The organism is Marinovum sp. PR37, from assembly GCF_028807375.1.
GTDB lineage: Bacteria > Pseudomonadota > Alphaproteobacteria > Rhodobacterales > Rhodobacteraceae > Marinovum > Marinovum algicola.
This window is the reverse complement of sequence record NZ_JARAML010000002.1, coordinates 111,357-219,929: the sequence shown is the minus strand read 5'-3', so window position 1 is coordinate 219,929 and position 108,573 is coordinate 111,357. Positions and strand designations below refer to the sequence as shown.

General features: G+C 66.3%; 117 protein-coding genes and 1 other RNA gene (2 of these 118 running past the window's edge). 46 read left to right on the top strand and 72 right to left on the bottom strand.

Annotated features, from left to right (window positions below; translation table 11 throughout):
- A protein-coding gene (gene betA / locus PVW49_RS02680) for a choline dehydrogenase (protein ID WP_274564672.1) crosses the window boundary here: on the top strand, positions 1 to 425 show its final stretch. It extends 1,234 nt beyond the left edge of the window; the window shows 425 of its 1,659 coding nt (coding positions 1,235-1,659); its start codon lies off the left edge, out of view; its stop codon occupies positions 423 to 425.
- Positions 426 to 545: 120 nt separating this feature from the next.
- Here the strand turns inward: betA and PVW49_RS02675 are convergent, their stop codons facing one another.
- A complete protein-coding gene (locus PVW49_RS02675; RefSeq protein WP_274564670.1) occupies positions 546 to 1,238 on the bottom strand; it encodes an HAD family hydrolase in 693 nt (230 codons plus the stop codon).
- On the bottom strand, positions 1,235 to 1,519 hold the full coding sequence (locus PVW49_RS02670; protein WP_274589830.1) for a DUF3572 domain-containing protein: 285 nt from the start codon (positions 1,517 to 1,519) through the stop codon (positions 1,235 to 1,237). Before PVW49_RS02670 ends, PVW49_RS02675 begins: the two co-directional genes overlap by 4 nt.
- A 96-nt stretch (positions 1,520 to 1,615) precedes the next feature.
- On the opposite strand from PVW49_RS02670, the gene PVW49_RS02665 reads away from it, so the two are divergent.
- Positions 1,616 to 3,037 (top strand): diguanylate cyclase, encoded by a 1,422-nt coding sequence (locus PVW49_RS02665; RefSeq protein ID WP_274589829.1) that lies wholly within the window; start codon positions 1,616 to 1,618, stop codon positions 3,035 to 3,037.
- Between the two features lie 6 nt (positions 3,038 to 3,043).
- Here PVW49_RS02665 and PVW49_RS02660 read toward each other — a convergent pair whose 3' ends face one another.
- From PVW49_RS02660 to PVW49_RS02645, 4 genes are all read right to left on the bottom strand, one after another.
- Positions 3,044 to 3,535, bottom strand: coding sequence for a periplasmic heavy metal sensor (locus PVW49_RS02660; RefSeq protein WP_074834622.1), 492 nt, complete (start codon positions 3,533 to 3,535; stop codon positions 3,044 to 3,046).
- A 2-nt stretch (positions 3,536 to 3,537) separates the two neighbouring features.
- Positions 3,538 to 3,927 (bottom strand): hypothetical protein, encoded by a 390-nt coding sequence (locus tag PVW49_RS02655; protein ID WP_074834621.1) that lies wholly within the window; start codon positions 3,925 to 3,927, stop codon positions 3,538 to 3,540.
- Positions 3,914 to 4,507 (bottom strand): RNA polymerase sigma factor, encoded by a 594-nt coding sequence (locus tag PVW49_RS02650; protein ID WP_274589828.1) that lies wholly within the window; start codon positions 4,505 to 4,507, stop codon positions 3,914 to 3,916. The genes PVW49_RS02655 and PVW49_RS02650 overlap by 14 nt, the downstream gene beginning before the upstream one ends.
- A 161-nt stretch (positions 4,508 to 4,668) precedes the next feature.
- Entirely contained in the window at positions 4,669 to 5,283 is a 615-nt protein-coding gene (locus PVW49_RS02645; RefSeq protein WP_274589827.1) for an EF-hand domain-containing protein, read from the bottom strand.
- A 219-nt stretch (positions 5,284 to 5,502) separates the two neighbouring features.
- On the opposite strand from PVW49_RS02645, the gene PVW49_RS02640 reads away from it, so the two are divergent.
- Both PVW49_RS02640 and PVW49_RS02635 read left to right on the top strand, forming a co-directional pair.
- Positions 5,503 to 5,964, top strand: a complete 462-nt coding sequence (locus PVW49_RS02640) for a DUF983 domain-containing protein (RefSeq protein WP_082154571.1) — start codon at positions 5,503 to 5,505, stop codon at positions 5,962 to 5,964.
- Between the two features lie 11 nt (positions 5,965 to 5,975).
- Positions 5,976 to 6,674, top strand: coding sequence for an NUDIX hydrolase (locus tag PVW49_RS02635; RefSeq protein WP_048530298.1), 699 nt, complete (start codon positions 5,976 to 5,978; stop codon positions 6,672 to 6,674).
- Positions 6,675 to 6,676: 2 nt separating this feature from the next.
- On the opposite strand, the gene PVW49_RS02630 is transcribed toward PVW49_RS02635, so the two are convergent.
- The gene (locus PVW49_RS02630; RefSeq protein WP_048530296.1) at positions 6,677 to 6,880 is read right to left on the bottom strand and encodes a DUF2061 domain-containing protein; all 204 of its coding nucleotides are present in this window, start codon (positions 6,878 to 6,880) and stop codon (positions 6,677 to 6,679) included.
- A gap of 105 nt (positions 6,881 to 6,985) precedes the next feature.
- Here PVW49_RS02630 and PVW49_RS02625 point away from each other — a divergent pair, with 105 nt between their 5' ends.
- The gene (locus tag PVW49_RS02625; protein WP_074834616.1) at positions 6,986 to 7,843 is read left to right on the top strand and encodes a helix-turn-helix domain-containing protein; all 858 of its coding nucleotides are present in this window, start codon (positions 6,986 to 6,988) and stop codon (positions 7,841 to 7,843) included.
- 4 nt (positions 7,844 to 7,847) lie between these two features.
- Here the strand turns inward: PVW49_RS02625 and PVW49_RS02620 are convergent, their stop codons facing one another.
- Together PVW49_RS02620 and PVW49_RS02615 are read right to left on the bottom strand one after the other, a co-directional pair.
- Positions 7,848 to 8,750 (bottom strand): DMT family transporter, encoded by a 903-nt coding sequence (locus PVW49_RS02620; protein ID WP_048530293.1) that lies wholly within the window; start codon positions 8,748 to 8,750, stop codon positions 7,848 to 7,850.
- Between the two features lie 46 nt (positions 8,751 to 8,796).
- A complete protein-coding gene (locus PVW49_RS02615; RefSeq protein WP_074834613.1) occupies positions 8,797 to 9,393 on the bottom strand; it encodes a LysE/ArgO family amino acid transporter in 597 nt (198 codons plus the stop codon).
- A gap of 166 nt (positions 9,394 to 9,559) precedes the next feature.
- Between PVW49_RS02615 and PVW49_RS02610 the strand changes: the two genes are divergently transcribed.
- Positions 9,560 to 10,573, top strand: coding sequence for a Fe(3+) ABC transporter substrate-binding protein (locus PVW49_RS02610; RefSeq protein ID WP_274589826.1), 1,014 nt, complete (start codon positions 9,560 to 9,562; stop codon positions 10,571 to 10,573).
- Positions 10,574 to 10,714: 141 nt separating this feature from the next.
- Here the strand turns inward: PVW49_RS02610 and PVW49_RS02605 are convergent, their stop codons facing one another.
- From PVW49_RS02605 to PVW49_RS02565, 9 genes are all read right to left on the bottom strand, one after another.
- The gene (locus tag PVW49_RS02605) at positions 10,715 to 12,376 is read right to left on the bottom strand and encodes an ABC transporter permease (protein ID WP_274589825.1); all 1,662 of its coding nucleotides are present in this window, start codon (positions 12,374 to 12,376) and stop codon (positions 10,715 to 10,717) included.
- Between the two features lie 51 nt (positions 12,377 to 12,427).
- A complete protein-coding gene (tsaA, locus tag PVW49_RS02600; RefSeq protein ID WP_274589824.1) occupies positions 12,428 to 12,910 on the bottom strand; it encodes a tRNA (N6-threonylcarbamoyladenosine(37)-N6)-methyltransferase TrmO in 483 nt (160 codons plus the stop codon).
- A gap of 71 nt (positions 12,911 to 12,981) precedes the next feature.
- Positions 12,982 to 14,013, bottom strand: a complete 1,032-nt coding sequence (locus PVW49_RS02595) for a diguanylate cyclase domain-containing protein (RefSeq protein ID WP_274589823.1) — start codon at positions 14,011 to 14,013, stop codon at positions 12,982 to 12,984.
- On the bottom strand, positions 14,013 to 14,609 hold the full coding sequence (locus PVW49_RS02590; protein WP_274589822.1) for a heme NO-binding domain-containing protein: 597 nt from the start codon (positions 14,607 to 14,609) through the stop codon (positions 14,013 to 14,015). Before PVW49_RS02590 ends, PVW49_RS02595 begins: the two co-directional genes overlap by 1 nt.
- Positions 14,610 to 14,698: 89 nt before the next feature.
- Positions 14,699 to 16,531: a PAS domain-containing protein gene (locus PVW49_RS02585; RefSeq protein ID WP_274589821.1), complete on the bottom strand. Its 1,833-nt coding sequence runs from the start codon at positions 16,529 to 16,531 to the stop codon at positions 14,699 to 14,701.
- Positions 16,532 to 16,703: 172 nt separating this feature from the next.
- Positions 16,704 to 17,846 (bottom strand): lytic murein transglycosylase, encoded by a 1,143-nt coding sequence (locus tag PVW49_RS02580; RefSeq protein ID WP_274589820.1) that lies wholly within the window; start codon positions 17,844 to 17,846, stop codon positions 16,704 to 16,706.
- A gap of 129 nt (positions 17,847 to 17,975) precedes the next feature.
- Positions 17,976 to 18,716 (bottom strand): YebC/PmpR family DNA-binding transcriptional regulator, encoded by a 741-nt coding sequence (locus tag PVW49_RS02575; protein ID WP_048530278.1) that lies wholly within the window; start codon positions 18,714 to 18,716, stop codon positions 17,976 to 17,978.
- A gap of 150 nt (positions 18,717 to 18,866) precedes the next feature.
- Positions 18,867 to 19,292 carry a group I truncated hemoglobin gene (locus PVW49_RS02570; RefSeq protein ID WP_048530277.1) on the bottom strand — a complete coding sequence of 142 codons (426 nt, stop codon included), beginning with the start codon at positions 19,290 to 19,292 and terminating at the stop codon, positions 18,867 to 18,869.
- Between the two features lie 38 nt (positions 19,293 to 19,330).
- Positions 19,331 to 19,861, bottom strand: coding sequence for a MarR family winged helix-turn-helix transcriptional regulator (locus tag PVW49_RS02565; RefSeq protein ID WP_074834601.1), 531 nt, complete (start codon positions 19,859 to 19,861; stop codon positions 19,331 to 19,333).
- A 168-nt stretch (positions 19,862 to 20,029) separates the two neighbouring features.
- Here PVW49_RS02565 and PVW49_RS02560 point away from each other — a divergent pair, with 168 nt between their 5' ends.
- Positions 20,030 to 21,802 (top strand): SLC13 family permease, encoded by a 1,773-nt coding sequence (locus PVW49_RS02560; protein WP_274589819.1) that lies wholly within the window; start codon positions 20,030 to 20,032, stop codon positions 21,800 to 21,802.
- 105 nt (positions 21,803 to 21,907) lie between these two features.
- A complete protein-coding gene (locus PVW49_RS02555; RefSeq protein ID WP_274564633.1) occupies positions 21,908 to 22,642 on the top strand; it encodes a glutamine amidotransferase in 735 nt (244 codons plus the stop codon).
- On the opposite strand, the gene PVW49_RS02550 is transcribed toward PVW49_RS02555, so the two are convergent.
- The 4 genes from PVW49_RS02550 to mgtE form a co-directional block, all read right to left on the bottom strand.
- Positions 22,633 to 24,411 carry an SLC13 family permease gene (locus tag PVW49_RS02550; RefSeq protein ID WP_274564905.1) on the bottom strand — a complete coding sequence of 593 codons (1,779 nt, stop codon included), beginning with the start codon at positions 24,409 to 24,411 and terminating at the stop codon, positions 22,633 to 22,635. The genes PVW49_RS02555 and PVW49_RS02550 overlap by 10 nt on opposite strands.
- Before the next feature lie 90 nt (positions 24,412 to 24,501).
- Positions 24,502 to 25,317: a TIGR00282 family metallophosphoesterase gene (locus tag PVW49_RS02545; protein ID WP_274589818.1), complete on the bottom strand. Its 816-nt coding sequence runs from the start codon at positions 25,315 to 25,317 to the stop codon at positions 24,502 to 24,504.
- A gap of 174 nt (positions 25,318 to 25,491) precedes the next feature.
- Positions 25,492 to 26,055, bottom strand: coding sequence for a 5-formyltetrahydrofolate cyclo-ligase (locus PVW49_RS02540; RefSeq protein ID WP_274589817.1), 564 nt, complete (start codon positions 26,053 to 26,055; stop codon positions 25,492 to 25,494).
- On the bottom strand, positions 26,052 to 27,443 hold the full coding sequence (gene mgtE / locus PVW49_RS02535) for a magnesium transporter (RefSeq protein ID WP_048533687.1): 1,392 nt from the start codon (positions 27,441 to 27,443) through the stop codon (positions 26,052 to 26,054). The genes PVW49_RS02540 and mgtE overlap by 4 nt, the downstream gene beginning before the upstream one ends.
- A gap of 112 nt (positions 27,444 to 27,555) precedes the next feature.
- Between mgtE and guaD the strand changes: the two genes are divergently transcribed.
- Positions 27,556 to 28,848, top strand: a complete 1,293-nt coding sequence (gene guaD, locus PVW49_RS02530) for a guanine deaminase (RefSeq protein ID WP_274589816.1) — start codon at positions 27,556 to 27,558, stop codon at positions 28,846 to 28,848.
- Positions 28,849 to 29,080: 232 nt separating this feature from the next.
- Here the strand turns inward: guaD and PVW49_RS02525 are convergent, their stop codons facing one another.
- The 4 genes from PVW49_RS02525 to PVW49_RS02510 form a co-directional block, all read right to left on the bottom strand.
- Entirely contained in the window at positions 29,081 to 29,512 is a 432-nt protein-coding gene (locus tag PVW49_RS02525; protein WP_074834595.1) for a CAP domain-containing protein, read from the bottom strand.
- On the bottom strand, positions 29,509 to 30,843 hold the full coding sequence (locus PVW49_RS02520) for an 8-oxoguanine deaminase (RefSeq protein ID WP_274589815.1): 1,335 nt from the start codon (positions 30,841 to 30,843) through the stop codon (positions 29,509 to 29,511). The genes PVW49_RS02525 and PVW49_RS02520 overlap by 4 nt, the downstream gene beginning before the upstream one ends.
- Positions 30,844 to 30,950: 107 nt before the next feature.
- Entirely contained in the window at positions 30,951 to 31,754 is an 804-nt protein-coding gene (gene hisN / locus PVW49_RS02515) for a histidinol-phosphatase (protein ID WP_371398848.1), read from the bottom strand.
- Between the two features lie 44 nt (positions 31,755 to 31,798).
- Complete coding sequence (locus PVW49_RS02510; protein WP_048530261.1) at positions 31,799 to 32,176, bottom strand: helix-turn-helix domain-containing protein; 378 nt, start codon at positions 32,174 to 32,176, stop codon at positions 31,799 to 31,801.
- A gap of 324 nt (positions 32,177 to 32,500) precedes the next feature.
- On the opposite strand from PVW49_RS02510, the gene PVW49_RS02505 reads away from it, so the two are divergent.
- Positions 32,501 to 33,460, top strand: a complete 960-nt coding sequence (locus PVW49_RS02505) for an NADPH:quinone oxidoreductase family protein (protein WP_274589814.1) — start codon at positions 32,501 to 32,503, stop codon at positions 33,458 to 33,460.
- 41 nt (positions 33,461 to 33,501) lie between these two features.
- Here the strand turns inward: PVW49_RS02505 and PVW49_RS02500 are convergent, their stop codons facing one another.
- Entirely contained in the window at positions 33,502 to 34,356 is an 855-nt protein-coding gene (locus PVW49_RS02500; protein WP_074834862.1) for a LysR family transcriptional regulator, read from the bottom strand.
- Between the two features lie 120 nt (positions 34,357 to 34,476).
- On the opposite strand from PVW49_RS02500, the gene PVW49_RS02495 reads away from it, so the two are divergent.
- Together PVW49_RS02495 and PVW49_RS02490 are read left to right on the top strand one after the other, a co-directional pair.
- Positions 34,477 to 34,683, top strand: a complete 207-nt coding sequence (locus PVW49_RS02495; protein ID WP_048530257.1) for a DUF1127 domain-containing protein — start codon at positions 34,477 to 34,479, stop codon at positions 34,681 to 34,683.
- 129 nt (positions 34,684 to 34,812) lie between these two features.
- Positions 34,813 to 35,553 carry a Bax inhibitor-1/YccA family protein gene (locus PVW49_RS02490; protein WP_048530255.1) on the top strand — a complete coding sequence of 247 codons (741 nt, stop codon included), beginning with the start codon at positions 34,813 to 34,815 and terminating at the stop codon, positions 35,551 to 35,553.
- Between the two features lie 313 nt (positions 35,554 to 35,866).
- On the opposite strand, the gene rpmG is transcribed toward PVW49_RS02490, so the two are convergent.
- The 7 genes from rpmG to PVW49_RS02455 form a co-directional block, all read right to left on the bottom strand.
- Positions 35,867 to 36,034, bottom strand: a complete 168-nt coding sequence (gene rpmG, locus PVW49_RS02485) for a 50S ribosomal protein L33 (RefSeq protein WP_048530254.1) — start codon at positions 36,032 to 36,034, stop codon at positions 35,867 to 35,869.
- Between the two features lie 233 nt (positions 36,035 to 36,267).
- Positions 36,268 to 36,675: RNase P RNA component class A (gene rnpB, locus PVW49_RS02480), an RNA gene on the bottom strand.
- Between the two features lie 12 nt (positions 36,676 to 36,687).
- Positions 36,688 to 37,311, bottom strand: coding sequence for an N-acetylmuramoyl-L-alanine amidase (locus PVW49_RS02475; protein ID WP_274589883.1), 624 nt, complete (start codon positions 37,309 to 37,311; stop codon positions 36,688 to 36,690).
- A gap of 74 nt (positions 37,312 to 37,385) precedes the next feature.
- Positions 37,386 to 38,069, bottom strand: a complete 684-nt coding sequence (locus PVW49_RS02470; RefSeq protein ID WP_274589813.1) for a hypothetical protein — start codon at positions 38,067 to 38,069, stop codon at positions 37,386 to 37,388.
- A gap of 33 nt (positions 38,070 to 38,102) precedes the next feature.
- Positions 38,103 to 39,590: an Asp-tRNA(Asn)/Glu-tRNA(Gln) amidotransferase subunit GatA gene (gene gatA / locus PVW49_RS02465; protein WP_274589812.1), complete on the bottom strand. Its 1,488-nt coding sequence runs from the start codon at positions 39,588 to 39,590 to the stop codon at positions 38,103 to 38,105.
- Positions 39,590 to 39,877: an Asp-tRNA(Asn)/Glu-tRNA(Gln) amidotransferase subunit GatC gene (gatC, locus tag PVW49_RS02460; RefSeq protein WP_048530245.1), complete on the bottom strand. Its 288-nt coding sequence runs from the start codon at positions 39,875 to 39,877 to the stop codon at positions 39,590 to 39,592. Before gatC ends, gatA begins: the two co-directional genes overlap by 1 nt.
- Positions 39,878 to 39,914: 37 nt before the next feature.
- Positions 39,915 to 40,565: a ceramidase domain-containing protein gene (locus tag PVW49_RS02455; RefSeq protein WP_274589811.1), complete on the bottom strand. Its 651-nt coding sequence runs from the start codon at positions 40,563 to 40,565 to the stop codon at positions 39,915 to 39,917.
- A 153-nt stretch (positions 40,566 to 40,718) separates the two neighbouring features.
- On the opposite strand from PVW49_RS02455, the gene PVW49_RS02450 reads away from it, so the two are divergent.
- On the top strand, positions 40,719 to 41,411 hold the full coding sequence (locus PVW49_RS02450) for a metal-dependent hydrolase (RefSeq protein WP_074834584.1): 693 nt from the start codon (positions 40,719 to 40,721) through the stop codon (positions 41,409 to 41,411).
- A 102-nt stretch (positions 41,412 to 41,513) separates the two neighbouring features.
- Here the strand turns inward: PVW49_RS02450 and PVW49_RS02445 are convergent, their stop codons facing one another.
- Both PVW49_RS02445 and PVW49_RS02440 read right to left on the bottom strand, forming a co-directional pair.
- Positions 41,514 to 42,257 carry a 1-(5-phosphoribosyl)-5-[(5-phosphoribosylamino)methylideneamino]imidazole-4-carboxamide isomerase gene (locus PVW49_RS02445; RefSeq protein ID WP_048530239.1) on the bottom strand — a complete coding sequence of 248 codons (744 nt, stop codon included), beginning with the start codon at positions 42,255 to 42,257 and terminating at the stop codon, positions 41,514 to 41,516.
- Between the two features lie 105 nt (positions 42,258 to 42,362).
- A complete protein-coding gene (locus PVW49_RS02440; protein WP_274589810.1) occupies positions 42,363 to 43,412 on the bottom strand; it encodes a Glu/Leu/Phe/Val family dehydrogenase in 1,050 nt (349 codons plus the stop codon).
- A gap of 120 nt (positions 43,413 to 43,532) precedes the next feature.
- On the opposite strand from PVW49_RS02440, the gene PVW49_RS02435 reads away from it, so the two are divergent.
- Positions 43,533 to 43,985: an Lrp/AsnC family transcriptional regulator gene (locus tag PVW49_RS02435; RefSeq protein WP_274589809.1), complete on the top strand. Its 453-nt coding sequence runs from the start codon at positions 43,533 to 43,535 to the stop codon at positions 43,983 to 43,985.
- Positions 43,986 to 44,149: 164 nt separating this feature from the next.
- On the opposite strand, the gene PVW49_RS02430 is transcribed toward PVW49_RS02435, so the two are convergent.
- Positions 44,150 to 44,431, bottom strand: coding sequence for an acylphosphatase (locus PVW49_RS02430; RefSeq protein WP_048530231.1), 282 nt, complete (start codon positions 44,429 to 44,431; stop codon positions 44,150 to 44,152).
- Positions 44,432 to 44,619: 188 nt separating this feature from the next.
- Between PVW49_RS02430 and lepA the strand changes: the two genes are divergently transcribed.
- Entirely contained in the window at positions 44,620 to 46,419 is a 1,800-nt protein-coding gene (gene lepA / locus PVW49_RS02425) for a translation elongation factor 4 (protein WP_274589808.1), read from the top strand.
- 128 nt (positions 46,420 to 46,547) lie between these two features.
- Here the strand turns inward: lepA and PVW49_RS02420 are convergent, their stop codons facing one another.
- A complete protein-coding gene (locus PVW49_RS02420; RefSeq protein WP_274589807.1) occupies positions 46,548 to 47,105 on the bottom strand; it encodes a hypothetical protein in 558 nt (185 codons plus the stop codon).
- The gene (locus tag PVW49_RS02415; RefSeq protein ID WP_274589806.1) at positions 47,048 to 47,635 is read right to left on the bottom strand and encodes a hypothetical protein; all 588 of its coding nucleotides are present in this window, start codon (positions 47,633 to 47,635) and stop codon (positions 47,048 to 47,050) included. Before PVW49_RS02415 ends, PVW49_RS02420 begins: the two co-directional genes overlap by 58 nt.
- 263 nt (positions 47,636 to 47,898) lie before the next feature.
- Between PVW49_RS02415 and PVW49_RS02410 the strand changes: the two genes are divergently transcribed.
- On the top strand, positions 47,899 to 48,135 hold the full coding sequence (locus tag PVW49_RS02410; RefSeq protein WP_074834581.1) for a hypothetical protein: 237 nt from the start codon (positions 47,899 to 47,901) through the stop codon (positions 48,133 to 48,135).
- A gap of 67 nt (positions 48,136 to 48,202) precedes the next feature.
- Positions 48,203 to 48,418, top strand: a complete 216-nt coding sequence (locus tag PVW49_RS02405; RefSeq protein ID WP_048530224.1) for a dodecin — start codon at positions 48,203 to 48,205, stop codon at positions 48,416 to 48,418.
- On the opposite strand, the gene PVW49_RS02400 is transcribed toward PVW49_RS02405, so the two are convergent.
- Both PVW49_RS02400 and PVW49_RS02395 read right to left on the bottom strand, forming a co-directional pair.
- Positions 48,415 to 48,534: an entericidin A/B family lipoprotein gene (locus PVW49_RS02400; RefSeq protein WP_074834579.1), complete on the bottom strand. Its 120-nt coding sequence runs from the start codon at positions 48,532 to 48,534 to the stop codon at positions 48,415 to 48,417. The two genes, PVW49_RS02405 and PVW49_RS02400, sit on opposite strands and share 4 nt — an antisense overlap.
- Before the next feature lie 74 nt (positions 48,535 to 48,608).
- On the bottom strand, positions 48,609 to 49,052 hold the full coding sequence (locus tag PVW49_RS02395; protein WP_274589805.1) for a low molecular weight protein-tyrosine-phosphatase: 444 nt from the start codon (positions 49,050 to 49,052) through the stop codon (positions 48,609 to 48,611).
- A gap of 80 nt (positions 49,053 to 49,132) precedes the next feature.
- Here PVW49_RS02395 and PVW49_RS02390 point away from each other — a divergent pair, with 80 nt between their 5' ends.
- Entirely contained in the window at positions 49,133 to 49,822 is a 690-nt protein-coding gene (locus PVW49_RS02390; RefSeq protein ID WP_074834576.1) for an NAD-dependent deacylase, read from the top strand.
- Between the two features lie 32 nt (positions 49,823 to 49,854).
- Here the strand turns inward: PVW49_RS02390 and PVW49_RS02385 are convergent, their stop codons facing one another.
- Both PVW49_RS02385 and PVW49_RS02380 read right to left on the bottom strand, forming a co-directional pair.
- Positions 49,855 to 50,313, bottom strand: a complete 459-nt coding sequence (locus tag PVW49_RS02385) for a copper chaperone PCu(A)C (protein WP_074834575.1) — start codon at positions 50,311 to 50,313, stop codon at positions 49,855 to 49,857.
- 41 nt (positions 50,314 to 50,354) lie between these two features.
- Positions 50,355 to 50,705: a hypothetical protein gene (locus PVW49_RS02380; protein ID WP_274589804.1), complete on the bottom strand. Its 351-nt coding sequence runs from the start codon at positions 50,703 to 50,705 to the stop codon at positions 50,355 to 50,357.
- A gap of 140 nt (positions 50,706 to 50,845) precedes the next feature.
- Between PVW49_RS02380 and PVW49_RS02375 the strand changes: the two genes are divergently transcribed.
- Complete coding sequence (locus tag PVW49_RS02375) at positions 50,846 to 51,292, top strand: YHS domain-containing (seleno)protein (RefSeq protein ID WP_274589803.1); 447 nt, start codon at positions 50,846 to 50,848, stop codon at positions 51,290 to 51,292.
- A gap of 51 nt (positions 51,293 to 51,343) precedes the next feature.
- Here PVW49_RS02375 and PVW49_RS02370 read toward each other — a convergent pair whose 3' ends face one another.
- From PVW49_RS02370 to PVW49_RS02350, 5 genes are all read right to left on the bottom strand, one after another.
- A complete protein-coding gene (locus PVW49_RS02370; RefSeq protein WP_274589802.1) occupies positions 51,344 to 52,801 on the bottom strand; it encodes a sulfatase family protein in 1,458 nt (485 codons plus the stop codon).
- Between the two features lie 9 nt (positions 52,802 to 52,810).
- Positions 52,811 to 53,509 (bottom strand): FadR/GntR family transcriptional regulator, encoded by a 699-nt coding sequence (locus PVW49_RS02365; RefSeq protein WP_274589801.1) that lies wholly within the window; start codon positions 53,507 to 53,509, stop codon positions 52,811 to 52,813.
- Positions 53,506 to 54,996, bottom strand: coding sequence for a tripartite tricarboxylate transporter permease (locus tag PVW49_RS02360; protein ID WP_274589800.1), 1,491 nt, complete (start codon positions 54,994 to 54,996; stop codon positions 53,506 to 53,508). Before PVW49_RS02360 ends, PVW49_RS02365 begins: the two co-directional genes overlap by 4 nt.
- A gap of 3 nt (positions 54,997 to 54,999) precedes the next feature.
- Complete coding sequence (locus tag PVW49_RS02355) at positions 55,000 to 55,473, bottom strand: tripartite tricarboxylate transporter TctB family protein (protein WP_274589799.1); 474 nt, start codon at positions 55,471 to 55,473, stop codon at positions 55,000 to 55,002.
- Positions 55,474 to 55,536: 63 nt separating this feature from the next.
- Positions 55,537 to 56,457, bottom strand: coding sequence for a Bug family tripartite tricarboxylate transporter substrate binding protein (locus PVW49_RS02350; protein WP_274589798.1), 921 nt, complete (start codon positions 56,455 to 56,457; stop codon positions 55,537 to 55,539).
- Between the two features lie 125 nt (positions 56,458 to 56,582).
- On the opposite strand from PVW49_RS02350, the gene PVW49_RS02345 reads away from it, so the two are divergent.
- Complete coding sequence (locus PVW49_RS02345) at positions 56,583 to 58,046, top strand: sulfatase-like hydrolase/transferase (protein WP_274589797.1); 1,464 nt, start codon at positions 56,583 to 56,585, stop codon at positions 58,044 to 58,046.
- Between the two features lie 10 nt (positions 58,047 to 58,056).
- Here PVW49_RS02345 and PVW49_RS02340 read toward each other — a convergent pair whose 3' ends face one another.
- The 11 genes from PVW49_RS02340 to PVW49_RS02290 all read right to left on the bottom strand — a co-directional run bounded on the left by PVW49_RS02340 (position 58,057) and on the right by PVW49_RS02290 (position 72,020).
- A complete protein-coding gene (locus PVW49_RS02340) occupies positions 58,057 to 59,142 on the bottom strand; it encodes an ABC transporter ATP-binding protein (RefSeq protein ID WP_274589796.1) in 1,086 nt (361 codons plus the stop codon).
- Positions 59,143 to 59,148: 6 nt separating this feature from the next.
- A complete protein-coding gene (locus PVW49_RS02335) occupies positions 59,149 to 60,144 on the bottom strand; it encodes a levansucrase (protein WP_048530202.1) in 996 nt (331 codons plus the stop codon).
- Positions 60,145 to 60,154: 10 nt separating this feature from the next.
- Complete coding sequence (locus PVW49_RS02330) at positions 60,155 to 61,036, bottom strand: carbohydrate ABC transporter permease (RefSeq protein ID WP_274589795.1); 882 nt, start codon at positions 61,034 to 61,036, stop codon at positions 60,155 to 60,157.
- Complete coding sequence (locus PVW49_RS02325) at positions 61,036 to 62,106, bottom strand: carbohydrate ABC transporter permease (protein ID WP_074834560.1); 1,071 nt, start codon at positions 62,104 to 62,106, stop codon at positions 61,036 to 61,038. The genes PVW49_RS02330 and PVW49_RS02325 overlap by 1 nt, the downstream gene beginning before the upstream one ends.
- Before the next feature lie 51 nt (positions 62,107 to 62,157).
- Complete coding sequence (locus PVW49_RS02320; protein ID WP_274589794.1) at positions 62,158 to 63,426, bottom strand: sugar ABC transporter substrate-binding protein; 1,269 nt, start codon at positions 63,424 to 63,426, stop codon at positions 62,158 to 62,160.
- Between the two features lie 26 nt (positions 63,427 to 63,452).
- Complete coding sequence (locus PVW49_RS02315; RefSeq protein ID WP_074834559.1) at positions 63,453 to 64,502, bottom strand: LacI family DNA-binding transcriptional regulator; 1,050 nt, start codon at positions 64,500 to 64,502, stop codon at positions 63,453 to 63,455.
- Positions 64,503 to 64,789: 287 nt separating this feature from the next.
- The gene (locus PVW49_RS02310) at positions 64,790 to 65,200 is read right to left on the bottom strand and encodes a universal stress protein (protein ID WP_274589793.1); all 411 of its coding nucleotides are present in this window, start codon (positions 65,198 to 65,200) and stop codon (positions 64,790 to 64,792) included.
- Positions 65,201 to 65,277: 77 nt separating this feature from the next.
- Positions 65,278 to 66,585, bottom strand: coding sequence for a histidinol dehydrogenase (hisD, locus tag PVW49_RS02305; protein ID WP_274565563.1), 1,308 nt, complete (start codon positions 66,583 to 66,585; stop codon positions 65,278 to 65,280).
- Between the two features lie 14 nt (positions 66,586 to 66,599).
- Positions 66,600 to 68,918, bottom strand: coding sequence for a TRAP transporter large permease subunit (locus PVW49_RS02300; RefSeq protein WP_274589792.1), 2,319 nt, complete (start codon positions 68,916 to 68,918; stop codon positions 66,600 to 66,602).
- Positions 68,919 to 69,133: 215 nt separating this feature from the next.
- Entirely contained in the window at positions 69,134 to 70,228 is a 1,095-nt protein-coding gene (locus tag PVW49_RS02295) for a TRAP transporter substrate-binding protein (RefSeq protein WP_274589791.1), read from the bottom strand.
- A gap of 190 nt (positions 70,229 to 70,418) precedes the next feature.
- Positions 70,419 to 72,020, bottom strand: a complete 1,602-nt coding sequence (locus PVW49_RS02290; RefSeq protein WP_074834552.1) for a GMC family oxidoreductase — start codon at positions 72,018 to 72,020, stop codon at positions 70,419 to 70,421.
- A 107-nt stretch (positions 72,021 to 72,127) separates the two neighbouring features.
- On the opposite strand from PVW49_RS02290, the gene PVW49_RS02285 reads away from it, so the two are divergent.
- Entirely contained in the window at positions 72,128 to 72,895 is a 768-nt protein-coding gene (locus PVW49_RS02285; protein ID WP_274565566.1) for an IclR family transcriptional regulator, read from the top strand.
- A 14-nt stretch (positions 72,896 to 72,909) separates the two neighbouring features.
- Here the strand turns inward: PVW49_RS02285 and PVW49_RS02280 are convergent, their stop codons facing one another.
- On the bottom strand, positions 72,910 to 73,971 hold the full coding sequence (locus tag PVW49_RS02280) for a pyridoxal-phosphate dependent enzyme (protein WP_274589790.1): 1,062 nt from the start codon (positions 73,969 to 73,971) through the stop codon (positions 72,910 to 72,912).
- A gap of 100 nt (positions 73,972 to 74,071) precedes the next feature.
- Between PVW49_RS02280 and PVW49_RS02275 the strand changes: the two genes are divergently transcribed.
- From PVW49_RS02275 to PVW49_RS02260, 4 genes are all read left to right on the top strand, one after another.
- On the top strand, positions 74,072 to 74,536 hold the full coding sequence (locus PVW49_RS02275) for an Lrp/AsnC family transcriptional regulator (RefSeq protein ID WP_274589789.1): 465 nt from the start codon (positions 74,072 to 74,074) through the stop codon (positions 74,534 to 74,536).
- Positions 74,537 to 74,689: 153 nt separating this feature from the next.
- Positions 74,690 to 75,838, top strand: a complete 1,149-nt coding sequence (locus PVW49_RS02270) for an amidohydrolase (protein ID WP_274589788.1) — start codon at positions 74,690 to 74,692, stop codon at positions 75,836 to 75,838.
- Positions 75,835 to 77,001, top strand: a complete 1,167-nt coding sequence (locus tag PVW49_RS02265) for a M24 family metallopeptidase (RefSeq protein WP_274589787.1) — start codon at positions 75,835 to 75,837, stop codon at positions 76,999 to 77,001. Before PVW49_RS02270 ends, PVW49_RS02265 begins: the two co-directional genes overlap by 4 nt.
- The gene (locus tag PVW49_RS02260; RefSeq protein ID WP_074834545.1) at positions 76,998 to 77,738 is read left to right on the top strand and encodes a maleate cis-trans isomerase family protein; all 741 of its coding nucleotides are present in this window, start codon (positions 76,998 to 77,000) and stop codon (positions 77,736 to 77,738) included. The genes PVW49_RS02265 and PVW49_RS02260 overlap by 4 nt, the downstream gene beginning before the upstream one ends.
- 15 nt (positions 77,739 to 77,753) lie before the next feature.
- Here PVW49_RS02260 and PVW49_RS02255 read toward each other — a convergent pair whose 3' ends face one another.
- From PVW49_RS02255 to PVW49_RS02245, 3 genes are all read right to left on the bottom strand, one after another.
- On the bottom strand, positions 77,754 to 78,116 hold the full coding sequence (locus PVW49_RS02255) for a hypothetical protein (protein WP_053083323.1): 363 nt from the start codon (positions 78,114 to 78,116) through the stop codon (positions 77,754 to 77,756).
- A 63-nt stretch (positions 78,117 to 78,179) separates the two neighbouring features.
- Entirely contained in the window at positions 78,180 to 81,635 is a 3,456-nt protein-coding gene (locus PVW49_RS02250) for a chromosome segregation SMC family protein (protein ID WP_274589786.1), read from the bottom strand.
- Between the two features lie 152 nt (positions 81,636 to 81,787).
- A complete protein-coding gene (locus PVW49_RS02245) occupies positions 81,788 to 82,078 on the bottom strand; it encodes a hypothetical protein (RefSeq protein WP_274589785.1) in 291 nt (96 codons plus the stop codon).
- A gap of 253 nt (positions 82,079 to 82,331) precedes the next feature.
- On the opposite strand from PVW49_RS02245, the gene PVW49_RS02240 reads away from it, so the two are divergent.
- Entirely contained in the window at positions 82,332 to 83,105 is a 774-nt protein-coding gene (locus PVW49_RS02240) for an FCD domain-containing protein (RefSeq protein ID WP_048530174.1), read from the top strand.
- An 88-nt stretch (positions 83,106 to 83,193) separates the two neighbouring features.
- Here the strand turns inward: PVW49_RS02240 and PVW49_RS02235 are convergent, their stop codons facing one another.
- The 5 genes from PVW49_RS02235 to PVW49_RS02215 form a co-directional block, all read right to left on the bottom strand.
- Positions 83,194 to 83,763 (bottom strand): F0F1 ATP synthase subunit B, encoded by a 570-nt coding sequence (locus PVW49_RS02235; RefSeq protein WP_048530172.1) that lies wholly within the window; start codon positions 83,761 to 83,763, stop codon positions 83,194 to 83,196.
- Positions 83,764 to 83,766: 3 nt separating this feature from the next.
- Positions 83,767 to 84,315 (bottom strand): F0F1 ATP synthase subunit B', encoded by a 549-nt coding sequence (locus PVW49_RS02230; RefSeq protein WP_274565572.1) that lies wholly within the window; start codon positions 84,313 to 84,315, stop codon positions 83,767 to 83,769.
- An 86-nt stretch (positions 84,316 to 84,401) separates the two neighbouring features.
- The gene (locus tag PVW49_RS02225) at positions 84,402 to 84,626 is read right to left on the bottom strand and encodes a F0F1 ATP synthase subunit C (protein WP_022572950.1); all 225 of its coding nucleotides are present in this window, start codon (positions 84,624 to 84,626) and stop codon (positions 84,402 to 84,404) included.
- A gap of 103 nt (positions 84,627 to 84,729) precedes the next feature.
- Positions 84,730 to 85,488 carry a F0F1 ATP synthase subunit A gene (locus tag PVW49_RS02220; RefSeq protein WP_048530166.1) on the bottom strand — a complete coding sequence of 253 codons (759 nt, stop codon included), beginning with the start codon at positions 85,486 to 85,488 and terminating at the stop codon, positions 84,730 to 84,732.
- Complete coding sequence (locus PVW49_RS02215; RefSeq protein WP_048530162.1) at positions 85,478 to 85,819, bottom strand: AtpZ/AtpI family protein; 342 nt, start codon at positions 85,817 to 85,819, stop codon at positions 85,478 to 85,480. Before PVW49_RS02215 ends, PVW49_RS02220 begins: the two co-directional genes overlap by 11 nt.
- 252 nt (positions 85,820 to 86,071) lie before the next feature.
- On the opposite strand from PVW49_RS02215, the gene PVW49_RS02210 reads away from it, so the two are divergent.
- Positions 86,072 to 86,407, top strand: coding sequence for an ArsR/SmtB family transcription factor (locus tag PVW49_RS02210; protein ID WP_048530161.1), 336 nt, complete (start codon positions 86,072 to 86,074; stop codon positions 86,405 to 86,407).
- Between the two features lie 4 nt (positions 86,408 to 86,411).
- Here the strand turns inward: PVW49_RS02210 and PVW49_RS02205 are convergent, their stop codons facing one another.
- Together PVW49_RS02205 and PVW49_RS02200 are read right to left on the bottom strand one after the other, a co-directional pair.
- Positions 86,412 to 87,314, bottom strand: a complete 903-nt coding sequence (locus PVW49_RS02205; protein ID WP_274589784.1) for a DMT family transporter — start codon at positions 87,312 to 87,314, stop codon at positions 86,412 to 86,414.
- Entirely contained in the window at positions 87,307 to 88,203 is an 897-nt protein-coding gene (locus PVW49_RS02200; RefSeq protein ID WP_048530159.1) for a LysR family transcriptional regulator, read from the bottom strand. Before PVW49_RS02200 ends, PVW49_RS02205 begins: the two co-directional genes overlap by 8 nt.
- A 118-nt stretch (positions 88,204 to 88,321) precedes the next feature.
- Here PVW49_RS02200 and PVW49_RS02195 point away from each other — a divergent pair, with 118 nt between their 5' ends.
- The 7 genes from PVW49_RS02195 (at position 88,322) to rimM (ending at position 93,230) form a co-directional block, all read left to right on the top strand.
- Entirely contained in the window at positions 88,322 to 88,864 is a 543-nt protein-coding gene (locus PVW49_RS02195) for an FMN-dependent NADH-azoreductase (protein WP_274589783.1), read from the top strand.
- Positions 88,865 to 89,152: 288 nt separating this feature from the next.
- Positions 89,153 to 90,658 (top strand): signal recognition particle protein, encoded by a 1,506-nt coding sequence (gene ffh, locus PVW49_RS02190; protein ID WP_274589782.1) that lies wholly within the window; start codon positions 89,153 to 89,155, stop codon positions 90,656 to 90,658.
- A gap of 3 nt (positions 90,659 to 90,661) precedes the next feature.
- A complete protein-coding gene (locus PVW49_RS02185; protein WP_274565576.1) occupies positions 90,662 to 91,225 on the top strand; it encodes a GNAT family N-acetyltransferase in 564 nt (187 codons plus the stop codon).
- Positions 91,222 to 91,821 carry a GNAT family N-acetyltransferase gene (locus PVW49_RS02180; RefSeq protein WP_274589781.1) on the top strand — a complete coding sequence of 200 codons (600 nt, stop codon included), beginning with the start codon at positions 91,222 to 91,224 and terminating at the stop codon, positions 91,819 to 91,821. The genes PVW49_RS02185 and PVW49_RS02180 overlap by 4 nt, the downstream gene beginning before the upstream one ends.
- Complete coding sequence (locus PVW49_RS02175) at positions 91,814 to 92,110, top strand: chorismate mutase (RefSeq protein WP_048530151.1); 297 nt, start codon at positions 91,814 to 91,816, stop codon at positions 92,108 to 92,110. The genes PVW49_RS02180 and PVW49_RS02175 overlap by 8 nt, the downstream gene beginning before the upstream one ends.
- 46 nt (positions 92,111 to 92,156) lie before the next feature.
- The gene (gene rpsP, locus PVW49_RS02170) at positions 92,157 to 92,522 is read left to right on the top strand and encodes a 30S ribosomal protein S16 (protein WP_048530149.1); all 366 of its coding nucleotides are present in this window, start codon (positions 92,157 to 92,159) and stop codon (positions 92,520 to 92,522) included.
- Positions 92,523 to 92,714: 192 nt separating this feature from the next.
- Positions 92,715 to 93,230 (top strand): ribosome maturation factor RimM, encoded by a 516-nt coding sequence (rimM, locus tag PVW49_RS02165; protein ID WP_048530148.1) that lies wholly within the window; start codon positions 92,715 to 92,717, stop codon positions 93,228 to 93,230.
- On the opposite strand, the gene PVW49_RS02160 is transcribed toward rimM, so the two are convergent.
- Positions 93,227 to 94,102 (bottom strand): phosphotransferase, encoded by an 876-nt coding sequence (locus PVW49_RS02160; protein ID WP_274589780.1) that lies wholly within the window; start codon positions 94,100 to 94,102, stop codon positions 93,227 to 93,229. The two genes, rimM and PVW49_RS02160, sit on opposite strands and share 4 nt — an antisense overlap.
- An 81-nt stretch (positions 94,103 to 94,183) precedes the next feature.
- Between PVW49_RS02160 and trmD the strand changes: the two genes are divergently transcribed.
- The 10 genes from trmD (at position 94,184) to PVW49_RS02110 (ending at position 105,770) form a co-directional block, all read left to right on the top strand.
- Positions 94,184 to 94,984 carry a tRNA (guanosine(37)-N1)-methyltransferase TrmD gene (trmD, locus tag PVW49_RS02155; RefSeq protein WP_048530146.1) on the top strand — a complete coding sequence of 267 codons (801 nt, stop codon included), beginning with the start codon at positions 94,184 to 94,186 and terminating at the stop codon, positions 94,982 to 94,984.
- A gap of 542 nt (positions 94,985 to 95,526) precedes the next feature.
- Entirely contained in the window at positions 95,527 to 95,913 is a 387-nt protein-coding gene (gene rplS / locus PVW49_RS02150) for a 50S ribosomal protein L19 (RefSeq protein WP_048530144.1), read from the top strand.
- 11 nt (positions 95,914 to 95,924) lie between these two features.
- Entirely contained in the window at positions 95,925 to 96,146 is a 222-nt protein-coding gene (rpmE, locus tag PVW49_RS02145; RefSeq protein WP_048530142.1) for a 50S ribosomal protein L31, read from the top strand.
- Positions 96,147 to 96,243: 97 nt separating this feature from the next.
- The gene (locus tag PVW49_RS02140; RefSeq protein WP_274589779.1) at positions 96,244 to 97,452 is read left to right on the top strand and encodes a multidrug effflux MFS transporter; all 1,209 of its coding nucleotides are present in this window, start codon (positions 96,244 to 96,246) and stop codon (positions 97,450 to 97,452) included.
- Between the two features lie 241 nt (positions 97,453 to 97,693).
- Complete coding sequence (locus PVW49_RS02135) at positions 97,694 to 98,479, top strand: division plane positioning ATPase MipZ (RefSeq protein ID WP_074834525.1); 786 nt, start codon at positions 97,694 to 97,696, stop codon at positions 98,477 to 98,479.
- A gap of 107 nt (positions 98,480 to 98,586) precedes the next feature.
- Complete coding sequence (locus PVW49_RS02130; protein WP_074834524.1) at positions 98,587 to 100,764, top strand: hypothetical protein; 2,178 nt, start codon at positions 98,587 to 98,589, stop codon at positions 100,762 to 100,764.
- Between the two features lie 139 nt (positions 100,765 to 100,903).
- Positions 100,904 to 101,908, top strand: a complete 1,005-nt coding sequence (locus tag PVW49_RS02125; RefSeq protein ID WP_074834522.1) for a Gfo/Idh/MocA family protein — start codon at positions 100,904 to 100,906, stop codon at positions 101,906 to 101,908.
- Positions 101,905 to 103,476, top strand: a complete 1,572-nt coding sequence (locus PVW49_RS02120) for an acyl CoA:acetate/3-ketoacid CoA transferase (RefSeq protein ID WP_274589778.1) — start codon at positions 101,905 to 101,907, stop codon at positions 103,474 to 103,476. The genes PVW49_RS02125 and PVW49_RS02120 overlap by 4 nt, the downstream gene beginning before the upstream one ends.
- Positions 103,473 to 104,240, top strand: a complete 768-nt coding sequence (locus tag PVW49_RS02115; protein WP_274589777.1) for an enoyl-CoA hydratase/isomerase family protein — start codon at positions 103,473 to 103,475, stop codon at positions 104,238 to 104,240. The genes PVW49_RS02120 and PVW49_RS02115 overlap by 4 nt, the downstream gene beginning before the upstream one ends.
- A 3-nt stretch (positions 104,241 to 104,243) precedes the next feature.
- Positions 104,244 to 105,770 (top strand): aldehyde dehydrogenase family protein, encoded by a 1,527-nt coding sequence (locus tag PVW49_RS02110; protein ID WP_274589776.1) that lies wholly within the window; start codon positions 104,244 to 104,246, stop codon positions 105,768 to 105,770.
- Between the two features lie 114 nt (positions 105,771 to 105,884).
- Here PVW49_RS02110 and PVW49_RS02105 read toward each other — a convergent pair whose 3' ends face one another.
- Positions 105,885 to 106,928, bottom strand: coding sequence for a LacI family transcriptional regulator (locus PVW49_RS02105; protein WP_074834516.1), 1,044 nt, complete (start codon positions 106,926 to 106,928; stop codon positions 105,885 to 105,887).
- Positions 106,929 to 107,190: 262 nt separating this feature from the next.
- Here PVW49_RS02105 and PVW49_RS02100 point away from each other — a divergent pair, with 262 nt between their 5' ends.
- Together PVW49_RS02100 and PVW49_RS02095 are read left to right on the top strand one after the other, a co-directional pair.
- Entirely contained in the window at positions 107,191 to 108,438 is a 1,248-nt protein-coding gene (locus tag PVW49_RS02100; RefSeq protein WP_274589775.1) for an ABC transporter substrate-binding protein, read from the top strand.
- Positions 108,439 to 108,497: 59 nt separating this feature from the next.
- A protein-coding gene (locus tag PVW49_RS02095; RefSeq protein ID WP_048530128.1) for a carbohydrate ABC transporter permease crosses the window boundary here: on the top strand, positions 108,498 to 108,573 show its 5' end (the start). 824 nt of this gene lie beyond the right edge of the window; only the first 76 of its 900 coding nucleotides appear in the window; it begins with the start codon at positions 108,498 to 108,500; its stop codon lies beyond the right edge, outside the window.

Here is a 108,573-nt window from a genome sequence, read left to right as displayed (position 1 = left end):
ATGCCAAGGATTGGGAAGACTTCCGCACCTGCATCCACCTCACCCGCGAGATCTTTGCCCAGGAGGCCTTCCAACCCTTTGCCGGCGCCGAGATTCAGCCTGGCGCGGATGTACAGAGCGATGCCGAGCTTGACGGGTTCATTCGCGAGCACGTGGAAAGCGCCTATCACCCCTGCGGCACCTGCCGGATGGGCGCCCGCGACGATCCCGGCGCGGTGGTCGACCCGGAGGCCCGGGTGATCGGCGTCGAGGGGCTGCGGGTGGCCGACAGCTCGATCTTTCCGCGGATCACCAATGGCAACCTCAATGCACCCTCGATCATGGTGGGGGAGAAAGCCGCCGATCACATCCTCGGCCGCAGCCCGCTGCCGCCGGAGAACGCCGAGCCCTGGATTCACCCCGACTGGCAAACCAGCCAGCGCTGACCGTCAGCCCGCTCCCGTCCCGGCCCCTGCGCCGGGACCTCTCCGCCCAAGGCGCGCACCTCGGGAAACGGCCCGCGCGCCAGGAGGCCCCGGCCCCCGCGCCGGGGCGCGCGGGTCATCTCAGCGTCCGTCGAGCCAGTCGGGCAGATGACCGATGTCGGCCAGCACGGCATCCGCATGCGGCGCCAGCGCGTCGGCCCGGGCCGGGCCGGTCAGCACGCCGACCGTGACCATGCCCGCCGCGCGGCCGGCAATCAGGTCATGGGTGCTGTCGCCCACCATCACCACGTCTTCCGGCGGGATCTCGACCGCACTGGCAAAGGCCAGGAGCGGCGCCGGATCGGGCTTCATGCCATAGCCGCTGTCGAACCCGGCGATGAAATCGAACAGCCCGGTGACCTCGACCGCCGCCAGATGCGCCCGCGCCGAGGTTTCGGTGTCATTGGTCACCACGCCAAGCCGCAGGCCGCGGGCGGTCAAGGCGCCGAGCAGAGGCGCCAGTGGCACCGCGGGGGCCAGCGGCGCATTGCGGGCGGCCGCGTCGAGAAAGCGCTCGACCTGCTCCACCGAACGGCCGGGCAATACGCGGGCAAAACATTCCGCCGCCTCGCGCGCGGTGCCGGCGATGACCGGACTGTCGGGCTCGAAGGTCAGCCGCTCCAGATCGTAGCGCGCCGAGGCCGCCATCGCCTGCGCCAGCGCCGCATCGCCGTCCGACAGCGTGGCGATCACCCCGGCCGCCCAGCCATCCCAGGTGGCGCCGAAATCGAACAGCGTGCCGTCCTTGTCAAAGGCGATGGCCCTGATCGTCATGTCCAATGCACCTGCGCGCCGCCGGGCAGCGCCGCGCGCGCCAGCATCATCCGCTCATATGCCAGCCCGTGGGCATCGCAGAACCGGATCACCCAGGCGTCATCCATCATGATGAAATCCAGCACCGAGCCGAGGAAATCCGGCTCGGCCGCCCGCTGCCGCAGATCGGCCTCTGCCATCCCCGTCGAGCCGAGAAAGACCCTGACAAGATCCTCCTGCGCCACCAGCCAGGCCAGGGCCTGCAAGCCCAGGGTTTCGGCAGATTCCCGCGTATACGCCATATGTGCGCTCCCGAATGTTACCGCGTGGAAAGAATTTCTTAACTCTTCGGGCCGAAAACTTAACACAAGATTGAGGAAAGACCCGAGGGTTCACTGTTGGCACGGCAAATCCTACTTGTCGATGCGGTGGCGACCAACCGCATCGTTCTGAAAGTCAAACTGGCGGCGGCCTTCTACGAGGTCGAACAGGCGGTGAGCGCCGCCGAAGCGCTGGAGCAGGTACGCCGCAAGACCCCCTCGGTGATCCTCATCGGCGGGCTGGGCGATGCCTCGCCGGTCGATCTCTGCCGCCGGCTGCGCGGCCTTGCCGCCACGGCGCATTGTCCGATCGTGCTGATGGCATCGGAAAACAACGCCGATGCCCGCATTGCCGCGCTTGAGGCCGGGGCCAGCAGCATCCTCGATCAGCCGTGCTGCGACGCGCTCTTGCTGGCCCGGCTGCGGGCGCTGCTGCGTGGCCACGAAACCGAGATGGAGCTGCGGATGCGCGACGGCACCCACCGCGCGCTGGGCCTGTCGGAACCGGCGGCGCGCTTCGATCTTCCGGCCCGCATCGGGATCATCGCCGAAGAGCGGCGCGGCCTGGCCGGCCGGCTGCGCGAGCTGCGCGGGCTGCTGCCGCATCGGCTCGACCTGATGTCGCCGCGCGAGGTGTTTCATCCGCTGAACCGGCCGCCGGGTGGCCCCGCCGGGGCGACGCCGGATGTGCTGGTGATCGCGCTCGATGCCGGCAAGGCGGATGCGGAAATGCAGATCCTGCCCGACCTGCGCGCCCGCGCCGCCACCCGCTATGCCGGGGTGCTGGTGCTGGCACCGGAGAACGCCGGGCCGCTGGCGGCCGCAGTGCTCGATCTGGGGGCCGACGATGTCGCCCCGGCCGATACCTCGCCCGCCGAGATCGCCCTGCGGGTAGAGCGGCTGGTGGCGCGCAAACGCATGGCCGACCGGCTGCGCAGCACGGTGCGCGAAGGGCTCCGCGCGGCGGTGACCGATCCGCTGACCGGGCTGTTCAATCGCCGCTACGCCCTGCCCCATATCACCCGCATCTCGGAGCGGGCGACCCGTCTGGGCCGGCCCTTCGCGGTGATGGTTGCCGATCTCGATCACTTCAAGAAGGTCAACGACAACTTTGGCCATGCCGCCGGCGATGCCGTGTTGTCGGAGCTGGCGCGGCGGCTGCGCGACAATCTGCGCGCCGTCGACCTGGTGGCGCGGATCGGCGGCGAGGAGTTTCTCGTCGTGCTGCCCGATGCCGCCGATCACCGGGCCAACCGCACCGCGCACCGGCTCTGCGCCGCGGTGTCGGACGCGCCCTTCGCCATTCCCGGGCAGGAGGCGCCGATCCGCATCACGATTTCGATCGGCGTGATGATCGCGCGGCCGCAGGCCACGCCGGGCGCCGCCGCCGGTGCCGCCCCGCTGCGGCCCGAGGCGCTGTTGCGGGATGCCGATGCCGCGCTCTACAAGGCCAAGGCGCACGGCCGCAACCAGGTCGAACTGCGCCGCCCGGCGGCCTGAGCGGGGTTACTTGTGGCGCCGGTCGCCGCGCTCCAGCGCCTCGGCCACACGGTCGGCAAAGGCGGCGCGGCCCTCGGGGCTCATCGCGGCCACATAGGACACCAGGATCTCCTGGCCGCGCTGCTGACGCGCGGCGGCACGGGCGTTCTGGCGATCGAGCACCTCGGCGAAGGCGCCCGCATCGAACGGCTCGGCGCGCAGCACGGCCAGCGCTTCGCGGTATTCGGCCCGGGCCCGCTCTCGCACCGCCTCGCGCGGGCCTTCCTTGCGCATCTCGCGAAACCATTCGCGGCCGATCGCCTTGCGGTCGTCGCGGGTCAGGGCCTGGGTGTAAGGCGCCACGGCGTCACGCGGGTTGCGCGGCGGCGCCTTGCCCGGCCCGCCGGTGAGCAGAAAGCCCGCCACCAGCCCGACAATCGCCAGGTTCATCGCCAGGGACAGAAACAGCACGACCCGCAGGCCCGGCAAAATGCGGCGTGGTTTGGTATTGTCCGCCATGGTCAGCCTTCCCCAAGGTCGAAGTCGAAGCCGGAGACCGGATCATAAAGCGCCGCCTCCTCGGTGGTGTAATAGGCCGCCGTCTCGCTGAGGCTCTCAGGCGGGCTGATGCCGATCAACAGCCCGCTGACCGACGCCGCCGCCAGCCCGGCAAAGGCCGGCCAGCCGCCCAGCGCCGCGCCAAGCTGCGCGAAAAGACCCGGGCGCGGCGGCGCTTTGCGTTCCGGCAATTTAGCTGTGTCGAAACCGGCCTGCACCGTTTCGGCATCGGTCATCACCCGCGCCAGCAGCTCCGGCGAGACCTCCGGGCCAGAAGGACGGCGCGCCTGCCGTTCTTCCTCGAACAGCGCCTCGAGGAAAGCCTCCTCGCCCAGTTTGTCAGACCTCGTCATCGGTGTACCCCAGTTCTGCCTTGCGGCCCTCAAGCGCGCGGGCCAGGGCCCGCTTGCCACGTGCGGTAAGGCTTTCGACAGCCTCAACGCTGATCCCAAGTATGGCGGCGATCTCGGGGTTGCCCAACCCCTCGAAATGCCTCAGTTCAACCGCCCGGCGCTGCCGTTCCGGCAGTTTGGCCAGCGCCCCGGCCAGGGCGGCGCGGCGCGCCTCGGTCTGCATCTGTGCCGGGGCGTCGCCGGTGTCGTCCACCGGTTCGCCGGCGTCCTCGAGCGGCGCAACCCGGCGGCGTTTGCGCAGCCGGTCGGTGGCCAGGTTGGCCACCACCCGCCAAAGCCAGGTGCTGACCTGCGCCTCGCCCTGCCGCCAGTTGGGCGCGATCTTCCACAGGCGCATCAGCGCATCCTGTGTCACGTCCTCGGCCTCGGCGCGGTCGCCCAGCATGCGAAAGGCCTGGGCATAGGCCCGGGGCGTCAGGCGCAGCGTCAGGGCGCGCGCCGCCGGCCCGTCGCCATTGGCGTAGAGCACCAGCAATGCCTCGTCACTGATCCCGTCCGTTGCGTCGAGCGCCATGTCCATATACCGCGGCCTAAATCCTTTTGTCGCGCTTGGGAACCGGGCAATCCCGCCAGCCCCCTTGCGGTCATCCCTTGTCTGTTCGACGCCTCCCCCCGCCATGGCAGGGGGAGACGCGGACCGGACGGGAGCAAAGGGATGAAAGCTCGCGCCCGAAGCCGGGCTCAGTTCTCGGTCGGGGCCGGAGCATTGCCGGGGCGGCGGGCCGCAAGACGTTCCTTGGCGCTGTCGAATTCGGCCTCCGAGACGCTGCCGTTGCCATCGGTGTCGATCAGCGCGAACAGCCGGTCAAAACCTGCGCCGCCGCGGGCGCCGTCACGGTCGGCCCGGCGATGTTCGCCACCGTCCTTGCCACCGCGCGCCTTGTCGCCGCGGGCATGCGCTTTGCCCATCTTACCGCCCTTGCGCATCTTGTCGTGGCCGGCCTCCATTTCGGCGGCGCTGACGGTGCCGTTGCCATCGGTGTCGAGACGGTCGATCATTCGCGCAAAGCGGGCGTCGCGGCGCGCGTCGTCCGCGGCCTCGAGCTCTTCGGCGCTCAACTCGCCGTCGCCGTTGGCGTCCATCCGGGCAAAGCGGGCCTTGCCGATGTCGCGCATTTCCTCGGGGGTCAGGCTGCCGTTGCCATTCTGATCGAAATGCTCGAACTCGAGAGCGGCTGCGCCCCCCATGCCGCCAAAGCCGGCGCCGCCCTTGGCCAGCGCGCTGCCTGCCGGAACGCTCAGGGCGATGGCCGCGATGAGGGCCGCGCCGATCAGCGGAGTGCGTGTCTTGCTCATTGTAGTCGTCCTTTCGGTTTCCTGCTTGCGATGCGGCGGTCTTTTCCGTCGCGATCTGAGCCTCAAACGGGCCGGCCCGGCGCTTCCGTCGGCCCTGCGCAGGTTTTTTGATCACGTCGCCGTGAGCGCTCACGCGACATCCCGCCGCAAGGACGGATTGTCCGATGTTTTTTTCATTGGAAGGCTCATAGTCTCGGTTTGGTTAGCGAGGTGGTGACCATGAAGAATTATCAATTGTCCGATCGCGATGCGGTCGAGACGGTCGATCTGCGGCCCGGCAGCAGGCCCGACACGGCAGAACGCGAGCTCTGGCCGACGCTCTGGAAGGGCTGGCGGCGCAAGTGCCCGAACTGCGGCAACGGTCCGATGCTCTCCGGCTATCTCAAGGTGCGGGATGCCTGCCCGGTCTGCCGGCAGGAGCTGCATCACCACCGCGCCGACGACGGCCCGGCCTATCTCACCATCCTGATCGTGGGCCATCTTCTGGCGCCGTTGCTGTTGGTTGTCTTTACCACCTGGCGGCCCGAGCCGCTGGTGCTCTTCACCATATTTGGCGTTGGCACGATTGCGCTCTCGCTATATCTTCTGCCGAGGCTCAAGGGCATGATCGTGGCATTTCAATGGGCGCGCAGGATGCACGGATTTGGCAAACCGGCCGAACCAGAGGCGCCGCGCCCCTGACAGGGGGTAGGATGAGCAGCATCGACAAGACCGGGATACGCGACGCGGCGACGGTGATCGTGCTGCGCGACCGGGCGACACGGCCGCGTATCCTGATGGGTCAGCGCGGCGCTGCCGCGGCCTTCATGCCCAACAAGTTCGTCTTTCCCGGCGGCGCGGTGGATGCGGCGGATGCCGATGTGCCGCTCGCCCGTCCGATTGCCCTGCCCTGCGCCCATCGCCTGCGCGAGGATTGCGTCGACGACAACAGCCACGCGGTTGCCGCCGCCGCGATTCGCGAACTCTGGGAAGAAACCGGCCTGTTGCTTGGCCAGAAAGGCCGCTGGCCCGGCGCGGTTCCGGCCGATTGGCAGGGCTTTGCCGACATGGGCCTTCTGCCCGATGCCGCGCCGCTGCAATTCGTTTTTCGCGCCGTCACCCCGCCGGGCCGGCCCCGGCGCTTCGATGCGCGGTTTTTCCTGATCGATGCCGCCGACCTGGCCTCGGACCCGGATGATTTCTCGGCCGCCTGCGACGAGTTGAGCCATCTGCACTGGGTCGCGCTCGACGAGGTGCGGGCGCTCGACCTGCCGTTCATCACCGAAGTGGTGCTGGCCGAGGTGGCCGCGCGGGTCGATGACCCCGCGCCGCCCGCCTCGGTGCCATTCTTTCGCAATGACGACGAGGAAAGCCTGTTTCTGCGCCTGCACGGCCGCGCCCTGCCGGACTGACCTCAGGCCTGCCGACCCCAGCGCACCCCGGCCCAGAAGCGTTCATAGAGCACGTAGTTGACGAAGCCGATTGCAGAATTCACCAGCGCCATGGTGCCGCCCACGGCCACGGAGCCGGTGAAAAGCAGCCCCACGAGGCTCATCACCACCAGCCCCATGAAAATCCACACCACACCTTTGACGATCGTGCGTTCGCGCGTTTCCAAGTCTGCCTCCATTTGTTGATATGGCTTCGGCATACGCCTGTCAGGCCTGTGGGGACATTCGGAATATAGTTAGCAAAATTCCGCATCTGTGATATTATTCACCACATGATGGCAAAAACCGACAAGCGCGTCAGAGCTGAAACCTTCCGAAGCAGGGTCAGCGAAGCGATGGCCCAGGCCGGCACCAACCAGAGCGCCCTGGCGCGCGACATCGGCGTTGATCGATCGACCGTGTCACAGCTTGTCTCCGGCAGCGGCGCACGCCTGCCCAACGGCCAGGTGGTGGCGGAATGTGCCCGGGCGCTGGGCGTCTCGGCCGATTGGCTGCTGGGCCTGTCGGACCGACCCGAGAGCGCCGCGCGCATTGTCGCCAATGCCTTTCGCATCACCGAGGCACCGCGCGCGCTGGTCGATCAGCAGATCTTCGACTGGCATCTCGAGGCCGACGGCTACAAGATCCGCTATGTTCCCCCTGCCCTGCCCGACATGCTGAAGACCCGCGAGGTGCTGGATTGGGAATATACGCCGCATCTGGGCCGCACCGCCGAACAGGCGATCAACGCCTCGGAAGAGCGGCTGGAATGGATGCGCGATTCCGCCTCGGATTACGAGATCTCCCTGCCGATGTTCGAACTCGCCAGCTTTGCCGGCGGCACAGGATATTACGCCGGGCTGCCCCGCGATCTGCGGCAGGCCCAGCTCGCGCGGTTGCAGCGGCTGGCCGCGCAGCTCTATCCGCGGATGCGAATCTGCCTGTTCGACGCCCGCCGGCTCTATTCCGCGCCGCTGACGATCTTTGGCCCCTTGCAGGCGGTGATCTATCTCGGCAGCAATTACCTGGCCTTCCGCGACACCGAGCGGGTGCGCGCCATCACCCGGCATTTCGATCACCTGGTGCGCGAGGCCGCGGTCCCGGCCCGCGCTCTGGGCGATCACATCGAAACGCTGTTGCAGGAGATGTGAGGGCTCAGACCTTGGGCGCGTTGACCCCGGGCGTCACTTCGCGGCGCTTGAGCTGCGCCTCGCGCAGGGTGATGAAGATGACCGAGCCCAGGATCAGCCCGCCGCCCAGCACCACCGCCGGATCGACCGGTTCGCCAAAGACCAGTGCTCCGAGGCTGACCGCCCAGACCAGTTGCAGAAAGGTGATCGGCTGGGTCACCGTCAGGGGCGCGGCGCGAAACGCCAGGGTCATGGCAAAATGCCCCCCCGTGGCGAAACAGGCGACGGCAAACAGGACCGCCAGCGTCCACAGGTCGGGCGCGACCCAGACGACCAAGGCAAAAGGCGCCAGCCCGATGGTCACGGTGACCGAGAGCATGGCAACAACCAGCGTCGGCGACACCTCGTCGGCCACGATCTTGGCCACCAGGTAGGAACAGGCAAACAGCACCGCGGTGCCCAGCATCGCCAGATGGCCGGGGTTCACTTCGCGAAAGCCCGGCCGCAGGATGATCACCGCCCCCAGCAGCGCGATACAGACCGCCAGGATCCGCCGAAAAGCCAGCTTTTCACCCAGAAACAGCGCCGCCCCGATGGTGACATAGACCGGCGAAAGATAGTTCATCGCCGTTACCTCGGCGATGGGAATACGCGTCATGGCAAAGAACCACAGGATCACCCCGAGGGTGTGCACCGCGCCGCGCAGGCCAAAGAGCCGCCACTGACGCGGGCTCATCCGTGTGGCAAGCAGCGTCCTGGCCGCCGGCAACAGGAAGACCAGCCCCAGCACATACCGCAGAAACGCCGCCTGCGCCGAAGGCACCGCATTGTCGAGGTATTTGACGAGCGCCGTCACCGCCACGAAGCACAGCCCCGTGACCAGCATCCAGAACACGCCACGCACAGGGGAAGGCTGGGGTTTTGTCATGCGCGCATCAAGACCCGCCCGGGCGGGATGTGCAAGGCCCGCAGCGTTATCCCAGAATGAGTTTTGCCGCGATCGCCCACATAGTCAGCCCGACCACCACGTCGAGGATCTGCCAGGCCCGGGCCGAGGTAAAGAGCGGCCGAAGCAGCCGGGCGCCGAAACCCAGCGAGAAGAAAAAGGCAAACGAGGCACTCATCGCCCCCAGCGCGAAGGCCAGTCTTTCGTCATATTGCGCCGAGATCGAGCCCAGAAGCACCACGGTGTCGAGGTAGACATGCGGGTTGAGCCAGGTCAGCGCCAGGCAGGTCAGCACCGCCGCCCGCAGGCTCTGGGTGCTTTCGCCGGTGTCAGCCAGCGCCGCGCCGCCCGCGGCCGCGGCGCGGAAATTGCGCAGCCCGTACCAGATCAGAAAGGCCGCCCCGCCCAGGCGCATCACCGTCTCGAACAGCGGCACCGCCTCGGCCAGAGCGCCAAACCCCGCCACGCCGGCGGCGATCAGCAATGCATCGCTCAGCGCGCAGGTCAGCACCACCGGCAGAACATGCAGCCCCTTGAGCCCTTGCCGCAGCACAAAGGCGTTCTGCGCCCCGATCGCCAGAATGAGGGAAAACCCGAGTGCAAATCCCGCGACTGCCGCCTGCATGTCCGCTCCGTTCCTGTTCGCTGCGTTCTCTGGCGCGGCCGGACCGGAAAGTCCAGCGCAGCGCCCGCGGCAAATATTCCGATCTATTTTGTCGGAATTGGATTGCAGCGCGCCTGCGGATCAATTACCGAGAGATTTAGTAAGATATCAACCCATGGAGATACACATGCGGCACACCGCTGTCACCTCGATCCTTGCCCTGTCCCTGAGCGCCGGTGCGGCGCTGGCAGAGGGTGAGGTCAACCTCTATTCCTCGCGTCACTACGACACCGACGAGCGGCTCTATTCCGATTTCGAAGCGCAGACCGGCATCACCATCAACCGCATCGAAGGCAATGCCGACGAACTGATCGCGCGGATGGAATCCGAAGGCGCCAACTCGCCGGCCGACGTGCTGCTCACCGTCGACACCTCGCGGCTGACCCGCGCCAAGGAAGCTGGCGTGCTGCAAGCGATCGACAGCGAGTTGCTCGAGGCGCGGGTGCCGGCCTATCTCCAGGATGACGACAACCAGTGGTTCGGCTTCTCGCAGCGTTCGCGCATCATCTTCTACGACAAGAACGATGTGGAAAACCCGCCCGCGACTTATGCCGATCTGGCCAAGCCGGAGTATGAAGGCCTGGTCTGCATCCGCTCTTCGACCAACGCCTACATGCAGACCCTGCTGGCCGCCATCGTCGAGCATGAGGGCGAAGAGGCCGCGCGCGACTGGGCCCAGGCGGTCAAGGAAAACTTTGCCCGCGATCCGCAGGGCGGCGACACCGACCAGCTGCGCGGCATCGTCTCGGGTGAATGCGATATCGCCGTGTCGAACACCTATTACTTTGCCCGCGCCATCCGCACCGATGTCAGCGGTCTGAGCGACAGCCTGGACAGCATCGGCTGGGTCTTTCCCGATCAGAACGGCAACGGCGCGCATATGAACCTCTCGGGCGGCGGCGTGGCGGTGAACGCCCCGAACCGCGAGAACGCGATCAAGTTCCTCGAATATCTGACCTCGGATCAGGCGCAGCAGTATTTCTCGGCCGGCAACGATGAATACCCGGCTGTGCCCGGTGTGGCGATCAGCCCCTCGGTGGCCGAGCTCGGCTTTTTCAAGCCCGACAGCGTCGATCTTAGCGCCGTGGCCGGCAACATCCCGACCGCACAGAAAATCTTCAACCAGGTCGGCTGGGAGTAATCTCCGCGCCAGATTGAAGGCCAGGGCCCCGCCTGTTCCGCAGGCGGGGCTTTTCTCTGTCCAGCGGATCAAGCGCCGTGCCTCGCCGACCTGCGGAGCCAAGCAATGCGCGGCGGCAGGCTCCCGCGCCAGTCTGCGCCGCTATTCCCGGCCCACCCGGCGGCAGAGCAGGATAACCGGCAGCACGCCCACCGCCACAATCACCAGGCTGGGCACCGCCGCTCCTTCGAGCCGTTCATCGGCCGCCAGCCGATGCGCCTGCACCGCCAGCGTGTCATAATTGAACGGCCGCAGGATCAGCGTCGCCGGCAATTCCTTCATCACGTCGACAAAGACGATCAGCAGCGCGGTCAGCAGGGACGGCGTCAGGATCGGCAGATGGATGCGCCGAAGGGTGCCGTAGCTCGACTGGCCGAGCACCCGGCTGGCGGCGTCGAGATTGGGGTTGATCGCGCTCTGCCCGCCCTCATAGGCGCCGATGGCGGCGGCCATAAACCGGATCATATAGGCAAAGACCAGGACCCAGATCGACCCGGTGAACAGCAGCCCGGTCGAGACCCCGAACCAATCGCGCATCACCGCGTCCAGCGCGTTGTCGAAGGCGGCGAAAGGCACCATCAGCCCGACGGCGATCACCCCGCCCGGCACCGCATAGCCCAGCCGCCCGGCATAGATCGCCCAGCGCGCGCCCGGGCGGCGTGCGGCGCGGTGAAAAAAGCCCAGAACCACCGCCGCGGCCAGAGTGCAGAGCGCCGCCGTGCCGGCGAGCACCAGCGAGTTCTGGATGAACCCCAGATAGCGCCGGCTCATAAGATCCTGCCCCGAGCCCTGCCCCATGATCACCAGCGCGACGATCGGGATCACCGCCCCGAACAGCACCGGCACCGCGCACAGCGCCCAGGCCGCGAATTCGGAGCTGCCATGCAGCCGCAGCCGGGTCAGCCGCTCGACCCGCTGGCCGGTATGATACTTGGCCTCGCCGCGCGACCGGCGCTCGAGCACCGCCAGGGTCAGCGCAAAGGCCAGCAGCCCGAGCGACAGCTGCGCCGCCGCGGCACGGTCGGCCATGGAAAACCAGCTGGTGTAGATGCCGGTGGCAAAGGTCGGGACGCCGAAATAGGACACCGTGCCGAAATCGGCGATGGTCTCCATCGTCGCCAGCAACACGCCGGCCGCAATCGCCGGGCGCGCCATCGGCAGGGTCACCTTGAGAAAGGCCTGAAGCGGCGTGTTGCCCAGCGCGCGGGCGGCGTGAAAAGTGCTCGCGCTCTGGCCCAGAAAGGCGGCGCGCGCCAGCAGGTAGACATAAGGATAGAGCACCAGAACCAGCATGGCCGCGGCCCCGCCGAGACTGCGAATCTCGGGGAACCAATAATCGCGCGGCCCCCAGCCCATGACCTCGCGCAGGGTGCTCTGCACGATGCCGGGATGGTCGAGCAGATGGGTATAGGCATAGGCCAGCACATAGGCCGGAAAGGCCAGCGGCACCACCAGCAGGATCTCGAACAGCCGGCGGCCGCGAAATTCGGTCATGGTGACGAAACAGGCCGCGCCGGTGCCGATGCTGAGCGTGCCCAGCGCCACGCAGGCGACAAGCACCAGGGTGTTGCCGGCGTAACGCGGCAGCACGGTCTGCGCCAGGTGGGTCAGCGTTTCGACCCCGCCGGTGACCCCGGCCAGCGTCACCGCGAGGATCGGCATGAGGCAGAGCCCGGCCACCGCATAGGCCGCCGCGCGCAAAAGGCGCAGCGGTTCCGCATGACGGCGGCGGCGGGGCGGGCTCAGGGTGCTGTCGGTCGGCATCCGAGCTTTTTTGTCAGGTGTCTCGGGCGGACGCAAGCCCCGCTCCCCTGCTCAGGGCCTGCGGTCGGCCGGCTTGTCGGGCGCGGCGATGGTATAGGCACAGCGGTCGGGCTTGAGATCGATCAGCGGCGTGCCGTCGAGACAGTCGAGACCGCGCACGATGACCTCTGGCCCCTCGATCCGCAGAACCGCCACCTTGGACAGGCCGATCGGATTGGGCCGTACCGGCGAGCGCAGCGAAAAGACACCGCGCACCGCGCCATCCGAGCGCGGGCTTTGCAGCACCAGGTCGCGGCGGCTCTCGTGCAGCCAGTAGAGCACATCGGCAAATTCGTAGCGCTCGAGCCCGGCCAGACCGGCGGCCCAGGGCGCGTCGAGCACCAGCCGGCAGTCCGGGCCGTCGAGCCGCCCCTGCCGCGGGCAGAGGTCGCGGCGGGTGAACGGCGTGCGGATCCGGCCGATGAAATGCAGCGCCGCATCGCGCGGCGCATCCGTCGCAACCGCCACCTCGTTGTCGCGCAACTTCTGTGTCATCTCCGCCCCCCGGCCTGCGTCTCCGTCACATCAGCCTAGCGCGCGCCGTGGCCGGGCAACAAGCCATCCGGTCAGCCGAGCGTCACATTGCTGCCCGGTGCCTCGGGCGAGATGGCAAAGGCCCCCGTGCGCAGCGCCGGATCATAAAAGGTATGACAGGCCCGGCCCCGGTTCTTGGAGGCATAAAGCGCGATGTCGGCATCCTCTTGCAGCTGGGCCATGTCGAGCGCCTCGTAATCCTCGCTCATGGTGATGCCGATGCTGCCCGATATCCGGCAGACCTCCGCGCCAAAGGCGATCGGCCGTTCCAGCCGCGCGATCAACCGCTCGGAGATGTCGGTCAGCCGCCTTCGGTTCATCTTGCCGACAAAGAGCAGCATGAACTCGTCACCGCCGACCCGCGCCACCGTATCCTCGCGGCGGGTCTCCTCGACGAGGATCTTGGCCACCTCCTGCAAGACATGGTCGCCCGCCGCATGGCCCATGCTGTCATTGACCGCCTTGAAATAATCGAGATCGAGGTGCATCAGCGCAAAACGCCCCGGCCCGGCCACCAGGCGCGCCAGCACGTGATCCATGGCGCGGCGGTTCTTCAGGCCGGTGAGCGTATCGGTAAAGGCCTGTTCCTCGGCGGCGATCTTGGCGCCCTCGAGCTTCTGGTTGAGCTTGCGCGACGCCTCCATCGCGGCGGATTTGGCCTCGACCAGATAGAGCATCTCGATGGTCAGGTCGGTGGCGGCAAAGTCGCCGCCGGTGAGGGAAAATTCCCGCACCGCCTCGACCACCGAAATCCCGAAGGAGAGGTTGACCACCAGACCGCCGGATTTGCCCGGCGCCGGCATCAGAACGCCCTTGAGCCCGATCGGCGCCCCGCTGCGAAACCGCATGTGCAGCCGCGCCCCGGCGTGGTGGCGCAGATCGCCGGCGTCGCGCACCGAGCGCGGGCGCCGCATCTCGAACACCTCGAGAAAGCGCTGGCCGGCCAGAACCTCGGCCGGCCGCAGCTTGGCAAGCGTCGGGCCGACATGGGCAATATGGCCGGTGCGGTCGAGCACCAGATGCATCGGGCACAGGACATCGAGCAAATGAGCCAGATCGTCCATCACGCGCCCCCGGCCCGGGCCAGGCCAAGCTCGAAGGCGCGACCCTCGGCAAAGGCGGCTTCGATCAGGGTGATTTCGATCACCTCGGCCCCATGCGACACGCCCTTGTGTTCGAGAAAGACCAGCGCGCCGTAATCGTCGGCCATGGCGCGCAGGACCCCCACCGCCACATGACCGATGCCGGCAAAATCGCCGGTGCAGAACAGGCTGAACTGATTGCCGCCGTAATCGCGCAGCTCGAGCGCGGGCAGCACCAGATCCTCGACCGCGAGGCGGGCGCGATCGGGCAGATCGTCGAGCGAATGCAGGAAATCGAGAAACGTCTCGCCGCCAAAGCGCAACAGGCGCCGGGGCGCCTCGACCGCGGGGTTGGAGATCAGGTAGGTGCCGACATCCTCGAGCACGGTTTCGCGGTCCTTGCCGAGCGCAGCCGCCGTTTCCCCGATCATCCGCTGGGTGAGCTCGTTGCCATAGTGCAGCATCGGCTCGAATTCGGTGAAATCCAGCTCGAGCCGGCGCACCACCTCGCCCCAGGCCGGGGCGCCATAGGTATCGCGGTAAAAACACTGGATTGCCCGATTGATCAGACCATGCATCGCCAAGCCTCCGTTTCCGCGCAGGATGGCGACAGACCGTTAAGGATCTCCCAACAGATAAAATGCGAGGGACAAACGCCGCCTGCTGCTCACTCCGCCCCAGGCGAAAGCACCTTGCCGAGCTGATCGAACAAGATGTTGAAATTCATCGGCTTGCCGATCAGCGGCACGCCTTCGAACTCGTCCGGCAGCTGCGTCGCGCTGTAGCCGGAGACCGCGATGAAGGGAATGCCGAGCCGGCGCAGCTCCTTGGCCAGCGGCACCGAGGTTTCCTGCCCGAGATTGACGTCAAGCACCGCCGCCGCGCAGCGCGACTGGCTCAGCAGGGTCCGCGCCTGAGCGACGGAATTGGCCGGCCCCAGTACCTTGTACCCGGCCCGGTCGAGGCCCTCGGCGATATCGAGCGCAATCAGCGGCTCGTCGTCCACCACCAGAACGGTGTTGTCGGGGCGGGTGTCCACATAGCCGGTCTCGTCGCTCAGCGGCCGGCGCGCCGGCACCGGGTCTTCGATGACGCCGTCCGCCGGGCAAGCCAGCCGCCAGACCAGCCCCGCGGCGGCATAGCTGGTCTCGACCTCGCCGTTGAGCGAGCTGCGCACCAGATGCCCGGTCATGGTCGAGCCGAAGCCGCGCCGCTGCGGCTCTGTCACGTCAGGCCCGCCGCTTTCCTGCCACTCCAAAAGGAACTGCGGCTGGCCCTGCTGCGGCGCGATCTTCCAGCGCAGGTGGACTTCGCCACCCGGCACCGACAGCGCGCCGTATTTCGCCGCGTTCGTCGCCAGTTCATGCAGCGCCAGGCCCAAGGTTTGCGCGGCGGCGGCGGTGACCTCGATCTCGGGCCCGTCCAGATGAATGCGCGTACCGATCAGATCCTGGAAATGGCTGAGCTGCGAGCGCACCAGCGCGCCGATCGGCACATGCCGCCAGCCGCTTTGGACAAGCACGTCCTGCCCCGCCGACAGCCCCTGGATGCGCTGGGTAAAGCGTTCGACAAAATCCTCGGGGCTGCTGGCGGCGGTCTGACGGGCGATCGAGAGCACCAGCGAGAGCATGTTCTTGGCCCGGTGATTGACCTCGCGCATCAGCAATTTGATCTGCTCTTCAAAGCGTTGCCGTTCCGAGAGATCATAGAAATGACAGACCACCCCGTCGCGTCCATCCGGCAGGGTCAGGCGTTCGATCTTCCAGTCATAGGCCTCGCGCACCTGGATGTCGGCGCGGGTTTCGACCGTGCCGGGGGCATGATAGGGTTCGCCGGTCTCGAGCGTGTGGCGAAACAGGCCGATCGCCTCTGAGGCAAAGGGTTCGGGCCAGATGATGCGCAGCACTTCGGCAAAGTCGCGCCCGATCAGCGGCCGGACATTCTCAAACACCTTCTGCGCGCCCTGGCTGACCTGGTGCAGCCGGAAATCGGCATCGACCGTATAGATGCCGAAGGGCGAACGTTCGACCAGATCGCGAAAGGTGTCATGCGCGGCGCGCAGCCGGTCCTCGGCCGCCTTGCGCTCGGTGATGTCAAAGCCCGACGGCACCAGCGCCACCACCCGGCCCGCGGCGTCGCGCAGCGGTGAGAGCATGAAGGCGATCCACATGCGGGTATCCCCCGCCATCCGCGCCTCGGCGTCATAGCGCACCACCTCGCCCTGCGCGGCGCGCTGCACCGCCGCTTCGAGACGGGCCATGCCGGCGGTGTCATGCGACCACCAGTAACATTCCCAGAATTTCTTGCCGATTACCTCGTCGCGGCTGACGCCACCGGCCTCGAGCGCCGGCGCATTGGCTTCGGTCAGCGTTCCGTCGGGCGCGAGCAGGCCGACAAAACCGACCGTCTGATCGATGATGCGGCGCATGAGCTCCATGTCGGCCATCCCGCGCGGGAGGTCGGCGCTGTCAAACCCGCCCGGGTCGCTCTGATGTGCCACAGAGGGTGCCTCTCGCCGTGGGTGCGATGACAAAGTGCCAAGGCCACGCACCCGCCGACACCGCGTCATCTCCCCTTCAACTTAGAAGGACAAACCCATATGGCAAAGGGTTTTTTTGCATGTACCGCTGGCCCGGCCCGCCCGTCGCCCTACGGCGCTGGCGCGGGACCGGTTACAAAAGGCGCAGCAGGTCCGGCGATGGCAGACCGGTCACCGCCAGCCCCTGGCGGCGCTGGAAGGCCTCGATCGCGGCGCGGGTCTTGTCGCCGATCACGCCGTCGGCACCGCCGGTATCGAAGCCGCGGGCGGTAAGCCGTTGTTGCAGGCGGATGCGGTCGTCCTTGGTCAGCCCGTAGCGGTCGGGCGGAAAGCCCGCCCGCAGCGGCCCGCCGCCGGCGATCCGGTCGGCCAGATGACCGACCCCCAGCGCATAGGCGTCGGAATTGTTATAGCGCTTGATGACGTTGAAATTGCCGGTCACGGCAAACACCGGCCCGCCCGGTTCGGGCTGAAGGCTGCGGCCCGACGGCGCCCCCGGCCCCGCCTCGGCGCCCCAGCGCAGCCCGCGCTGCCAGCCGTGGCGCGACAGGTAGGCGGCGGTCGAGGCCAGCGCGTCGGAGGGATCTTCGGCCCAGATGTCGCGCCGTCCGTCGCCGGTGAAATCGACGGCATATTCCTGAAAGGTGGTCGGAATGAACTGGGTATGGCCCATCGCCCCCGCCCAGCTTCCGGTCATCCGCGCGGCAGAGATGTCGCCCCGTTGCAGGATGCGCAGCGCGGCCAGCAGCTGGGCCTCGAAAAACGCGCCGCGCCGGCCGTCATATGCCAGCGTCGACGTGGCCGAGATTACCGGGATCTCGCCCTGCCGCTCGCCGTAGAAGCTCTCGAGCCCCCAGATCGCAGTGACGATATAGCGGTCGACGCCATAGCGGGCCTCGACGGCTGATAGCACGCCTTCGTGCCGGCGATAGGCCGCGCGGCCCTTGGCGATGCGCGCGTCAGAGGCCGCGATCGACAGGTAATCCTCGAGCGTGCGCTTGAATTCGGTCTGGTTGCGGTCGCGGGTGACGACACCGGGCAGATAGCCGGCGCCACGAAAGGCGGCATTCAGCGTGGCCTGGGAAATCCCCCGGTCGGCCGCGCGGGCACGGAAATCCGCGACCCAGGCATCGTAACCGGCATTGCGCGCGGGGCGCAGATCCTCCGGCAGCCCGGCCGGGCGACCACTGCCGTCGTCACGCCCCGATCCGCCACCGCATCCGGCCAGCAGCGTCGCCGTCAGCCCTGCGCCGAAACCCCGTCTGGTCATCCTCATGAAACTGCCCTCACCGCTTTTTCGCCGAGCTTATCGCATCGCGGCGGCGGCGCAATCGCTGCGCCGGTGTGGCGGGGGCATGGTGCCGGGTTTCGGCAGAGGCCCGCCGACACCCGGGCGCAAGCCCTCTCAGAGCTGCTCCATCACCTCGTCGGAGGCTTCGAAATTGGCGGTCACGCGCTGCACGTCATCGTCGTCTTCCAGCGCGTCGAGCAGCTTCATCAGCTTCTGCATGCCTTCGAGGTCCAGCTCGGTGGTGGTGGTCGGCTTCCAGATCAGCTTGGTCGACTCCGACTCGCCCAGCTCGGCCTCGAGCACTGTCGAGACCTCGTTGAGATCGGTGTCGGCACAATAGATCACATGGCCGTCGTCTGAGCTCTCGACATCCTCGGCGCCGGCTTCGATCGCCGCCATCATCACCGCATCGGCGTCGCCGACCTCGGCCGGATAGACCACTTCGCCCTTGCGTTCGAACATGAAGCCCACCGAACCGGTCTCGCCCAGGTTGCCGCCGGCCTTGGTAAAGGTCGAGCGCACGGTCGAGGCAGTGCGATTGCGGTTGTCGGTCATCGCCTCGACGATCACCGCCACGCCACCCGGGCCGTAGCCCTCGTAGCGGATTTCTTCGTAGTCATCGCCTTCGTTGGCCTGCGATTTCTTGATCGCGCGGTCGATCACATCCTTCGGCACCGATTGCGACTTGGCCTCCTTGACCGCCAGCCGCAGGCGCGGGTTCTTGTCCGGGTCGGGGTCACCCATCTTGGCGGCGACGGTGATCTCTTTCGACAGTTTCGAAAAGAGCTTGGAGCGCGCCGCGTCCTGGCGCCCCTTGCGGTGCTGGATGTTTGCCCATTTGGAATGGCCGGCCATGGCTGCCTCATGTCATGTCTGCGGATCAGGCGCTTCTATAGTCCAGCAGGGCAATGCTCTGCAAGGCCGTCACCTCTGGCCGTAGCGGGCCGGCAGATGGGGCGCGGCGCCCCCCCCCCGCCGCCGCCGTCGGCCGGGACATCCCGTGCCTTATCCGCCGACCACCATATCCTCGTAGCTGTCGATGATCGCCATGAATTCATCGAACTCGCGTTCCGGCACGTTGAGCTGATACAGCGAGGTCTTGATCTCGGTGCGCACCATGTCGAACTCGCGCGCGGTGACATTCAGGTGGGCGTGGCTCGCGCGCATATCGCGGCCGGGATAGATCGCCGGCCCGCCGGTTTCCTGGATCGACCAGGCGGTGACCAGGAACTTGAACCCGGCATGGCCCTGCTGTTCGTGAAACTCGGCGACCTTGGGGTTGGCGTTGCCGAACTGGTTGACGTAGAGCCGGTCCACCAGATTGTCGACGGCGGCGGATATCCCGTACAACCCGCCGAGACGGGAATAGAGACTGTCGTCGCCCGTATCATAGGGCGCGGCGGCGGCGATGTCTTCGATCTTCTCGGTCATGAACCTGGTCCTCCCTTTCGATGCCCCTTGCGGGACGGTCATTCCCGGTCGTTCCGCTGCCGCGCCTCCCTGCGCGGCGTATCGGATCCGGGCAATCCGGTCATTTCGTCGGTCAGCGCGTGCAGCGCCTCGCGCAGCGCGGCGAAGCGTTCGGGCGACAGGCCGGTACGGCAGACCACCCCCTGCTGGACCCGCGCCGCATGCCGTTCCACCTCCGCGCCCTTGGGCGTCAGTTCGATCACCACCTTGCGGCGATCCTCGGTGCTGCGGCTGCGGCTGGCGAAGCCCGAGGCGACAAGCTGATCGGCGACCGGCGTCACCGCGTTCAGGCCCAGCCCCAGCCGCCGGGCAATCTCGGAGGGTGTCGCGCGGCCGTACTGCCAGAGCACCATCATCATCAGATATTGTGGATAGGTCAGCCCGAGCGCCATCAGATCCGGGCGGTAGGCCCGCGTCACCGCATTGGTGGCAGCATAAAGCGCAAAGCAGAGCTGATCCTCCAGCCGGACGGTGCCAGGCCCCGGGGCGGTCTCCTGCGGCTCTTGCCCGCTCGGGTCGCTTTCGGTCATGGCAGAAGATCCTCTGTGGTCGGACCGGGACACATCGGGTCAGGCCTGGTCGCTCGACCTGTCCGGAAATTTTATTCATGCGTGAATTATACATACATGAATAACATATCCGGCGATTCGCGCAATATCCTTCTGTTGCCTCGGCCGGCGCAGGGTTAGGACTGAACCATGACAGTTGATCAGATCATCCTCTTCTCGCTCTTCGGAGCGGTTTTCGGCCTCCTGCTCTGGGGCAAATTCAGATATGACATCGTCGCCTTCTCGGCGCTGCTGCTCGGCGTGGTGCTGGGCGTGGTCGAGACCAAGGACGCCTTCTCGGGATTTGGCCATCCGGCGACGCTGATCGTGGCGCTGGTGCTGGTGGTCTCGGCCGGGCTGGTGCGCTCGGGCGCGGTGATGTTGATCACCCGCACCCTGGTGGATTCAGGCCGCCGTCTGGGCACCCATATCGCCATCATGGGCGGGGTCGGCGCGGTGCTTTCGGGTTTCATGAACAACGTCGCGGCGCTGGCGCTCCTGATGCCGGTCGACATCCAGACCGCGCGCAAGGCCGGAAGATCGCCGGCCAAATCTCTGATGCCGCTCAGTTTCGCCACGATCCTCGGCGGCATGGTCACGCTGATCGGCACGCCGCCCAACATCATCATCGCCTCGATCCGGGGCGAGACCTTCGGCACGCCGTTCCGAATGTTCGATTTCGCCCCGGTGGGCGCGGTGGCGGCGCTAACCGGCCTGGCCTTCGTGGCGCTGATCGGCTGGCGGTTCATCCCGCAGCGCGAGGATGCGCTGTCCAAGGCGCGCGAGCTCGATCCCTATATCGCCGAGCTCACCTTCCCCGTCGACAACAAGGCGGTGGGCCAGCGGGTGCGCGACCTGTCGGAGACCGCCGACAAATCCGACGTTGCCATCCTCGGCCTGATCCGCGATGGCAACCGGCGTTATGGCTCGGTGCTCAACACCCGGATCGAGGCCGAGGATGCGCTGGTGCTGGAGGCCACGCCGGAAGCGCTGGACGAGTTCCGCACCACGCTCGACCTGGCCTTTTCCGACGACCGCCGCGAGGAATTGCTGAAAGCCGAAAGCGACGGGCTGAGCCTGGTCGAGGTGGTGGTGCCCGACACCTCCCGGCTCAACGGCAAAACGGTGCAGGCGGTGGGCCTGGCGTGGCGGCATCGGACGATCCTGATGGGCATCTCGCGCAAGGGCCGGCGGATCACCAAGCAGATGCGCCAGACGCAGATCGAACCGGGCGACATCCTGCTGCTGCTGGCACCGCGCGAAAGCGCCAATACGGTGGCCGAATGGCTGGGCGTGCTGCCGCTGGCCGACCGCGGCCTGGCGGTGACCGAAAACACCAAGACCTGGGCCGCCATCGGGCTGTTTGCCGCTGCCGTCGCCGCGGCAAGCTTCGGGCTGGTCTATCTGCCGGTGGCGCTGGGGCTGGTGGTGGTGGCCTATGTGCTGCTCAAGATCCTGCCACTGTCCGAGCTTTACGACCACATCGAATGGCCGGTGGTGGTGCTGCTCGGCTCGATGATCCCGCTCGGCGCGGCGCTCGAGACCTCGGGCGGGACCGAGCTGATCGCCGGCGCGCTGGTCGGGTTGACCGAGGGCTGGCCGGTCTGGGCGGTGCTGACCGTGCTGATGGTGGTGACGATGACCCTGTCGGATGTGCTCAACAACACCGCGACGGCGATTGTCGCCGCGCCGGTGGGCATCCAGATGGCGCAAACGCTCGAGGTCTCGCCCGACCCGTTCCTGATGTGCGTGGCGGTGGCGGCCTCGGCGGCGTTCCTGACGCCGATCGGGCACAAGAACAACACGCTGATCCTCGGCCCCGGGGGCTATCGCTTCGGCGATTACTGGTGGATGGGGTTGCCGCTGGAAATGCTGGTGATCGCGGTCTCGGTGCCGGCCATTCTGGTGTTCTGGCCGCTGTGAGGGCGGCGCACTTCGGGGGCTCTGCCCCCGGACCCCCGGGAATATTTTCGGCCAGAAGAAGCAGGGGACTGTTCCGGATGGGCGCGGGGCAGTATGGGGAGGCCCATGAGACAGTTTCTGATCCTGCAACTTCGGCCCGAGGCGGATGCCGCCGACGGGGAATATGCCGCCATTCTCGACAAGGCGGGGCTGAACGCGGCGCGCTGTCACCGCATCCGGCTGGATTGCGAAGCCCTGCCCGAGGGGCTCGATCCGCGCGATTATGCCGGGGTGATTGTCGGTGGCGGGCCGGGCTGCGTGTCGGATGCGCCAGAGGCGAAATCCGAGGTCGAGGCGCGGATCGAACGTGCCGTTCTGTCGCTGATGCCGGCAATCACCGGAAGCGACCATCCCTTCATGGGCTGTTGTTACGGCATCGGCATCCTTGGCGCGCATCTGCGCTCGGAAGTGTCGAAGGCGCGGTACGGCGAGCCGGTGGGTCCGGTGCTCTGCCGGCTGACCGAGGACGGCGCGCGCGATCCGCTGCTCGAGGGGTTTCCGCAGGAATTCGAGGCCTTTGTCGGCCACAAGGAGGCCTTGCAGGTGCTGCCCGAGGGCTGTGCCCATCTGCTGAGCTCGGCGCCCTGCCCGTTCCAGATGGTGCGTCACGGGCGTCACGTCTATGCCACGCAGTTCCACCCCGAGGCCGATGGCGCGGTCTTCGAAGCGCGGATCCGCACCTATCGCAACCATGGCTATTTCCCGCCCGAGACGGCGGATGCGCTGATTGCCACCTGCCATGCGGCCAAGGTCACGCAGCCCGAGCACATCCTGCGGCGCTTTGTCGAACGTTACGGCTGAAGCGGCCAGAGAAACGGGATCAGGAAGCTTGCCAGCAGCCCCACCGAAAGATTGAGCGGGATGCCCACCTTGAGGAAATCGGTGAAACGATAGCCGCCGGGGCCATAGACCAGCATGTTGGTCTGATAGCCGATCGGCGTGGCGAAACTGGCCGAGGCCGCCACCATCACCGCCACCACCAGCGGCCGCGGGTCGATCCCCAGCGCCGCAGCGAGACCGATGGCGATCGGGGTGACGACGACGGCAACCGCGTTGTTGCTCACCAGTTCGGTCAGCACCGAGGTCAGCAGGTAGATCGCCCAGATGATCAGCGGCCCGGGCAGAAGGCCGATCCAGGGCGCCACCGCGCCGACGATCAGCTCGACCGCGCCCGAGCTTTCCAGGGCCGCCCCGATCGCCAGCATCGAGAAGATCAGCGACAGCAGCCGGCCATCGACGAAGGAAAACGCCTCGTCGGCGTCAATGCAGCGGGTCAGCAGCACCAGCGCCACGGCGGCGAAACTCAGCAGAAAGATCGGCGCGGCGCCGAAAGCCGCCAGCGTCACGATGCCGAACAGCGCCACCAGCGCCACCGGCGCATGGCCCCGGCGATAGGCCCGGGCCGAGGGCTGGGTGACATCCACCAGATCCATTTCGGTGGCCAGCCGCTTGATGTCATCCGGCGCGCCTTCGAGCAGCAGCGTGTCACCGACCTTGACGACCAGCGCGTCGAGCTGCTGGCCGATGTTCTGGTTGCGGCGGTGCACCGCCAGCGGATAGACCCCGAACCGCCGCCGCAGCCGCAGGGCGCCGAGGCTCTTGCCGACCATCTTGCAGCCCGGGGTGATCAGCACCTCGACCGTCGTGGTCTCGACCGCCGAAACCTGATCGACGCGCTTGAGCTCCTTGTTGCGCTGGAGCGAGAGCAACTCGGTCATCTGGGTGCGCAGCACCACCCGGTCGCCGACCTGCAACTCCACCCCCTTGAGGTTGCGGCGGAGCGAAACATCGCCGCGCACCACGTCGATCAGCCGCACACCGTCGCGCTTGAAGAGCTGCACGCCGGTGACCTCGCGGCCGATCAGGTTGCTGTCGGGCGGGATCACCGCCTCGGTAAAGAACTTCATCCGGCTCTTGTCCGAGAGCAGATCGGCCATGCTGTCACGCTCGGGCAGCAGGAAGGGGCCGATGTAGCGCAGGTAGATCATGCCCCAGGCCACCAGCACCACCGCCAGCGGCGTCACCTCGAAGATGGTGAAGGGCGCCTGCCCCAGCGCGCGCGACACCCCGTCGACCAGCAGGTTGGTCGACGTGCCGATCAGCGTCAGCGTGCCGCCGAGAATGGCGGCATAGCTGAGCGGGATCAGCAGCTTGGAGGCCGGCATCCCCATGGTGCGGGCCAGTTGCACGAAGACCGGGATCATCACCACCACCACCGGCGTGTTCGACACCACCGCCGAGGCGAGAATGACGAAGGCCATCAGCATGGCAATCGCCACGCGCGGATTGGTGCGCGCCTGGCGGTCGGCGATCTTGGTGAAACTGTCGAGCGCGCCGGTGCGCACCAGCGCCCCCATGACGATGAACATCGCCGCGATGGTCCAGGGCGCCGGGTTCGACAGCACCTCGAGCCCCCTGTCATAGGGCAGCACGCCGGTGATCAGCAGAAAGGCCGCGCCCGACATGGCGACCACCTCGGTCGGATAGACCTCGCGGATGAAGAGCGCGAACATCACCAGGACGACGGCCAGGGTGACCACCGCCTGCCCGGTCTGGGACAGTTCCAACATCTGGTTCATTGCGGCCCCTTCACTGCGCCTGTCGGACAGTGTTACCGCAGGCGACGGCGGCGACAAGGGCCGCTTGTTGCGACACCCCGGTCACTGCGGCCCCGCCGGCTGCAACCGCCCGCCCTGGCGTATCATGTGGGCAGAGAGCGCCGTGCCGCTGCGGTCATCGGTCTCGACCAGAAGGCCGCTGAGCGTCGCCTCCTCGGTGGCGGGCTTGAACCGCGCCTTGGGCATGCCGGTGACAAAGCGGCGCATCGGTTCGGCCTTTTCCATGCCGATGACGGAATTGTAGTCGCCGCACATGCCGGCATCGGTCAGATAGGCGGTACCGCCGGGCAGGATCTGGGCGTCGCCGGTGGGCACATGGGTATGGGTGCCGACCACCAGGCTGGCGCGGCCGTCACAGAAATGCCCCATGCCCATCTTTTCGCTGGTCGCCTCGCAATGCATGTCGATCAGGCTGGCCGCCACCTGGCCGCCGCGCGGGTGGCTGCGCAGCACCGCATCCACCGCCGAGAACGGATCGTCGAAGGGCCGTTTCATGAAGACCTGCCCCAGCACCTGGGCCACGAGAATGCGGCGGCCGCGACCGGCATCGAAGATCGCGGCACCCCGGCCCGGCGCATCCTTGGCAAAGTTCATCGGCCGCAGGATGCGCGGCTCAGTCTCGATGAATTGCAGCATGTCGCGCTGATCGAAGGCGTGATCGCCCAGCGTGATGCAATCGGCCCCGGCCTCGAGCAGGAGCTTGGCATGATCGCCCGAGAGCCCGGCGCCATTGCTGGCATTCTCACCGTTGACCACGACGAAATCGAGCTTCCAGTCGGCCCGAAGCCCCTTGAGCCGCTCGCTGACCGCGGTGCGGCCCGACCGCCCCATCACATCGCCTAGAAAAAGTATTCGCATGCCTTTGGGTTAGTGCCCCGGCAGGCGCTTCACAAGCCGGATCTTGCCCCCGGCTCAAGTTTTGCGCCGCCCCGCAAGGAGGCCGACCCGCCCACGCCACACCAAGCCCCGCCCCGGCCCCCGCGCCGGGGCCTCGTCCTTGACCCCGGAGGCCCAAGGCAGCCCGGGGCGCGCTCAGGCACCCGGGGTGATCACCTCGGCTTCGGTCACGATCACATCGAGCGGCTGGTCGGTCGGCTCGAGCGGCAGGGCGGGGTCTTCCTGGGCGCCATAGGCAAAGCCCACCGCCAGGGTCGGGCGTCTGGCGCGCAGGCGTTCGAGCGTGCGGTCGTAGAAGCCGCCGCCATAACCCAACCGCCCGCCGCTGCGGGAAAAGGCCACCAGCGGCACGATCAGGATCTCCGGCTCGATGAACTCCAGCGCCCTGGGAACACGCGCACCGAAAGGTCCGTCGACCATCTCGCAGCCCGGCTCCCACAGCGCGAATTTCAGCGGCTGCGCCTTGGCCTCGACCACCGGCACGCAGACCGGCCCATGCGCCGCCGCCTCTTCCATCGCCGGCAGCGGGTCGATCTCGGAGCGCATCGCCATGTAGCCCGAGACCGGCACGCCACGGTGCCCTGCCAGCAGCGCCGAAAGATGCCCCGCCGGGCCGGGCCCGGCGGCCGCATGCGCCGCCGCGCGGCGGGCAAACCCGGCGACACGGGCGGCGCGCTTGGTCTCTTCGAGCGCGCTCACAGCAACACCACCACGGCCAGGCCGAGAAAGGCGAAAAAGCCCACCACATCGGTCACCGTGGTCACGAAGGCGCCCGAGGCCAGCGCCGGATCGACGCCCACCCGTTCGAGCAGCACCGGGATCACCGTGCCGGCGAGCCCCGCGACCACCAGGTTGATCACCATGGCGGCGGCGATCACATAGCCCAGCGCCGGCGAGCCGAACCAGAGCAGGCCGACAATCCCCATCACCACGGCAAAGATCACCCCGTTGACCAGCCCGACAAGCACCTCGCGCCGGATCACCCGCCAGACATTGGCGCCGGTAAGGTCCTTGGTGGCAATCGCGCGCACCGCCACGGTCAGCGACTGGGTGCCGGCATTGCCGCCCATCGACGCCACAATCGGCATCAGCACCGCCAGCGCGACAAGCTGGGCGATCGCCGCCTCGAACTGCGCGATCACCAGCGAGGCCAGCACCGCCGTCACCAGATTGACTGCCAGCCAGGGCAGCCGCTGCTTGGTGGTCTCGATCACCCGGTCCGAGAGCGAGCCCTCGCCGACACCGGCCAGTCGCATGATGTCCTCTTCATGCTCCTCGTCCAGCACCGCCATGGCGTCGTCGATGGTGATCACCCCCACCAGCCGGCCTTCGTCATCCACCACCGGGGCGGAGATCAGGTGGTACTGGTTGAAGGCATAGGCCACGTCACCTTCGTATTGGGTGGCCGGGATCACCTGAAAGACCTCTTCCACCAGATCGCTCAGCGGCACCTCGCGGCGCGAGCCCATCAGCCGGCCGAGGGTCACGTTGCCCACCGGATGCATGCGCGGATCGACCAGGGTGATGTGATAGAACTGCTCCGGCAGCTCCTCGCTCGAGCGCAGGAAATCGATCGCATCGCCGACCGTCCAATGCTCTGGCGCCGCCACTACCTCGCGCTGCATCAGGCGGCCGGCGGAATATTCGGGATAGGCCAGCGATTGTTCGACGGCAACCCGCTCGCTGTCTTCCAGCGCGTCGAGGATTGCCTCCTGCTGCGGTTCCTCGAGGTCTTCGATCAGGTCGACCACATCGTCGCTGTCGAGCTCGCGCACCGCATCCGCCAGAACCTGCGGATTGAGGACGGAAATCACCTCTTCGCGGATTCCCTCGTCGAGCTCCGACAGGATGTCGCCGTCGAATTCCTTGTCATAGAGCCGGATCAGCCGCGCCCGGTCATAGGGGTTGACCTGTTCCAGAAGGTCGGCGATGTCGGCCGCGTGCAGCGGCTCCATTGCCGCGACAAGCGCCGCGCGGTCCTCGGTCTCGACCGCAAAGAGGATCGCCATCACCGCCTTTCGGTCAAGCGCATAGGCGTCCTCGGACTCAGCCTCGACATCGGGCTGTTCTTCGATCTGATCGGTCATCACCTGCCCCCTCTGCCGCATCCGACGATTTGCGCGGACCATACGATAGAGTATGGGAAAGCAACAGTGGCGCCGCGGCAATTCTGCCGCCTCTCACCACGGAAAGGACATCATGCAGCTGCTGACCGGACAGACCCTGAGCTTTCGCCACGATCCCTTTGCCGTCCCCTTTGCCGAGGCCTGCACCCTGCGTCGCCAGGGTGGCGTGCTGATCGAGGCCGGCCGCATCCGCGCGGTGGACGAGGCCGAAACCCTGCGCGCCGCCCATCCGCAGGCCGAGGTGATCTCTTACGGCGCGGATCTGATCTGCGCCGGCTTTGTCGATGCCCATGTGCATTATCCCCAGACCGCGATCATCGCCAGCTGGGGTCTGCGGCTGATCGACTGGCTCAACACCTACACCTTTCCCGAAGAGACGCGGTTCGGCGATCCCGGATACGCGGCCGAGATCGCCGCCCGCTATCTCGACCTGACGGCGGCGCATGGCACCACCACCATGGCCAGCTTCTGCACCATCCACCCGGCCAGCGTCGAAGCGCTGTTCACCGAGGCGCAGGCGCGCGGCCAATGCGTGGTGGCGGGCAAGACCTGCATGGACCGCAACGCCCCCGACGATCTGCGCGACAGCGCGCAATCGGCCTATGACGACAGCAAGGCGCTGATCGCCCGCTGGCACGGGCGCGACCGGCTGCACTACGCCATCACCCCGCGTTTCACCCCGACCTCCTCGCCCGATCAGCTGGCGGCGCTCGGCGGGCTCTGGGCCGAACACCCGGACTGCCTGATGCAGACCCACCTCAGCGAACAGACCGACGAGATCGCCTGGGTCCGCGACCTGCACCCCGAGGCGCGCGACTACCTCGATACCTACGAGGCGCACGGGCTGCTCGGCGCGCGCGGCCTCTATGGCCATGCCATCCACCTCGAACCGCGCGAGATCGACCGGCTGACAGAAACCGGCGCCGCCTTGATCCACTGCCCGACCTCCAACACCTTCATCGGCTCCGGCCTGTTCAATACCGCGGCGATGAAGGCCCGCGGCATCAGTACCGGCCTCGCCACCGACACCGGCGGTGGCTCCAGTTTCTCGATGCTGCGCACCATGGCCGCCGCCTATGAGATCGGCCAGCTCACCGGCACGCCGCTGCACGCCGCCCAGTTGATCTGGCTCGCCACCCAGGGCTCCGCCCGCGCGCTGCACCTCGGCCATGAGATCGGCAATCTCGCCCCGGGCATGGCCGCCGACCTGGTGGTGCTCGACCTTGCCTCGACCCCGGCCAGTGCCCAGCGCCAGGCCGAGGCCCGCGATCTCTGGGAGGCGGTGTTTCCGACCCTGATGATGGGCGATGACCGCGCGGTGCGCGCCACCTGGATCAATGGCCGCCCGGTCACTTCCAAACCGTGAGTCGGCCGCGGGTCAAGGTTGCGCAGCACCCGCGCAGCGGGCCGAAGGACCTTGAGGCGCGGCCGACTCGCAAGACGATGGCGGTGGCGCGTTCAGAGCAGACCTGCTCCTGAACCGCCTCTCAGCAGTTCCGACACCGCCCGCCCCATGCTCCGTCGCCGGCCGCCCGGGCGTCACAGCGGCCACGGGCGGGAAACAAGCGCGCGGAAGCGCACATTTTCCAACCCCGCCGTCAACACCCCGGCCGGGCCAGCACCATGACCCAGGTGTTGCCCGGCCCCCGCGCCACACCCAGATCGGCCATGTCGCGGTTCAGCATGTTGCGACGGTGGCCGGCAGAGCCCTGCCAGCCGGCGATCGCCGCGTCGAGGCTGCGCTGGCCCCGGGCGATGTTTTCGGCCACCCTGCACCAGCCATAGCCGGCCCGCGCCACCCGGTCGCTGATCGTCGAGCCGTCCGAGCCCTGATGGGCGAAAAACCCGTTGCGCGCCATGTCCTCGGCATGGGCCCGCGCCACTTCGGCCAGCACCGGCGACCAGCGCAGCGCCGCGCGGCCGGCCTGGCGACGCAGGCGGTTGACCCGGGCCAGCGCGGCCTCTTCGCCGGCCAAGGCCGGACAGGCCGCCCAGGCCAGGCCCGCCGCCAGCACCCTCCGTCGCCTCATGCCATCAGCCGCCGCGCCAGATCATTCTGCCGTCGCAGCGCCGCCGCCAGATCGAAGGAAACCAGGTCGCCGCCTCGCACCACCGGGCGCCCCTCGACAAAGAGGTCGCGGACCCGCGCCGGGCCCGCCAGCAGCAGCGCGGCCATATCCCAGCTGCCCGCCGCCTCGACGCCGGACATGTCCCAGACCGCAAGGTCGGCCCGCTTGCCGGGGGCGATCTGGCCGCAGTCGGTCCGGCCCAGCACCTCGGCGCCGCCCCGGGTCGCGATCCGCAGCGCCTCGCGCGCCGACATGGCGTCGGCGCCGCGCGCCACCCGTTGCAACAGCAGCGCCTGCCGGGCTTCGAGCATCAGGTTGCCGCTGTCGTTCGAGGCCGATCCATCGACGCCCAGCCCCACCTTGACGCCGGCATCGCGCATCGTCCGGATCGGTGCGATACCGGAGCCGAGGCGGCAGTTCGAGCATGGACAATGCGCCACGCCGGTGCGGGTTCTGGCAAAGAGATCAATTTCTTCGCCGTCGAGCTTCACGCAATGCGCATGCCAGACGTCGTCCCCGGTCCAGCCCAGGTCCTCGGCATATTGCCCCGGCCGACAACCGAATTTCTCCAGCGAATAGGCGATATCCTCATCGTTTTCCGCCAGGTGGGTGTGCAGCATCACCCCCTTGTCGCGCGCCAGCAGCGCGGTGTCGCGCATCAGGTCTCGGCTGACCGAAAACGGTGAACAGGGCGCCAGGCCGACGCGCACCATGGCGCCCTCGGCCCCGTCGTGAAAGGCATCGACCACCCGCGTCATGTCGTCGAGGATCGCGGCCTCGCCTTCGACAAGGCTGTCAGGGGGCAACCCGCCCGCGCTTTCGCCGATCGACATCGCGCCACGGGTCGGGTGAAACCGCAGGCCGACCTCGCGCGCGGCGGCGATCGTGTCATCGAGCCGCGCGCCGTTGGGATAGAGGTAGAGGTGATCCGAGGACATGGTACAGCCCGAGAGCGCCAGCTCCGCCAGACCGACCTGCGCCGAGATAAACATCTCTTCCGGGCCAAAGCGCGCCCAGAGCGGATACAGTGTCTTGAGCCAGCCAAAGAGCAGCGCATCCTGCCCGCCCGGCACCGCGCGGGTCAGCGTCTGGTAGAGGTGGTGGTGGGTGTTCACCAGCCCCGGCGTCACCAGGCAACCGGCGGCATCGATCACGTCGCCATCGCTGCTCAGCCCGGTGCCGATCTCGGCGATCACGCCATCGCGAAGCCGAATATCGCAGCCCGTCAACTCGCGGCTGTCATCGTCCATGGTCAGGGCAAGGCTGGCCCGCTGCAACAGAATTTCGGTCATGAAGAAACCTCAGATGTGGCGCCCATTTCTGAGGTGAAGCCCGCCGCGCCGGTAACGGGCAAAGTTCGCGCGGCGTTGCCGCAGGCTAGCAAGGGCCCGGCCGGCGATCAAGCGCTGTTGAGCTTGGCCATCGCCGCCCGGTGCAGCTCCGCATTGCCGGCCGCAAGCACCTGGCCGCCATTATGTACCGGCCTGCCCTGCCAGTCGGTGACAACGCCACCGGCGGCCTCGATCACCGCGATCGGCGCCTGGATGTCATAGGCGTTGAGCCCGGCTTCGATCACCAGGTCGACCTGCCCGGCCGCCAACAGCGCATAGGCATAACAATCCATGCCGTAACGCGTCAGCTTGACCGCCTCGGCGACCCGCTCAAAGCCGGCGCGTTCTTCCGGTGTGCCGACTTCGGGGAAGGTGGTGAAGAGCAGGGCCTCCGAGAGATCGCCGGTCGCGCGGGTGCGCAGGTCTTGCGTGCCTTGGGGCCCCTCCATCCGCGCTTCGCCGCCACCGCCGCGAAACCGTTCGCCGATGTAAGGCTGGTCGATGATGCCCAGAAAAGGGCCATCGGCGTTCGACAATGCGATCAGCACGCCCCAGGTCGGGGTGCCGCTGATGAAACCGCGGGTGCCGTCGATCGGGTCGAGCACCCAGGTCAGCCCGCTGCTGCCCGCGTCATGGCCGAATTCCTCGCCAAGGATACCATCCTCGGGCCGGGCCCGGGCCAGAACATCGCGCATCGCCTGTTCCGCCGCCCGGTCGGCCAGGGTCACCGGGTCGAAACCGCCGCTCTGCTTGTTCTCGGTGCCGAGCGCTGCCCCCCGGAAAAACGGCAAAATGGCCGCACGCGCTGCGTCGGCCATTTCATTGGCCACCTGCCAGAGGTGGCGCATCTCGCTGTCTTGCATCTGTCTCATCCGCCCTTCGACGCGGCGCCGCACCGGCGCCGCAACCTGGGGCGTTATGCGACGTCGCTCAGCACACGGGCAAGCTCGAACAACCGACGACGCTGATTTTCCGGGATCGCGTAGTACGACCGCACGAGATCGAGCGCTTCCTTGTCACCAAGGAGATCGGCCGGCACACTGCTTTCAGTGGATTGCGCCGGCTCGGTTTCACCCGCGTCGATGCCTTCGAAGAAAAAGCTGACCGGCACGTCGAGCGCGTCGGCGATGTCCCAGAGCCGCGAGGCGCTGACCCGGTTGGCACCGGTTTCGTATTTCTGGATCTGCTGGAACTTGATGCCGACATGCTCGGCCAGTTGCTGCTGGGTCATCCCGACCAGCCAGCGACGATGCCGGACACGCTTGCCAACATGAACATCCACGGGGTGTGGCATACTATTCATCCTTCACTTAGCGCTGGTCCGGCATTTCAAATGCAGGACCGCGCATTCTTTTTCTGTAACGAGGCAGAGTTATCCCCCGGCCCGACGATATCGACTGTGCACCCCTGCAGCGTCACGAAGAATATGGGAGGTGAAGAAGAAAGCAAGAAAAAAGAACGCGTTTAGATTTTACGGTTAACCGAAAACACACGCGAAGCGGTATGGAAACACCGTTCGCAGCCTCCCCAAAGGCGCGACATGTCATGCTCTTTACATTGCGTCAGTTGCGCGAAACTGTAAAGGCTCAGGGCAATCTTTACGGGAAATCTGACACAAATGCGTGCTTTTCACATCGCCTTCGCCGGGGCGCCGGCGCAGCTTGCCGAGATCGAAACGCCGCGGCCGGAGCCGGGGCAAATCCGCCTTCGGATCGCTGCCTGCGGGCTTAACTTCGCGGATTTGCTCATGGAAAAGGGCACCTACCAAGATACCCCAGAGGCGCCTTTCACCCTCGGGATGGAGGTGGCCGGCACCGTTGACGCGCTTGGCGAGGGGGTCACGGGGCTCGAACCCGGGCAGCGGGTCGCGGTTTTTGGCGGCCAGGGCGGATTGGCCGAATTCGGCTGTTTCGAGGCCGCCCGCGCCGTTGCCATCCCGGAAACGATGAGTTTCACCGATGCCGCCGCCTTTCAGATCGCTTACGGTACGTCACACCTCGCCCTGAGCCATCGCGCACGGCTTCAGCCGGGCGAGCACCTGCTGGTGCTGGGGGCCTCGGGGGGTGTCGGTCTGACCGCGGTCGAGATCGGCCGGATCATGGGCGCGACGGTCATCGCCTGCGCCCGGGGGGCCGAAAAGCTCGAGGCGGCGCGCGCCGCCGGGGCGCATCACCTGCTCGACAGCGAGACCTGCGACCTGCGCGCCGACGTCAAGGCCCTGGGCGGGGCAGATGTGGTCTACGATCCGGTGGGCGGCACACAGTTCGAGGCGGCGTTCCGCGCCTGCAACCCCGAGGCCCGTCTGCTGCCGATCGGCTTTGCCAGCGGCGATGTGCCGCAGATCAAGGCCAACCATCTGCTGGTCAAGAACCTCTCGGTGCTGGGTCTCTACTGGGGCGGATACCTGAAATTCAATCCGCAGGTCATTGCCGATTCGATGAAAACCCTGATGCGCTGGCACAGCGAAGGGCGCATCACCCCGCATATCAGCCACGCGCTGCCGCTCGAGGACGCGGGCCAGGCCATGCAACTGCTGCGCGACCGGAAATCCACCGGCAAGGTGGTGGTCACGATCTGACCACCGGCGGATTGCCCCGCATCATCGGCCCGTGACGCCGGCTAGAGCGTGTCGTAGCCTTGCTCGATCATCTCGGCCAGCACGTCGACCGGCGTCTGACCGTTGCGGCGGTTGCAGTAGAGGTTGATCTTGTAGCTGCCCAGATCGGGCAGGTCGCAGCCCGGCGGCAGTTCGATCAGCACCTTGGGCGCGGTCCCCTCGAGCAGCGCCGTCACCGCCAGATCGGCGCTGACCGTGGCCTCGACCGTGCGGTCGCTGTCGGTCTCGACGGTGGAGATCCAGTCGATCTCCGCCGCGTCGAGCCGGTCGACCACACCGGCCCGAAAGGCGCAGACCCGGGCCTGTGCAAGATTGAGCGGCCGCTGCCGCCAGGCCTGCCCGCCCGGCGCGCCGATCCAGCGCAGGGCAATCTCGGTCAGGGTCTCGCCGCCGATGTCGACCTCGCTCTCAGTGGTCAGGATCAGGTCCACCGCCCCGCGCGAGAACTCATCTTTGAGCGATTTCGTGTTTCCGGTCACCAGGTTGACCCGCACCCGCGGCATTTCCAGCGCAAAGCGCTGCAACACTCGCGGCACCACCGGATAGACGATGTCATACGGCACCCCGAGCGAGATCTCGCCCGAGAATTCCTCATGGGTGAGCCGGGCGAAAGCCTCGTCGTTGAGATCGACCATGCGCCGGGCATAGCCCAGCAGCTGTTCGCCGGCGGCGGTCAGCCCGATCTGCCGGGCCGAGCGGTCGAGCAGTTCCAGGCCCAGCAATTCCTCGAGCCGCTTGAGCTGCATCGAGACGGCGGATTGCGTCAGATTCAGAAAACCCGCGGCGCGGGTGACACCGCCGGTCTGGGCCACCGCCACGAAGCTGCGCAGGACCGTGACATCAAGATTGCGCATCACCATCACACTCCGTGATAAGAGAGATCATAAACATTCGTTTTCACTATGATACCGCCAGCGCTATGTATCAAGATACAAAATGCAACGCTCCGCAATCATCACGAAAGAAAGGAGAGCCCAATGGCCCGCACCCTTCACATCACCGCCCCCCGCCACCGTGCCCCCAGCCTGCCCCGCCTGAGCGCGCTGCTGGCGCTCCATCGCCAGCGCCGGGCGCTGAGCCGGATGGATGCGGCCCGGCTCGACGACCTGGGGCTGAGCGCCGAAGAGGCCCGCCGCGAGGCCGGCAAACCGATTTGGGACATTCCCGCCCATTGGCGGCGCTGAGAACCGGCGGAACCGACGCAAATCACGTCGAATCCAGCACGCAACGATCTTGAAAATCCGGGCCGTTCCGCCAATATTTGGGTGGACGGCCCGCATTCGCGTGCCACCTGTTCTTTTCGGAGGAAATCGATGGCTGACTACAACACAATCAGGACGTCTGCGGCAGGCGCCCGCGCCGCCCAGATTGACGAGGGCTTGCGCGCCCACATGAACAAGGTCTACGGGACCATGTCGATCGGCATGCTGCTCACCTTTGCGGTGGCATGGGCGGTCGGCACCAGCCCGCAGCTTCTGGCCGTGTTCCGCGATCCCGCCACGCTTCAGCCCAACATCCTCGGCTGGATCGTCATGTTCGCGCCGCTGATCATGGTCTTCGCCTTCGGTGCGATGATCAACAAGCTTTCGGCCGCCGCCGCGCAGCTGTTCTTCTTTGCCTTCGCGGCGGTGATGGGCCTGTCGCTGAGCTGGATCTTCGTGGCCTTCACCGGTTTCTCGATCGCCCAGGTCTTCCTGGTGACTTCGATCGCCTTTGCCGGCCTCAGCCTCTGGGGCTACACCACCAAGAAGGACATCTCGGGCTGGGGCTCCTTCCTGATCATGGGTGTGATCGGTCTGATCGTGGCCTCGATCATCAACATCTTCCTGGGCTCGCCCGCGATCATGTTCGCGATCTCGATCCTGGGTGTGCTGATCTTTGCCGGGCTGACCGCCTATGATACCCAGAACATCAAGAACACCTATCTGGCCCACGCCCACAACGGCGACAGCGAGTGGCTGGGCAAGGCGGCGATCATGGGCGCGCTGAACCTCTACCTGGACTTCATCAACATGTTCATGTTCCTGCTCCAGCTGATGGGCAACCGCGAGTAACCAGGGCATCTCATGCCAGAATGTCAGGGGCCGGTCGTTTGACCGGCCCTTTTGCTTGCGCGACGCGCTGCGCGCCGGACAGCCCCGCACCCGGGTGGGGCCGGACAAGGCCCCTGCGCGGCTCCTGACGGGCCCTGGGGCGCTCTGCTGCCGCGTGACGCGAGCGTGACCGGGAACCCCTACCGGCCGCTCCGGCGCCCCTTCGGCGAAGCGGCCAGAGGGGGCAAGGAACCACGCCACGGGCGCCCCCGGAAACGAAAACGCCGCGCGGCCCGGAGGCGGCGCGGCGTTGTCTGGTCGTCCGGCAGATCGTTTACTTGATCTTGCCTTCCTTGTATTCGACGTGCTTGCGCACAACCGGGTCAAACTTGCGCACGACCATCTTCTCGGTCATGGTGCGCGCGTTTTTCTTGGTCACGTAGAAGTGGCCGGTGCCCGCGGTCGAATTCAGGCGGATCTTGATGGTGGTCGGCTTCGCCATGTCTCGTCTCCTGCGTGGCGCGGGCCAAGGCCATCGCGCACTCGAAAATCTCTATGAAGGTCGCCTTCTACCGGGGATCGCGCGCGAGTCAAGCGGTTTTGCGCGGTTTTGCCGGCAAGAGGTCGTTCTTCGGCCTCCAGGTGCGTCCTGGGGGCTCCGCCCCCGGCCTGCGGCCTCCCCCGAGGGTATTTTCGGCAAGAGGAAGCAGCGGAACTGCGCCCTCTGGCCACGGCATGCGCGGAAGGCCTGTAAGCCGGATTCTGTGACGGTCTGACGACCGCCGATGACCATTCCTCTTGGCACGGGATTGCCCCCGCGCCTCTAGCTGCCAACCCGGGCCTCTCGGGCTGAAGCATCCCTGCGCCGATATCCCCCGAAGGCGATCAGCCGCGCGCGAGGCCCCTATTTGGCATTGCTCCCGGTGGGGCTTGCCATGCGGGCGCTGTTGCCAGCCCCCCGGTGGGCTCTTACCCCACCGTTTCACCCTGACCCGGTATATCGCGAGCGACATACGAGGCGGTCTGTTTTCTGTGGCGCTGATCCGTCGGGTTGCCCCGCCCGGGCGTTACCCGGCACCGTTGCTTCAGGGAGTCCGGACTTTCCTCGGAATCTTGCGACCCCGCGGCCATCCAGCCTTCCGCGCATCGCAGCCTCTAGGCGCTCAGCCGGCTCCGGTCAACGGGAAAGCGCGCCGCCAGGCCAGCAACCAGCGCCATGTCTTCCGGCGCGAGCAGCCCGGTGGCCCAGGGACGAAAGCGCGCCCTGAGGGCATCAAGCAGGATGTCCTCGGCAACCTCGGCGGTGTAGCCGGCCGCGGCCGCAAGCTCGCGGAACTGCATCCGATCCGGGGCCGCCGCGGCCGGCGCCGGCCAGACCGCCAGGCCGCGACGGGCCAGCCGGCGCCAGTCGAAGCGGCGGCCGGGGTCGGATTTGCGCCCCGGGGCCATGTCGGAATGGCCGATTACCCGTTCCGGCGGGATCTGCCAGCGCGCCGTGATGCGCCGCAGCAGCGCCTCGAGACAGGCCATCTGCGGCTCGGTGAAGGGCTGTGCGCCGCTGTTGGTGATCTCGATGCCGATCGAGCGGGAATTGACGTCGGTCACCGCCCCCCAGCGCCCGGCGCCGGCATGCCAGGCGCGCGCGCCTTCGTCGACCATCTGGATCAGGCGGCCGGTGGCGGAGATCAGATAATGCGCCGAGACCTGGGAGGCCGGATCACAGAGCCAGTCGCGCGCGGCGGCGGTGTCGGCCATGGCGGTGTAATGCAGCACCACCATGTCGGGCCGCGCGCCGCCGCGCCGCGCGCCGAAATTCGGCGACGGGTGCCAGAGCGCCGCGCCGTCGCGCAAGATCAGCCGCCCCGCACCCGGCGGAAGGGCGTCGGATCCCAGGCGCAGGCAAAGCCGTCGCCATCGGGATCGAGCGCCTTGCGGTCACGCTCCGGGCCGCCATTGGCCAGGAAGTCCTCCTGCGCCAGATCGGGGCTGGCAAAACCGGCGCAATTGCGCTGGTGCTTGGCCTGGGAATTGAGCGACGAGCGCTTGTAGATCGCCACGCCCACCGGATTGTTGGTTTGCAGCGCGAAGGCCACGATATTGGGCCGGTCGCTGCCCGGCCGCGACGGCAGCGCGGTCGGCTGGATCACGCGGTACTGCGATTGCGCCTGGCGCAGGCGCTCGGCGTCGTCCTCTATGTCGCGCTCGCCCGAGACCGCCTGGAAATCCTGCTCGCGGCTGATGCCCGCGGCATCGGTCACCGCCTGCGGCGGCGGGTTTTCGGGGCTGGCCTGAAGCGGCGCCACGCCGGAATTGGCCGCCGTTGCCTGACGCGCCTCATCGTCGACCGGTTCGCCGTCGAGCGTCATGGTGGTGACCGGTGCCGCGCCTTCCAGCCGGCGCTCGCGCGTGCTCCGCGCGATCCTGTCCTGGTCGACTCGGTCGAATCCCACGCCGGCGCCGCTATCGGGCACAGTCGGCGCACAGGCCGCCAGAACGGTCGCCGCGCCCAGCGCGGCACTGATCAGCAAAAAACGCATGGATCCAGCCTCATACCTGCTCTTTCGCGCTGCTTACCACCATTTCGCCGGCTTGGAAACAAAACCGGCCGCCTGCTCGAGCGCATAGGCGCAATTCAGCAGATCGCCCTCTTCCCAGGGTCGGCCGATCAGTTGCAGTCCCAGCGGCAGCCCCTGCCGGTCGGTGCCGGCGGGCACGGAGATGCCCGGCAGACCGGCGAGGTTGACGGTCACGGTGAAAACATCGTTGAGGTACATCTGCACCGGATCGGCCTCTTTCATCTCGCCCAGGCCAAAGGCCGCCGAAGGCGTGGCCGGCGTCAGGATCGCATCGACCCCCTGGGCAAAGACATCCTCGAAGTCCTTCTTGATCAGCGTCCGCACCTTGCGCGCGCGGTTGTAATAGGCGTCGTAGAAACCGGCCGAAAGCACATAGGTGCCGACCATGATCCGCCGCTGCACCTCGTGGCCGAATCCCTCGGCGCGGGTCTTTTCGTACATTTCGGTGATGCCGTCGCCCTGCGCCAGTTGCGCCCGGCGGCCATAACGCACGCCGTCATAACGTGCGAGGTTCGACGAGGCTTCCGCCGGCGCGATCACGTAATAGGTCGGCAACGCGTACTTGGTGTGCGGCAGCGAGATGTCGACGATCTCGGCCCCGGCATTGGCCAGCATGCGGCGGCCTTCGGCCCAGAGCGTCTCGATCTCTTCGGGCATGCCGTCCATGTGGTATTCGCGCGGGATGCCGATCTTCTTGCCCTTGATGTCGCCGGTCAGCATGGCCTCGAAATCCGGCACCGCCAGATCGGCCGAGGTGCTGTCCATCGGGTCGTGGCCGCACATGGCTTCCAGCATGATGGCGGCGTCGCGCACGTCCTTGGTCATCGGCCCGGCCTGATCGAGGCTGGACGCAAAGGCCACGATGCCCCAGCGCGAGCAGCGGCCGTAGGTGGGCTTGATGCCGGTGATGCCGGTAAAGGCCGCCGGCTGGCGGATCGAGCCGCCGGTGTCGGTGCCGGTGGCCGCGAGGCAGAGGTCGGCCGCCACCGCAGAGGCCGAGCCGCCCGAGGAGCCGCCCGGGGTGAGCTGGGCCTCGTCATTGCCGCGTTTCCACGGGTTGACCGCATTGCCGTAGGTCGAGGTCTCGTTCGAGCTGCCCATGGCGAACTCGTCCATGTTGAGCTTGCCCAGCATCACCGCGCCGCTCTCGAACAGCTGGCGGGTCACGGTGCTCTCGTATTCCGGCGTGAAGCCGTCGAGGATCTTCGAGGCCGCCTGGCTGGCCACGCCCCTGGTGCAGAACAGGTCCTTGATGCCCAGCGGAATGCCGCACATGTCGGGCGCGTCCCCCGCCTTGATCCGGCCATCGGCGGCGCGCGCCTGCTCGAGCGCGACCTCGGGTGTCTTGTGCACCACGGCGTTGAGCGCGCCGGCGCCCTCGATCGCCGAGAGACAGGCCTCGGTCAGTTCCACGCTTGTCACATCGCCCTTGCGCAGCGCGTCGCGCGCCTCGGCGATCTTCAGTCCGTTCAATTCAGCCATCACTCAACCACCTTCGGCACTGCAAAGAAGCCTTCCCGCGCATCCGGCGCATTCGACAGGACCTTGTCCTGCTGGCCGCCGTCGGTCACCCCGTCCTTGCGGCGCTTCAACCGCATCGGCGTGACCGAGACCATCGGTTCGACACCCTCGACATCCACCTCGCCCAGTTGCTCGATGAAGCCGAGGATATTGTTGAACTCCTGCGCCAGCGCCGGCAGGTCTGCGTCGTCGACGCGAATGCGCGCCAGTTTCGCCACCTTGGCGGCGGTGCCTTGATCGATCGACATCGGGTCGCTCCCAATCCATTCAGGTCTGGCAAGGGCTTTACCGCCCCGCCCCGCCGCCCGCAACCATGTGCCGGTGGTAAACCACGATCATCCAGCCCAGCATCGCCGCATTGAGCAGATGCCAGAGAAAATGCGTGCCGATCGGCCAGGCGGCGCAAAGCGGGCCGTCCAGCGCGCGAAAGGTGATCGAAAGCGCCAGCAACGCCGCGCCCAACGCCAGCCCGCGCGCCACATGCGGCAGCCGGCGACGGAGCGCCAGCGCATATAGCGCGATCAGCAGCGCCACCGCCAGATAGGCGGCCGAGCCGCCGACCACCGGCAATGGTGCCAGCAGCCAGACCACCAGCGCCGCATAGGGAAAGAACAGCCCCACCCCGAGCAGCGACAGCCCGACCGGCAGGCGCCAATACGCCCGGTTCGCCAGGTAGAGATAGAGCAGCACGAAGACCGCGATCGGCAGCACATCGGCCAGCCCGGCCCAGGCCCGGGCAAATGTGTGAAACAGCCCCGAGCCCAGCCCGATCACCGCCAGCACCGCACAGAGCAGCCGCGCCCGGCCCGCCACCCGTGGCCAGAGCCAGAGCGCCACGACAAGAAACGCCAGGTTCGTCACCGCGTTCAGCGGCTCGGCCCAAAGCCCCGGCCCCAGCCGCTCGCAATATCCGTCCACCGGTTGACCCCAATCCACTCCCTGCCCTTCCTCTTGCCGAAAATACCTCGTGCACGCCCGAACGACAGGCGCCGCCGGTGGGCAGGGCACGGCCCAGCGCCCCCGCCCCGGCTCACTGGACCGCCGGCGCGATCATGCTAGGCTCTGGCGAAACCTCAAGGGAGAACCGACATGCAACTCATCTGGCTCGGCCACGGCTCCTTCCGGCTCGAGACCGGCGCGGCCAGGATCCTCATCGATCCCTGGCTCACCGGCAACCCGATGCTGGAGGAAAGCCAGCACGAGACGGCCACCGCCGGCGCCACCCATATCCTGCTGACCCATTGCCATTTCGATCACGTGGTCGACGTGCTGCCGCTGGCGCGCCGGCTCGAGATCCCGGTGATCGGCCAGTTCGACGTGATGAAATACTGGGGTGAACACGAGAACGTCGAAACCATCGGCTTCAACAAGGGCGGCACGGTCGAGGCGGCGGGAGTGCATCTCACCATGGTGCCGGCCTCGCACAGCTCGACCTTCGGCTCCGACAGCGGACCGCAGGCGGCCGGCAGCGAGGTGGGCTACATGATCGCGGCCGAGGGCAAGGTGATCTACCTCTCAGGCGATACCACGATCATGGCCGACATGGACTGGATGGGCGATTACCACAAGCCGCAGATCGGCATCCTGTCGGCGGGCGGGCATTTCACCATGGACATGAAGGCCGCGGCCTATGCCGCCAGCCGTTATTTCGATTTCGAGACGGTGATCCCCTGTCACTACCGGACCTTCCCGCTGCTCGAGCAATCGGCCGAGGCGTTGAAAGACGGCCTCCCCGGCGTGAACGTCATCGAACCCGAGATCCTGACCCCGATCACGCTCTGACCGGTTGAATACGCAAGGTATCCTTGGCCTGTTGCGGGCCCGCGGGGTGCCGGCGGGGGGACGTAGACTCCCCGCCGGCACCCCGCGGGCCCGACCGAAGGCTCACAGGAACTCCGCCACCTCCTCGATCGGCCGCGCCGCCAGTTTCAGCGCCTCGCCCAGGTCGACGCTTTTGTTGAACAGCGCCCGGCCCACCACCGCGCCGGACACGTTGCGCACGTATTTCAGCCGCGCCAGATCGTCGAGCGTGCGCACCAGGCCACTGGCGATCACCGGATGGCGCGAGTGCGCCGCCAGGTCGGTGACCAGCGCCAGCGAGGCCTCGGCATCCGACAGATCGCTGTCGATGTCGGTGACCATGATCGCGGCCAAGGGGTCGTCCTTGAAATAATCGATGAAATCTTCCGGCGTGAAGGCCGAGGTTTCGCGCCAGCCATGGGTCATCACCCGGCCCTGGTAGACATCGACCGCCAGAACGATCTGGTCGGGGTGATACTTGGCCGCCGCCTTGACAAGATCGGGCTGGTTCAGCGCCGCGGTGCCGATCACCACCCGCCCCACCCCCATGTCGAGCAGATGCTCGATCCGCTCGCGCGAGCGCACGCCGCCGCCCACCTGCAAGGGCGCCTCGGCGGCACGGATCAGCGCCTGCAACAGCGCATCCTGCGGCGCCCCGCCAGCGACGGCGTCGAAATCGGTCACATGGATCCACTCGGCCCCGGCATGGGCAAAGCGGCGCACGCAGTCGCACGGATCGACATGCCAGATCTGCGGCTCCTCGAGCCGCCCGCGATAGAGACTGACCGGGTGGCCGTTCTGAAGTTCGATGGTCGGAATTAGCTGCATGTCACCCCTCCTTGCCGCATGAGTATAGCATTAGGCGGGCTGGTGCGGGAACGCCGCGCGAAACGCGGCGCTCAAGGGTCTGATTTCGACCTTCGTGGGGCGGCGTCAGCCGGCGCGGCGCAGCGCCATCCCCTGCTCGACCGTGGCGTCGGCGACATGCGCCGGGCTGGTGTCCTGGCGCGCGGCGGCGGCCAGGATGCCGCGCATGGTCTGTTCGAGCTGCGCCAGCCGCTCGGCGACGAAACGCGGCCGGTTCTCGATCCGCAGGATTTCGGTCGCGGCGTTGATGATCCCGCCGCCGTTGGCGACGTAGTCCGGCAGATAGAGGATGCCGCGGGCATGCAGCGCATCGGCGGCGGCGTCATCGGCCAACTGATTGTTGGCCGCGCCGCAGATCATCGAGGCGCGCAGCTCGGGCACGGTCTGGCCGTTCAGGATGCCGCCGATGGCGCAGGGCGCAAAGACATCGGCCACAACCCGGTGGATTTCGTCGGGCGCGGCCAGCTCGGCGCCGAATTTCGCCTGCGCCTCCTCGACCCGGGCCGCCACGGTATCGGCCACGATGAGCTGCGCCCCCTCTCCGGCGAGATAGTCGCAGAGATACCAGCCCACATGGCCCAGTCCCTGCACCGCCACGCGCCGGCCTTCCAGATCGGCGCTGCCGAAGTGCCACGCCGCGCCGATCTTCAGCGCGTTGAAGACGCCCTGCGCAGTGATCGGCGAGGGATCGCCGCTGGCGAAACGCCCGTCGGCCAGCCCGGCGACGAACTCGGCCTCGCCGGCCAGCACCTTCATGTCCTCCGGGCTCATGCCCATGTCTTCGGCGGTCCAGTAGCGGCCCTCGAGCGCGGCCACCGCACGGCCCATGGCGCGCAGCTTGGCCTCGGTCTTGTCGGTCCGGGGATCGCCAAGGATCACCGCCTTGCCGCCGCCCAGCGGCAGGCCGGCGGCGGCATTCTTGTAGGTCATGCCGCGCGACAGCGCGAGCACATCGGCCAGCGCCTCGTCAAACCCGCGATAGACCCGCATCCTGAGGCCGCCGGCGGCGGGCCCTGCCTGCGTCGAATGTATCGCGATCAGCCCTTCGAGCCCGCTTTCGCGGTCGGTCACCCGGTAGACCTCTTCGTGAGTGCTGCAATCGATCCGTGTCAACATGGCTCTCTCCTCCTGTATGAGAGAATCCTAGCGCGGCACCAGCGCAAAAACTCACCAAAGACCATTGCCGATCCCGGTCGGATTGGTGAAAATCACCAAGACAGCGGAGGCAAATGGTAAATGGACGCTACGGACGCAAAGATCGTGCAGGCCTTGCAGCGTGACGGCCGCCAGCGGCTGGCCGATCTGTCGGAGACCGTCGGCCTCTCGGCCACGCCGCTCGCCCGCCGCATTGCCCGGCTGGAGGAAAGCGGCGTGATCACCGGCTATTCGGCGCGGGTTGATCAGGAAAAGCTCGGGCTGCCGCTCAATGCCTTCATCTTCGTCGAGCTGGAACACCAGAGCCGCGACGCGGTTGCCACCTTCGAGACGGCGCTGCGACGGTTCGACGAGGTGATGGAATGTTACCTGATGACCGGCACCCGCGATGTGCTGATCCGCGTGGTGGCGCGCGATCTGGCGGCTTTCGACCGGTTCCTCGAGGACGGGCTGATGCAGGTGCCGGGCATCCGCAACATGCGTTCGAGCTTTGCCCTGCGCACGATGATCCGTCGGGATGTTCTGCCGATGTGAGCGGCGGGTGTCGAGCAGGCGCCGGCCGGGCGGCCCCGGATCGGGGTCCGGGGCGCGTACGGCGACATCGACGCGCCCACCGTCCCGGACCCCGATCCGGGACCTCGCGCCGCACACTCCCGGACCTCCCCGGACCTCGCGCCTCACGCCCTGCCCGCGGCAGCCTAGCCGGTGATCTCGAAGCCAGACACCTCCGGCACCGGCGTGACCGTCTCGACCGAGACGTCGCGCACCGCGGCCGCGCCCGGGCCGGCCCACATGCTGTCGAGCATCTCTTCGACCTTGTCGGGCGGGCCGACAATCAGCGCCGAGACCGAGCCGTCGGGGTTGTTGCAGACCCAGCCGCGCAGCCCGAGGTTTTCGGCCTGTCCCTGCGTCCAGGCGCGGAACGCCACGCCCTGCACCCGGCCCATCACCCGGGCCCGCCTGGCAATCTGCTGCGTCATCTCGGGGCTCTCCGTCATAGTTGCGCGGAAAGCTTGCCACGGATCGACGTCTGGTGAAACCACCCGGGCGGCCTTCGGCGCATCGCCGCCGCGCCAAGCCGCCAAAGGGGCCCCCGCGGCGCCGATTGTCGCGGCTCGGACCACAGATCCAATTGACGATCCGCCCGTTTCACATCATATCCCGATCCATGACAGACCTCGCCCATATTCGCAATTTCTCGATCGTCGCGCATATCGACCACGGGAAATCCACCCTCGCCGACCGGCTGATCCAATCCACCAACACGGTGGCTGAACGGGACATGAAAGAGCAATTGCTCGACGCCATGGATATCGAGCGCGAGCGCGGCATCACCATCAAGGCCAACACCGTGCGGATCGATTACATCGCCCGCAATGGCGAGGCCTATGTGCTCAACCTGATCGACACCCCCGGCCACGTCGACTTTGCCTATGAGGTGTCCCGCTCGATGCGCGCCGTCGAGGGCTCGTTGCTGGTTGTCGATTCGACCCAGGGCGTCGAGGCGCAGACCCTGGCCAATGTCTATCAGGCGATCGATGCCGACCACGAGATCGTGCCGGTGCTCAACAAGATCGACCTGCCGGCCGCCGATTGCGACCGGGTGGCCGAGCAGATCGAGGATGTGATCGGCATCGACGCCTCCGAGGCGGTGCAGGTCTCGGCCAAGACCGGCATCGGCATCGAGGACACGCTCGAGGCCATCGTGCACCGCCTGCCCGCGCCGCAGGGCGACCGCGACCAGCCGCTCAAGGCGATGCTGGTGGACAGCTGGTACGACCCCTATCTCGGCGTTGTCGTGCTGGTGCGGATCATGGATGGCGTGCTGAAAAAGGGCGACCAGATCAAGATGATGCAGACCGGCGCGAAATACGGCGTCGACCGGATCGGCGTCTTCCGCCCCGCGATGACCAAGGTCGACGAGCTGGGGCCGGGCGAGATCGGTTTCATCACCGCCTCGATCAAGCAGGTGCGCGACACCAAGGTCGGCGACACCATCACCCACGAGAAGAAGGGCGCCGAAAAGCCCCTGCCCGGCTTTGCGCCGTCGCAGCCGGTGGTGTTCTGCGGCCTGTTCCCGGTGGATTCGGCGGAATTCGAGGATCTGCGCGACGCGATCGAGAAACTGGCGCTCAACGACGCCTCCTTCAGCTACGAGATGGAGACCTCGGCGGCGCTGGGCTTCGGCTTCCGCTGCGGCTTTCTCGGGCTGTTGCACCTCGAGGTGATCCGCGACCGGATCGAGCGCGAGTATGACATCGAGCTGATCACCACCGCGCCCTCGGTGATCTATCACGTCTACATGAAAGACGGCGCGATGACCGAGTTGCACAACCCGGCCGACATGCCCGACCCCTCGACCGTCGATCACCTGGACGAGCCGCGGATCAAGGCCACCATCCTGGTGCCGGACGAGTTCCTGGGCGACGTGCTCAAGCTCTGCCAGGACCGCCGCGGCATCCAGCTGGACCTGACCTATGCCGGCAGCCGCGCCATGGTGGTCTATGACCTGCCGCTGAACGAGGTGGTGTTCGACTTCTACGACCGGCTGAAATCGGTGACCAAGGGCTATGCCTCCTTCGATTACCAGATCACCGACTACCGCGAGGACAACCTCGTCAAGATGCAGGTTCTGGTGAATGACGAGCCGGTGGATGCGCTCTCGACCATGGTGCACCGCGACCGCGCCGAGATGCGTGGCCGGGCGATGTGCGAGAAGCTGAAAGAGCTGATCCCGCGCCACATGTTCAAGATCCCGATCCAGGCAGCCATCGGCGGCAAGGTCATCGCCCGCGAGACTCTTTCGGCGCTGCGCAAGGACGTGACGGCGAAATGTTACGGCGGCGACGCGACGCGGAAGAAGAAGCTGCTCGAGAAGCAGAAGGCCGGCAAGAAGAAGATGCGCCAGTTCGGCAAGGTGGATATCCCGCAGGAAGCGTTTATTAGCGCTCTAAAAATGGACGGGTGATTCCAATTTTAAGGCAGTCGCACGCCAATCAATGCGGCGGTAGCGTGCGATTGTTTGTGGCCTCATAGCGAAGCGATTAAGGCATGTTTTGCGGATGCGGGAGTATCCTCCTGCCGCCCCAAAACTAACTAAGACTCCGGCAACGCTCTTAAGATCACAAATGGAGCGTCCGGACCTCTGCCAATCAAGACTTCGCTATTCTCAAAACTAAATTTCTGAATCTCCTTGCTACCAATGGCCTGAAAATTTGCCTCGACTCCTTCATACTCGGTGGGAGTTATGTTTGTGATATATCCAGAAAGATTAATCTCCCGCCCATCAGAGCGGTACACTTCTGCATCCTCAAACGCTTCGAGAGTAATAGGACCTCTTTGCGAAGGAGGCTCGCCGCTTTCATCGCAAAGGGCAATTACCCTTTGCGGAATATCTACTGGAACTTTGTCGGACTTCCCGCTGTTACAGTAACGGATTTCAACCATACCCTCCGCAAAATAAATCCCGGTCACTCGGGCAAACCGCGCCGGCACTGACCTGTTGTCGGCCACAACCTCGTTTATTTCGAAAGGGCCACTTACGCTCCCCTCTTGGGATTGCGCAACCAAACCGGAAATCGGCAAGAACAACAAGCCTACTGAAAGTAAGCTCCTGATGTGTAAACCGCTTCTCTTGGAATTCGAAATATCCATCTGTCTTTCTCCGAGCCATTATCGCCATATATGTAATAGGCGTCTTTGGTTGAGATTATTAAACGTCCTAACGCAGGTACGTCCGAGAACGGTTCTTCAAACTTAACTTTCCCCGGCTTTCTTATATTCGTGCCATCTATATTTGAAATGTCGACGTAATATGAAGGCATCGTTGCCAAAGACTTTTTGGCAGCAACCCTTCCTGAATCGTAGGCCGAAAATACAGATGTCACCAAAATCAAAACCAATGAACCGCCGGAAACCCAGAGCAAACCAGTTATGATATTTCCGGCTCCTTTATCGAAAAGGTATAAGGCGTAAATAGCCACGGCCGCGACGACCACTCCGATCACCTTCTCGGAAATCGAAAATATCGGCACAATGGCACTTCCCGCAATGTGCTCAAGAGGCAGACCTAGCTCTACTAAGTGAATTCCAAAGTAATCATAGTATCCAGTTAAATATTGCGTACCGGCAGCATAGGAAAGCGCAAAAACAATAGTGAAGAAGACTGCAAATGACTGCGCCATATCAACGCCCACAAAAAATCGTGACCATAGTACTAGGCGTTAGGACCTATTTCAAGCTACTGCTATCATTGCCTGTGTAGGACAGCGATATTTTCTCATAAGTTGTTCTAATTTCACGAACAATCTATGGGATGTGTTCTCCTACTCACCACTAGCTATTGTAGCGTGTGGCGCATAAAACCACTCCCTCACCCGCAATCGTGACCCCCCATCCCTCCTCAATCATGCTACCCTCCCGCACACAACCTCGGGGGAGACACACCATGAAACACCTCATCACCGCCGCCCTGCTGGCGTTTTTCGCCAGCCCCGCCGTCGCCTTCCAATGTCCGGCCGACATGGCCGCCATCGACGCCGCGCTGAAGACCGCCAGCCTCAGCGCCACCGACCTCGCGCGCGTCAAGCAGCTCCGTGCCGATGGCGAGGCGCTGCACCGGTCAGGCAGCCATCAGGCCTCGGTCGATGCCCTGGCCGAGGCACGGGCATTGCTCGGGATCTGAGAAAGTTCGGGACGCGGCCGCGGGGCGCGCTAGAGTCCGGCGCAGAGGTCAAACGGAGGAACCAAACATGTCACATGTCTATCCCGTCACCGAAGTCTACGGCTCGTCCAGCGAGAGCATCGACGATGCCGTGAAACAGGCGATCCGCACCGCCAGCCAGAGCCTGCGCCATGTCGAATGGTTCGAGGTCACCGACATCCGCGGCCATGTGGCCGACGGCGAGGTGGCGCATTTTCAGGTGGGCGTGAAGCTCGGCTTCCGGCTCGAGCGCGACGGCGCCTAGGGAATCGACCGTTCCACGACGCGGCCTGCCGATTGCAGGTCGCGTCCGGCGCCCCGGACCGTCTCGCAGCCGGCGAGCGCGATCAAAGTCACCCCGGCAATCACCAATTTCCACATGCTCCGGCCTCCTGCGGGTTTTGCCCGACAGGCCATAACGCGATGCGCGCGCGTTGAAAAGCCGGCCTTGCCCCTCATGGCGCAATGTCGCGCAAAAGGCCCCGGGTGCAGCGCTCGATCAGCGCCAGCGCCCCGTCGAAATCGCCGGTGAAATAGGGATCGGGCACGTGATCCTCGGGGCCCTCGGCGTAATCGGTCAAGAGCCGCACCGGCGTGTCCGACCCGCCGCGCAGCGCCTCGATGGCATCGAGGTTGTCGGCGTCCATCGCGATGATCAGGTCGAAATCGTCGAAATCCGCCGGCGTGACCTGACGCGCGCGCAGCCGGCTCAGGTCATACCCCCGGGCCCGGGCCGCCGCCTGCATCGGCCGATGCGGCGGGTGGCCCTGGTGCCAATCGCCGGTGCCGGCGCTGTCGAACCGCAGGTCGCGCCCGCCGGCCAGGGCCCGCGCCACACCTTCGGCGGCGGGCGAGCGGCAGATATTGCCGAGACAGACGAAGAGGATGCGGGTGGTCATATGCCTGCGCCTTTGCCAGTATCGCCCCGGGTGTAGCGCGCCCCGCCAGGCGGGGCAATCGACAGCGGCAGGGGGCCGGCATGGGCAGGATCGTCATTCTCACCGGCGCGGGCATTTCGGCCGAAAGCGGGCTGGGCACCTTTCGCGACGAAGGCGGGCTCTGGGCGCGGCACCGGATCGAGGATGTCGCCACCCCGGAGGGCTTTGCCCGCGATCCGGCGCTGGTCCACCGCTTCTACAACATCCGGCGCGCCCAGGCCGCCGCCGCCCGGCCCAATGCCGCCCATGCGGCGCTGGCGCGGCTCGAGGCCGAGAGCAGCGACGTGGTGACCCTCGTCACCCAGAACGTCGACGACCTGCACCGCCGGGCCGGCTCGCATCACGTGTTGCAGATGCACGGCCGGCTGGCGGGCGCGCTCTGCGATGTCTGTGGTCACCAATGGGAGGCGCCGCCCGAGATGGACGAGGAAACCCCCTGCCCGGCCTGTCACCGGGCCGCGGCGCGGCCCGATGTGGTCTGGTTCGGCGAATATCCCCATTACATGGAGGAAATCGCGGCGCTGCTGGCCGAGGCCCGGATATTTGCCGCGATCGGCACCTCGGGGCAGGTCTACCCGGCGGCGGCCTTTGTCGAGGATGCGCGCGCCGCCGGGGCCGAGACGGTGGAGCTGAGCCTCGAGCCCACCGCCGTCTCGCATCTGTTCGATCATTGCCATAGCGGGCCGGCGACCGAGACCGTGCCCCGCTGGGTCGAGAGCCTGCTGGGCTAGCGCCCGGCGGCCGGTCCGACGCCCGAAAGGGGTTAATGCCCCGTCTTGCCGTGATCCGTCTGCTGACGCTCCAGATCGACCGGGATTGCCACTTCGATCTCGCCGGCCCGTTCGAAGGTCAGCGTCACGGTGACGGTGGCGCCCTGCTCGAACGGTGCGGCGAGCCCCATGAACATGACGTGATCGCCGCCCCGCGCCAGCGCATGGCTGCCACCCGCCGGGATGGCAAAGCCCGCCTCGACGTGCGTCATCTTCATCACGCCATCGCCCATGTCCCTGTGGCTGTGCAGCTCGACCCGCGCGGCGGCGTCCGAGCGGATGTCAATCAAGCGGTCCTCGGCACTTCCCTGGTTGTGGATCACCATGAAGGCCGCCCCGGCGCGGGCGTTCGACGCGCGGGCATAGGCGTCTTCGATCAGGATATCCTCTGCCAGCGCCGGGCCGGCCAGAAGGGTTGCGGCAAGCGCCGCGGAAAAACGGGTCAGGGTCATCTGAACCTCCGGAATTTGGGTGTGAGTCATTGGCGAATGGGTCACACCCGGACCGGCGGCCCCCGGGCGCAGGGCGCCGGCTGCACGCGTCCCGCCTCGGCCGTGCCGGGGCTGCGCGCCCGCCCCTGCCGGGTGAAGGCCCGGGCCAGCTCCTCGGGCGTTGCGGCCGGGGCGGCGTCAAACAGCGACAGCGCGCAATCGGGGCAGATGTGCATCGGGCCAACCGGCGCGCCGGTCTCGTCCACCAGCACCCTCAGCGGCCCCGCCCCGGTGCAGAGCACCATTACGCCGACCGGTGGTGGCGCCCCGCGGGCGACCGCCATGCTCTGGCCGGTGAGGCCGAGCAGCAGGGCCAGCAGCAGGCCGGCAAAGGGGCGAGGTTGCGCGCGCATGCGGCCGGGGTAAGCGATTTCCCCGCCGGCTCCAAGAGGCGTTGGTGTCGCTCGCGCGGCATCACCACTTGGTGAGGGGGGCTATTGCGACGGCCGGCGCGCGGGCATGCTTGGCCGGCACCGTTTTCGGAGAACTCGCCATGCTGACCAGACGAACCCTCTTTACCGCCCTGGCCGCCGCGCCGCTTTTGCCCCGTGTTGCGCTGGCCCGCGAGCCCGAGGTCTTTCAGACCGGGGGCGTCGCCATCAATGGCGCCGATCCGGTGGCCTATTTCACCACCGGCGGGCCGGTGCTCGCCGAAGGTCGCTTTACCGCCGACTGGAACGGCGCGACCTGGCACTTCGCGCGCGCCGAGGACCGCAACGCCTTTGCTGCCGAGCCGGCACGCTACGCGCCGCAATTCGGCGGCTACTGCGCCTTTGCCGCCTCGCGCGGCTATCTCGCGCCCACCATCCCCGAAGCCTGGACGGTCTACGAAGGCCGGCTCTATCTCAACGCCAACCTGCGCGCCCGAGAGCTCTGGCTGGAGGATGTGCCGGGCAATATCGCCAAGGGACGGGCCAACTGGCCGGGCATCCTCGGCTGAGGCGGTCCCAGCCGCCGCCAATCACCGCGCGCCGCCCCCGGCGCCGGTCGCCTATTGCCAGGCCTGCTCGCCCGGAGGCGAGACGATGAGGTGACGGGCGTTGCGGGTGCGCAGGGTGCTTTCGACGTGAAAATCCAGCAGCTCGCCCAACAGCGCCTGCTTGTCCGCCGCATGCGCCGGATCGTCCCAGAGATTCACCCGCTCGCCGGGATCGGCCACCAGATCAAAGAGCTGGCCCGCCTCCGAGCCGTTGAAATGCACCAGCTTGTGGGTGGTCGAGCGGACCATGGTGAGATAGCTCGCGCCGGTCATGTTCACATCGCCGGCCTGTTCGCAGAAAACATGGCTGCGGCCGTCAAAGGGCTTGCCCTCCAGCACCGGGTTCAGGCTTTCGGCCTCGAAACTGGCATCCGGCGTCACCCCGGCCCATTCCAGGATCGTCGGTCCGAGATCGAAGAGCTGCACCATCTCGGACACGCTGCGCCCGCCCTCGAAACGGCCCGGCGCCGAGACGATCATCGGCACCCGGGTCACCGCGTCATAAGGCGCCCATTTCTGGCTCAACCCGTGATCGCCCAGATTGTCGCCGTGGTCCGAGGTGAAGATGACGATGGTATTGTCCATGTTGCCGCGAGCCTCGAGCGCATCGAGGATATGGCCGACCTGGGTGTCGATCATCTCCATGTTGGCATAATAATAGGCCCGCATGCGCTTGAGCTCTTCTTGCGTGGGCTTCAGTTTCCACGCCACGCTGTCATGGTCGACCTCGACGTCGTGCTGGCGTTTCTCGATCCAGGGCGCGGCCAGCGCGGCCAGCTCCTCGTCCGAAACCTCGGGCAGCGGCACGTCGCGCGCCATGTATTTCTCGGCCATCTCCGGCGTCGGGTCATAGGGCGGATGCGGTCCGGGGAACCCGATGGTGAGAAACAGCGGCTTGTCCACCGGCTTGGTCTCCAGCCACCAGCATGTGGTCTCGCCGATGAAATTGTCCGATTGCAGCGCCGCCGGCAGATCCCAGGTAAAGGCACCGAGGCGGTCCTTGTAATCGGGACGTTTGCGGTAGGTCTCGCGCTGCTGCTTTTTCAGCCCGTGCGAGGCCAGCGCCTTGTCCCATTCGTCGAAGAACCACCGGCCCTCCATGTAGCGGTCCTTGTTCTCGACCACGTAGCGTTCGTGGAAGCCGGCCTTGGCGTCATAGGGAATGGTGTGCATCTTGCCGATATTGACGCAGTGATAGCCGGCCCGCGCCAGATCGCTGACCCAGGTGCGGCTCCAGGGCTGGCCATTGGCCAGCACGCCATTGGTGTGCGGGTAATAGCCGGTAAAGAGCGAGGCCCGGCACGGTACGCAGGAAGGCGCAGTGACATGGCATTGTTCGAAGCTGACGCCGGTGGTCACCAGCCGGTCGATGTTGGGCGTGTCCATATGGGAGGCGCCCAGCGCGGCGATGGTGTCATACCGCTGCTGATCGGTGATGATGAAGACGATGTCGGGCTTCGGAGCTGTCATGGTCGGCTTTCAGAGTTTGAGGGTGTAGAAACGGTCGGCCAGCACGTCGAGATGGCTTTGCATCGCGGTGCGGGCGGCGTCGGAGGCGCCGCGCTCGATGGCGCGCAGGATCACCCGGTGATCCTCGGCCGAACGGCGGCGGTTGTCGGGATGGCGGGTCTGGTCGTACCAAAAGGCCCACATCTCGCTCTCGCGCATCCGCCAGAGATGGCCGACAAAGCCGGCCAGCACGTCATTGCCGGCGGCCTGGGCGATGAGATCGTGGAACTTGGCATCGGCGGCGTCGAAGGCGGCGACATTGTCGATGTTGGCGGCAAGCTCGTCATTGGTCCTGGCCATCAGCGCGATCTGCTCGGGTGTCGCATGGGCGGCGGCCAGCGCGGCGGTCTCGGCCTCGATCAGACGGCGGGCGGCCAGCACCGCCGAGGGCGGTGCGGCATCGGGCTCGTAGATCGGCGCCGCGCCACGAGAGGCCGCATCGCGCACGAAGACGCCGGCGCCGACGCGAATCTCGATCATCTGCATGATCTCCAGCGCCAGCAGCGCCTCGCGCACCGTGGTGCGGCTTACGTCGAGGGTCTGCGCCAGCTTGCGTTCCGGCGGCAGGCGTTCGCCGGCGGCATATTCGCCCTTTTCGATTTCCCCCGCCAAGTGGCGGGCAATCTCGAGATACCGGCGGCTTCCGGTTGGCAGGTTCAGGAAATTCACGACGGTTCCTCCGCTTGCTTGGCCCGCGCCCGGGCGCCCAGGCGCGCCGCGATATAAGGCCAGATCACCGTGATCAAGGCCAGCGCCAGGAACAGCAGCGCATAGGGCCGCGTCAGGAACTCTGCCAGGTTGCCGTCGGACATCATCAACGAGGCGCGCAGCTGTTCTTCGGCGATGGGCGAAAGCACGAAGCCGATGACAAAGGGCCCGAGCGGCACCCGGCAATATTCCAGCCCCAGCCCGACAAGACCAAAGCCGATCATCACCCAGACATCCGAGAAGCTGGAGTTCACCGCATAGGATCCGGTGACGCAGAACACCAGGATCACCGCCATCAGCCCCGAGCGCGGCAGTTGCACGATACGGGCAATGTAGCGCACCGCGCCCCACATCAGCATCAGCATCAGCACATTGGCCACCAGGTAGGCGGCGATGATGCCATAGGCGATCTCGGGCGCGTTCTGGAACAGCAAAGGCCCCGGTTGCAGATTGTGGATGGTCAGCGCGCCGATCAGGATCGCCTCGGTCACCGAGCCGGGAATGCCCATGGTGATCAGCGGGATGAGCGCGCCGCCGATAGAGGCATTGTTGGCGCTTTCGGCGGCCACAACGCCGGGCTCGTGCCCGGTGCCGAACTTCTCGGGCTCTTTCGAGAGCTGCTTTTCGGTGGAATAGGACACCAGCGCGGCGATATTTGCGCCGATGCCGGGCAGCAGGCCGATCCAGGTGCCGATGACCGAGCCGCGCAGCAGTTTGGGTGCATAGCCGAGATCGCTGCGATAGATCGGCAGCTTGGACTTGGGCATGTCCATCCTGCCGTTTTCCTGCGGGGTGGCGGCATCGCGCAGGATCTGGCTGATCGCAAAGGCTCCGATCAGCACCGGCAAGAGCCCGAAGCCCGACAGCATGGCGCTCGAGCCGAAGGTGAGCCGCGCCTGCCCGATCGAACTGTCGATACCGGGCAGCGCAAAGGCCATGCCCAGCGCGGCGGCCATCAGCCCCTTGACCATCGAGCCTTGCGACAGCACCGCCAGCATCACCAGCGCCATCAGCACCAGGGTGAAGTATTCCCAGGGTCCGAATTGCAGGGCAAAGCGCGCGAGCGCCGGAGACATGCCGGCGAGGAACCCCCAGGAGATGATGCCGCCTACCACCGAGGCCATGATGCCCAGCGCAAGGGCACGTTCGGCAAAACCGTTCTGCGCCATCGGATAGCCGTCGAAGGTGGTGACGATCGAGGCCGGTGTGCCGGGCATCCTCAGCAGGATCGCGGTGATCAGCCCGCCCGAAATGCCGCCGACATATTCGCCGATCAGCAGGGTCACCGCGCTCACCGGATTCATGTGGAAGGTGAGCGGCAGGGTCAGGGCGATCAGCATCGAGGCGGTGAGGCCCGGAATGGCGCCGACGACGATGCCGAGACCGGTGCCGATGGCCAGAAACAGCAGGTTTTGCCACTCAGCGAGGGCGAGGAAGGCGTCAAGCATGGGTCAGCCGATCGAGATATAGAGAAAGCGTTCGAGGATCGTCGAGATCGCCAGCGACAGCACCAGACCGACGGCGGCAAAAACCGCCAGGTTCACCCAGCTGCGCGCGCCGATGACGAGGCCGGTGGCGGTCACGAAGACGGTGGTCGCGGGCACGAAGGGCATGCGGCCGAAATCGAGCGCGGCGACATAAAGCACCAGGGCGACGAAGACCAGCGCGCCGCGCCGCGGATCGGCACCGGAGGATGCCGCCGCACTGGCCTGCCCGGCGCGCAGACGCAGCAGGGCGCGGATCACCAGGATCACCGCGAAAAAGATCAGCAGCGTCCCGAGGATGCGCGGCAGCGCCGCCGATCCCAGCGGCTCGAAACGCGGCGGCGGCAGTTCGGCCGCACCGATGAACAATAGCGCCGCCCCCGCCGCCACCAGTGCGGCGAGAATGACGTCGGCGATGGTCTGGCGTGTCGCGTCGCGCAAGGCTCGGCCTCCCCTCTCAGGCATCGCGCCGGCGGGCCACAGCCCGGCCCGCCGGCGCGGGGATCAGTTGATCGTGGCCGCCACGGCCTTCAACGCCTCGAGCTGCTTTTCGGCATCGGCCATGGCCGCGTCTCCGGGCGTCCAATAGGGCTCGAGCGTGTTGTTGCGGAAATACTCGACGATCTCGGGATCGTTGATTGCCGCTTCCAGCGCCGATGCCAGCTCGGCCACATGGGCATCCGGGGTCGAGGCCGGCGCCAGCCACCAGTTCGGGTTGGCCCAGCTTACATCATAGCCCAGCTCGGTCGCGGTCGGCACATCGGGCATGTCGGGCAGACGCTCGCGCCCGAAATAGACCAGCGCTTTCAGCCCCTCGCCCTGGGCGAGATATTCCGACGCGGCAAAGAGCGCGATATCCGCATTTCCACCCAGCACCAGCCGCAGCCGGTCGGCCCCGGAATTGGCGGTGACGTAGCGGGTCTCGAAGCCGGCTTCATTGGCCAGCATGGCACCAACGAAATGCGGAATGGTGCCGATGCCCACCGCCTCGACCAGACTGCGCGGATTTTCCTTGAGATGCGCGATCAGGTCTTCGAGCGTGTCGAATTCGCTGTCCTCGCTGACCACCCAGACCGGGCTGCCGCCGCCGGTGTAGCCGATCGACTTGAAATCCTCGAGCCCGAAATCGCCCAGCCCCATCGCCATGGCGATCAGCGCCTGATGGTGCCAATGCACGATTGTGTGGCCATCGTCATCACCCCGGCGCATCCGGTTGACGGCATTGGCCCCGGCCCCGCCATCGGCATTGACCACCGCCATCGGCTGGCTCAGCAGGCCCTTTTCCTGGATCTTGTCGCCGATCAGACGGGCCACCACATCGGTCCGACCGCCGGGCTTGAACGGCACGATGACCTCGAGCGGCTTGGCGGGGAAATCCTGCGCCTGGGCCGCGCCGGCGCCAATTGGTCCAACCGGAAGGGCCAAAGCTGCGGCACCCAGCCCCAAGATCGCAATGAATTTTCGTGTATTAAGCAATATTCCGTCCTCCCACATTGAAAATGTGCCAATTTATGGCATATTGGACCAACCGATATAGGGAAAACCTCAAATTGTCCAGACCAATATCCGACACCACCGAAAAACCGAACATCCTGCTGGTGATGACCGATCAGCATGCGGCCCGGGCGCTTGGCGCGGCGGGGGACCCGGCGGCGCAGACGCCGGCCCTCGATGCGCTGGCTGCGCGCGGCACAAGGTTCAGCAACGCCTATTGCCCTGCCCCGCTCTGCGTGCCCTCGCGCATGGCTTTTCTCACCGGGCTCGAGCCGCATGTCTCGGGCGTGCGCAGCAACGACGATTTCCTGCCCTCCGACATCCCAACCCTTGCCCATGCCATGGGTGCCGCCGGGTATGACACCCGGCTGATCGGGCGGATGCACTTTTACGGCCCCGATCAGCACCACGGTTTTGGCGCCCGCCCGATCGGCGATATCGGCGCCGGCTGGCCCGGCGCCGCGGCGCCGGATATCGGCGCACTCACCGGGGCGCGCGGCAACCGCGGCGCCGAATTGCCCGGGTCGGGCATGGGCGAGACCTCGTATCAGGCCTATGACCACGCGGTTACCGAAATGGCCGAACGCACGCTGGACGAGGTGATCGCCCGGCGCGATGCCGAAGGCCGGCCGTTCTTTGCGCTGGTCAGCCTGTTCTGCCCGCACCCGCCTTATATCGCCACGCCGGAGGATTACCGGGCGGTTGCGCCCGGGGTCGGCCCGCCGCGCCTGGCTGCACCGGCGACCCGACATCCCGCTCTTGCCGAATGGGCCGAAGCCGGCGCGACGGATACTGTGCCCGAGGATGCCGTGATGCGCAGTCGGGTGGCCTATTACGGGCTGGTGCGGATGATCGACCGTCTGGCGGGGCGAGCGATCGACAAGGTGGCGGCCCGCGCGGACACCCTGGTGATCTATGTCTCGGATCACGGCGAGGCGCTTGGCGAGCGCGGCCTGTGGTGGAAGAGCACCTTTCATGACGAAAGCGCCAAGGTGCCGATGATCCTGGCCGGCCCCGGGATCGAGGCCGGCGCGGTGGATGATCGCGTGGTCAGCCTCTGCGACCTGTCAGCCACGCTGCTGGCGCGCAGCGGCGCCGCGCCCCTGCCCGGCCAGATCGGGCGCGATCTGATGCAGCGGGCCGACTGGCGCAACCAGGTCACCGCCAGCTATTATGGCGGCCTGATGAACATCCGCACCGGCCCGCAACGCCACCGGATGCTGCGCCGCGACCGGTTCAAGCTGTGCTGGTACGATGGCTATGCGCCACAGCTCTTTGACATGCGGGACGACCCGGATGAGCTGACCGACCTCGCAACCCAACGCCCCGAGCTGGTCGCCGAACTCGCCGCCGTGCTGATGCAGGGCTGGGATCCCGCCGCCATTGCCCGCGCGCAAGAGAGGGCGAAGCAACGCAACGCCCTCCTGCGAAGCTGGGTCGGCGCGACCGCCCCGGCGGAACATCTGCGCTGGCGCGATCCGTCACCGGAGCGCAACCGCTATCTCGCCAGCGGGCACTGACCGCCAGAGGTCAATGCGGCGCCGCCGGATCGTCATCGGCGGCAAAAAGATGCGCGCGGGCGGGGTCGAACTCCAGGTCGATGGCTTCGCCGGGCTCGAAAATCCGATCCTCGTCAAAGGCGGCGATGAACTTGGTGCCATCCTTCAGGGTCATGTCGACGACGGTCTCGGTGCCCAGCCGCTCCGACAGGTTGACGGCGCCATGCAGCAGGCCGCGCCCCGGCTCGGTGGCCGAGACATGTTGCGGCCGGATGCCCAGAACCGCGTGCGGCTGGCCATCGATCCGGCCCTTGTGAGCGACGGCAAGCGGCTCCAGCGCCGCGTTCGAGACCCGTGCCTCGCCACCGTCCCGCGCGTCGACCGACACCTCGAGAAAGTTCATCGACGGCGCCCCGAGAAAGCCCGCGACAAAGCGGTTGGCGGGCTCGTGGAACAGCTCCATCGGGGTGCCGACCTGCATGACCTTGCCGTCCTTCAACACCACGATCTTGTCGGCCAGCGTCATCGCCTCGACCTGATCGTGGGTGACATAGACCATCGTCGCGTTCAGGTGCTTGTGCAGCTTGCCGATCTCCATCCGCATGTCCATGCGCAGCGCCGCGTCGAGGTTCGACAGCGGTTCGTCGAACAGGAAAACCTTGGGCTTGCGCACGATGGCGCGGCCGATGGCAACCCGCTGGCGCTGGCCTCCCGAAAGCTGGCTGGGCCGACGGTCGAGCAGATGCTCCATCTGGAGAACCCGGGCGGCCTCGGCCACCTTTTCCTCTTTCTCGGCCTTGGAGGCGCCGGCAATGGTCAGCCCGAACGCCACGTTCTCGCGCACGGTCATATGCGGAAAGATCGCGTAGGACTGGAACACCATGGCGATGCCGCGTTCCTTGGGCGGCAGGTCGTTGACCCTCTGACCGTCGATCTCGAGCGTGCCGGCGGTGATGTCCTCGAGCCCCGAAATCATCCGCAACAGGGTCGACTTGCCACAGCCCGACGGGCCGACGAAAACGGTGAACTCGCCGTCCTCGATCTCCAGATCGACCCCCTTGATGACATAGGCGTTGCCATAGCTCTTGCGAATGTCGGTGAGTTTCAGAGTTGCCATAGCCGTTTACTCCGCAGCTTTCGGCGGCTGCTCGACGCGGAGCAGCCCGTTGTCGTCGAGGGTGACCGGCGCGGGATCGAGCACGAAGCCGCCGAACTCGCCATCCGGCGCGTAGTCGTTGAACCCGAGGATCACGAGCCCCTCGCCGGTGTCCACGATCCGCGCCGCGTAGCGAAAGCAGGGCAGCGCGCCGTCAAGGAAATTGCCGGGCGCGATCTTCCACGGGCCGCGCGGCCCCTCGCCGATCAGGTAATGGTTGCCGGTGACCGGACCGCTGGGCGTGGCCTCGGCCTGCGCCTTGCTGAAATGCTCGGCAGCGGTGCAGAACAGGCAGAACCAATGGCCCTGGTGCTGAAACACCTGCGGCACCTCCAACTGGCCGAAGCCGCCGGTAAAGACCGGCGGCTGAAGCGTCCAGGTCTTGAGGTCGGGCGACGTGGCAAAGCCCACGGCGCCGCCGGCGTTGGGTTCCTTGATGCCCGGCGCGCGGGCGGTGAAATACATCAGCCAGCCCGCGCCCTCGGGGTCGCGCATCACCCAGGGATCGCGCATCGCGCGGTCGTGCCAGAAGCCCTTGGCGTGATCCGCCTCGTAGTGCCGGGCATTCGGCCCGGTGAGATCGAGGCAAAGCCCGTCTTCCACCCGCTCCCAGCTGTGCATATCGTGCGAGGTGGCATGGCCGATGCGCTGATAGAGCCCGTCCTCGGCCCGCGCGGTGCCGGTGTAGAACAGGTGCCAGAGGCCATCGCCGTCCTGCACCACGGAGCCGGTCCAGGTGGTGTAATCGTCGAAGGCAGGCCCCTCGGAGGGGGTCAGGCAGGTGCCCAAGTGCTCCCAGGTCACCAGATCGTCGCTGACCGCATGGCCCTGGCTCACGTTGAAGTGGCGCAGGTCGGGGTTGCCCAGCGACTTGGGCGCCTTCAGGAAATATCCGTGCCAGCGGGCGCCATCGTGGGCGTACCAGCTGTCCCAGATCCAGTGATTTTCGAGTGCGATGGTCATAGTGAGTTCCTCAGCCCTTCACACCGGTCGAAGCGATCGACGAGATGAAGGCGCGTTGCATGACAAGATAGAAGGCGATGACCGGGACCGAGATCAGCGTGAGATACGCCATCACCTCGCCCCAGGCGATTTGCAGCTGGAAGAAGTAGCCGAGGCCCACCATGACGGGGCGGTGCGCCTCGTCCTGCACCACGATCAGCGGCCAGAGGTATTGCTCGTTGTACATCTTCAGCGATTTCAGAATGGCGGCGGTGGCCAACACCGGGCCCGACAGCGGCATGACGATCCGGCGGTAGACGGTGAACCAGCTTGCGCCCTCCACCCGCGCCGCCTCGATCAGTTCGCGCGGCAGATCCTTGAAGAACTGCACGAAGAGAAAGATCGTCAGCGCATCGACGATCCAGGGGATCACCTGCACGCGGTAGGTGTTGAGCCAGCCGAACTCCAGCCCCTCCCAGCCGATCCAGGGCAGTTTCGACACAAAGAGCAAAAGGGGCACCGCGATGGTCTCGAAGGGGATGATCAGGGTCGCGACGATCACCGAAAGCAGCACGCCGCGCCCGCTCCAGTCGAGAAAGACGAAGGAAAACGCCGCCAGCGAACAGAGCAGGATCGAGAGCACCACTGTGACGATGGTGATCCCCACCGAGTTCATCATGAACAGCCCGATAGGCACGCGGTCGAAGGCCTTGTAATAATTGTCGAGGCTGATGTCGCCCACCGGAAGGAAGGCGCGGATGCTCGAGGTGTCGGCCAGAAGCTGCTGATCGGGCTTCAGGCTCGAGACCACCATGAAGACCAGCGGGAACAGGAAGATGAGGGCCACGAGGATCAGCGTCGCGTAGCGCGCTGCCAGCCGCAGGCCGCGGTTGTCGGAGGTGACGAGGGCCATCAGTTGCGCTCCCGGGTCAGAAAGGCCTGAACGGCCGAAATCATCAGGACCATGAGGAACAGGATGACCGAGATCGTCGCGCCCCCGGAAATGTCCTGCTTGCCATAGCCGCGTTCAACGGTCTGGAAGACCAGCGTCTGGGTGGAATCGAGCGGGCCGCCATTGGTCATCACGTCGATCTGCGCAAAGACCGCGAAGCTCTGCATGGTGATGACGATCAGCACCAGAACGGCGGTGTTCCGCAGCCCCGGCCAGGTGACATAGCGGAAGGTCTGCCACTTGCTGGCGCCTTCGATGGCCGCCGCCTCATAGAGCGTGGGCGAGATGGTTTGCAGCCCGGCGAGCCAGATCACCATGTGAAAGCCCACCGCCTGCCAGGCCGACATGGCGATGATCGATCCCAGCGCCGTGTCGGTCGAGCCCAGCCAGTCGACGGGCGTGAAGGCACCAAAGGTCAGCGCTTCGAGGATGTTGTTCAACAGCCCTTCGTTGCCGGAATAGATAAAGCGCCAGAGCAGCGAGATCACCACGATCGAGATCACAACCGGCATGAAATAAATCGTGCGGAAGGCATTGATGCCGCGCAGCTTCTGATTGATCAGCAGGGCAAGCAGCAGCGCCCCGCCGCCTTGCAAGGGCACGATGAACAGCGCGAAGGTCAACGTGTTGACCAGCGCCTTCATGAAGACCACGTCGCTTGCGATCACCACCTTGGCCTTGTCGCCCCAGTGCCAGCGGAACCATTCGCGCATGCCGCGATACTGCGGAAACTCGTCCGAACGGGTGATACTGCGGACCCGGGGATATGCGATGGCACCGTCATCGTCGCGGCGGATCTCTCCCGCTTCGTCACGCTCCGGCTCCAACGTCAGGACCGAGACGCTGAGCAGATCGGCATAGTTCTTCAGCCCCACGAACTCGGTCGGGTTGGGCGAGACAAGCCGTTGATTTGTCAGCGAAAGCCAGAAGGCAAAGAAAAACGGCACGATGATGAACAGAAACAGGAGCGAGAAGCCCGGCAGCGCAAAAAGCCACCCGGCACGGTTCGACCGTGTCAGCTTGCTAGACATGAGAGTCCCTCGGGGTTGGGTGGGGGCCGCCTGGGCGCCCCCCGATGGGGCTTAGTGGCCGTAGCCCTGGTTGGCCTCGATATCGTCGTCGATCTCGTCCACTGCGGCATCCAGCGTGTCGGCCACATCCGCGCCATTGGCGATATCGGAAAGCGCCTTCTCGAACACCTTGGCGGCCACCACGTAGCCGGGGCTGACCGGACGCACCAGCGCCTGTTCGGCGGAGAGGTCGAAGAACACCGCCAACGGGCCGCCCTCGGCATAGCTCTCGGTCATCTGGGCGGCCTCTTTGGTGGCCGGGATCAGGCCGATGCCGTCCGAGAATGCGGCGAGGTATTCGTCTTGCAGCGCGTGTTCGACAAAGGCCGCCGCACCTTCGGGATGCTCGCAGGCGCTGGATACGCCGAACTGCCACGAGGCGGCACCGATGGTGGAGCCGTTGCCGAAATCGGGCGCCGGCAGGAATACCACGTCATCCGCGTTCTCGACGCTGGCCAGCGTGTTGGCCGCGGCCCAGTTGCCGTTCCACGAAAAGGCGTATTTGCCCTCGATGAAGCCGCTGTCGCGGTCCGCCGGGTCCTGGCTGGTGCCGGGGGCGTAGCCCTCTGCAAACAGCGATTGCCACCATTCGCCGAATTCCATGGCCGCCTCGCCGTTCAGCGCGCCTTCCGCGGTCTGATAGCCGTCCCGGTCGACAATGTCACCGCCAAAGCTTTGCAGGAAGGGCGAGAAGGCATAGGGATACCATTCGCCGGTCCAGGCGGTTCCGAGATCGAGCGCGAAGTCATAATTGCCCGAGGCCTTCGCGGCCTCCAGCGCGCCCATGAATTCCTCTTTCGTCCAGGGCTCTTCCAGCGACGGGGTGCGCAGGCCCAATTCGTCCAGCGTGGACTGGCGGGCATAAAGCGCAACGGCGGCATCCCAGAGACCGACCGAATAGATCTCGCCATCCCAGCGGCCGATGGTGGCGTCCAGGTGGCCGTCGATGGCCTCTTGGCTGATCGGCAGCGGCTGAAGATAGCCTGCCCAGGCCCAGTTCGGCATCACCGGCCCGTCGACATCGAGGATGCAGGGCAGATTGCCGGCCAGGGCCGAGGCGACGACGCTGTCGTTGTAGCTTTCCTGCGGGAAGCTTTCGACGGTGACCTGCCAGTCCTCCTGCGCGCCGTTGAAATCCTCGATAATGCCGCCCAGGATGTTGCTTTCCACCTCGTTGCCGGCGCCGTGATACCACAGCGTCAACTCGGTCTGGGCGCTGGCCATGCCGGCCAGGGCGGTGGACGCGACCAGCGCGCCAAGGGTCAGTTTCGTGCGTTGCATAAAGTTCTCCTCCCGTGAGACTGCATTCAGAGTTCGGTGAGAGCGGTCACCGAGGACCGCCAGACGACCGGTCCCTGCACCAGCAGGGGATCGTCGGATGCGGGGACGTCGCCCCCGATCATGTCAAGAAGCCGTGCCGCCGTGTGCCGGCCCATGTCGATGTAGGGCAGCTCGACAGTAGTCAGATGCGGGTGCAGCATCTCGGCGATGCTGCGATGATCGTCGTAACCCGCAACCGAGATATCTTCGGGCACCCGCAGGCCCCGGCTGCGCAGCAGGCCATAGACCCGCATCGCCATTTCGTCGTTGCCGCAGCAGATCACGCTCGGCGGCTGGTCCAGTGTGAGCAGGTGCTCCAGCGCCTCGGTCAGCGCCGCGCTCTGCATTTCGCGCCCGATCACATAGCCGGCCTCGACCAGCACCGGATCATAGGGCAGCCCCGCCTCGGCCAGCGCGGCCTTGTAGCCCTCGAGACGCAACCGACCGGCGGGCATGGCCTGATCCAGCGTCAGAAAGCCGATCCGGCGGTGTCCGGCCGCGATCAGCCGCGCCACCAGCGCCTGCTGGCCGGCGGCATCGTCGGGCAGGACGCAGGGGGTGCCGCGATCGTCGTAGCAATTGGTCAGCAGCGTCGGGCAATTCGCGCCGCTCAGATCCAGATCGACGGCGCGGTGATGGTCGGCGACATAGATCAATCCTTCGACCCGGTGCTGGGCAAAGGTCGCGGCAAGCATCGGCACGGTCGACGGCGATCCGCCGGTGTCGGCAATCATCAGGATCTTGCCCCGCTCGGCCATCTCGCGCTGGATCGCCTGAACGATCAGCATGTCGGGCAGGCCGCGGGTTTCGGTGCCATGGGGCGTGGCAGAAATCGCGCCGGTGATCAGCCCAATCAGCCCCGACCGGCTAGATCGCATCATCCGCGCCGCCTGAGACGGAACATAGCCCAGTTCGGAAATGGCCCTGGCGACCTTGGTGCGGGTCTTTTCATTGACCGGGGCGTCACCGTTCAGAACACGCGAAACGGTTTTTGGCGACACTCCGGCCAGCTTCGCGACGTCGTAAATGGTTGCCACCCTGCCCCCTCCTGAAGTGCGTCATCAATTATGACACCGGTGTCATGACATCGGTGTCATACGGGATGCGTCCCGGCTGAGTCAACCTTTTTCAGATGCCACCAAGCCTGCGTGTGACGAGAAATGCCGGGCTTTCACGCTTATCCGATGTGCCGACGGCATCAGCCCACATGGCAAGCACCGCACCCCCAAGGCTACCGGGTGTGCGGTTCAAGGATCGGAGAACCATGCAAAAATCGCAGCGGAGCCGGCAGGCGGCGGTCCTGACTCGGGGGTCTGCGGTACGCTCAGCTGCTGCGGAAGACGTGCACGGCGCAGGGCGCGTGGCGGACCACTCTGGCGGCGGTCGAGCCCAACAGATAATCGCTGAAATCCGGCTGATGCGAGCCGATCACGATGCAATCGACCCCGTGGTCGGAGGAATAATCGATCAGCGTGCGATAGGTGTGGCCGCGCACGATTCTGGCCGTGATGCCTTCGATATGGGCAGTCTTTTCCGCCATCAGCTGCCGCGCCCGATCAAACCCGTCGCGCACCGCGTCATCGCCGAGATATGCGCTGACCGACGAGGGCGGCGCCTCGAAGACATGCAGAGCGACGATCTCGGCCCCGGGATTGCAGAGCGCCTGCGCAATCTCGAGCATCTGTGGCGAAATCCCGTGATCGAGCGCCATGGCCACCAGTATCTTGTTGTACATATCGGTCTCCTTGGGTCTGCGGCTGTACCGGGGCTCGGGGCGCGGCCAGGGTCACGCACCGCCCCGCCCCGGCGGGGTCATCCATCGGCCGACAGGTCGAACTCCTCGTCGGGAAAGTACTTGGCCAGCCGCACGTCGGCAGCGCGGGCATGGCCCTCCATTCCTTCGAGCCGCGAGATCCGGGCGGTCGCTTCGGCCACCGCCCTGGACCCGTCGCGGGTGGCGCGCTGCCATGTGACGATCTTCATGTATTTGTGCACCGACAGCCCGCCGGTGTAACTGGCCGCGCGCGAGGTCGGCAGTACATGGTTGGTGCCCGCCGCCTTGTCACCGTAAGACACCGTGGTCTCTTCGCCAAGAAAGAGCGACCCGTAACAGGTCAGCCGGTCAAGCCACCAGTCGGGGTCGGCGGCCTGAACGGTCAGATGTTCGGGGGCATAATCGTCGGAACAGGCGGCCATGTCCTCGCGGTCGGCGCAGAGGATCACCTCAGCATAGTCGCGCCAGGCGGCAGCGGCGTTTTCGTGGTTCACCTCCGGCAGATCGGCGATCAGGTCGGGGACGCGGGCCATCACGTCTTCGGCCAGAGCGCGGCTGTCGGTGACCAGCCAGACCGGCGAGTTGTAGCCATGCTCGGCCTGGCTCACCAGATCGGTGGCAACGATATGCGGATCGGCCTGCCCGTCGGCAAGGATCAGGCTGTCGGTCGGCCCGGCGATCATGTCGATGCCGACACGGCCGAACAGGATGCGCTTGGCCTCGGCGACGAACTGGTTGCCGGGACCGACAAGGATATTGGCCGGCGGCAGGCCGAACAGGCCAAAGGTCATCGCCGCCACCCCCTGCACCCCGCCCATCGCCATGATCCGGTCGGCGCCGCAGATCCGGGCGGCATAGATGATCGCGGGCGGCACACCGACACCCGGCCGGGGCGGCGAACAGGCGGTGATATGCTGGCAGCCGGCGACCTTGGCGGTGGTCACCGTCATGATCGCGCTGGCGATGTGGCTGTAGCGCCCGCCGGGCACGTAGCAGCCCGCCGCCGCCACCGGGATCGCCTTTTGCCCGGTGACAAAGCCCGGCGTCAGCTCGGTCTCGACATCGGTCAGCGTGCTTTTCTGAAGCTCGGCAAATCGCCGCACGTTGTCATGGGCAAAGCAGATGTCGGCCTTGAGCCTGTCGGACACCTGGTCACAGGCCGCCGCGATCTCGTCAGGCGACAGCAGCACATTGCCCTCGTAGCGGTCGAAGCGCGCGGCATACTCCAGCGCCTTGGCATCGCCGCCGGCTTCGATCTCGTCCAGGATGCGCGCGACGGTGTCATGGGTCTCGCGCGCGTCGGTCTTTGGCGTGCGATCCGCCTTCTTCAGATAGTGGCGCGGCATCGGATGTCCTCACGTCAGTTTCCGTAGATGTAGTTCGGCAGCCAGAGCGCGATCTGCGGAAAGACAAAGATCAGGATCAGCCCGATGAGTTGGATCACCATGAACTGCATCATCCCGAGATAGATGTCGCGCAGGTCCCATTCTGGCACCACACCCTTGAGGAAGTAAGCCGAAAGCGCCACCGGCGGGCTGAGCCAGGCGGTTTGCAGGTTTACCGCCACCAATATGGCAAACCAGATCAGCAAATCGTTCTGGCTCTCGAAGCCGAGGTCGAGCGAGGTGACGGTGGGAATCAGGATCGGCACGATGATCAGCACGATCGGCACCCATTCCAGCGGCCAGCCCAGCAGGAAGATCAGCGCCATGATCAGCATCAGGATCAGCACCGGGGGCATGTCGAGCGCCAAGAGCAGCTCGGTCAGCATCTTCGGCGTGCCGAGGTTGGAAAAGACCGCGCCGAAGAAGTTCGACGCCGCGACCAGGAACATGATCAGCACGGTGATCTCGAGGCTCTTGATCAGCGCGTCGTAGAGCCCGGGAATGGTGAACTTGCGATAGAGCATCGACAAGAGCACCGCGCCAAAGGCACCGCAGGCCGAGGCCTCGGCCGGGGTCGCCCAGCCGGCGAGGATCGAGCCCAGGGCAAAGGCGATCAGCACTGTCGGCGGCACCAGCCCCATGAAAAACTCGTACCAGAGGTCAGAGAAATAGAAGCCGCCGGGCTTGGCATTGTGCAGCCAGGCATAGACCGCGTACATCACGCCGATCCAGGCCAGCGGCACGATCAGCGCGCCGAAGAAAAAGCCGTACCCGGTTGTGATGCCGCGCGTGATCAGCCAGATCAGCACGATCAGCGACGCCATGACGAGAATGACCTCGAGCAGGTAGAAGCGCGAGGTTTCGGGCTGGTCTTCGGGCGGCAGGATCGGCCCGAGATTTGGATTGATCCAGCAGCGGCCCAATGCATAGAGCAGATAGAGCCCCGCCAGCAGGACGCCGGGAATGATCGCCGCGCGGAACAGATCGGTCACCGGAACCTCGAGCACCGGCCCCATGACGATCAGCATGATCGACGGCGGGATCAGGATGCCTAGGGTGCCGCCGGCGGTGATCGTGCCCGCCGCCAGCCGCACGTCATAGCCGGATTTGTTCATCGTCCGCGCCGCCATGATGCCGAGGATGGTGACCGAGGCGCCGACGATGCCGGTGGCGGCGGCAAAGATCGTCGAGACGAAGAGCACCGCGATGAACAGCGCCCCCCGGGTCCGGCTCATCATCATCTGCACCGCCTGGAACAGCCGCTCCATCAGCCCGGCCTGCTCCATCACGATGCCCATGAAAATAAAGAGCGGCACCGCGACCAGCTGGTCGGACAGCATCACGGAATTGGTCTGCAAGGTCATCAGGAAGGTGGCAAGCTTGAAATTCGCCCCCCAGGTGCCGAAGACGAAGCCCAGGAAGATCAGGGTGAAGGAGATCGGGAAACCCACGAAGATGGCAAACAGCATCACCGCCAGCATGATCAGCCCGATGATCGGCTTGTCGACGCTCAAAAGCCCCTCGCGCCCGAAAGCCGCCGTCCACCAGTCGGCAATCGGCACCACGTCGGGAAAGAACACCGCGCCGGTGACGATCAGCAGCGCGACAAAGTAGAAGGGCAGCACCCGGAGGAACTTGGCCTCGCGCGTCTTGCCCATCTTGTGGAAGGCGCGGAAAAGCTCAGGGAAGCCCTGGAGCAGCAGCAGAAAGGCCCCCACCGGCATGGCCAGGCGCGCCGGCCAGAGCAGCGGCGCCCAGGTGCTGTCGCTGGCCTGTTCGCCGGAGATGAAGGCCTTGAGCCAGTATTCGGTCGAGACCCAGGTGAAAAACAGCATCGCCGGGATGTAGAAGGCGAGATAAAGCACCGCGTCCACCGTCGCCTGTGTCCTGTCGGACCAGTTGCGATAGAGAAAATCGGCGCGGATGTGCACCCCGCGCATCAGCGCATAGCCGGCGGCCGCCATGAACAGCACGCCGCCCAGCATGCGCGAAATGTCATAGACCCAGAGCGTCGGGCCGAAACCCCAGGCGATGGCCTGCTCGTTCATGCCGTTCTGGGTCAGCACGGCGAACATATTGCGGGAAAACACCTCGTAGACGATGGCAAGGATCAGCGGCGCCATCAGCACGCAAATCAGCCGCCCCGCCCAGAGGTTGATGACATCGATGGTGGCGGTGATCGGACGTTGCCAGGGGGTCATGTCCTCCGGCGTCTGCCCCGGTTCCTCGGCGCGTCGCTCTGCGATCAACTCGTCGGTGATGTCGAGCTCTTCGGGGAGTACCTCTTCGGCCATGCCACGTCCCTTGTGATGAATGTCATGCGTGTCTTGCTGCCCGCCCCGGGCAGGACCCGGGGCCTCTGCATCGGTTGATGGCGAGGCCCCGGATCAAGGTCCGGGGCGGGCGTTCGAGCCTGTCACGCGTATTTCGCTGCCCGCCCCGGGCGACCCGGGGCCTTTGCGTCGGGTGGTCGAGAGGCCCCGGATCGAGGTCCGGGGCCGGTGAACGCCTATTTCAGACTGTCGGCATAGGCCCGGCCGAGGTTGGCGTTCGAGGTCTGCGCCCCAGCCCAGAACGGCACCGCGATCTCGGCGAATTCCTTCTGGCTCTGCCAAACTTCCGCAAAGAATTCGTTTTCGGCGGCATTGGTCTCCAGCGCGGCCTTGGCGGCGGTCATGTACTCCGAGAAGTAATCCTCGGGGGTGTCGTGCAGGATGACGCCGTGGTTCTCGGTCAGATCCTTCAGCGCCTTGCCGTTTTCGTAGATGCGATACGACATGGCTTTCGACAGCGAGGCATTGGCGGCCACTTCCAGCGCCTTTTTCTCGAGGTCGGTCAGCCCGTCATAGACATCGCCGTTGATGTAGAGATCGGCGTTCACCACCACTTGGTGCAGACCTTGCAGGTAGTAATGCTTCAGCACCTTCTGGAAGCCGAAGACGCTGTCAGGCTTGGGGCAGCACCATTCGGCGGCGTCGATGGTGCCTTTCTCGAGCGCCGGCAGGATGTCACCGCCGCCCATGGCGACCGAGGCGACGCCGATATCCTTGTAGGTCTGGCCGGGGATGCCCGGCGGCGTGCGGAATCGGTACTTGCGGAAATCGTCCATGCTGGCGATCGGCTCCTTGAACCAGCCGAGCGCCTCCGGCCCCACCGGTTGCAGCATGAAGCCCTTGACGTTGACGCCCATCTCGTCCCAGAGCTGGTCATAGAGTTCCTTGCCGCCGCCGTACTGGAACCAGGACACAAAGGCGATATTGTCGATGCCGACACCGGCGCCCGCCACGGGCGAGCCGAAGAGCATGGCCGCCGGGTGCTTGCCCGACCAATAGTGCGTCCAGGCAAAGCCGCCCTCGATCAGCCCGCTGTCGACCGCATCGAGCGTTTCGCGCACGCCGACGACGGCGCCGGCAGGCAAGACCTCGATCTTGAGCGATCCGCCGGTCAGGGCCGCCACATCGGCGGCGAATTCATTGAGCATGGTCACTTCGTCGGCCTGCGCCGGGATCACCGATTGCACCCGGATCACGGTTTCGGCGAAAGCGGCCGTGGCCGTCATGGCAAGGGCTGCGGCCCCTACGGTCAAAGTCTTGAGACTGAACATCAATTTTCCTCCCATGATGCGTTTGCCTTCCGCTTATTATTATCCGGGCCGAAGATGAAGGCGCTGGATCGGCCGTGTCGTCACCGGGCGGCTTTCCTCCCTGAAAGCGCCGCCCGTCTTGCTCTGTCGTCGTATCCCGACGACCGCCCCTTTCGGGCCAGGCCGCCGGAATGGCTGGTGTCTCCTGTTGCTAGCCTGCGGTGTCCTCCAGTATCAGGTCGCTGGCCCGCTCGCCGATCATGATCGCCGGGGCATTGGTGTTGCCGCTGACGATTTGCGGCATGATCGAGGCGTCAGCGACACGCAGCCCGTCAATTCCCCGCACCCGCAACCTCGGGTCCACAACCGCCATCGGATCGATCCCCATCTTGCAGGTGCCCGTCGGGTGATAGATCGTGACCGCGGTGCGCCGCGCCCAGTCGAGCGTGGCCGCCTCATCGTCAAAGGCCACGCCCGGGCCGGGCGCATGTTCGTCCATGATATGCGATTTGAGCGGATCCGTACCGGCAATCTTGCGCGCGATCTGAATACCTTTGACGATTGTCTTCTGATCGGTCGGGGTGGCCAGGTAATTCGGATGGATCGCCGGGTGATCGTCCATATCGGCCGAGCGCAGGCGCAAATGACCGGCGCTTTCGGGCCGCAGTTGCAGCACCGAGGCGGTAAAGGCCGAAAACCGGTGCGGACCTTCGGCCGGGCTGTCGGCGCTGAACGGCTGAATGTGGAACTGGATATCCGGGGTTTCCAGGTGCGGCTCGGTCTTGAGAAAGCCGGTGCCCAGGCTGGCGGCCATGGTCATCGGTCCGCGCTGGGTGAGCGCGTATTGCAAGGCGATGCGCGTCTGTTTGAACAGGTTGCTGGTTTCGATGTTGATCGTGCTCAGATCGGTCTTGAACACCGGGCGGGCCTGAAGGTGATCCTGAAGATTGCGCCCGACCCCCTTGAGATCGGCCTGCACGCCGATGCCCAGCCGCTGCAATTCGTCGCCGTCGCCGATGCCCGAGAGCATGAGGATCTGCGGCGAACCGATGGCGCCGGCACTCAGGATCACCTCGGAGCGGGCGCGGATCTCGTGAAAGGTGTCGCGGATGCGGACCCGTACGCCGTGCGCCCTGCCCGCCTCCAGCAGCACCTTTTCGGTCTGGGCGTCGGTGATGACGGTGAGATTGTGACGCCGGCGCGCGGGCTTGAGGTAGGCCACCGCCGAAGAGCAGCGCCGGCCGCCCTTCATGGTCAGTTGGAAATAGCCCACGCCTTCCTGATCGGCGCCATTGTAATCGCGCGCCGCCGGATACCCGGCCTGCTGCGCCGCCTCGATCCAGCGGTCGACCACCCGACGGGTGAGCCGCGAGGTCTGGACCGAAAGCGGGCCGTTCCGCCCGCGCAGCCCGTCCGGATCCTCGCCCTCCCAGTGCTCGGCCCGTTTGAAACAGGGCAGAACCTCGTCCCAGGACCAGCCCCGGCAACCGGCCTGTGCCCAGCCGTCGTAGTCCTGAGGCTGGCCGCGCACATACAGCAGACCGTTGATCGAACTCGACCCGCCCAGCACCCGGCCGCGCGGCCAGGGAATCGCCCGCCCGGCAATGCCGGGATCGGCCTCGGTGCGATAGCGCCAGTCGCTGCGCGGATTTCCCATGGTGCGAAAATAGCCGACCGGAATATGAATCCAGGGGTTGGTGTCACGCGGCCCGGCCTCGAGCAGCGCCACGCTGTAGCGCCCGTCCTCGGAAAGCCGGTTGGCAAGCGCACAGCCGGCGGACCCGGCGCCCACAATGACGAAATCGAATTCCATATTCCTCCCCCGTAAAAATCGGGACCAAGGGTCTCGATTTTTACCACGTATGCACGCTACAATGATTCGCGTACAAATCCACAAACAATTTGTTCGAGACAAACCCGATGGCTGACCAAGACCGGATACCGCCCAATCTGAGGACGCTGCTGATCCTTGAAATCCTTGGGAAAAGCGACCGGGCCATGACCGCGACGGAAATCAACGAAGAGCTGGGCCTGCCGAAGCAGACGCTGCACCGGCTCTGCGCCACCTTGGAGAACAACGGGTTCCTGACCCGTCTGGGCACGGATCGGCGGTATCAGGTGTCGCGGCGGTTGCGCGAACTGGGGTCGGGGCTGATGCACAGCTCGCGCGATCACATCGCCCGACATCAGATCCTGCTCGAGGTCTCGCGCGAAGTGCGTGAGACGGTGAACTACGTGATGCCCGCGGACACCGGAATGCGCTATCTCGACCGGGTCGAGACCGATTGGGCCTTTCGCATCCAGTTTCCGGTCGGCACCAATGTGCCGTTCCATTGCACCGCCAGCGGCAAATGCTTTCTGGCCAGCCTGGCGCCGGACGCACGGGCCAAATTCGTGGCCGCGCTGCCGCTGACGCGGATGACCGAGACGACGCTGACCGAGCCCGACCTGCTGCTGGATGAGCTCGATCAGATCGCGGCGATGGATTATTCGCTCGACCGCGAGGAATTTCTCGAGGGCATGGTGGCGATCGCCGTGCCGGTCACCGATCCCCAGGGGCGGTTCGTCGCGGCGCTGGCCTTTCACGCGCCGACCCAGCGGGTTTCACTGGCGCAGGCGATTGCCCGCAAGTCGACCCTTCAGACCGCCGCCGTCAAGCTGCGCGGCGCGCTCTTTCCTGAGACCTGATCAGCGGCAACGGCTCAGGCCGGCCCTTCCGAAACGATGACCAGCGGTCGCGCCGCCATGCGCGGCGGCTGCTTGCACAGCGCACCATATCCCGCCGCACCTGAGGGCGTGGTGGCCAGCCCCTGCGCGGAGAGAGTCGTGCTGGCGTTCTGCGCTTCGGCATCGCTCAGCACCGCATAGCGCACATCACAACGTTCGAGCGCCGCCCAAGCCACGATCGACGGCGCCTTGCAGTCCAGCCGGCCCATGTTGGTCTCGGGCCCCTCGCCCCGCCGGGGCGCCCCCGCCAGATGGCTGGCCCGCAGACAGGCGGCGGCTTCGGGTTCAACGACGATCAATTCTGGCTGTTTTTCCCAGTGCGCCCGGATCATATGCGCCATCGACGCGGCCAACCCGCCAACCCCGGCCTGAAGATAGACATGCGTCGGCCACTCGCCAGAGGCCTCGAAGGCGGCGCGCAGCTCTTCGGCGATGACGCAATACCCCTCCATCACCCACTTCGGGATCTCGGTGTAGCCCTCCCAGGTGCCATCGGCCAGCAAGGTCGCTCCGCTGCGGGCGGCATCGGCGCTGGCGGCGGCGACGCTGTCCTCATAGACCGCGCCGGCGCGCACCACCTCGGCCCCCAGACCGCGCAGCCGGTCGGCAAAACTCTCCGGCACCGTCCTGGCCAGATAGATCCGCGCCTGTGCGCCCATGGCGCCTGCCCCCGCCGCAACGCCCATGCCGTGATTGCCGGCGCTGGCGCAGACAAAGCTATGGCGCGCAGTGAACGCGCGGAACTCCGGCTCAGCCATCCGCGCCGGCGCCACCACTTCGCCGGTCTCGGCCTTCCAGCCTTCGGCAAGCAGGCAGGCCACGGCATAAGGCGCGCCCAGTGCCTTGAAGGCGCCCAACCCCATGCGCCCGGTCTCGTCCTTGACCAAGACGGCCAGGCCATCGGGGCCGGTCACTTCGATCAGTGGCGAGACGGCATAAGACGGCTGCGCCCGAAAAAACGCCAGCGCGCGGGTCACATCGGGATCGAAGCGGAGCGGGTCGGCATCGGGCATCGCGGGACTTTCAAACAGGGTCATGGGGTGTTTCTAGCAGGCGGCGCCGCTTTCCAATTTTCGTTCTTCCGCCTAGACTCGAGAAATTCTTTCACGTTGACGGCAGGAAGCGAGAGGTTTCTTCATGAACGACGATCTCGATGCGGCAGACCTGACAATCCTCAGAGAGCTTCAGAACGACGGCCGCGCCGGGCTCGAGCATCTGGCGCAGGCCTGCAACCTGTCGGTGCCCTCGGTGCAGCGTCGGCTGAAGCGGCTGCGCGCCTCGGGCCTGATCGCCAAGGAGGTCGCGGTGCTCGATCAGGCGCAATTCGCCTGCAAGATGACCTTTATCGTGATGGTCGAGCTGGACCGCGAGTCGCTGCAACAGCTCGACCTGTTCCGTAAACGCGCCAAGGCCGAACCGCAGGTCCAACAATGTTATTATGTCACCGGCGAGGCCGATTTCATCCTGATCTGCACCGCCGAGGACATGCAGGACTTCGAGGCGCTGACCCATCGGCTGTTTTTCGAGAATTCCAACGTCCGCCGCTTCCGCACTTCGGTGGCGATGGAACGCACCAAGATCGGCCTGAGCCTGCCGATCTGAGCCCAAAGTACTGAGCGATAACTTCGTCGTGCAGGCGAAAGACATCTGAACCGGCCCGTTTGGTGCAAGTTTTTCTGTCAAACCCGGCGAAACTCGATGCCAAAGATGCAGAATTGCGCGGTATCACTGGGAAAACCACCGGATGTCCGCAGCATGAGTGATTTCGAAACCCGACTGACCCGGATCCGCCAGGATCTGCACCGCAACCCCGAGCTGGGGTTTCACGAGACCCGCACCAAGGCCTTGGTGGCCGAGCATCTGCGCGCGCTCGGCCTCGAGGTGCAGGAAGGCGCGGGCGTTGTCGGCCTGCTGCGCGCGGGGCGTGGCAACCGGGCCATCGCGCTGCGTGCCGACATGGATGCGCTGCCGATCACCGAGACCGCGACCCACGGCCCTGTGTCCGCCACCCCCGGCGTGATGCACGCCTGCGGCCATGATGGCCATACCGCCATGCTCTTGGGCGCCGCCGAGCGGCTGGCACGGGAACAGGGATTTGACGGCACGGTGGTATTCCTGTTTCAGCCCAACGAGGAACACGGGCTTGGCGCGCAGGCGATGTTGGATGAGGGGCTGCTGGAGCGGGCCGCCTTTGACGAGGTCTATGGCCTCCACAACCTGCCCGGCGCCCCGCTGGGCCAGGTTTCGACCCGCGCCGGCGTGATCTGCACAAGCGAAACCCTGTTCGAGATCACGGTCACCGGCCGGGGTGGCCATGCCTCGATGCCGCAGGTCGGGGTCGATGCGCTGACCGTGGCGGCCGAGATCGTGCTCGCCCTGCAAACCATCGTCGCGCGCAAGCTGCCGCCGGGCAGCGGCGCGGTGGTCTCGGTCACCGAATTCCGGACCGACGGGCAACGCAACGTGTTGCCCGGCCGGGCCCGGCTCAAGGGCGATTTTCGCGCCCGGTCGCCGGAGACCCGGCTCAGGGTCGAGGCGCTGATGCGGCAGATCGCCGAAGGCGTGGCGGCGGCACATGATATCAGGGCCGAGGTCACCTTTGACACGCAATTCGTCGAGACGATCAATGCCGCCGAGCCGGCCCAAGCGGTCTATCGCGCCGCCGAGGCGGCGGGGCTTGCGCTGATCCGCGACCGTGAGCCAATGAGCTTTTCCGAGGATTTCGCCCATTTCGCCGCCGCCCGGCCCGGTTGCTTCCTGTTGCTCGGCAATGGCGAAAGCGGACGACACGGCCAGCCGCTTCATGCCTCGGACTATGATTTCAACGACGCGCTTCTGCCGATCGGCGCGGATCTCTGGGTCCAGCTGGTGCGCGACCGGCTGCCACCGGAGCCGGGCGCATGACGGCGCCGCCGCGCGGCTTTGCTCCGGCGGAATACGCCGCCCGCACCGCCCGTGCGCAGGCAGCCATGGCCCGCGCCGGCCTGGCGGGCCTGCTGCTGACGACCGAAGCCGAGGTGCGCTATTTCAGCGGTTTCCACACCGCCTTCTGGCAAAGCCCGACGCGGCCCTGGTTTCTCTTTTTGCCGGTCGAGGGCAAACCCGTTGCGATCATTCCCGAAATCGGCGCCGCGCTGATGCGCGCCACCTGGCTCGACGACATCCGCAGTTGGCCCGCCCCCACCCCCGGGGACGATGGCATCAGTCTGCTGACCGAACTGCTCGCGCCGCTTGCCGCGCGGCGCGAGACCCTGGGCCTGATGAAAGGCCACGAGACCTATCTCCGGATGCCGCTTGGCGATTACGAAAGGCTGCGGGCCGGCCTGGCGGGGATCCGGATCGCCGATGCCACCGCGCTCATGCGCGGGCTTCGGATGGTGAAATCCGAAGCCGAGATCGCCAAGATCGCGCATATCTGCGCCATCGGATCGCGCACCTTCGCAAGCGTCGCGGATATCGCCCGCGAAGGCCAGCCGCTGGAAGATTTGTTCCGCGCCTTTCGCCGCGCGGCGCTGGCGCAGGGAGCCGATGATGTGCCTTATCTGGTTGGCGGAGCCAAGACCGGCGGCTACCGCGACGTGATCTCGCCGCCCACGCGCCGGCCGCTGGCACGCGGCGATATCCTGATGCTCGACACCGGCGCCACATGGGACGGCTATTTCTGCGATTTCGACCGCAACTTCGCCATCGGCCCCCCCGAAGACGCCGCCCGCCGCGCCCATGATCGGCTCTGGCGCGCCACCGAGGCCGGGATTGCCGCCGCCCGCCCCGGCGCCAGCTGCCACGAGGTGTTTCGGGCGATGCAGGCGGTGATCGGCGAGAGCGGCGGCGACATCGGGCGGCTGGGGCATGGGCTGGGCATGCAGCTCACCGAAGGCCCCTCGCTCGCCGCCTGGGACGAAACCGTGATTTCCGAGAACATGGTGCTGACGCTGGAGCCCTCGCTGAGCTATGGCGACGGGCGGATCATGGTGCATGAGGAAAACATCGTGGTGCGGGCCGAGGGGGCGGCGCTTCTGACAGAGCGCGCGCCGCCCGAGCTTCCGGTGATCGGAGCGGCCGCGTGAAGCTCGATTTCGACACCGATGGTGGCATCGGCACGCGGGCCAATCTCGGGGTGATCGTGCTCGAGACCGACGAGACGCTCGAGCATGAATTTCCCCGTCTCGTGGTTCGGCCCGGGGTTGCGCTTTATCACACGCGCATCGCCATGGTGCCCGAGATCCGCCCCGAGACGCTGATCCACATGGAGGCGGCGCTGCCCGCCTCGGCCCGGCTGCTGCCCCCGGCGCTGCATTTCGACGCCATCGGGTTCGGCTGCACTTCGGCCTCGACGGTGATCGGATCGGACCGGGTGGCGCTGGCGGTGCAGCGCGCCTGCCCCGGCGCCAGGGTCACCGATCCGCTGGCCGCGACCATTGCCGCCTGCCGCGCCCTGGGGGTGCGGCGGCTGGGGTTCGTGACACCTTATGTCGCCGAAGTCTCGTCGCTGATGCGCCTCAAGCTGGAACTGGCGGGGATCGAAATCGCGGGCTTCGGCTCGTTCGAGGAGGGCAACGACCGGGTGGTGGCGCGGATCACCGGCGCATCGATCCTGCGCGCGGTCGAGGCCGTGGCGGCGCAGACACCCTGCGACGCGGTGTTTGTCGCCTGTACCAACCTGCGCTGCCTGGACGTGCTGGCCGAGGCCGAGGCGCGGATCGGCCGGCCGGTGATCTCGAGCAACCTCGCATTGGCCTGGCATATGCTGCATCTGGCCGGGATCGACGCGCGATGCGACAGGTCGCTGATCCGGCCGCGCTGAGGCCGCGCGCGGGCGTCAGCCTTCGGAGCGCACCGGAAAGCGGTCGCCTTTCTCGGTGATCACCACCAGCCGGTCCTGATCGTCCAGCACATAGATATCGCATCGCGTAAAGCCATTGACGAATTCGATGCAGATCGTGCTGTCCTCGGTGACCTCGTAATAGCCGTAGCCGGTGCCGCCCTCATCGGCATAGGTATAGGTGTAGCGCCCATCCTCGTAGAACTCGGATACGCCGCCGTCATAAAAGGCGATGCTCCGGCCCCGCAGCCGGTTGTCCAGCGCCTGCAACCCGATCTCGCGGTCGCTGTCGCGCCGCATCACGGGTTCGGCCACCACCGAGGTGGTGACAAGGCAGAGGGCTAACAGTAAACGCAACATAAAAAGGCTCCCGGAATTCGTCCCCCGCAGCCTAGCCGATCCGCGCAGGCCGGGGGCACACGATCACGCGACCAGCTTTTCGGCCTTTTTCAGATCGACGGACACCAGTTGCGACACCCCCTGCTCCTGCATGGTCACGCCGAACAGCCGGTCCATCCGCGCCATCGTCACCGCGTGGTGGGTGATGATCAGGAACCGCGTGTCGGTGCGGCGGCACATCTCGTCGAGCAGGTCGCAAAAGCGGGTCACATTGGCGTCGTCCAGCGGCGCGTCGACCTCGTCGAGCACGCAGATCGGCGCCGGGTTGGCGAGGAAGACGGCAAAGATCAGCGCCAGCGCGGTCAGCGTCTGTTCGCCGCCCGAGAGCAGCGAGAGCGTCGAGAGCTTCTTGCCCGGCGGCTGACACATGATCTCGAGGCCCGCCTCGAGCGGATCGTCGCTTTCAACCAGAACGAGGTTGGCCTCGCCGCCGCCGAAGAGATGGGTGAAGAGCATCGAGAAATTGGAATTGACCTGCTCAAAGGCGGTCAGCAGACGTTCGCGCCCCTCACGGTTGAGGCTGGCGATGCCGTTGCGCAGGGTGCGGATCGCCTCTTCCAGATCGGTCTTTTCGGTGACCAGCGTGTCATGTTCCTCCTGCACCTCGCGGGCGTCTTCCTCGGCCCGGAGGTTGACCGCGCCCAGCCCGTCACGCTGACGCTTGAGCCGGTTGACCGTCTCTTCGATCCGCTCCGAGGCGGGCATGTCCTCGGGATTGGTGCCCAGTTTCTCCAGCAGCCGCTCCGGCGTGACCTCGAGCTCATCCTCGATCCGCTCGGCGGCGGCGCGGGTGGTTTCCTGCGCCGCTTCGGCCCGGGCCTGGGCGGCGGCACGGGATTCGCGCGCCTCGGAGGCGGCGCGTTCGGCATCGCGTTCGGCCTGTTCGGCACTGCGCAGCGCGGCCTCGGCGGTGGCCAGGGTATCGGCGGCGCTGCGGCGGCGGGCCTCGGCGGCCTCGATGCTGCCGGCCAGCTCCTCGCGCTGTTCGGCGATCTCCTCGGGTTTCTGCGCGGCCTTGGCGAGATCCGCCTCGCTGGCGGATTTGCGCTCGGTCAGCTCGGTGCTGCGCTTTTCGGCGGTCTCCAGCCGGTGGCGCCAGCCCGAGAGCTCCTTGGTCACCTGCTGGCTTCGGCGGGTGCGCGCTTCGCCCTCGCGACGCAGTTCGTCAAGGCCGGAACGCCGTGCCATCATCGTCATCCGCGCCGCCTCGACCGTCATCTTGACGTCCTCGACCAGCGCCCGGGCATCGTCGAGATCGGGCAGGTCAGAGGCGCCCCGCTCGGCTTCGCGCAGTTGCAGCGCGGCGGAATGGGCCTCTTCCTCGTGACGCTGAACGGCAAGCCCGAGGCTTTCGAGACGGCCCTCGGCGAGGTTCTTCTCGGCCTCGGCCCGGTTCATCGCCCGGCTGGCATCGTTGAAGGCGCGGTCGGCCTCGCGGCGGGCCTCGCGGGCCTCCTTGTCGGCGCGGGTCAGGTCAGAGAGCCGGCCGGTCAGCGCCTCATGCGCGGCGCGGGCGGCGTCCATCCGGGTGGTGGCATGTTCCAGCGCCTGCTTGAGCTCTTCCAGCCGGTTGAGCTGTTCCAGACGCAGGGCGGCGGCCGAAGGCGCATCTTCGGCCCAGGCGCGATATCCGTCCCAGCGCCAGAGATCGCCCTCGGGGCTGACCAGCCGCTGGCCGGGTTGCAACAGCGGTTGCAGACGGGGGCCGTCGTCGCCCCCCACAAGGCCGATCTGGCCCATGCGACGGGCCAGCACCTCGGGCACCGAGACATGCCGAGACAGCGGCGTCACCCCCTCGGGCAGCGGCGGCGGGCTGGTGTAATCCGGCAGGCTGGCCCAGCCGGAAGGGCCGTCGGCCTGCACCTCCGGCGCGCGCAGATCGTCGGCCAGCGCGGCACCAAGCGCCTTTTCGAAGCCCTGCTGCACCTGCAACCGGTCCATGATCTGACCGCCTTCGGCAGTGTCCCGTTCCAGCAACTTGGCCAGGGCCTGCGCCTCGGCCCGCAAGGCATTGGCCTCGCCCTCGGCCTCGGAGCGTTCGGCGCGGGCCTCGGCCTCGCGCGATTGCGCCTCGGCGCGGGCCTCGTCGGCGGCGGTGAGCGCATCCTCGGCGCGTTGCGCCATCTGCTTGGCGGCCTCTTCGGCGGCGCGGGCGGCTGCCTCGTCCTCGGCGGCCCCGGCCAGCCGGGCCTTCGATTCGTCGACGGCGGCCCGGGCTTTCTGCGCCTCGGCCTCGCTGCGGGCCTGGCGTTTGCGGCTCTCCTCCAGCAGGCGCTGCGCCGATTGGTGGCGGGCAGCGAGCCGGGCGACATCCTCGGTCTGGCGCGTCAGGTCGCCTTCGCGCTCGGACAGCACGGCGGCGGCCTCCTGCGCCATTTCCGTCGCCTCTTCGAGTGCGGCGTCCTGGCCCTCACCGGCCTTGGCCAGCTCCTCGGCCTCCCATTCCAGTCGCTCGATCGTCTCGCCGGCGTCGCGGTTCAGCCCGGCCTCGCGGTCGATGTCATGGCCGAGCTGGGCAATGCGGTTTTCCAGCGTGGCGATCTTGTCGCGGGCGGCGGCCTCCTGATCGGCCAGGGTGTCGCGCTGCACCTGAAGCCGTTGCAGCACGGCGGTGGCAATCGCCTCTTCCTCGCGCAGGGACGGCAGGGCGGTGTCGGCCTCTTCGCGCGCGCTGGCGGCCTGACGGGCGGCGGTTTCGGCCTGCGACGCGGTGGTGACCATGCCGCGCAGCACCTCTTCGGCACGCAGCCGGGCCTCATCGGCCTCGCGCCAGCGGCGATAGAGCAACAACCCCTCGGCATGGCGCAGGTCTTCGCCGATGGCGCGGTAGCGGGCGGCCTGTTTGGCCTGACGCGCCAGTTGCGACAATTGCGCTGCGAGTTGTTCGATCACATCGTCGACGCGCAGCAGGTTGGCCTCGGTGTTCTTGAGCTTGAGCTCGGCTTCGTGACGGCGCTGGTAGAGGCCCGAAATACCCGCCGCCTCCTCGAGGATGCGGCGACGGTTCTTGGGCTTGGCATTGATCAGCTCGCTGATCTGGCCCTGACGCACCAGCGCCGGCGAATGTGCGCCGGTCGAGGCATCGGCAAAGAGCATCTGCACGTCGCGGGCGCGCACATCCTTGGCGTTGATCTTGTAGGCAGAGCCGACATCGCGGGTGATCCGGCGGGTGATCTCCAGCGCATCGGCATCGTTGAAACCGGCCGGCGCCAGCCGGTCGGAATTGTCGAGATGCAGTGCCACTTCGGCAAAGTTGCGCGCCGGCCGCGACGAAGCCCCGGCGAAGATCACGTCTTCCATGCCGCCGCCGCGCATCGCCTTGGCACGGGTCTCCCCCATCACCCAGCGCAGCGCCTCGAGCAGGTTGGATTTGCCGCAGCCGTTCGGCCCCACCACGCCGGTCAGCCCGTCCTGAATCAACAGGTCGGTCGGGTCGACAAAGCTCTTGAAGCCTGTCAGACGCAGTTTTGAAAAGCGCAAAGCTCTGGCCTCTCGATTGCCCGGGTTCACCCCGGTGATTCCGGTTTTCAGCCAGTGTGAGCCTTGGTGTTGTGGCCTGTCAACGGCCTGCCACAGGATGTGGGGATAAGGCCGGGGTTATCCACAGGATTTCGGCTGAAATCAGCCTGTTGTCAGCCACAGGTGAAGATCACGTCGCTTTCTCCGGTGCGGTAAGGCGCCGAGACGGTGCCGGTACAGATCGTCCGCCGGCGCGGTTGCGGCGGCGTCTTGTGCCCTGCGCCACAGTTCAGCCCGGCCAGGAGCACCGCAGGATCGCCCCGGAGCCAGGCCACCTCGCAGCCGGTGACGCGCAGGATGGCGCGGCCGCCGTTTGTGGCAACGTCCACCATTCGCAGGCCGGCCATCGGATTGGTGCGGATCGCCTCGGCCATGCCGGCGCGGGTGCGGATATCGAAGGTCATCCCCCCTTCGGCAACCTGCACAGGGGCCACGCCAAGATGGCGCAGCCCCGGGCTGTTACAGCCTGAAAGCAGGATCAACAGAGGAAACAACGCAAATCGATCCATGCCTCAGAGGTAATGCGGAAGGCGTTAACAATAGATTACCATAGGAAGAACATTGTTGCGGATTTCGTGCAATTGTTTCGCAACCTTGCCCGTCGCTTGCCCCGCCCCGCCTGCGGTCATATAATTTGACCAATTATCCGGAGCCGCCATGCCCTTCCAGCCCATCCAGCCCGAAAAGCTCTCGACCGCCGTGACCCGGCAGATCGAACAGCTGATCCTGCGCGGCATCCTGCGTCCCGGCGAGCGTCTGCCCTCGGAACGCGAGCTCTCGGAGCGGCTGGGCGTGTCGCGCCCCTCGCTGCGCGAGGCGATTGCGGAATTGCAGGCCAAGGGGTTGCTGTCGTCCCGCGCTGGTGCCGGAATATTTGTCGCCGATGTCCTGGGCTCGGCGTTTTCGCCGGCACTGGTGCAGCTCTTTGCCAGCCATTCCGAGGCGGTGTTCGATTATCTCTCGTTCCGGCGCGACATGGAGGGGCTGGCGGCCGAGCGGGCGGCGCGGCTGGGCTCGGACACCGATCTCAAGGTGATCCAGACGGTCTATGACAAGATGGTCGCCGCCCATGCCAAGCGCGACCCCAGCGACGAGGCGGCGCTGGATGCGGAATTCCACCTGTCGATCATCGAAGCCAGCCACAATGTCATCATGCTGCACATGATGCGTTCGATGTATCAGCTGTTGCGCGAAGGCGTGTTCTACAACCGCCAGATCATGTTCAAGCAACGGCTGACCCGCGAGATGCTGCTCGAGCAGCACCAACGGATCAACAGCGCCCTCCAGGCGCGCGACGGCGGCGCGGCGCGGGCGGCGATCGAGGCGCATCTCGATTATGTCGAGGCGGCGCTGCGCGACGATGTCCGGGCCGAACGCAACGAGGCGATTGCCCGGCAGAGATTCGAGCACGAACAGAGCCGCAAGGTCTGACACGGCAACCGTCTGCAACGGCAAAACGCCCGAAGCGCGGGGCTCCGGGCGTTTTGTCAATCGGTCGGATGGGGTCGCCCCCGCCGCATCAGTGCAGCTTGGCTTCCACCGTCGAGATCGAGTCGTCGATCAGGCGGTTGGCCTCTTCTTCGGTCATCTGCTTGGCGATCACCTCGCGCGCGGCGGCGACGGCCACCACGACGGCGCGGTCACGCACCTCCTTGACCGCGGCGGCACGGGCCGAAGCGATCTGGTCCTCTGCGCCGGCCAGACGGCGGGCGATCGAGGCTTCGATGTCCTTCTTGGCGGCGTCACCGGCGATGCGCGCCTCTTCCTTGGCGTGGTCGACGATGCGCTGCGACTGGGCTTTCACCTCTTGCTGCTTGCGCTCGTAAGAAGCCAGCAGGGTCTGCGCTTCCTCGCGGATGGCGCGGGCTTCGTCCAGCTCGCTGCGGATGCCTTCGGCCCGCTTGTCGAGCATCCCCGCCAGCAGCGCAGGCACCTTGAAGTAGATCAGGATCGCGATGAACAGCAGGAAGGCCAGCACCACGATGAAATCGGTGTTGCTGAGCGAAAAGAACGGGCCCGGGGCAGCCAGCGCCGGGCTGGCCGAGATCGAGCCAGAGGCAATCAGCGCCACTGTCATGAGTTTGCGCATGTCTTACCCTTTCGTCCGTTCGGCCACGGCCGCATCGAGTGCGGCGCTGTCCGCACGGCCACCCAGCGCGGTGACAAGTGCTTCCGCGGTGTCCCGCGCAACCTCTTTCACGTTGTCGAGCGCACCGGCGCGAATCTCGGAGATCGCCTTTTCCGATTCCGCCGTGCGGGCGGCGATTTCGGCATCGGCTTTGTCGGTTGCAACCTTCAGTTCGGCTGCGATTTCCGCCTTGGCCTCGGCGATGATGTTCTGGGCCTCGGCACGGGCATCCGCCAGCGCCTTGTCATAGGCCTGTTCGGCCTCACCGGCCTGACGCTTCAGCTCTTCGGCCTTGGCGAGGTCGTTGGTGATGGTTCCCTGACGTTCCGCCAGAACCGCCGCGATGCGCGGCAGCGCGATGCGGGACAGGACGAAATAGATCACGGCCAGCGTGATCAGGAGCCAGAAGATCTGGTTGCCCCAGTGATCGAAGTTCAGCTGCGGCATGCCGGGAGCGGATGCGGCGGCGTCAGCCCCGTATTCGCCAGCGGCCTCTGTGGTTACTGTTGCCATGTCGTCCTCCTTGGGAAGTCCGGTTACCAGCGGTCGGGCGACACAGGTCGCCCGACCGAGGCGTAAGGATCAGTCTTCCGTAAGGCTTAGACGGCGAACATCAGCAGCAGAGCAACCAGGAACGAGAAGATGCCCAGGGCTTCTGCGAAGGCGATGCCGATGAAGAGGGTCGCGGTCTGCGAAGCAGCTGCGGAGGGGTTGCGCAGCGCGCCGGCCAGGTAGTTGCCTGCGACGTTGCCCACACCGATTGCGGCTGCGCCGGAACCGATAGCTGCGAGACCTGCGCCGATGTGTGCGAGTTGACCTTCCATGGGTGTATCTCCTTACGATTGGAAGTTGGAATTCAGGGGTGTTCCGGGCGGAGAGAAGCTCCGCCCATATTGCGTAGGGTGGGTTTCTCAACCCACCGCAGGCTTAGTGCGACGGGTGCAGTGCGTCCTTGAGGTACACGCATGTCAGGATGGTGAAGACATAGGCCTGGATGAAGGACACGAGGATTTCGAGACCGTACATCGCGGTGATCGCCACGACCGAGATCGGCGACACGACGGCGATGGCGGCAAAGCCGGCAAAGACCTTGATCACGGCGTGGCCGGCCATCAGGTTGCCCGCCAGACGAATGGAGTGGCTGACCGGGCGCACGAAGTAGGAAATCACCTCGATCACCGCCAGCACCGGGCGCAGCGCCAACGGCGCGGAAGCGACCCAGAACAGCCCGAGGAACTTGGAGCCGTTCTTGACAAAACCCACCACGGTCACGGTGACGAAGACCAGCAGCGCCAGCACCACGGTCACGGCGAAATGCGAGGTGGTGGTGAAGGACATCGGGATCAGGCCGAGGAAGTTGGCGAAGACGATGAACATGAATAGCGTCATGATATAGGGGAAGAACGCCAGCGCGTCCTTGCCGGCCACGTCTTCGACCATCTTGTAGACAAAGCCGTAGGCCAGCTCGCCGACCGACTGGGTGCGCGACGGGATGATCGCACGGCGCGAGGTGCCCAGCACCATCAGGGCCACGACCGCGAGCACCGCGAGGAACATCCAGAGCGTCACGTTGGTGATGGTGAACATGCCCACCTCGGAGCCGCCAAACAGCGGCTTGACGATGAATTGGTCCATCGGGTGGAAAACCAGCCCGCCCTCTTCGGCACCTTGCGCTTCAACCGCCATTATCGTCCCTCTCGTGCTCTCCGGCCGTGTCGGCCGATTGGTCCTTGGGCTGGAACTCCTTGGCCGTGCGCAGCATGGTCTGCACCCCGGCGGCAAAGCCCAGCAATGTAAACAGCACCAGAAAGATCGGCAGCGTGCCGAACAGGCTGTCGAGCCCGAATCCGATGCCAAAGCCGATCCCCAGACCGGCCACCAGTTCGATCACCATGCGCCAGCCCATCTGGGCCTGCGAATAATGCTCTTCCTGATGGGGTTTGGCCTCCCCGCCCTTGAGCTTGGCGATACGCTCGTCGAGCGCTTCCAGCCGCTTGCGATGCTCAAGGTCCGGCAAGCTGTCCCCCTTGGTAATTCCTGCCGCTGTGCTAAGGCGGTGGCGGCGGCGAGTCAATAAGCGGTGAGCGCCTTTGGTCCAGCCGTCAAGTTATTGATATTGCACGACCTTAGAGGAACCCCCGGCAAGCCTGTCAAACCGTCGCAGGCCGCGGGCGGGCCGATTGTGCCGCTTTGCCATATTCAACTGATCGGTTGATCTTGCCCGCTGCGCCACTTGACCGGGCCCGGCGCAGTGGCTACCTCGGCGGCTGTGACACCGACAGCCTCCCTCGACGCGGTCTTCGCCGCGCTTGCCGATCCCACCCGCCGCGCGATCCTGTCGATGCTGCTCGAGGATGACATGGCGGTGACCGATGTGGCCGATCCCTTCGACATGTCGCTGGCGGCGATCTCCAAGCACTTGATGATCCTGACCCGCGCCGGGCTGATCAGCCAGGAAAAGCGCGGCCGGGTGAAATGGTGCAAGCTGGAGCCTGACGCCCTGCGCGCCGCCAGTGTCTGGATGCAGGGCTTCGGCCAGTTCGAACCGGTCAACCTCGACGCTTTCGAGCGTTTTCTGGCGACGGAGCTGCCACAGCGAGAGTGACGGCTCAGGCCGGTGTGACCTCGCGCTGCGGCTCCGGCCGCAACAGGAGCACCAGCGCCAGCACCGTCAGCCCCACCCCGATCAGCACCAAGGGCACCGGCGCGCCATGGCCCAGCCCCAGCTCCCACAAGAGCACCCACGAGGGGGTGAGATAGGTATAGGCCATGACCTTGGAGGCCGGCAGCCGCAGTGAGGCGACTTGCAGCAGGATGAAGGTAGCGACGGTGGCGAAGGTCGCGATATAGGCCAGCGTGATCCAGACCAGCGGCGGCAGAGCGGCCCAGTCAGTGGCCCGCAGATCGCCCCAGCCATAGACCGCCACCAGCAGCGCCCCGGCAATCAGAATGCCGGTGGTGAAGACGACCGGCGGCTCGCCACGGTTGAGCCTGGCCATCAGCGGCGGATAGACGGCATGGCAGATGCAGCCGAGGAAATAGATCGCCTCCCCGCGTCCGATCTCGAATTGCACCAGCGCTGACCAGCTGCCTTGGAAGATCACCCAGAGTGCACCGCCGGCCCCCACCGCCAACCCCAGCGCGATGCGCGGCGTCAGGCGCTGGCGCATCAGCAGATAGCCGAAACCCGCCGCGATGATCGGGGTCAAGGTAAAGACCGCCGCTGCGCTCACCGGAGCCGCCGTCTTGAGGCCCTCGAACATCAGCACGAAATAGGTGGCGAAAAATCCCGCCAGCACGAAATAGCGCCAGGGCGCCGCCAGATGTGCCCGGCGAATCTGACCGGTGGCGATGGCCACCGCCCCGGTCAGGGTCGCGGCCAAAAGGAACCGCGCCGCCTGAAGCGCCGTCGGCGCGATCTCGTTCGCCACCAGCCCGCCAAGCGAAAAGGAACCGGCCACCAGCGCCGAGAAACACAACATGGCCAGATGGCCCTTGGACGCCTCAGTCATTCAGCGCGCAGCACTTTTCCCACTGTTTGGCATGGGATTTCAGATATTTCAGAAAGGCCTGGACCTTGGCCGCACGGTGCAGGTCGACATGAGTGACCAACCAGAGCTGCGAGGCCCATTCGTCGCGCGCCGGCATGATCTCGACCAGATCGGGGTGCCGCCTGGCCTCGAATACCGGCACGAACCCGATCCCCGCGCCGGCGACCACGGCTTCGGTGTTGGCGCGCATGTCAGTGCTGCGGAAGACACAGGCGCTTTCGGGCACCTGATCGCGCAGCCAGCGGTACATCGGCGCGCGGCTGTTGAGATCGTCGTGACAGACAATCCGGTGCTGCGCCAGATCGCTGTCGCGCTCGGGTTTGCCATGTGCCTTGACGTAGGCCTTCGAAGCATAAAGCGCGAAGGGATGGCGAAAGAAGGGCTGGACCACGTTGTCGGGCTGTTCCGGCGCCGATCCGGCGCGGATCGCCACATGCGCCTCGCCGTATTCCAGCCGGAACAGGCGGTCGCCGGTCAGATAGCGCAGCACCACATTGGGATAGTCGCGCTGGAACTCGGCCAGCACCGGAGCGAACATCCCCGCCATGCCGACCAGCGAGGTGACGACCAGCTCGCCCGAGACGCCCTCGCCCCGGCCCTTGATCCGGCCCTGCAACTGGTTGAATTGATCCTCGGTGGCCTGCGCCACCCGCAGCAGATCCTCGCCCGCCTCGGTCGGGGTATAGCCGCGGGCATGGCGCTGGAACAACTTGGCGCCGAGCTGCGCCTCGAGCGCGTCGATATGGCGGATCACCGTGGCATGATGCACCCCCAGCGCCTCGGCCGCGCCGCTGACCGTGCCGTGCAGGGCCACCTGAAACGCGGTGCGCACCTCTCCCCAATTGTCCATCAGATACCTCCACCGAATACTTATGTGCAAAAATCAACAAGTCCTGTTGATATGCGGCAATTGAGTTCATGAATGCAAGAGCCAACTCTAGGTGCAGATCAAACCCGGAGACATGACAATGACCACCACCCTTTTGCGCATCGACGCATCCGCCCGCAAGGCCGGCTCGGCCACCCGCGTTCTGACCGAGAGCCTGACCGAGACCCTGGCGCCCGAGCGGGTGATCACCCGCGACCTGGCCGAGACACCGCTGCCGCAGATCGACGAGACCTGGGTCGCTGCCAATTTCACCCCCGCCGCCGACCGCAGCGAGGCCCAGAACGCGCGCCTGGCGCAATCCGACGCGCTGGTGGCGGAATTGCAGGCGGCCGATACCATCGTGATCGGCCTGCCGGTCTACAACTTCGGCGTACCGGCCGCGCTCAAGGCCTGGATCGACCTCATCGCCCGCGCCGGCGTGACCTTCCGCTACACCGCAGAGGGCCCCGAAGGACTTTTGACCGGCAAGAAGGTGATCGTGGCCTTCGCCTCCGGCGGCGTGCAGCTGGGCTCGGATTACGATTTCGCCTCGACCTATCTGCGCCACGTGCTGGGCTTTGTCGGATTGACCGATGTGAGCATCATTACCGAACAGGCCGACGCCGCGCAGTTCGCGGCCTGATCCGGCGGCGCCGGGGGGCTTTGCCTCCCGGCCTGCGGCCTCCCCCACGGTATTTTCGAACTGAAGAAGACCGGATCGCGCAGGGCCGCGGCGGCGGTGCTTGACTCGCCGCCGCCTTTTGCCTATGCCCCGCGGCGATACCCGGAAGACTTGCACCTTCCGGTCCCTTGGGCTTTGCCCGGGATCGCCTCCCACCAGCGCGTTGCGCCCGTGGGGGCGTTTGTGCTTTGTGCGGTCGGCTCTTATGTGAGTTGACGAGGAAACCAGATCGGGAGGCTTGAGAGCCGCATGTTCGAGAACCTGTCAGACCGCCTCTCCGGCGTCTTCGACCGCCTGACCAAACAGGGTGCGCTGAGCGCCGATGACGTCAAGACCGCCCTGCGCGAGGTGCGGGTGGCGCTGCTCGAGGCCGACGTCTCGCTGCCGGTGGCGCGCAGCTTCATCAAGGCGGTCGAGGAAAAGGCCACCGGTGCCGCTGTCACGAAATCGGTCACGCCGGGCCAGCAAGTCGTCAAGATCGTCCATGACGAATTGATCGAGGTGCTGAAAGGCGAAGGCGAGCCCGGCACGCTGAAGATCGACAATGCCCCGGCGCCGATCCTGATGGTCGGCCTGCAAGGCTCGGGCAAGACCACCACCACCGGCAAGCTGGCCAAGCGGCTCAAGGACCGCGAAGGCAAGAAGGTGCTGATGGCCTCGCTCGACATCTATCGTCCGGCGGCAATGGATCAGCTGGCGGTGCTCGGCCAGCAGGTCGGCGTCGACACGCTGCCCATCGTCAAGGGCGAAAACGCGGTGCAGATCGCCAAGCGCGCCAGGCAGCAGGCCATGCTCGGCGGCTATGACGTCTATATGCTCGACACCGCCGGCCGCCTTCAGATCGACGACGTCCTGATGAAAGAGGTCGAGGACGTCCGTGATGTCGTCAGCCCGCGCGAGACGCTTCTGGTGGTCGACGGGCTGACCGGTCAGGTCGCCGTCGAGGTGGCGGAGGAATTCGACGGCAAGATCGGCATCTCCGGCGTGGTGCTGACGCGGATGGACGGCGACGGCCGTGGCGGCGCGGCGCTGAGCATGCGCGCGGTGACCGGCAAGCCGATCAAGTTCGTGGGCCTCGGCGAGAAGATGGACGCGCTCGAAACCTTCGAGCCTGAGCGGATCGCCGGCCGTATCCTTGGCATGGGCGACATCGTCGCGCTGGTCGAGAAGGCGCAGGAAACGCTGGAGATCGAACAGGCCGAGCGCATGATGAAGCGCTTCCAGAAAGGCCAGTTCAACTTCAACGACCTCAAGATGCAGATGGAGCAGATGCTCAAGATGGGCGGCATGGAGGGCATGATGTCGATGATGCCCGGCATGGGCAAGATGGCCAAACAGGTCGAGGACTCGGGATTCGACGACAAGGTGATCCGCCAGCAGATCGCGCTGATCAACTCGATGACCAAGAAGGAGCGCGCCAATCCCAAACTGCTTCAGGCCAGCCGCAAGAAGCGGATCGCCAAGGGCGCCGGCATGGAAGTTTCCGACCTCAACAAGCTCATGAAGATGCAGCGCCAGATGGGCGACATGATGAAGAAGATGGGCAAGATGGGCAAAGGCGGCATGTTGAAACAGGCGATGCGCGGCATGTTCGGCGGCAAGGGGGGGCTCCCCCCGGAAATGGCGCAGGGAATGGACCCCAAGGCGCTGGAAGCCGCGGCCAAGCAGATGGGCGCCGGCAAGGGGGGCGGTCTGCCCGGCCTTGGCGGCGGCGGCCTGCCCTCCGGTCTCAGCGGGTTCGGCAAGAAGAAGTAACCGATGCTCTCGCCTGTCACCCTCCCCTGCCCCGGCGCCGATATCGCTGCCGCCGCGCGTGCCACCCTGCCGGTGCTCGCGACAGAGCGGCTGTTGCTGCGCGCCCCGGAGGTGACGGATTTCGCCCTGTTCAGACGGCTGTTCTCGGCACCGTCGGCCAAGTTCATGGGCTCGGTTCCGGGCGATGACGCGATCTGGGCGCAGTTCACCAATTACGTGGCGGGCTGGCTGTTGCGCGGCGACGGCATGTTCACCGTCTGCCACGAAGGCGCACCGGTGGGCTTTGTCTTTGCCGGGGTCGAACCGGGCGACGAGGCGATCGAGCTGGGCTTTTTCATCGCTCCCGAAGCGCAGCGGCAGGGCTTTGCCTACGAGGCGGCGACGGCGGCGCTGGCGCACCTGCGATCGCTCGGCCCGGATCGGATCGTGAGCTACGTGGCGCCCGACAACCGGGCGAGCCGGGCGCTGGTGGCGCGGCTCGGCGGCAGCGAGACCGGCAGGCTCGACGGGGCATTGGTGTTTTCTTATCCGCTGGCCGATGCCGGCGCGCAGGAGGCCCGGCCATGAGCCTGCGGCTCGAAACCCAAAGGCTGATCCTGCGCCCGCCCGCGCCGCGCGACGTGCCGGCGATGACCGAGTTCTATGTCTCGGAACGGTCGCAATATGCCGGCGGCTTCGTGTCGCGCGCCAGGGCCTGGGGCCATGCGGCGGCGATCCTGGGCCATTGGCAGATCCGCGGCTACGGCCTCTGGATGGTGACCGAAAAGGCGGATGACACGGGCCTTGGCATGGTGGGGCCGTACTGCCCCGATGGCCGCCCCGAGACCGAAATCGGCTGGTGCCTGTTCGAAGCGGCCGAAGGCCGTGGCATCGCGGCCGAGGCCGCGCGGGCGGCCATTGCCGATGCCCGCGCGCGGCTGGGCTGGACCGAGATCGTGCATTACATCGCACCGGAGAACACCCGGTCGATCGCGCTGGCCGAACGGTTGGGCGCGGTGCTGGACATCGCCGCCGCGCAGCCCAAGCCCGACACCCCTTGCCTGGTCTACCGCCAGCCCGCGTCCGCCGGGCGCGACGGCCCCCAGACGGCCCGGGGCATCGACATGGAAATCAGCCACGACGCCGACCCGCTGTTACAGCCGAAAGGATATGCCCTTGACTGACGCCGTCACCCGCGCTGCCGCGCTGCTCAAAGGCCACCGCGAAAGCATCGACCGGCTTGATGCGATCCTCGTCTATACCCTGGGCGAGCGGTTCAAGCACACCCAGGCGGTGGGCAAGCTCAAGGCAGAACACGACCTGCCCGCCTCGGACCCGGACCGCGAGGCAAACCAGATCGCGCGGCTCGAGGACCTGGCGGTCCAGGCCGATCTCGACCCGGAATTTGCCAAGAAATTCCTCAACTTCATCATTGCTGAAGTCATTCAGCATCACAAGCAGCACCAATCCTGACCGGCGCTGCGCCGGTCACGACACGCCATTCAAAGGAGATACACCAATGGCCATCAAACTTCGTCTTGCACGTGGCGGTTCCAAGAAACGCCCTTTCTACCGCATCGTCGCCGCCGACAGCCGCATGCCGCGCGACGGCCGCTATATCGAAAAGCTGGGCACCTATAACCCGCTGCTGCCGAAAGACAGCGAAGACCGCGTGAAGATGGACATGGAGCGCGTGCAATACTGGCTCGACCAGGGCGCCCAGACCACCGACCGCGTGTCGCGTTTCCTCGAGGCGGCCGGCGTCGTCGAGAAGAAAGAGCGCGCCAACATGAAGAAGGCCGAGCCGGGCAAGAAAGCCCAGGAACGCGCCGAAGAGAAAGCCGCCAAGGCGGCCGAAGCGGCAGAAGCTCCGGCCGAGGAGTAATCGGTCGCCGGGGCCCGGGCGTCGCGCCCGGGCCTCTTTGCCTTCCGTGCCCATGCGCCTGCTCCGGTTGATCCTTTTTGTGATGGTTGCTTTCGTCTCGGGCGTGTTGTTCGAACGGCTGGAGCAGCGCGAGGCCTGTGAAACCGCCGGCGGGCAATGGCTGCGCGCCGGATATTGCGGAGAGATGTCCCGATGAGCGATCTGGTTTGTGTCGGCGCGATTGCGGGCGCCTTCGGCGTGCGCGGCGAGGTGCGCCTCAAGAGCTTTACCGCCGATCCCACCGCGATTGCCGAATACGCGCCGCTGACCACCGAGGACGGCGCGCGGAGCTTCGATCTCGATCTCGGCCGCCCGGTCAAGGGCGGCTTTGCCGCGCGGCTGTCGGGCGTGATGACCAAGGAACAGGCCGACGACCTGCGCGGCGTGCAGCTCTTTGCGCCGCGCGACCGGCTGCCGGACTTGCCGGATGATGAATATTACCACGCCGATCTGATCGGGGTGGAGGTCTTTGACACCGGCGGCGCGCCGCTGGGCCGGGTCAAGGCAGTGCACAACCACGGCGCCGACGATCTGCTGGAAATCCACGGCCCGGGGCTCAAGGCCACGGTGCTTCTGCCCTTTACGCTGGCCGCCGTGCCGACCGTCGATCTGGCCGCCGGTCGGATCGTCGCCGACCCGCCCGAAGGGCTCTTTCCCGACAAGGGCTAGGCAAAGGCCCCCCGCACCATCAAGGCGCGGATGTTGATCAGCTGCCGCTCGCGCCCGGGGCCGCGGTGATGCGCCTCTGCCGGGATCGCCGCCCAGGCCCTGAGCAGGCGATGCCGGGTGTAGAATCGCGCAATCTCCGGCGAGAGCGCCGGATATTCCGCCGCAAAGGCCCGTTCCCAAGGCTCCGGCATGAGCCGCAGCTCGGGCGGCAGACGCCGGACATGCAACAGCAGATCGGCCCAGAGTTCGCCGATGTCGCGGTCGGCGGGATGCTGGCGCAGGTTCTCGAAATCGATGCCGATGACCCTGCCTTCGTCAAAGAGCAGGTTGGCCAGGGTCAGATCGCCGTGCAGGCAGGCGCGCCGGACCTCGCGGCCCCGCAAGCCGTCGGCCAGGCTGCGAAGCTGCTCCAACGCCGCCGCATAGCCGGCGGGTTCGGCGCAATCGGGCGCCGGCGGCAGCCGGTCGACCGCGCCCCGGGCATCGAAACGGCCGGCGCTGACCTCGCGCGCGGCATGCAGCCGGTCGAGCCAGGCGGCGGCCCGGGCGAGGATCTCTTCCGGCGCCACGCCGGCCAGCAGCGCCATGCGCCCGGACCGCCCCGGCACGAACTCCAGCAACAGGGCCCGGCAGGCTTCGTCGAACCCCAGCAACCGCTGCGCCGCCAGCCCCGGGTGCCGGCGAAAGATCCGCGCAGCCTGGCGATGCGCCCGGACGATGCGGCGAAACCGGGGCAGATCGGCCTGCGGGAACAGCTTGAGCACCACATCCCCCACCCGCCAGACATCGGGGCCCAAGAGCTCGACATCGGTGGGACCGGTCTCGGGGCGCAGCGCGGCCCAGGCGCGCAGGGGCAGGTCGGCAAGGATCATGGCGGCATTGATGCGGCATTTGGCCGGGCGCGCAAGCCAGGGGGTCTTTGCAGGCGCAGATTGGCAGGCTAAGGAGCGCACATGACACAGCCAAAGTCCCCTCCGAGCAAGTCCCATGGCCGCAAGGCCGTGCGCCCGACCCTGACTCCGCAGCCGCTGATGACCGACACGCCGGACCTGCACGACGTCTGGCGGGCCAGCGTGATCACGCTGTTTCCCGAGATGTTTCCCGGCGTTCTGGGCGGATCGCTCACCGGGCGGGCGCTGAAGGACGGCAAATGGCAGCTCGACACCGTGCATCTGCGCGATTTCGGCGAGGGTCGGCACCGCAATGTCGACGACACCCCCGCCGGCGGCGGCGCCGGCATGGTGCTGCGCGCCGACATCATGGGCCGCGCCATCGAACATGCCTTGCGCAAGGGGCCCGGCCCGCTGATCTATCTCAGCCCGCGCGGCCGGCGCTTCGATCAGGCGATGGCCCGCAGCCTGGCCACCACGCCCGGCGCGATCTTCATCTGCGGCCGCTTCGAGGGGCTCGACCAGCGGGTGATCGAGCATTACGGCATCACCGAAGTCAGCCTTGGCGATTTTGTCATGACCGGCGGCGAGCTGGCGGCACAGGCGGTGATCGACGCCACGGTGCGGCTGCTGCCGGGCGTGCTGGGCAATGAAGCCAGCGCCGAAGAGGAAAGCTTTTCCAACGGCCTGTTGGAACATCCGCATTTTACCAAACCGGCGGATTGGCAAGGCCACAAGATCCCCGACGTGCTGCTCTCGGGCCATCATGGCGAGATCGCCAAATGGCGTCAGGCGCAGTCGGAAGCGATCACCCGGGCGCGCCGGCCCGACCTCTGGGAGGCCTGGCTGGCGCAGCAAGGGTGACAACACCGGCGGCCCGCGCGGCTACAACGACCGGCGGCCGGCCCGATCTGCGCGCCCTTGTTTTCGCCGTGCCTGCGCACGTCGACCGGCTGGGGGCTCTGCCCCCAGACCCCCGGGATATTTTGGCCAGAAGAAGCAGCCTGGCCCTGCGCTCCAGACAGATCGCGCGGATAATTCGGCGGAGCGCCGGCGGGACTGCCGATGGCGCGCCAAGGTGTCGAGACCCCGAGGCGGCCCTGGCAGCCTTCCTTGCGCCATCGGAGGCCTTGCCTGCGGAGGATTGCCGGGTCGGGCCGCTTTTCGCTTGAAAACTGCCCGGTTCTCTGGTTTACCGCGCGCATCCCGCGCCATGCCGGTTTTTGTCGATTCCCGTCTGCTTCTGGCGGGGCTTGCAAATGCCACCCTAGCAAGGCGTGTGACCGACGACAGCAAAGCCGACCTGATCTCTGGCGGGCGCGACATGCGGACCCGAGAGAAGACCGAGAGCTCTGAGGCCGACCACCTTCACGGGCAAAACCGTGAGCGACATAGGAGAGGATCAGATGGATCTGATCGCAGAACTCGAGGCGGAACAGATCGCCTCGCTCGGGAAGGAGATTCCCGATTTCAAGGCCGGCGACACCGTGCGCGTCGGCTACAAGGTGACCGAAGGCACCCGCACCCGGGTGCAGAACTACGAAGGCGTCTGCATCAGCCGCAAGAACGGCGAAGGCATTGCCGGATCGTTCACCGTCCGCAAGATTTCCTTTGGCGAAGGCGTGGAACGTGTGTTCCCGCTCTATTCGACCAACATCGACAGCATCACCGTGGTGCGCCGTGGCCGTGTCCGCCGTGCCAAGCTGTACTACCTGCGCTCGCGCCGCGGCAAATCGGCCCGCATCGCCGAGGACGCAAACTACAAGCCCAAGTCTTCGGGCGCCGAAGCGTAAGGAGTGGCGAGATGAAAAAAGACACCCATCCCGATTACCACGTCATCGACGTCAAGATGACCGATGGCACCGTCGTCCAAATGCGCACCACCTGGGGCAAGGAAGGCGACACCATGACGCTGGACATCGATCCCAGCGCGCACCCGGCCTGGACCGGCGGCAACACCCGCCTGATGGACCAGGGCGGCCGCGTGTCGAAGTTCAAGAAGAAATACGAGGGCCTCGGGTTCTAAGCACCCGTGCATTCCACGCGTTTTGTGGCTGCCCCCGGAACCTCCGCGGGCAGCCATTTTCATTTGTGCCTGCTCTTTTGTGAAAGCGAGTTTAACCATGTCGACCCTCTCCCTCTCCCGCGCGCCCTCGCTTTGGCGCGAAGGCCTGATCCTCGGCGCGCTGGTCATTCCCGGCCCCTTTGCGGTGGACATGTTCCTGCCGGCCATGCCCGACATCACCCGCGATCTCGGTGCCTCGGTCGCCGCGACGCAGATGACGCTGACCGCCTATTTCATCGCCTTCGGCCTGGCGCAGATGATCTATGGCCCCTGGTCGGATGCCGCGGGGCGCAAACCGCCGATCTATGCCGGGCTGGGGGTCTTCCTGCTGGGCACGCTGGCCTGTGCCCTGGCGCCGTCGATCGGCGTGCTGATCGCGGCGCGGGTGGTGCAGGCGATCGGCGCGGCGGTGTTGATGGTGGTGCCGCGCGCGATCATCCGTGACCGGCACACCGGCGATGCGGCGACCCGGATGATGGCGATGATCATGCTGGTGATGTCGGTCTCGCCGATGCTGGCGCCGCTCGCGGGCAGTCTGATCATGGGGGTCGGCAGCTGGCGGATGATCTTCGGCGTTCTGGTCGCCGCCGGCGGCCTGGCGCTGGTGCTGAGCCTGCGCGCCCTGCCCGAGACCCTGGTGCCGGAGGCACGCCAGCCGGTCAACCTCGGCTCGATGCGGCGCGGCATCGCGCTCCTGTCGCGCGATCCGGTGTTCATGGGGCTGACCTTGGTCGGCGGTTTCGGCATGGCGAGCTTTTTTGTCTACCTGGCGATGTCGCCCTTTGTCTTTACCGGCGCCTACGGGCTCAGCCCGCAGCAGTTCAGCCTGGCCTTTGCGGTCAATGCCATGGGCTTCATCGCCGCCTCGCAATTCGCCGCCACCCTGGGCGCCCGCTTTGGCGCGGCGCGGGTGGTGATCTGGGCGACCTTCGGCTTTGCCGGCTTTGCGGTGCTGCTTGGTTTCTGGGCGTTTCTCGGCGCGGTGCCGCTGTTCGGGCTGATCCTCGGGCTGGCGCTGGGCAATGCCTGCCTCGGCCTCGTGGTGCCGACCTCGATGGTGCTGGCGCTGGACCCGCACGGGCCGATCGCCGGTCTCGCCTCGTCCTACGGCGGCACGTTGCAGATGGTGGTGGGCGGTGTGATGATCGGGCTGACCGGGCTGGTCTTTGACGGCACGCCCGAACGGCTGATCCTGGCCATCCTGATCTGTGCACTGCTGGCGGTTGCGACCGTGCTGGCGACGCGCGGCGGCCGCGCGCGGGGCTGACAGCGCCGGGTTTCGCCGCGCCTGCGGGGTCGACCGGCCGGGAGGCTTTGCCCCCGGACCCCGGGCCGCCCCGATTCGCACACCGGGGGGGCTTTGCCCCCCGAACCCTTCCCACCGGCATTTGCAAACAGAAGAATACCGGATCGGCGAAAAACCCCGCGCGGGCTCTTGTACGTGCTCCGGGTTGATGGGAATAAGCGGCCACTCAGAGCAGCAGGTGTCAGGGCAGAGAGGCTAACCCATGGCGCACAAGATCGTTGTCGGCAATGAAAAGGGCGGCGCGGGGAAATCCACCGTGTCGATGCATGTGGCCACCGCATTGGCGCGGATCGGGCACAGCGTCGGCGTGGTCGATCTCGACCTGCGCCAGAAGACGTTCGGCCGCTACATGCACAACCGGCTGAGCCATATGGCCGAGGCCGGGCTGGCGCTGCCGACACCGCAATATCACGACGTGCCGGCCACCGAAGGCGACGAAGACGCCAAGATCCACGGCGCGCTCGCGGCCTTGGAACCGGTCTGCGACTTCGTGCTGATCGACTGCCCCGGCTCGCACACCCGGCTGAGCCAGCTGGCGCATTCGCTGGCCGACACCCTGGTGACGCCGCTGAACGACAGCTTCGTCGATTTCGACCTGCTGGCCCATATCGACACCGAAGGCGACAAGATCACCGGGCCATCGGTCTATTCCGAGATGGTCTGGCGCGCCCGCCAGGAGCGCGCCGTCGCCGGCGGCAAGCCGATCGACTGGGTGGTGCTGCGCAACCGGGTGGGCGCGCAGCAGATGGTCAACAAGATGAAGATGGAACAGGCGGTGCAGAAGCTGTCAAAGCGGATCGGCTTTCGCGTCGCACCCGGATTTTCCGAACGGGTGGTGTTTCGCGAGCTGTTTCCCCGCGGGCTGACGCTGCTCGATCTCAAGGATGCCGGGGTGCGCCAGCTCAACATGTCGAATATCGCCGCGCGGCAGGAATTGCGCGAGCTGATCAAGGCGCTGAACCTGCCCGGGGTCGCGGTCAACTTCTGACCACAGGCGGCGGAGCGCTCACGTCGCGGTGATCGCGCCCGTGGCGGGGTTCTCTCGCGCCGCTCAGGCAGGCAAGCTGGGGCGACGAGACCTTCAAGGGCCTGCCGATGCTGAACCGCCGCAGATTTCTGACCGCCGCCGCCACCGCGCCGTTCCTGCGCCCGGCGCGGGCCGCCGGCGATGCGCCGGATTTTGCCACAAGAGACGCCGCCCGGGCCTGGCGCGCGGCGGGCGGCCGGCTGGACGCGGGCCAGCGTTTTACCGCCGGCGGCATTGGCTATCTCTGGCAACCGGGCGCGCGCTGGATCCCCGACATGGCCGACGTGGTGCCGCTGGGCGCCCCCCGGCCGGAGCATTTCGGCGCCCTGCCCGACCTGCGCTGGCGACAGCTGCGCGAGGGCGACCTCGACGGGCTGAACGGCGCCGTCTACGGGCCGCTGCGCGCGGGCGGCAGCAATGCGATCAACGGCTTCCTGCTGGCCGATCGCTATGCCCGCGCGCAGGGCGCCGGCCGCTGCCGGGCCGAAGGCGATTACCTGGTGCGCAGCTACAGCCGCGTCCGGGCCGGTGGCCGCGAGGACCGCTGGGCCTTTCCCTTCTTTGCAGAGCGGCCCGAGCAAATCCGCGTCGCGCTCTATCGTGCCGAGGTCTTTGCAGCGCTGCGCCATGACCCCGGGCTGGACCGCGCCGCGCTGGCCGAGCAGGTGCATGTCGAGCTGTCGCCCGCCGACTATGAGATCGAGCTGTCCCCCGACGGGCTGGGCGGCGTGCTACATTACCGGCCGGAGGCGGGCCAGTATATCGACATCTGCCGGCAGTTCGACCTGACCGCCGAATGGCGGCACAGCGGCGTGCTCTGGACCGATTTCCAGACCTTTCAATGCGGCCTGAACCTCGCGGCCTCGGGGGCCGCCTGGGAGGGTGACCGGATCATCGGACGGTACAGCTACTACGGCTCGAAACCGGCGAACCGCGGACAGAATGGCGTCGTGGCCGGGGCGATCACCGGCTATTACACCACCGAGGCCCAGCCGCGCCGGCGCGATGTCCGGCTGCGGGCGCGAGTGTGCCGTGCGGCCTCGGTGCGGGGCGACGAGAACGACCGTTATGTCGACAGCGACCCCTCGATCCTGACCGCCGCAGTCGGCTGGATCGACAGCCCGGTGTTTCAGGTCGGCACATTCGGCCGCACCAACACGCCGAGCAACATGTTGTTTCTGGCCCATTGGAGCGGCCGTTACCGGCCGCCCGCCGGGCGCGAGACGCTCGACAAGGCCGGCTATCCGCTGACCGAAACCTGGCACCCGGAGAATGTGACGCTGGAGTTTCTCAGCCCGATCGACCGGGCGACACATGGCTTTACCAAGGGCTGGGAACTGGCCGCCGTGGCCGGGGCTCATGTCGGCCGGGCAGAGCATGTCGGGGTCAGCCATCCCTATTGGATCGGGGTCGGCGATGTCTCGGATGCCTTTGCCAATCCGGCCCAGCGCGGGCGGGTGAACCGCGCGCCGATCCGGGTGGGCCACCAGACCGCGATCGAGATCGCGCCCGATCCGGAGACGGAATATTATGGCGTGCTCTACAAGGGCACCGGCACGTCGAAATTCGAAACCTATCCCGGCACCGACATCGCCGTGCAGCGCCATGGCGAGCTCAACGTCACCTGCGAGGGCCACAGCATCGCGGCGGTGCAGGGCACGCTCGAAGCAATCCGCCTGCGCCAGTTCCGTGGCCGGGTCGATCTGGGCGATTGCTGGCTGACCGGCGCGCGAAAGGCGCTTTACGCGCTCGGGGGCGAAGGCCGCTGGACCGCGCGCATTCATCGGTACGACGGGCTGATCCACAGCCAGAACCACGCCTTTGGGCGGCTGGAGGGACCAGTCTTTGCCGGCACGGCCGAGCGCCGCACCGGGCCGCCGGACCGAGGCGGGCCAGCGGTCTTTGCCGAAGGTCAGGTCTTTGCCACGCGCACGCGGGCGGCGGCGCATGCCGGCGCGCAATGGCTCCCGATCGAGGCGCTGAGCGATCCCTGGCACGATATCAACGCCGGCGACAGGCTGGATATCGCGGCGCCGGACGGCAGGCTCATCAGCGTCTATGCCACCGGGCTTTTCGTCAATGGGACGGTCCGGATCGGGATCACCCCGCTGCCGCTGGACGTCGCGGCGGGAACGACGGTCAGGATCGATCAGAGCGCGGGGCTGGAAATCGCAAGCGCGCCGCGAACCGCCACGCGCTTGCGGCTTTTCACTTCGGTCGGGCGGATAAGACGCGCCCCGTTCTGAGCAGGTGCCGCGTCAATGCAGCATTGGCCCCTGCCGACAAACAGGCGCCCGTGAAGGCCGGAAAACGGAAAACCTCTTGACTCGATGTGGAACGTTCCACTAATGATATGGAACGTTCCAACGAACAGGAGGGCAGAGCGTGATTTGGGCACTTTCCGGCGCCAGTACGATCGCCAGCCAATACATGATCGGCGCGCTGCGCGCGCAGGAGGGTGGCACGGTCCGCTGGGTGGTCAGCGGTTCCGAGGATCACGCCAGACGTTATGCGCAGAGCCACGACATTCCGCACAGCGGCACCGATCTGGCCGCCGCGCTGGAGGATCCGGCGGTCGAGGCGGTCTACATCTCTTCGACCAATGAAAAGCACCATGCCCAGGCGATGGCGGCGATCGCGGCCGGCAAGCATGTGCTCTGCGAAAAGCCGCTGGCCCTGAGTGTCGCTGAGGCCGCGGAAATGATCGCCGCCGCGCGCGCCGCGGGTGTCACTCTCGGCGTCAATCACCACCTGCGCCACGCCGGCAGCCACCGTGCCATTCGCGAGGCCATCGCCTCGGGCCGGCTGGGCCGTATCCTGTCGCTGCGGGTCTTTCATGCCGTGCACCTGCCCGAGCATCTGCGCGGCTGGCGGCTCGACAATCCGGCGGCCGGCGGCGGGGTGATCCCCGACATCACCGTGCACAACGCCGATACCGTGCGCTTCCTGTTGCAGGAAGACCCGGCGTCGGTAATCGCCGAGTCCGCCGTCTCGGGCATGGGCCAGGGCGTCGAAGACAGCGCCATGTCGGTCTGGAGCATGCCCTCGGGCGCAATGGTGTTCAGCCACGAGAGTTTTACCCACCCGCATACCACCTCGGGGCTCGAGGTGCATGGCACCGAAGGCTCGCTGATCGCGCGGGATGTCATGGCGCAGGATCCGAAAGGCGCGCTGGAGCTGATCACCGCCGCGGGCCGCAGCGCCCTGCCCTTCGACACGACCAGCCTTTACGAGACCGCCGTGCGCCGGTTCGAAGCGGCCGCGCGTGACGGTCGTGAGGCCAGCGCCTCGGGCACCGACGGGCTGAAATCGCTGATGATTGCGCTGGCGGTGCGCGATGCCGCGCAGAGCGGCACCCGCCAAAGCCTCGATTACGGAGTAGCCTCATGACCAAGATCGTCACCCCCGAAACGGCGGCGGCACGCATTCCCGACGGCGCTGTCGTCACCGTCTCGTCCTCATCGGCGCTGGGCTGCCCCGACCGCATGCTCGAAGCCATCGGCACGCGGTTCGACAGCGAGGGCCATCCGCGCGACCTGACCACCATCCACCCGATTGCCGCCGGCGACATGTACGGCATCAAGGGCGTCGACCACATTGCCAAGGACGGGCTTCTGGCGCGGGTTCTCGGCGGCTCTTACCCCTCGGGCCCCTCGTCCAAGCCGATGCCCGAGATCTGGAAGATGGTCGTCGAAGACCGCGTGGCGGCCTACAACGTGCCCTCCGGCATCCTCTTTGACATGACCCGCGAGGCGGCGGCGAAGCGGCCCGGCGTGCTGACCAAGGTGGGGCTGGATACCTTTGTCGATCCCCGCCGCGAAGGCTGCGCGATGAACGACCGGGGCGCCGCGGCGCCGATTGTCAAGCGCGTCGAGTTCGATGGCGATACCTGGCTGCATTTCCCAAATATCGTGCCCGATGTCGCCATCCTGCGCGCTACCACGGCGGATGAACACGGCAACCTGACCTATGAGCACGAAGGCGCCTATCTGGGCGGGCTGGAACAGGCGATCTGCGTGCGCAATCACGGCGGGCTGGTGATTGCCCAGGTCAGCCGGGTCACCAAACGCGGCTCGCTGCGGCCGCATGATGTGCGGGTGCCGGGGCATCTGGTCGATCTGGTGGTGATCGACGAAGATCAGAAGCAGACCTGTGAGACGCCGTATGACCCGGCGATCTCGGGCCAGGTGATGCGCCCTTGGGAGAGTTTTGCCCTGGCCGAACATGGTGTCGAAAAGGTCATCGCCCGGCGCGCGGCGATGGAGCTGCGCCCCGGCATGTCGGCCAACCTCGGCTTCGGCATCAGCGCCATGGTGCCGCGCATCCTGCTCGAGGAGGGCCAGCCCGAGGCAGTGACCTGGGCCATCGAACAGGGCGCCGTGGGCGGCATGCCGCTGACCGGTTTCGCCTTTGGCTGCGCCTCCAACGCCGATGCTTTCGTGCCCTCGCCGCAGCAATTCATCTATTTCCAGGGCGGCGGTTTCGACGTGTCCTTCCTGTCCTTCCTCGAGGTCGATGTCGAGGGCAACGTCAACGTTTCGAAACTTGGCAAGAAACCCTATCTGACGGCCGGCTGTGGCGGCTTCGTCGACATCACGGCGGGGGCGAAGAAGATCGTCTTCTCCGGCTGGTTCGAGGCCGGCGCCAAGGTCGAACTGACCGATCAGGGCATTCGGATCGCCGCCCCGGGCAAGTTCACCAAGATGGTGGAAGCGGTTGAACATGTGACCTTTTCCGGCAAACGCGCGCGGGAGCTAGAGCAGGAAATCCTCTATGTCACCGAACGCTGCGTGATCCGCCTGACCGATCAGGGTCTCGTGGCCACCGAGATCATGCCGGGCATCGACCCCGCGCGCGATATCGTCGCGGCCTCCGGCGGGCGGGTCCGGGTGGCCCAGGATGCCGTCACCCTGCCGCTGTCACTGCTGGCGGATGCGCCGATGGGATGGGGCCAATGAGCGGCGTCCGGTTCGAACAACGGGGCCGCATCGCCGAACTCAGGCTCGACAACCCGGCCAAGATGAACGCGCTGACTGTCGAAATGCTGGGCGCGCTCTCGACGCATCTCGAGCGGATCGAGCGCGATCCAGCGATCGCTGCCGTGATGCTCACAGCCGAAGGCGACCGCGCCTTCTGCACCGGGGCCGACATCAACGGCTGGGGCGATCTGACACCGGCCGAATTCGCCCGCCACTGGGTACGCGACGGCCACCGCATCTTTGACCGGCTGGCGCGGCTGTCGAAGCCGACCCTTGCCGTGCTCAACGGCCATGCCTTCGGCGGCGGGCTGGAGCTGGCGGCGGCCTGCGACCTGCGGGTGATGGCCCCCAAGGCGGCTCTGGCCCTGCCCGAGGCCGGCGTCGGTATCGTGCCGGGCTGGTCCGGCACCCAGCGGCTCCTGCGGCTTTTGCCCGAGCCGATGGTCAAGGAGATGGCGCTCTTTGGGCACCGCATCAAAGCCGACCGGGCGCTGGCCTGTGGCTTTGTTGCCGCCGTCGACGAGGACCCCCGCGCCGCGGCGCTGGCGTTGCTGGAGCGCGCCGTCGCCCTCTCGCCGCGCGCGGTCGAAATTGCCAAGACGATGATCCATGCCGCCCAAGGTGAGGATCGGGCCGCCATGGTCGAGGCGCTGGGCAGCGCCGCCATCGCCGCCACCGACGATCGCGCCGAGGGCGTCGCCGCCTTCCGCGACAAACGCACACCAGATTTCTCGGGAAAGTAAGTCATGCTCGACCTCACCATCCAGACCGACCAGACCGTGGCAATGCCCGAGGCGCCTTATGCGGCGCGGCATTTCATCGACGGGCAATATCACGACAGCGCCGATGGCCGCACCTCCGACCGGGTCTCGCCCTCGCATGGCATTGTGGTCAGCCGCGCCGCGCTTGGCACCGCCAGCGAGACCGGAGCCGCAATCGCCGCCGCCCGCCGCGCCTTTGACGACGGGCGCTGGAGCGACCTGTCGGGCAAGGAGCGCGCCATCGTACTCAACCGCGTCGCCGATCTGATCGAGGCGAACGAAGAGCGGCTGGCGGTGATCGAAACGCTGGAAAGCGGCAAGCCGATCAGCCAGGCCCGCGGCGAATGCGGCGGCGCGGCCGATCTCTGGCGCTATGCCGCCAGCCTCGCGCGGGCCAGCCACGGCGACAGCCACAACACACTGGGCACCGACATCCTCGGCGTGGTTCTGAAGGAACCGATCGGCGTGGTCTCGATCATCACGCCCTGGAACTTCCCGTTCTGGATCCTCAGCCAGAAGCTGCCCTTTGCCCTGGCCGCCGGCTGTACCTGCGTGGTCAAACCCTCGGAAATGACGCCCTCGACCACCGCTATGCTGGGCGAGCTGCTCAACGAGGCCGGCCTGCCCGCCGGGGTCTGCAACATCGTGCTGGGCCACGGCGATCCGGTGGGCAGTCTGATGAGCACCCACAAGGACGTCGACATGGTGAGCTTTACCGGCTCCACCGCAGTGGGCAAGCTGATCACCAAGTCCGCCGGCGACAGCCTCAAGAAAGTGGCGCTGGAGCTGGGCGGCAAGAACCCGCAGGTGATCTTTCCCGATGCCGATCTCGAAAGCGCCGCCGATGCGGTGACCTTCGGCGTCTATTTCAACGTCGGCCAATGCTGCAATTCCTCCTCGCGGATCATCGTGCACGAGGACATTGCCGATGCCTTTGTCGAGCGGGTGGTGGCGCTGTCGCGGCAGGTGGTGTTCGGCAACCCGATGCACCCCGACACCCAGGTCGGCGCCATCGTCACCGCCGATCACCAGCAAAAGATCGACGGCTATGTGCGGGCCGCCAGAGACCAGGGCGCCGAGGTCATGCTCGGCGGCGGGATGATGGAAGTGCCGGGCCTGGGCCAGCAATTTTATCAACCGACGGTGGTGCGCGGGGTCACGCCAGAGATGGAGATCGCGCGGGCCGAAGTCTTTGGCCCGGTGCTCTCGGTGCTCACCTTCCGCGATTTCGACGAGGCTGTTGCCCTGGTGAATGACTCGGCCTACGGTCTGTCTGCGGGCGTCTGGAGCGAGGATGTCCACACCTGCTTGAGCTTCTGCCGCAAGGCGCAGGCCGGCACGGTCTGGACAAATACCTGGATGGACGGCTTTCCCGAACTCGCCTTTGGCGGGATGAAGGAATCCGGGCAGGGTCGCGAAATCGGACGTTACGGGTTCGAGGAGTTCCTCGAGGTGAAATCGCTGGTCATGCGCATCGGGCGCAGCCGGGCGCCTTGGGTAAAGACAGGCTGACATTTTTCGGAAACGTGGCTGCGGCCAAGACCGAAGCTGATGGAGACCCTGATGTGGTGCGATAGCGAACAGACAACAGCGATGGCCCGTCCGCCCTGCCCGCCCCTGGCGGGCTCAGGCCGAGACCGTGGCATCGGACGCCTGCCAGCTTGCCGGGCCCGGCGGAAAGAGGTGCTGAAGCCCGCCCGCCGGCTCGCCATCCATGTTGCGCAGAAGCATCTCGGCCATGGTCTGGCCGGTGGCGCGCAGGTCTTCGAAGACGGTCTCGATCCGCGGCCGGATGTTGTCGAAGATCGGCGAGGCGCGTTTGGCGACCACGTCGGCCGCAATGCCCGGCACCACACCGGCATCCGCCAGCACCCCCATGGTGGCCAGGGCGATCGCCTCACCGACACAGACATAGCCATCGGGCGGATCGGGCCGGGCCAGCCGCGCACGCAGCGCTTCGGCGATCTCGGCGCCGGGGCTGTCGATATTGACCGAAGAGACAACCTCATGATCGATGCCGGCGGCGCGGGCCGCAGAGACAAAGCCGTAGCGGATGTGCTGGGCAAAGGTGAAATCCTCGGCCGGCGGGATCAGCAGAATGCGCTTGCGGCCGCGCTGGATCAGCCGGTCGACGGCCACCCGGGCAAAGGCTTCGTTGTCGTAGTCCACCCAGGCGTGCGGCTGGGCAAATTCGGTCCGGCCGTGACAGACGAAGGGAAAGCCCTCTTCCATCAACAGCCGCACCCGCGGATCGAAGCTTTCGGTGCGGGTGAACAGCAGGCCATCAGCCAGCCGGTTGCGCAGGATCGTGCGCACCGGGCTCAGCCGATCGGGCCCGAGGCTGTCGGGCACCACCGTGACCGAATAGCCCGTGCCACGCAGACCCTGGGTGATGCCGGTCAGGAACTCGTGGGTAAAGCCCAGGAACTCGTGATCGGTGTTGAGCAGCAGCGTCACCACCTGGGTGCGCCCGGTGCGCAGACGCCGCGCCGCACGGTCGGGGACGTAGCCCACCTTTCGCGCCGCATCGGCGATCTTTTTCCGCGTGCTCTTGGCGATCTTGGGGTCGTCGGCCAGCGCCCGCGACACCGTGGCCACCGCATATCCCGTCAGCTCGGCGACCGTGCGCAGCGTTGGCCTGGGTTGGTCGAATCGGGGGTCGGGGCTCATGGGATCCACTTCACGAACTGCCACAGCGGGCGACGAAATCGGTTTCAGAGTAAGCGGCAAACTTAAAACGATTCAACTGAAATCTTTCTGGAAAAAATTCTGACAGACACATGCTCTTGAGATTTTAATATAATAACAGTGGCTTAAATCGCCCATCACGGCATCGCGGAGGTTCAATGAAAAGTTAAAGCTTGACGGAAAAGCGATTTGTAACGTTTTAATATGGCTGCCCGGGAGGGGCGCAACAACAGGGAGAACGATCATGACAATGATGAAGACACTGAAAATGACGGCCATGGCGGTCGGCCTCGGGGCCGCTCCGGCGATGGCGGCCGACGTCGAGGTACTGCACTGGTGGACGTCCGGCGGCGAGGCCGCGGCGCTCAACGTACTCAAGGAGGATCTGGCCGGTCAGGGCATCGGCTGGCAGGACATGCCGGTCGCCGGTGGCGGCGGCACCCAGGCGATGACCGTGCTGCGGGCGCGGGTGACTTCTGGCAATGCGCCGACCGCCGTGCAGATGCTGGGCTTTGACATCACCGACTGGGCCAAGGAGGGCGCACTGGCCAACCTCAACCCGATCGCCGAAGAGGGCAACTGGGACGAAGTGATCCCGGCGGCGCTGCAAAAGTTCGCCACCCATGACGGCCAATGGGTCTCGGCCCCGGTCAACGTGCACTCGACCAACTGGGTCTGGGCCAACAAGGCGATCATGGACGAGCTCGGCCTCGAAGAGCCGCAGTCCTGGGACGATTTCGTCGCCGCCCTGGAAGCGGCCGAAGCCGCCGGCTATACCGCGCTTGCGCATGGCGGCCAGGCCTGGCAGGAAGCCACCTTCTTTGACGCGGTGGTGCTGTCGGTCGGCGGGCCCGAGTTCTACCAGGCCTCGATGATCGATCTCGATCCCGAAGCGCTGGGCTCGGACCAGATGAAAGAGGTCTTCGACCGCATGGGCACCCTGCGCGGCTTCGTCGATGACAACTTCTCGGGCCGCGACTGGAACCTGGCCACCGCCATGGTGATCAACAAGGAAGCCGCATTCCAGCTGATGGGTGACTGGGCCAAGGGCGAATTCCTCAACGCCGGCAAGGTGCCGGGCGAGGATTTCCTCTGCTTCCGCTTCCCCGGCAGCCAGGATCAGGTGACCTTCAACTCGGACCAGTTCGCCATGTTCAGCCAGGGCGACGGGGTGTCGGATGAACAGGCGGCACTGGCCAAGGCGATCATGTCGCCGGAATTCCAGATCGCCTTCAACAAGGTCAAGGGCTCGGTTCCGGCTCGCACCGACCTTGACGCCAGCGCGCTGGATGCCTGCGGCCAACGCGCCTACGAAGACTTCAAGGCGGCCGCGACAAGCGGCAACCTCTATGGCTCCATGGGCCACGGCCACGCCAACCCGGCCGCGGTCAAGAACGCGATGTATGACGTGATCACCGCACATTTCAACGGCGAGTACGACAGCGAAACCGCCGTCGACGAGCTGGTCACTGCGGTCGAAATCTCGCAGTAACCGGCACCTTTCGGGAAAGCGCCGCGTGCGCTTTCCCACCCTGCCACCCGGAGACTCCCATGACACAGGTTGCCAAACCCCGCCGAGGCGGTTCTGACTGGCTGCGCGAAGCCCTGCCGAAAATCGTTCTCAGCC

What these genes read in the sequence shown, in the direction of transcription:
- rplS (WP_048530144.1), top strand. Translation starts at nt 95,527, where the DNA reads ATGGATCTGATCGCAGAACTCGAGGCGGAACAGATCGCCTCGCTCGGG.
- PVW49_RS02340 (WP_274589796.1), bottom strand. Translation starts at nt 59,142, where the DNA reads ATGGCAACTCTGAAACTCACCGACATTCGCAAGAGCTATGGCAACGCC.
- PVW49_RS02525 (WP_074834595.1), bottom strand. Translation starts at nt 29,512, where the DNA reads ATGAGGCGACGGAGGGTGCTGGCGGCGGGCCTGGCCTGGGCGGCCTGT.
- rimM (WP_048530148.1), top strand. Translation starts at nt 92,715, where the DNA reads ATGAGCGATCTGGTTTGTGTCGGCGCGATTGCGGGCGCCTTCGGCGTG.
- PVW49_RS02590 (WP_274589822.1), bottom strand. Translation starts at nt 14,609, where the DNA reads ATGCATGGTCTGATCAATCGGGCAATCCAGTGTTTTTACCGCGATACC.
- PVW49_RS02520 (WP_274589815.1), bottom strand. Translation starts at nt 30,843, where the DNA reads ATGACCGAAATTCTGTTGCAGCGGGCCAGCCTTGCCCTGACCATGGAC.
- ffh (WP_274589782.1), top strand. Translation starts at nt 89,153, where the DNA reads ATGTTCGAGAACCTGTCAGACCGCCTCTCCGGCGTCTTCGACCGCCTG.
- PVW49_RS02505 (WP_274589814.1), top strand. Translation starts at nt 32,501, where the DNA reads ATGCGTGCTTTTCACATCGCCTTCGCCGGGGCGCCGGCGCAGCTTGCC.
- PVW49_RS02570 (WP_048530277.1), bottom strand. Translation starts at nt 19,292, where the DNA reads ATGACCGAGAAGATCGAAGACATCGCCGCCGCCGCGCCCTATGATACG.
- PVW49_RS02330 (WP_274589795.1), bottom strand. Translation starts at nt 61,036, where the DNA reads ATGGCCCTCGTCACCTCCGACAACCGCGGCCTGCGGCTGGCAGCGCGC.
- trmD (WP_048530146.1), top strand. Translation starts at nt 94,184, where the DNA reads ATGACACAGCCAAAGTCCCCTCCGAGCAAGTCCCATGGCCGCAAGGCC.
- PVW49_RS02325 (WP_074834560.1), bottom strand. Translation starts at nt 62,106, where the DNA reads ATGTCTAGCAAGCTGACACGGTCGAACCGTGCCGGGTGGCTTTTTGCG.
- PVW49_RS02435 (WP_274589809.1), top strand. Translation starts at nt 43,533, where the DNA reads ATGGACGCTACGGACGCAAAGATCGTGCAGGCCTTGCAGCGTGACGGC.
- PVW49_RS02495 (WP_048530257.1), top strand. Translation starts at nt 34,477, where the DNA reads ATGGCCCGCACCCTTCACATCACCGCCCCCCGCCACCGTGCCCCCAGC.
- PVW49_RS02295 (WP_274589791.1), bottom strand. Translation starts at nt 70,228, where the DNA reads ATGTTCAGTCTCAAGACTTTGACCGTAGGGGCCGCAGCCCTTGCCATG.
- PVW49_RS02655 (WP_074834621.1), bottom strand. Translation starts at nt 3,927, where the DNA reads ATGACGAGGTCTGACAAACTGGGCGAGGAGGCTTTCCTCGAGGCGCTG.
- PVW49_RS02605 (WP_274589825.1), bottom strand. Translation starts at nt 12,376, where the DNA reads ATGCCGACCGACAGCACCCTGAGCCCGCCCCGCCGCCGCCGTCATGCG.
- PVW49_RS02555 (WP_274564633.1), top strand. Translation starts at nt 21,908, where the DNA reads ATGAGACAGTTTCTGATCCTGCAACTTCGGCCCGAGGCGGATGCCGCC.
- PVW49_RS02275 (WP_274589789.1), top strand. Translation starts at nt 74,072, where the DNA reads ATGAACGACGATCTCGATGCGGCAGACCTGACAATCCTCAGAGAGCTT.
- PVW49_RS02565 (WP_074834601.1), bottom strand. Translation starts at nt 19,861, where the DNA reads ATGACCGAAAGCGACCCGAGCGGGCAAGAGCCGCAGGAGACCGCCCCG.
- PVW49_RS02240 (WP_048530174.1), top strand. Translation starts at nt 82,332, where the DNA reads ATGCCCTTCCAGCCCATCCAGCCCGAAAAGCTCTCGACCGCCGTGACC.
- PVW49_RS02560 (WP_274589819.1), top strand. Translation starts at nt 20,030, where the DNA reads ATGACAGTTGATCAGATCATCCTCTTCTCGCTCTTCGGAGCGGTTTTC.
- rpmG (WP_048530254.1), bottom strand. Translation starts at nt 36,034, where the DNA reads ATGGCGAAGCCGACCACCATCAAGATCCGCCTGAATTCGACCGCGGGC.
- PVW49_RS02645 (WP_274589827.1), bottom strand. Translation starts at nt 5,283, where the DNA reads ATGAGCAAGACACGCACTCCGCTGATCGGCGCGGCCCTCATCGCGGCC.
- PVW49_RS02230 (WP_274565572.1), bottom strand. Translation starts at nt 84,315, where the DNA reads ATGGCAACAGTAACCACAGAGGCCGCTGGCGAATACGGGGCTGACGCC.
- hisN (WP_371398848.1), bottom strand. Translation starts at nt 31,754, where the DNA reads ATGAGACAGATGCAAGACAGCGAGATGCGCCACCTCTGGCAGGTGGCC.
- PVW49_RS02140 (WP_274589779.1), top strand. Translation starts at nt 96,244, where the DNA reads ATGTCGACCCTCTCCCTCTCCCGCGCGCCCTCGCTTTGGCGCGAAGGC.
- PVW49_RS02105 (WP_074834516.1), bottom strand. Translation starts at nt 106,928, where the DNA reads ATGAGCCCCGACCCCCGATTCGACCAACCCAGGCCAACGCTGCGCACG.
- PVW49_RS02660 (WP_074834622.1), bottom strand. Translation starts at nt 3,535, where the DNA reads ATGGCGGACAATACCAAACCACGCCGCATTTTGCCGGGCCTGCGGGTC.
- PVW49_RS02225 (WP_022572950.1), bottom strand. Translation starts at nt 84,626, where the DNA reads ATGGAAGGTCAACTCGCACACATCGGCGCAGGTCTCGCAGCTATCGGT.
- PVW49_RS02195 (WP_274589783.1), top strand. Translation starts at nt 88,322, where the DNA reads ATGACCACCACCCTTTTGCGCATCGACGCATCCGCCCGCAAGGCCGGC.
- PVW49_RS02580 (WP_274589820.1), bottom strand. Translation starts at nt 17,846, where the DNA reads ATGAGGATGACCAGACGGGGTTTCGGCGCAGGGCTGACGGCGACGCTG.
- PVW49_RS02675 (WP_274564670.1), bottom strand. Translation starts at nt 1,238, where the DNA reads ATGACGATCAGGGCCATCGCCTTTGACAAGGACGGCACGCTGTTCGAT.
- PVW49_RS02440 (WP_274589810.1), bottom strand. Translation starts at nt 43,412, where the DNA reads ATGTTGACACGGATCGATTGCAGCACTCACGAAGAGGTCTACCGGGTG.
- PVW49_RS02300 (WP_274589792.1), bottom strand. Translation starts at nt 68,918, where the DNA reads ATGGCCGAAGAGGTACTCCCCGAAGAGCTCGACATCACCGACGAGTTG.
- PVW49_RS02415 (WP_274589806.1), bottom strand. Translation starts at nt 47,635, where the DNA reads ATGGCGCAGTCATTTGCAGTCTTCTTCACTATTGTTTTTGCGCTTTCC.
- PVW49_RS02400 (WP_074834579.1), bottom strand. Translation starts at nt 48,534, where the DNA reads ATGTGGAAATTGGTGATTGCCGGGGTGACTTTGATCGCGCTCGCCGGC.
- PVW49_RS02135 (WP_074834525.1), top strand. Translation starts at nt 97,694, where the DNA reads ATGGCGCACAAGATCGTTGTCGGCAATGAAAAGGGCGGCGCGGGGAAA.
- gatC (WP_048530245.1), bottom strand. Translation starts at nt 39,877, where the DNA reads ATGTCGATCGATCAAGGCACCGCCGCCAAGGTGGCGAAACTGGCGCGC.
- PVW49_RS02280 (WP_274589790.1), bottom strand. Translation starts at nt 73,971, where the DNA reads ATGACCCTGTTTGAAAGTCCCGCGATGCCCGATGCCGACCCGCTCCGC.
- PVW49_RS02185 (WP_274565576.1), top strand. Translation starts at nt 90,662, where the DNA reads ATGCTCTCGCCTGTCACCCTCCCCTGCCCCGGCGCCGATATCGCTGCC.
- PVW49_RS02385 (WP_074834575.1), bottom strand. Translation starts at nt 50,313, where the DNA reads ATGACCCTGACCCGTTTTTCCGCGGCGCTTGCCGCAACCCTTCTGGCC.
- PVW49_RS02610 (WP_274589826.1), top strand. Translation starts at nt 9,560, where the DNA reads ATGCGGCACACCGCTGTCACCTCGATCCTTGCCCTGTCCCTGAGCGCC.
- PVW49_RS02110 (WP_274589776.1), top strand. Translation starts at nt 104,244, where the DNA reads ATGCTCGACCTCACCATCCAGACCGACCAGACCGTGGCAATGCCCGAG.
- PVW49_RS02270 (WP_274589788.1), top strand. Translation starts at nt 74,690, where the DNA reads ATGAGTGATTTCGAAACCCGACTGACCCGGATCCGCCAGGATCTGCAC.
- PVW49_RS02490 (WP_048530255.1), top strand. Translation starts at nt 34,813, where the DNA reads ATGGCTGACTACAACACAATCAGGACGTCTGCGGCAGGCGCCCGCGCC.
- gatA (WP_274589812.1), bottom strand. Translation starts at nt 39,590, where the DNA reads ATGGCTGAATTGAACGGACTGAAGATCGCCGAGGCGCGCGACGCGCTG.
- PVW49_RS02510 (WP_048530261.1), bottom strand. Translation starts at nt 32,176, where the DNA reads ATGCCACACCCCGTGGATGTTCATGTTGGCAAGCGTGTCCGGCATCGT.
- hisD (WP_274565563.1), bottom strand. Translation starts at nt 66,585, where the DNA reads ATGCCGCGCCACTATCTGAAGAAGGCGGATCGCACGCCAAAGACCGAC.
- PVW49_RS02290 (WP_074834552.1), bottom strand. Translation starts at nt 72,020, where the DNA reads ATGGAATTCGATTTCGTCATTGTGGGCGCCGGGTCCGCCGGCTGTGCG.
- PVW49_RS02615 (WP_074834613.1), bottom strand. Translation starts at nt 9,393, where the DNA reads ATGCAGGCGGCAGTCGCGGGATTTGCACTCGGGTTTTCCCTCATTCTG.
- PVW49_RS02255 (WP_053083323.1), bottom strand. Translation starts at nt 78,116, where the DNA reads ATGTTGCGTTTACTGTTAGCCCTCTGCCTTGTCACCACCTCGGTGGTG.
- rpsP (WP_048530149.1), top strand. Translation starts at nt 92,157, where the DNA reads ATGGCCATCAAACTTCGTCTTGCACGTGGCGGTTCCAAGAAACGCCCT.
- guaD (WP_274589816.1), top strand. Translation starts at nt 27,556, where the DNA reads ATGCAGCTGCTGACCGGACAGACCCTGAGCTTTCGCCACGATCCCTTT.
- PVW49_RS02390 (WP_074834576.1), top strand. Translation starts at nt 49,133, where the DNA reads ATGGGCAGGATCGTCATTCTCACCGGCGCGGGCATTTCGGCCGAAAGC.
- PVW49_RS02100 (WP_274589775.1), top strand. Translation starts at nt 107,191, where the DNA reads ATGACAATGATGAAGACACTGAAAATGACGGCCATGGCGGTCGGCCTC.
- PVW49_RS02180 (WP_274589781.1), top strand. Translation starts at nt 91,222, where the DNA reads ATGAGCCTGCGGCTCGAAACCCAAAGGCTGATCCTGCGCCCGCCCGCG.
- PVW49_RS02445 (WP_048530239.1), bottom strand. Translation starts at nt 42,257, where the DNA reads ATGCAGCTAATTCCGACCATCGAACTTCAGAACGGCCACCCGGTCAGT.
- PVW49_RS02285 (WP_274565566.1), top strand. Translation starts at nt 72,128, where the DNA reads ATGGCTGACCAAGACCGGATACCGCCCAATCTGAGGACGCTGCTGATC.
- PVW49_RS02375 (WP_274589803.1), top strand. Translation starts at nt 50,846, where the DNA reads ATGCTGACCAGACGAACCCTCTTTACCGCCCTGGCCGCCGCGCCGCTT.
- PVW49_RS02420 (WP_274589807.1), bottom strand. Translation starts at nt 47,105, where the DNA reads ATGGATATTTCGAATTCCAAGAGAAGCGGTTTACACATCAGGAGCTTA.
- PVW49_RS02370 (WP_274589802.1), bottom strand. Translation starts at nt 52,801, where the DNA reads ATGACAGCTCCGAAGCCCGACATCGTCTTCATCATCACCGATCAGCAG.
- rpmE (WP_048530142.1), top strand. Translation starts at nt 95,925, where the DNA reads ATGAAAAAAGACACCCATCCCGATTACCACGTCATCGACGTCAAGATG.
- PVW49_RS02265 (WP_274589787.1), top strand. Translation starts at nt 75,835, where the DNA reads ATGACGGCGCCGCCGCGCGGCTTTGCTCCGGCGGAATACGCCGCCCGC.
- PVW49_RS02430 (WP_048530231.1), bottom strand. Translation starts at nt 44,431, where the DNA reads ATGACGCAGCAGATTGCCAGGCGGGCCCGGGTGATGGGCCGGGTGCAG.
- lepA (WP_274589808.1), top strand. Translation starts at nt 44,620, where the DNA reads ATGACAGACCTCGCCCATATTCGCAATTTCTCGATCGTCGCGCATATC.
- tsaA (WP_274589824.1), bottom strand. Translation starts at nt 12,910, where the DNA reads ATGACACAGAAGTTGCGCGACAACGAGGTGGCGGTTGCGACGGATGCG.
- PVW49_RS02470 (WP_274589813.1), bottom strand. Translation starts at nt 38,069, where the DNA reads ATGCGTTTTTTGCTGATCAGTGCCGCGCTGGGCGCGGCGACCGTTCTG.
- PVW49_RS02450 (WP_074834584.1), top strand. Translation starts at nt 40,719, where the DNA reads ATGCAACTCATCTGGCTCGGCCACGGCTCCTTCCGGCTCGAGACCGGC.
- PVW49_RS02235 (WP_048530172.1), bottom strand. Translation starts at nt 83,763, where the DNA reads ATGCGCAAACTCATGACAGTGGCGCTGATTGCCTCTGGCTCGATCTCG.
- PVW49_RS02595 (WP_274589823.1), bottom strand. Translation starts at nt 14,013, where the DNA reads ATGGACGATCTGGCTCATTTGCTCGATGTCCTGTGCCCGATGCATCTG.
- PVW49_RS02320 (WP_274589794.1), bottom strand. Translation starts at nt 63,426, where the DNA reads ATGCAACGCACGAAACTGACCCTTGGCGCGCTGGTCGCGTCCACCGCC.
- PVW49_RS02205 (WP_274589784.1), bottom strand. Translation starts at nt 87,314, where the DNA reads ATGACTGAGGCGTCCAAGGGCCATCTGGCCATGTTGTGTTTCTCGGCG.
- PVW49_RS02410 (WP_074834581.1), top strand. Translation starts at nt 47,899, where the DNA reads ATGAAACACCTCATCACCGCCGCCCTGCTGGCGTTTTTCGCCAGCCCC.
- PVW49_RS02310 (WP_274589793.1), bottom strand. Translation starts at nt 65,200, where the DNA reads ATGTACAACAAGATACTGGTGGCCATGGCGCTCGATCACGGGATTTCG.
- PVW49_RS02245 (WP_274589785.1), bottom strand. Translation starts at nt 82,078, where the DNA reads ATGACCTTCGATATCCGCACCCGCGCCGGCATGGCCGAGGCGATCCGC.
- PVW49_RS02115 (WP_274589777.1), top strand. Translation starts at nt 103,473, where the DNA reads ATGAGCGGCGTCCGGTTCGAACAACGGGGCCGCATCGCCGAACTCAGG.
- PVW49_RS02220 (WP_048530166.1), bottom strand. Translation starts at nt 85,488, where the DNA reads ATGGCGGTTGAAGCGCAAGGTGCCGAAGAGGGCGGGCTGGTTTTCCAC.
- PVW49_RS02405 (WP_048530224.1), top strand. Translation starts at nt 48,203, where the DNA reads ATGTCACATGTCTATCCCGTCACCGAAGTCTACGGCTCGTCCAGCGAG.
- PVW49_RS02130 (WP_074834524.1), top strand. Translation starts at nt 98,587, where the DNA reads ATGCTGAACCGCCGCAGATTTCTGACCGCCGCCGCCACCGCGCCGTTC.
- PVW49_RS02620 (WP_048530293.1), bottom strand. Translation starts at nt 8,750, where the DNA reads ATGACAAAACCCCAGCCTTCCCCTGTGCGTGGCGTGTTCTGGATGCTG.
- PVW49_RS02360 (WP_274589800.1), bottom strand. Translation starts at nt 54,996, where the DNA reads ATGCTTGACGCCTTCCTCGCCCTCGCTGAGTGGCAAAACCTGCTGTTT.
- PVW49_RS02550 (WP_274564905.1), bottom strand. Translation starts at nt 24,411, where the DNA reads ATGTTGGAACTGTCCCAGACCGGGCAGGCGGTGGTCACCCTGGCCGTC.
- PVW49_RS02160 (WP_274589780.1), bottom strand. Translation starts at nt 94,102, where the DNA reads ATGATCCTTGCCGACCTGCCCCTGCGCGCCTGGGCCGCGCTGCGCCCC.
- PVW49_RS02650 (WP_274589828.1), bottom strand. Translation starts at nt 4,507, where the DNA reads ATGGACATGGCGCTCGACGCAACGGACGGGATCAGTGACGAGGCATTG.
- PVW49_RS02625 (WP_074834616.1), top strand. Translation starts at nt 6,986, where the DNA reads ATGATGGCAAAAACCGACAAGCGCGTCAGAGCTGAAACCTTCCGAAGC.
- PVW49_RS02200 (WP_048530159.1), bottom strand. Translation starts at nt 88,203, where the DNA reads ATGGACAATTGGGGAGAGGTGCGCACCGCGTTTCAGGTGGCCCTGCAC.
- PVW49_RS02640 (WP_082154571.1), top strand. Translation starts at nt 5,503, where the DNA reads ATGAAGAATTATCAATTGTCCGATCGCGATGCGGTCGAGACGGTCGAT.
- PVW49_RS02575 (WP_048530278.1), bottom strand. Translation starts at nt 18,716, where the DNA reads ATGGCCGGCCATTCCAAATGGGCAAACATCCAGCACCGCAAGGGGCGC.
- PVW49_RS02545 (WP_274589818.1), bottom strand. Translation starts at nt 25,317, where the DNA reads ATGCGAATACTTTTTCTAGGCGATGTGATGGGGCGGTCGGGCCGCACC.
- PVW49_RS02380 (WP_274589804.1), bottom strand. Translation starts at nt 50,705, where the DNA reads ATGCGCGCGCAACCTCGCCCCTTTGCCGGCCTGCTGCTGGCCCTGCTG.
- PVW49_RS02635 (WP_048530298.1), top strand. Translation starts at nt 5,976, where the DNA reads ATGAGCAGCATCGACAAGACCGGGATACGCGACGCGGCGACGGTGATC.
- PVW49_RS02395 (WP_274589805.1), bottom strand. Translation starts at nt 49,052, where the DNA reads ATGACCACCCGCATCCTCTTCGTCTGTCTCGGCAATATCTGCCGCTCG.
- mgtE (WP_048533687.1), bottom strand. Translation starts at nt 27,443, where the DNA reads ATGACCGATCAGATCGAAGAACAGCCCGATGTCGAGGCTGAGTCCGAG.
- PVW49_RS02670 (WP_274589830.1), bottom strand. Translation starts at nt 1,519, where the DNA reads ATGGCGTATACGCGGGAATCTGCCGAAACCCTGGGCTTGCAGGCCCTG.
- PVW49_RS02475 (WP_274589883.1), bottom strand. Translation starts at nt 37,311, where the DNA reads ATGGTGGTGCTGCATTACACCGCCATGGCCGACACCGCCGCCGCGCGC.
- PVW49_RS02120 (WP_274589778.1), top strand. Translation starts at nt 101,905, where the DNA reads ATGACCAAGATCGTCACCCCCGAAACGGCGGCGGCACGCATTCCCGAC.
- PVW49_RS02335 (WP_048530202.1), bottom strand. Translation starts at nt 60,144, where the DNA reads ATGACCATCGCACTCGAAAATCACTGGATCTGGGACAGCTGGTACGCC.